The sequence below is a fragment of the Rossellomorea sp. FS2 genome, assembly GCF_047915635.1.
Classification (GTDB): domain Bacteria; phylum Bacillota; class Bacilli; order Bacillales; family Bacillaceae_B; genus Rossellomorea; species Rossellomorea marisflavi_A.
The window spans coordinates 119,873-235,215 of sequence record NZ_JBLRVS010000001.1 but is presented as its reverse complement, the minus strand read 5'-3'; the positions used below and the strand labels follow the sequence as shown (position 1 = coordinate 235,215).

At 50.1% G+C, this 115,343-nt stretch carries 116 protein-coding genes, 1 tRNA gene, 1 riboswitch and 1 other annotated feature (2 of these 119 running past the window's edge); of the genes, 17 read left to right on the top strand and 100 right to left on the bottom strand.

Features of this window, described 5'->3' with window-relative positions; all coding sequences use genetic code 11:
* The 24 genes from ACNA6I_RS01200 to ACNA6I_RS01085 form a co-directional block, all read right to left on the bottom strand.
* Positions 1 to 515, bottom strand: partial view of a hypothetical protein gene (locus tag ACNA6I_RS01200; protein ID WP_416312800.1) — the 5' portion only. It extends 40 nt beyond the left edge of the window; only the first 515 of its 555 coding nucleotides appear in the window; the start codon lies at positions 513 to 515; its stop codon lies beyond the left edge, outside the window.
* 144 nt (positions 516 to 659) lie between these two features.
* Entirely contained in the window at positions 660 to 1,019 is a 360-nt protein-coding gene (locus ACNA6I_RS01195) for a YopX family protein (RefSeq protein WP_416312799.1), read from the bottom strand.
* Positions 1,019 to 1,786: a DNA replication protein gene (locus ACNA6I_RS01190; RefSeq protein ID WP_416312798.1), complete on the bottom strand. Its 768-nt coding sequence runs from the start codon at positions 1,784 to 1,786 to the stop codon at positions 1,019 to 1,021. The genes ACNA6I_RS01195 and ACNA6I_RS01190 overlap by 1 nt, the downstream gene beginning before the upstream one ends.
* Positions 1,787 to 1,814: 28 nt before the next feature.
* Entirely contained in the window at positions 1,815 to 2,144 is a 330-nt protein-coding gene (locus ACNA6I_RS01185; protein WP_416312797.1) for a hypothetical protein, read from the bottom strand.
* A gap of 38 nt (positions 2,145 to 2,182) precedes the next feature.
* Positions 2,183 to 2,482 (bottom strand): hypothetical protein, encoded by a 300-nt coding sequence (locus ACNA6I_RS01180; protein ID WP_416312796.1) that lies wholly within the window; start codon positions 2,480 to 2,482, stop codon positions 2,183 to 2,185.
* Positions 2,483 to 2,512: 30 nt separating this feature from the next.
* Positions 2,513 to 2,890: a hypothetical protein gene (locus ACNA6I_RS01175; protein WP_416312795.1), complete on the bottom strand. Its 378-nt coding sequence runs from the start codon at positions 2,888 to 2,890 to the stop codon at positions 2,513 to 2,515.
* On the bottom strand, positions 2,890 to 3,387 hold the full coding sequence (locus ACNA6I_RS01170; RefSeq protein WP_416312794.1) for a hypothetical protein: 498 nt from the start codon (positions 3,385 to 3,387) through the stop codon (positions 2,890 to 2,892). The genes ACNA6I_RS01175 and ACNA6I_RS01170 overlap by 1 nt, the downstream gene beginning before the upstream one ends.
* The gene (locus ACNA6I_RS01165; protein WP_416312793.1) at positions 3,384 to 3,569 is read right to left on the bottom strand and encodes a hypothetical protein; all 186 of its coding nucleotides are present in this window, start codon (positions 3,567 to 3,569) and stop codon (positions 3,384 to 3,386) included. Before ACNA6I_RS01165 ends, ACNA6I_RS01170 begins: the two co-directional genes overlap by 4 nt.
* Before the next feature lie 234 nt (positions 3,570 to 3,803).
* Positions 3,804 to 4,187, bottom strand: a complete 384-nt coding sequence (locus ACNA6I_RS01160; protein WP_416312792.1) for a hypothetical protein — start codon at positions 4,185 to 4,187, stop codon at positions 3,804 to 3,806.
* A complete protein-coding gene (locus ACNA6I_RS01155; RefSeq protein ID WP_416312791.1) occupies positions 4,187 to 4,969 on the bottom strand; it encodes a hypothetical protein in 783 nt (260 codons plus the stop codon). Before ACNA6I_RS01155 ends, ACNA6I_RS01160 begins: the two co-directional genes overlap by 1 nt.
* A gap of 508 nt (positions 4,970 to 5,477) precedes the next feature.
* Positions 5,478 to 5,975 carry a hypothetical protein gene (locus ACNA6I_RS01150; protein ID WP_416312790.1) on the bottom strand — a complete coding sequence of 166 codons (498 nt, stop codon included), beginning with the start codon at positions 5,973 to 5,975 and terminating at the stop codon, positions 5,478 to 5,480.
* Positions 5,976 to 6,153: 178 nt separating this feature from the next.
* On the bottom strand, positions 6,154 to 7,212 hold the full coding sequence (locus ACNA6I_RS01145) for a tyrosine-type recombinase/integrase (protein WP_416312789.1): 1,059 nt from the start codon (positions 7,210 to 7,212) through the stop codon (positions 6,154 to 6,156).
* Positions 7,213 to 7,365: 153 nt separating this feature from the next.
* A tRNA-Arg gene (locus tag ACNA6I_RS01140) sits at positions 7,366 to 7,439 on the bottom strand.
* Between the two features lie 141 nt (positions 7,440 to 7,580).
* Positions 7,581 to 8,084 (bottom strand): metallophosphoesterase, encoded by a 504-nt coding sequence (locus ACNA6I_RS01135; protein ID WP_048006277.1) that lies wholly within the window; start codon positions 8,082 to 8,084, stop codon positions 7,581 to 7,583.
* 11 nt (positions 8,085 to 8,095) lie between these two features.
* A complete protein-coding gene (locus tag ACNA6I_RS01130; protein ID WP_048006278.1) occupies positions 8,096 to 8,692 on the bottom strand; it encodes an XTP/dITP diphosphatase in 597 nt (198 codons plus the stop codon).
* Between the two features lie 15 nt (positions 8,693 to 8,707).
* The gene (rph, locus tag ACNA6I_RS01125; protein WP_048006279.1) at positions 8,708 to 9,445 is read right to left on the bottom strand and encodes a ribonuclease PH; all 738 of its coding nucleotides are present in this window, start codon (positions 9,443 to 9,445) and stop codon (positions 8,708 to 8,710) included.
* A 135-nt stretch (positions 9,446 to 9,580) separates the two neighbouring features.
* Positions 9,581 to 10,660, bottom strand: coding sequence for a GerMN domain-containing protein (locus ACNA6I_RS01120; protein WP_048006280.1), 1,080 nt, complete (start codon positions 10,658 to 10,660; stop codon positions 9,581 to 9,583).
* A 119-nt stretch (positions 10,661 to 10,779) separates the two neighbouring features.
* Positions 10,780 to 11,574 carry a glutamate racemase gene (gene racE / locus ACNA6I_RS01115; RefSeq protein ID WP_048006281.1) on the bottom strand — a complete coding sequence of 265 codons (795 nt, stop codon included), beginning with the start codon at positions 11,572 to 11,574 and terminating at the stop codon, positions 10,780 to 10,782.
* Between the two features lie 9 nt (positions 11,575 to 11,583).
* Entirely contained in the window at positions 11,584 to 12,036 is a 453-nt protein-coding gene (locus tag ACNA6I_RS01110; RefSeq protein WP_048006282.1) for a MarR family winged helix-turn-helix transcriptional regulator, read from the bottom strand.
* Between the two features lie 206 nt (positions 12,037 to 12,242).
* Positions 12,243 to 12,467, bottom strand: a complete 225-nt coding sequence (locus ACNA6I_RS01105; protein WP_048006283.1) for a helix-turn-helix domain-containing protein — start codon at positions 12,465 to 12,467, stop codon at positions 12,243 to 12,245.
* Positions 12,468 to 12,599: 132 nt separating this feature from the next.
* Positions 12,600 to 13,067: an acyl-CoA thioesterase gene (locus tag ACNA6I_RS01100; protein WP_048006284.1), complete on the bottom strand. Its 468-nt coding sequence runs from the start codon at positions 13,065 to 13,067 to the stop codon at positions 12,600 to 12,602.
* Positions 13,068 to 13,181: 114 nt separating this feature from the next.
* A complete protein-coding gene (gene sdhB / locus ACNA6I_RS01095) occupies positions 13,182 to 13,949 on the bottom strand; it encodes a succinate dehydrogenase iron-sulfur subunit (protein WP_048012661.1) in 768 nt (255 codons plus the stop codon).
* Entirely contained in the window at positions 13,949 to 15,712 is a 1,764-nt protein-coding gene (sdhA, locus tag ACNA6I_RS01090) for a succinate dehydrogenase flavoprotein subunit (RefSeq protein WP_063192032.1), read from the bottom strand. Before sdhA ends, sdhB begins: the two co-directional genes overlap by 1 nt.
* A gap of 62 nt (positions 15,713 to 15,774) precedes the next feature.
* Positions 15,775 to 16,386 carry a succinate dehydrogenase cytochrome b558 subunit gene (locus tag ACNA6I_RS01085; protein ID WP_048006287.1) on the bottom strand — a complete coding sequence of 204 codons (612 nt, stop codon included), beginning with the start codon at positions 16,384 to 16,386 and terminating at the stop codon, positions 15,775 to 15,777.
* A gap of 330 nt (positions 16,387 to 16,716) precedes the next feature.
* On the opposite strand from ACNA6I_RS01085, the gene ACNA6I_RS01080 reads away from it, so the two are divergent.
* Positions 16,717 to 17,157, top strand: a complete 441-nt coding sequence (locus ACNA6I_RS01080) for a YslB family protein (RefSeq protein ID WP_048006288.1) — start codon at positions 16,717 to 16,719, stop codon at positions 17,155 to 17,157.
* Positions 17,158 to 17,207: 50 nt separating this feature from the next.
* Here the strand turns inward: ACNA6I_RS01080 and ACNA6I_RS01075 are convergent, their stop codons facing one another.
* The gene (locus ACNA6I_RS01075) at positions 17,208 to 18,446 is read right to left on the bottom strand and encodes an aspartate kinase (RefSeq protein ID WP_048014825.1); all 1,239 of its coding nucleotides are present in this window, start codon (positions 18,444 to 18,446) and stop codon (positions 17,208 to 17,210) included.
* Between the two features lie 188 nt (positions 18,447 to 18,634).
* Positions 18,635 to 18,813: riboswitch (Lysine riboswitch) on the bottom strand.
* A gap of 43 nt (positions 18,814 to 18,856) precedes the next feature.
* Complete coding sequence (gene uvrC, locus ACNA6I_RS01070) at positions 18,857 to 20,659, bottom strand: excinuclease ABC subunit UvrC (RefSeq protein WP_416313203.1); 1,803 nt, start codon at positions 20,657 to 20,659, stop codon at positions 18,857 to 18,859.
* Between the two features lie 114 nt (positions 20,660 to 20,773).
* Here uvrC and ACNA6I_RS01065 point away from each other — a divergent pair, with 114 nt between their 5' ends.
* Positions 20,774 to 20,992 carry a hypothetical protein gene (locus ACNA6I_RS01065; RefSeq protein WP_159129912.1) on the top strand — a complete coding sequence of 73 codons (219 nt, stop codon included), beginning with the start codon at positions 20,774 to 20,776 and terminating at the stop codon, positions 20,990 to 20,992.
* A gap of 523 nt (positions 20,993 to 21,515) precedes the next feature.
* On the opposite strand, the gene trxA is transcribed toward ACNA6I_RS01065, so the two are convergent.
* From trxA to zapA, 11 genes are all read right to left on the bottom strand, one after another.
* Positions 21,516 to 21,830 (bottom strand): thioredoxin, encoded by a 315-nt coding sequence (trxA, locus tag ACNA6I_RS01060; protein ID WP_048006292.1) that lies wholly within the window; start codon positions 21,828 to 21,830, stop codon positions 21,516 to 21,518.
* A gap of 218 nt (positions 21,831 to 22,048) precedes the next feature.
* A complete protein-coding gene (locus ACNA6I_RS01055; RefSeq protein WP_048006293.1) occupies positions 22,049 to 23,029 on the bottom strand; it encodes an electron transfer flavoprotein subunit alpha/FixB family protein in 981 nt (326 codons plus the stop codon).
* 37 nt (positions 23,030 to 23,066) lie between these two features.
* Positions 23,067 to 23,840 (bottom strand): electron transfer flavoprotein subunit beta/FixA family protein, encoded by a 774-nt coding sequence (locus ACNA6I_RS01050; protein WP_048014828.1) that lies wholly within the window; start codon positions 23,838 to 23,840, stop codon positions 23,067 to 23,069.
* Positions 23,841 to 23,968: 128 nt separating this feature from the next.
* On the bottom strand, positions 23,969 to 24,739 hold the full coding sequence (locus ACNA6I_RS01045; RefSeq protein WP_048006295.1) for an enoyl-CoA hydratase: 771 nt from the start codon (positions 24,737 to 24,739) through the stop codon (positions 23,969 to 23,971).
* A gap of 2 nt (positions 24,740 to 24,741) precedes the next feature.
* The gene (locus ACNA6I_RS01040) at positions 24,742 to 25,347 is read right to left on the bottom strand and encodes a TetR/AcrR family transcriptional regulator (protein WP_048006439.1); all 606 of its coding nucleotides are present in this window, start codon (positions 25,345 to 25,347) and stop codon (positions 24,742 to 24,744) included.
* Positions 25,348 to 25,480: 133 nt separating this feature from the next.
* Positions 25,481 to 27,178 carry an AMP-binding protein gene (locus ACNA6I_RS01035; RefSeq protein ID WP_392398060.1) on the bottom strand — a complete coding sequence of 566 codons (1,698 nt, stop codon included), beginning with the start codon at positions 27,176 to 27,178 and terminating at the stop codon, positions 25,481 to 25,483.
* Between the two features lie 288 nt (positions 27,179 to 27,466).
* Positions 27,467 to 27,874, bottom strand: a complete 408-nt coding sequence (locus ACNA6I_RS01030; RefSeq protein ID WP_048006297.1) for a DUF350 domain-containing protein — start codon at positions 27,872 to 27,874, stop codon at positions 27,467 to 27,469.
* Between the two features lie 24 nt (positions 27,875 to 27,898).
* A complete protein-coding gene (locus ACNA6I_RS01025) occupies positions 27,899 to 30,253 on the bottom strand; it encodes an endonuclease MutS2 (RefSeq protein WP_416312788.1) in 2,355 nt (784 codons plus the stop codon).
* A gap of 15 nt (positions 30,254 to 30,268) precedes the next feature.
* Positions 30,269 to 31,981 (bottom strand): DNA polymerase/3'-5' exonuclease PolX, encoded by a 1,713-nt coding sequence (gene polX, locus ACNA6I_RS01020; RefSeq protein ID WP_048006440.1) that lies wholly within the window; start codon positions 31,979 to 31,981, stop codon positions 30,269 to 30,271.
* 130 nt (positions 31,982 to 32,111) lie between these two features.
* Complete coding sequence (locus ACNA6I_RS01015) at positions 32,112 to 32,651, bottom strand: CvpA family protein (RefSeq protein ID WP_048006299.1); 540 nt, start codon at positions 32,649 to 32,651, stop codon at positions 32,112 to 32,114.
* A 7-nt stretch (positions 32,652 to 32,658) separates the two neighbouring features.
* A complete protein-coding gene (gene zapA / locus ACNA6I_RS01010) occupies positions 32,659 to 32,919 on the bottom strand; it encodes a cell division protein ZapA (RefSeq protein ID WP_048006300.1) in 261 nt (86 codons plus the stop codon).
* Between the two features lie 128 nt (positions 32,920 to 33,047).
* On the opposite strand from zapA, the gene rnhC reads away from it, so the two are divergent.
* A complete protein-coding gene (gene rnhC, locus ACNA6I_RS01005) occupies positions 33,048 to 33,971 on the top strand; it encodes a ribonuclease HIII (protein ID WP_048012667.1) in 924 nt (307 codons plus the stop codon).
* A gap of 284 nt (positions 33,972 to 34,255) precedes the next feature.
* Here rnhC and pheT read toward each other — a convergent pair whose 3' ends face one another.
* The 3 genes from pheT to ACNA6I_RS00990 all read right to left on the bottom strand — a co-directional run bounded on the left by pheT (position 34,256) and on the right by ACNA6I_RS00990 (position 38,862).
* Complete coding sequence (gene pheT / locus ACNA6I_RS01000; protein ID WP_416312787.1) at positions 34,256 to 36,667, bottom strand: phenylalanine--tRNA ligase subunit beta; 2,412 nt, start codon at positions 36,665 to 36,667, stop codon at positions 34,256 to 34,258.
* Between the two features lie 45 nt (positions 36,668 to 36,712).
* Positions 36,713 to 37,750: a phenylalanine--tRNA ligase subunit alpha gene (gene pheS / locus ACNA6I_RS00995; protein WP_251527226.1), complete on the bottom strand. Its 1,038-nt coding sequence runs from the start codon at positions 37,748 to 37,750 to the stop codon at positions 36,713 to 36,715.
* Between the two features lie 344 nt (positions 37,751 to 38,094).
* Positions 38,095 to 38,862, bottom strand: a complete 768-nt coding sequence (locus ACNA6I_RS00990) for a TrmH family RNA methyltransferase (protein WP_063192037.1) — start codon at positions 38,860 to 38,862, stop codon at positions 38,095 to 38,097.
* A 123-nt stretch (positions 38,863 to 38,985) separates the two neighbouring features.
* Between ACNA6I_RS00990 and sspI the strand changes: the two genes are divergently transcribed.
* Both sspI and ACNA6I_RS00980 read left to right on the top strand, forming a co-directional pair.
* Positions 38,986 to 39,201: a small acid-soluble spore protein SspI gene (gene sspI, locus ACNA6I_RS00985; RefSeq protein WP_048006306.1), complete on the top strand. Its 216-nt coding sequence runs from the start codon at positions 38,986 to 38,988 to the stop codon at positions 39,199 to 39,201.
* 128 nt (positions 39,202 to 39,329) lie between these two features.
* Positions 39,330 to 39,878 carry a cysteine hydrolase family protein gene (locus tag ACNA6I_RS00980; RefSeq protein ID WP_370295181.1) on the top strand — a complete coding sequence of 183 codons (549 nt, stop codon included), beginning with the start codon at positions 39,330 to 39,332 and terminating at the stop codon, positions 39,876 to 39,878.
* A 44-nt stretch (positions 39,879 to 39,922) separates the two neighbouring features.
* Here ACNA6I_RS00980 and ACNA6I_RS00975 read toward each other — a convergent pair whose 3' ends face one another.
* Together ACNA6I_RS00975 and ACNA6I_RS00970 are read right to left on the bottom strand one after the other, a co-directional pair.
* On the bottom strand, positions 39,923 to 41,008 hold the full coding sequence (locus tag ACNA6I_RS00975; protein ID WP_148795631.1) for a M42 family metallopeptidase: 1,086 nt from the start codon (positions 41,006 to 41,008) through the stop codon (positions 39,923 to 39,925).
* Between the two features lie 68 nt (positions 41,009 to 41,076).
* On the bottom strand, positions 41,077 to 41,562 hold the full coding sequence (locus tag ACNA6I_RS00970; protein ID WP_048006309.1) for a dUTP diphosphatase: 486 nt from the start codon (positions 41,560 to 41,562) through the stop codon (positions 41,077 to 41,079).
* A gap of 129 nt (positions 41,563 to 41,691) precedes the next feature.
* Between ACNA6I_RS00970 and ACNA6I_RS00965 the strand changes: the two genes are divergently transcribed.
* The gene (locus ACNA6I_RS00965) at positions 41,692 to 42,081 is read left to right on the top strand and encodes a sigma-w pathway protein ysdB (protein ID WP_416312786.1); all 390 of its coding nucleotides are present in this window, start codon (positions 41,692 to 41,694) and stop codon (positions 42,079 to 42,081) included.
* Positions 42,082 to 42,121: 40 nt separating this feature from the next.
* Here the strand turns inward: ACNA6I_RS00965 and ACNA6I_RS00960 are convergent, their stop codons facing one another.
* The 26 genes from ACNA6I_RS00960 to ACNA6I_RS00835 all read right to left on the bottom strand — a co-directional run bounded on the left by ACNA6I_RS00960 (position 42,122) and on the right by ACNA6I_RS00835 (position 68,893).
* Positions 42,122 to 42,691, bottom strand: coding sequence for a TVP38/TMEM64 family protein (locus ACNA6I_RS00960; protein WP_048006311.1), 570 nt, complete (start codon positions 42,689 to 42,691; stop codon positions 42,122 to 42,124).
* Positions 42,692 to 42,769: 78 nt separating this feature from the next.
* Positions 42,770 to 43,042 (bottom strand): DUF1294 domain-containing protein, encoded by a 273-nt coding sequence (locus ACNA6I_RS00955; RefSeq protein ID WP_048006312.1) that lies wholly within the window; start codon positions 43,040 to 43,042, stop codon positions 42,770 to 42,772.
* A 58-nt stretch (positions 43,043 to 43,100) separates the two neighbouring features.
* On the bottom strand, positions 43,101 to 43,460 hold the full coding sequence (gene rplT, locus ACNA6I_RS00950) for a 50S ribosomal protein L20 (RefSeq protein ID WP_048006313.1): 360 nt from the start codon (positions 43,458 to 43,460) through the stop codon (positions 43,101 to 43,103).
* 30 nt (positions 43,461 to 43,490) lie between these two features.
* Entirely contained in the window at positions 43,491 to 43,691 is a 201-nt protein-coding gene (rpmI, locus tag ACNA6I_RS00945; RefSeq protein WP_032087387.1) for a 50S ribosomal protein L35, read from the bottom strand.
* Positions 43,692 to 43,713: 22 nt separating this feature from the next.
* Positions 43,714 to 44,217 carry a translation initiation factor IF-3 gene (gene infC / locus ACNA6I_RS00940; protein ID WP_048006314.1) on the bottom strand — a complete coding sequence of 168 codons (504 nt, stop codon included), beginning with the start codon at positions 44,215 to 44,217 and terminating at the stop codon, positions 43,714 to 43,716.
* A 79-nt stretch (positions 44,218 to 44,296) separates the two neighbouring features.
* Positions 44,297 to 44,429, bottom strand: a sequence feature (ribosomal protein L20 leader region).
* A 170-nt stretch (positions 44,430 to 44,599) separates the two neighbouring features.
* Complete coding sequence (gene thrS, locus ACNA6I_RS00935) at positions 44,600 to 46,534, bottom strand: threonine--tRNA ligase (RefSeq protein WP_048006315.1); 1,935 nt, start codon at positions 46,532 to 46,534, stop codon at positions 44,600 to 44,602.
* A gap of 383 nt (positions 46,535 to 46,917) precedes the next feature.
* On the bottom strand, positions 46,918 to 47,766 hold the full coding sequence (ytxC, locus tag ACNA6I_RS00930; RefSeq protein ID WP_416312785.1) for a sporulation protein YtxC: 849 nt from the start codon (positions 47,764 to 47,766) through the stop codon (positions 46,918 to 46,920).
* A 420-nt stretch (positions 47,767 to 48,186) separates the two neighbouring features.
* A complete protein-coding gene (gene dnaI, locus ACNA6I_RS00925; RefSeq protein WP_416312784.1) occupies positions 48,187 to 49,113 on the bottom strand; it encodes a primosomal protein DnaI in 927 nt (308 codons plus the stop codon).
* A gap of 9 nt (positions 49,114 to 49,122) precedes the next feature.
* Positions 49,123 to 50,508, bottom strand: a complete 1,386-nt coding sequence (locus ACNA6I_RS00920) for a replication initiation and membrane attachment family protein (protein ID WP_416312783.1) — start codon at positions 50,506 to 50,508, stop codon at positions 49,123 to 49,125.
* Between the two features lie 63 nt (positions 50,509 to 50,571).
* A complete protein-coding gene (gene nrdR / locus ACNA6I_RS00915) occupies positions 50,572 to 51,027 on the bottom strand; it encodes a transcriptional regulator NrdR (protein WP_048006317.1) in 456 nt (151 codons plus the stop codon).
* Positions 51,028 to 51,100: 73 nt separating this feature from the next.
* Positions 51,101 to 51,481 (bottom strand): hypothetical protein, encoded by a 381-nt coding sequence (locus ACNA6I_RS00910; RefSeq protein WP_048006318.1) that lies wholly within the window; start codon positions 51,479 to 51,481, stop codon positions 51,101 to 51,103.
* A gap of 133 nt (positions 51,482 to 51,614) precedes the next feature.
* A complete protein-coding gene (gene speD / locus ACNA6I_RS00905; protein WP_048006319.1) occupies positions 51,615 to 51,995 on the bottom strand; it encodes an adenosylmethionine decarboxylase in 381 nt (126 codons plus the stop codon).
* Positions 51,996 to 52,436: 441 nt separating this feature from the next.
* On the bottom strand, positions 52,437 to 53,465 hold the full coding sequence (locus ACNA6I_RS00900) for a glyceraldehyde-3-phosphate dehydrogenase (RefSeq protein WP_048006321.1): 1,029 nt from the start codon (positions 53,463 to 53,465) through the stop codon (positions 52,437 to 52,439).
* A 224-nt stretch (positions 53,466 to 53,689) separates the two neighbouring features.
* Complete coding sequence (gene coaE / locus ACNA6I_RS00895) at positions 53,690 to 54,292, bottom strand: dephospho-CoA kinase (RefSeq protein WP_416313202.1); 603 nt, start codon at positions 54,290 to 54,292, stop codon at positions 53,690 to 53,692.
* 31 nt (positions 54,293 to 54,323) lie between these two features.
* Positions 54,324 to 54,959, bottom strand: coding sequence for a sporulation membrane protein YtaF (gene ytaF / locus ACNA6I_RS00890; RefSeq protein ID WP_063192042.1), 636 nt, complete (start codon positions 54,957 to 54,959; stop codon positions 54,324 to 54,326).
* 63 nt (positions 54,960 to 55,022) lie between these two features.
* Positions 55,023 to 55,850 carry a DNA-formamidopyrimidine glycosylase gene (gene mutM, locus ACNA6I_RS00885; protein WP_048012673.1) on the bottom strand — a complete coding sequence of 276 codons (828 nt, stop codon included), beginning with the start codon at positions 55,848 to 55,850 and terminating at the stop codon, positions 55,023 to 55,025.
* Between the two features lie 15 nt (positions 55,851 to 55,865).
* Entirely contained in the window at positions 55,866 to 58,496 is a 2,631-nt protein-coding gene (gene polA, locus ACNA6I_RS00880) for a DNA polymerase I (protein WP_048006324.1), read from the bottom strand.
* Between the two features lie 234 nt (positions 58,497 to 58,730).
* Positions 58,731 to 59,666, bottom strand: a complete 936-nt coding sequence (hflC, locus tag ACNA6I_RS00875; protein WP_048006325.1) for a protease modulator HflC — start codon at positions 59,664 to 59,666, stop codon at positions 58,731 to 58,733.
* Positions 59,659 to 60,630, bottom strand: a complete 972-nt coding sequence (gene hflK, locus ACNA6I_RS00870; RefSeq protein WP_416312782.1) for an FtsH protease activity modulator HflK — start codon at positions 60,628 to 60,630, stop codon at positions 59,659 to 59,661. Before hflK ends, hflC begins: the two co-directional genes overlap by 8 nt.
* A 227-nt stretch (positions 60,631 to 60,857) precedes the next feature.
* Positions 60,858 to 62,645: a two-component system histidine kinase PnpS gene (gene pnpS, locus ACNA6I_RS00865; protein ID WP_048006327.1), complete on the bottom strand. Its 1,788-nt coding sequence runs from the start codon at positions 62,643 to 62,645 to the stop codon at positions 60,858 to 60,860.
* The gene (locus ACNA6I_RS00860) at positions 62,642 to 63,361 is read right to left on the bottom strand and encodes a response regulator transcription factor (protein WP_048006328.1); all 720 of its coding nucleotides are present in this window, start codon (positions 63,359 to 63,361) and stop codon (positions 62,642 to 62,644) included. Before ACNA6I_RS00860 ends, pnpS begins: the two co-directional genes overlap by 4 nt.
* A gap of 286 nt (positions 63,362 to 63,647) precedes the next feature.
* The gene (locus ACNA6I_RS00855; protein ID WP_416312781.1) at positions 63,648 to 64,124 is read right to left on the bottom strand and encodes a MaoC family dehydratase; all 477 of its coding nucleotides are present in this window, start codon (positions 64,122 to 64,124) and stop codon (positions 63,648 to 63,650) included.
* A gap of 424 nt (positions 64,125 to 64,548) precedes the next feature.
* The gene (mdh, locus tag ACNA6I_RS00850; protein WP_048006330.1) at positions 64,549 to 65,487 is read right to left on the bottom strand and encodes a malate dehydrogenase; all 939 of its coding nucleotides are present in this window, start codon (positions 65,485 to 65,487) and stop codon (positions 64,549 to 64,551) included.
* Between the two features lie 61 nt (positions 65,488 to 65,548).
* Entirely contained in the window at positions 65,549 to 66,817 is a 1,269-nt protein-coding gene (gene icd, locus ACNA6I_RS00845; protein WP_048006331.1) for an NADP-dependent isocitrate dehydrogenase, read from the bottom strand.
* A 117-nt stretch (positions 66,818 to 66,934) separates the two neighbouring features.
* Positions 66,935 to 68,053: a citrate synthase gene (citZ, locus tag ACNA6I_RS00840; RefSeq protein WP_048006332.1), complete on the bottom strand. Its 1,119-nt coding sequence runs from the start codon at positions 68,051 to 68,053 to the stop codon at positions 66,935 to 66,937.
* 381 nt (positions 68,054 to 68,434) lie between these two features.
* Positions 68,435 to 68,893 (bottom strand): DUF441 domain-containing protein, encoded by a 459-nt coding sequence (locus ACNA6I_RS00835; RefSeq protein WP_048006333.1) that lies wholly within the window; start codon positions 68,891 to 68,893, stop codon positions 68,435 to 68,437.
* 136 nt (positions 68,894 to 69,029) lie between these two features.
* Between ACNA6I_RS00835 and ytvI the strand changes: the two genes are divergently transcribed.
* Positions 69,030 to 70,142: a sporulation integral membrane protein YtvI gene (ytvI, locus tag ACNA6I_RS00830; protein ID WP_048006334.1), complete on the top strand. Its 1,113-nt coding sequence runs from the start codon at positions 69,030 to 69,032 to the stop codon at positions 70,140 to 70,142.
* Between the two features lie 313 nt (positions 70,143 to 70,455).
* On the opposite strand, the gene ACNA6I_RS00825 is transcribed toward ytvI, so the two are convergent.
* From ACNA6I_RS00825 to dnaE, 8 genes are all read right to left on the bottom strand, one after another.
* Positions 70,456 to 70,842 (bottom strand): FxsA family protein, encoded by a 387-nt coding sequence (locus ACNA6I_RS00825; protein WP_063190690.1) that lies wholly within the window; start codon positions 70,840 to 70,842, stop codon positions 70,456 to 70,458.
* Positions 70,843 to 70,950: 108 nt separating this feature from the next.
* Positions 70,951 to 72,711 carry a pyruvate kinase gene (pyk, locus tag ACNA6I_RS00820; protein ID WP_048012679.1) on the bottom strand — a complete coding sequence of 587 codons (1,761 nt, stop codon included), beginning with the start codon at positions 72,709 to 72,711 and terminating at the stop codon, positions 70,951 to 70,953.
* A gap of 30 nt (positions 72,712 to 72,741) precedes the next feature.
* Positions 72,742 to 73,701, bottom strand: a complete 960-nt coding sequence (gene pfkA, locus ACNA6I_RS00815) for a 6-phosphofructokinase (protein ID WP_048006337.1) — start codon at positions 73,699 to 73,701, stop codon at positions 72,742 to 72,744.
* Between the two features lie 306 nt (positions 73,702 to 74,007).
* The gene (gene accA, locus ACNA6I_RS00810; protein ID WP_048006338.1) at positions 74,008 to 74,988 is read right to left on the bottom strand and encodes an acetyl-CoA carboxylase carboxyl transferase subunit alpha; all 981 of its coding nucleotides are present in this window, start codon (positions 74,986 to 74,988) and stop codon (positions 74,008 to 74,010) included.
* Positions 74,982 to 75,851 (bottom strand): acetyl-CoA carboxylase, carboxyltransferase subunit beta, encoded by an 870-nt coding sequence (accD, locus tag ACNA6I_RS00805; RefSeq protein ID WP_048006339.1) that lies wholly within the window; start codon positions 75,849 to 75,851, stop codon positions 74,982 to 74,984. The genes accA and accD overlap by 7 nt, the downstream gene beginning before the upstream one ends.
* 129 nt (positions 75,852 to 75,980) lie before the next feature.
* Positions 75,981 to 76,646 (bottom strand): FadR/GntR family transcriptional regulator, encoded by a 666-nt coding sequence (locus tag ACNA6I_RS00800; RefSeq protein WP_053072010.1) that lies wholly within the window; start codon positions 76,644 to 76,646, stop codon positions 75,981 to 75,983.
* Positions 76,643 to 77,881 (bottom strand): NAD(P)-dependent malic enzyme, encoded by a 1,239-nt coding sequence (locus tag ACNA6I_RS00795; protein ID WP_048006340.1) that lies wholly within the window; start codon positions 77,879 to 77,881, stop codon positions 76,643 to 76,645. The genes ACNA6I_RS00800 and ACNA6I_RS00795 overlap by 4 nt, the downstream gene beginning before the upstream one ends.
* A 139-nt stretch (positions 77,882 to 78,020) precedes the next feature.
* Positions 78,021 to 81,356, bottom strand: coding sequence for a DNA polymerase III subunit alpha (gene dnaE / locus ACNA6I_RS00790; protein WP_416312780.1), 3,336 nt, complete (start codon positions 81,354 to 81,356; stop codon positions 78,021 to 78,023).
* Positions 81,357 to 81,488: 132 nt separating this feature from the next.
* On the opposite strand from dnaE, the gene ACNA6I_RS00785 reads away from it, so the two are divergent.
* Complete coding sequence (locus ACNA6I_RS00785) at positions 81,489 to 81,824, top strand: YtrH family sporulation protein (RefSeq protein ID WP_048006342.1); 336 nt, start codon at positions 81,489 to 81,491, stop codon at positions 81,822 to 81,824.
* Positions 81,821 to 82,324 carry a sporulation membrane protein YtrI gene (gene ytrI / locus ACNA6I_RS00780; RefSeq protein ID WP_048006343.1) on the top strand — a complete coding sequence of 168 codons (504 nt, stop codon included), beginning with the start codon at positions 81,821 to 81,823 and terminating at the stop codon, positions 82,322 to 82,324. Before ACNA6I_RS00785 ends, ytrI begins: the two co-directional genes overlap by 4 nt.
* Positions 82,325 to 82,357: 33 nt before the next feature.
* Here ytrI and ACNA6I_RS00775 read toward each other — a convergent pair whose 3' ends face one another.
* Complete coding sequence (locus ACNA6I_RS00775) at positions 82,358 to 83,296, bottom strand: DHH family phosphoesterase (RefSeq protein WP_048006344.1); 939 nt, start codon at positions 83,294 to 83,296, stop codon at positions 82,358 to 82,360.
* An 85-nt stretch (positions 83,297 to 83,381) separates the two neighbouring features.
* Between ACNA6I_RS00775 and ACNA6I_RS00770 the strand changes: the two genes are divergently transcribed.
* Positions 83,382 to 83,684, top strand: coding sequence for a YtpI family protein (locus ACNA6I_RS00770; protein WP_048006345.1), 303 nt, complete (start codon positions 83,382 to 83,384; stop codon positions 83,682 to 83,684).
* Between the two features lie 44 nt (positions 83,685 to 83,728).
* Here the strand turns inward: ACNA6I_RS00770 and ACNA6I_RS00765 are convergent, their stop codons facing one another.
* The 3 genes from ACNA6I_RS00765 to ald form a co-directional block, all read right to left on the bottom strand.
* The gene (locus ACNA6I_RS00765) at positions 83,729 to 85,048 is read right to left on the bottom strand and encodes a DRTGG domain-containing protein (RefSeq protein WP_048006346.1); all 1,320 of its coding nucleotides are present in this window, start codon (positions 85,046 to 85,048) and stop codon (positions 83,729 to 83,731) included.
* A gap of 98 nt (positions 85,049 to 85,146) precedes the next feature.
* Positions 85,147 to 85,386, bottom strand: coding sequence for a hypothetical protein (locus ACNA6I_RS00760; RefSeq protein ID WP_370295250.1), 240 nt, complete (start codon positions 85,384 to 85,386; stop codon positions 85,147 to 85,149).
* Between the two features lie 281 nt (positions 85,387 to 85,667).
* A complete protein-coding gene (gene ald / locus ACNA6I_RS00755) occupies positions 85,668 to 86,786 on the bottom strand; it encodes an alanine dehydrogenase (RefSeq protein WP_048006348.1) in 1,119 nt (372 codons plus the stop codon).
* A 143-nt stretch (positions 86,787 to 86,929) separates the two neighbouring features.
* Between ald and ACNA6I_RS00750 the strand changes: the two genes are divergently transcribed.
* The gene (locus ACNA6I_RS00750; RefSeq protein ID WP_231888689.1) at positions 86,930 to 88,243 is read left to right on the top strand and encodes a purine-cytosine permease family protein; all 1,314 of its coding nucleotides are present in this window, start codon (positions 86,930 to 86,932) and stop codon (positions 88,241 to 88,243) included.
* A gap of 12 nt (positions 88,244 to 88,255) precedes the next feature.
* On the opposite strand, the gene ACNA6I_RS00745 is transcribed toward ACNA6I_RS00750, so the two are convergent.
* Positions 88,256 to 88,405 carry a hypothetical protein gene (locus ACNA6I_RS00745; RefSeq protein WP_200843169.1) on the bottom strand — a complete coding sequence of 50 codons (150 nt, stop codon included), beginning with the start codon at positions 88,403 to 88,405 and terminating at the stop codon, positions 88,256 to 88,258.
* Positions 88,406 to 88,507: 102 nt separating this feature from the next.
* Between ACNA6I_RS00745 and ACNA6I_RS00740 the strand changes: the two genes are divergently transcribed.
* Positions 88,508 to 88,963, top strand: a complete 456-nt coding sequence (locus tag ACNA6I_RS00740; RefSeq protein WP_048006350.1) for a universal stress protein — start codon at positions 88,508 to 88,510, stop codon at positions 88,961 to 88,963.
* A 41-nt stretch (positions 88,964 to 89,004) separates the two neighbouring features.
* Here the strand turns inward: ACNA6I_RS00740 and argH are convergent, their stop codons facing one another.
* Together argH and ACNA6I_RS00730 are read right to left on the bottom strand one after the other, a co-directional pair.
* A complete protein-coding gene (gene argH, locus ACNA6I_RS00735; protein ID WP_416312779.1) occupies positions 89,005 to 90,384 on the bottom strand; it encodes an argininosuccinate lyase in 1,380 nt (459 codons plus the stop codon).
* Entirely contained in the window at positions 90,381 to 91,595 is a 1,215-nt protein-coding gene (locus ACNA6I_RS00730; protein ID WP_048006352.1) for an argininosuccinate synthase, read from the bottom strand. The genes argH and ACNA6I_RS00730 overlap by 4 nt, the downstream gene beginning before the upstream one ends.
* A gap of 169 nt (positions 91,596 to 91,764) precedes the next feature.
* On the opposite strand from ACNA6I_RS00730, the gene ACNA6I_RS00725 reads away from it, so the two are divergent.
* Positions 91,765 to 92,064, top strand: coding sequence for a hypothetical protein (locus ACNA6I_RS00725; RefSeq protein ID WP_048006353.1), 300 nt, complete (start codon positions 91,765 to 91,767; stop codon positions 92,062 to 92,064).
* 37 nt (positions 92,065 to 92,101) lie between these two features.
* On the opposite strand, the gene ACNA6I_RS00720 is transcribed toward ACNA6I_RS00725, so the two are convergent.
* The 8 genes from ACNA6I_RS00720 to sppA form a co-directional block, all read right to left on the bottom strand.
* Positions 92,102 to 92,935 carry an EcsC family protein gene (locus ACNA6I_RS00720; protein ID WP_048006354.1) on the bottom strand — a complete coding sequence of 278 codons (834 nt, stop codon included), beginning with the start codon at positions 92,933 to 92,935 and terminating at the stop codon, positions 92,102 to 92,104.
* A 250-nt stretch (positions 92,936 to 93,185) separates the two neighbouring features.
* A complete protein-coding gene (locus ACNA6I_RS00715) occupies positions 93,186 to 94,379 on the bottom strand; it encodes an acetate kinase (protein WP_079516619.1) in 1,194 nt (397 codons plus the stop codon).
* Between the two features lie 2,098 nt (positions 94,380 to 96,477).
* Positions 96,478 to 97,464 (bottom strand): class I SAM-dependent methyltransferase, encoded by a 987-nt coding sequence (locus ACNA6I_RS00710; protein ID WP_187427096.1) that lies wholly within the window; start codon positions 97,462 to 97,464, stop codon positions 96,478 to 96,480.
* Positions 97,465 to 97,587: 123 nt separating this feature from the next.
* Entirely contained in the window at positions 97,588 to 98,088 is a 501-nt protein-coding gene (gene tpx / locus ACNA6I_RS00705; protein ID WP_048007463.1) for a thiol peroxidase, read from the bottom strand.
* A 129-nt stretch (positions 98,089 to 98,217) separates the two neighbouring features.
* Positions 98,218 to 98,673: a GerW family sporulation protein gene (ytfJ, locus tag ACNA6I_RS00700; RefSeq protein ID WP_048007462.1), complete on the bottom strand. Its 456-nt coding sequence runs from the start codon at positions 98,671 to 98,673 to the stop codon at positions 98,218 to 98,220.
* 15 nt (positions 98,674 to 98,688) lie between these two features.
* A complete protein-coding gene (locus ACNA6I_RS00695) occupies positions 98,689 to 99,399 on the bottom strand; it encodes a DUF2953 domain-containing protein (RefSeq protein ID WP_048007461.1) in 711 nt (236 codons plus the stop codon).
* A 223-nt stretch (positions 99,400 to 99,622) separates the two neighbouring features.
* Complete coding sequence (locus ACNA6I_RS00690; protein WP_370295264.1) at positions 99,623 to 100,105, bottom strand: RDD family protein; 483 nt, start codon at positions 100,103 to 100,105, stop codon at positions 99,623 to 99,625.
* A gap of 62 nt (positions 100,106 to 100,167) precedes the next feature.
* Complete coding sequence (gene sppA / locus ACNA6I_RS00685) at positions 100,168 to 101,175, bottom strand: signal peptide peptidase SppA (protein ID WP_048007460.1); 1,008 nt, start codon at positions 101,173 to 101,175, stop codon at positions 100,168 to 100,170.
* A gap of 152 nt (positions 101,176 to 101,327) precedes the next feature.
* On the opposite strand from sppA, the gene ACNA6I_RS00680 reads away from it, so the two are divergent.
* Entirely contained in the window at positions 101,328 to 102,125 is a 798-nt protein-coding gene (locus ACNA6I_RS00680; protein WP_416312778.1) for an NAD kinase, read from the top strand.
* Positions 102,126 to 102,192: 67 nt separating this feature from the next.
* Here the strand turns inward: ACNA6I_RS00680 and rarD are convergent, their stop codons facing one another.
* The 6 genes from rarD to ACNA6I_RS00650 form a co-directional block, all read right to left on the bottom strand.
* Entirely contained in the window at positions 102,193 to 103,107 is a 915-nt protein-coding gene (gene rarD / locus ACNA6I_RS00675) for an EamA family transporter RarD (RefSeq protein WP_370295258.1), read from the bottom strand.
* A 72-nt stretch (positions 103,108 to 103,179) separates the two neighbouring features.
* On the bottom strand, positions 103,180 to 104,781 hold the full coding sequence (locus tag ACNA6I_RS00670) for an amidohydrolase (RefSeq protein WP_048007457.1): 1,602 nt from the start codon (positions 104,779 to 104,781) through the stop codon (positions 103,180 to 103,182).
* Between the two features lie 130 nt (positions 104,782 to 104,911).
* On the bottom strand, positions 104,912 to 106,492 hold the full coding sequence (gene mbcS, locus ACNA6I_RS00665) for an acyl-CoA synthetase MbcS (protein WP_159129925.1): 1,581 nt from the start codon (positions 106,490 to 106,492) through the stop codon (positions 104,912 to 104,914).
* Between the two features lie 133 nt (positions 106,493 to 106,625).
* Positions 106,626 to 106,829, bottom strand: coding sequence for an alpha/beta-type small acid-soluble spore protein (locus tag ACNA6I_RS00660; protein WP_048007455.1), 204 nt, complete (start codon positions 106,827 to 106,829; stop codon positions 106,626 to 106,628).
* Between the two features lie 90 nt (positions 106,830 to 106,919).
* Positions 106,920 to 108,125, bottom strand: a complete 1,206-nt coding sequence (gene thiI / locus ACNA6I_RS00655) for a tRNA uracil 4-sulfurtransferase ThiI (RefSeq protein ID WP_416312777.1) — start codon at positions 108,123 to 108,125, stop codon at positions 106,920 to 106,922.
* Entirely contained in the window at positions 108,122 to 109,273 is a 1,152-nt protein-coding gene (locus tag ACNA6I_RS00650; protein WP_416312776.1) for a cysteine desulfurase family protein, read from the bottom strand. Before ACNA6I_RS00650 ends, thiI begins: the two co-directional genes overlap by 4 nt.
* Before the next feature lie 283 nt (positions 109,274 to 109,556).
* Between ACNA6I_RS00650 and brnQ the strand changes: the two genes are divergently transcribed.
* Positions 109,557 to 110,894 (top strand): branched-chain amino acid transport system II carrier protein, encoded by a 1,338-nt coding sequence (gene brnQ / locus ACNA6I_RS00645; protein WP_048007452.1) that lies wholly within the window; start codon positions 109,557 to 109,559, stop codon positions 110,892 to 110,894.
* Positions 110,895 to 111,088: 194 nt separating this feature from the next.
* Here the strand turns inward: brnQ and ezrA are convergent, their stop codons facing one another.
* Complete coding sequence (gene ezrA / locus ACNA6I_RS00640; protein ID WP_249931506.1) at positions 111,089 to 112,780, bottom strand: septation ring formation regulator EzrA; 1,692 nt, start codon at positions 112,778 to 112,780, stop codon at positions 111,089 to 111,091.
* A gap of 219 nt (positions 112,781 to 112,999) precedes the next feature.
* On the opposite strand from ezrA, the gene hisJ reads away from it, so the two are divergent.
* The gene (hisJ, locus tag ACNA6I_RS00635) at positions 113,000 to 113,797 is read left to right on the top strand and encodes a histidinol-phosphatase HisJ (RefSeq protein WP_416312775.1); all 798 of its coding nucleotides are present in this window, start codon (positions 113,000 to 113,002) and stop codon (positions 113,795 to 113,797) included.
* Between the two features lie 3 nt (positions 113,798 to 113,800).
* On the opposite strand, the gene refZ is transcribed toward hisJ, so the two are convergent.
* A complete protein-coding gene (gene refZ / locus ACNA6I_RS00630; RefSeq protein WP_048007449.1) occupies positions 113,801 to 114,445 on the bottom strand; it encodes a forespore capture DNA-binding protein RefZ in 645 nt (214 codons plus the stop codon).
* A 241-nt stretch (positions 114,446 to 114,686) separates the two neighbouring features.
* On the opposite strand from refZ, the gene ACNA6I_RS00625 reads away from it, so the two are divergent.
* Positions 114,687 to 115,172 (top strand): GAF domain-containing protein, encoded by a 486-nt coding sequence (locus tag ACNA6I_RS00625; RefSeq protein WP_048007448.1) that lies wholly within the window; start codon positions 114,687 to 114,689, stop codon positions 115,170 to 115,172.
* Between the two features lie 45 nt (positions 115,173 to 115,217).
* Here ACNA6I_RS00625 and megL read toward each other — a convergent pair whose 3' ends face one another.
* Positions 115,218 to 115,343: the end of a methionine gamma-lyase gene (gene megL / locus ACNA6I_RS00620; protein WP_416312774.1), read on the bottom strand. Its footprint extends 1,062 nt past the window's final position; only the last 126 of its 1,188 coding nucleotides appear in the window; the start codon falls outside the window, past its right edge — the gene reads right to left on this strand; the stop codon is at positions 115,218 to 115,220.

Sequence of the window (115,343 nt, the reverse complement as noted above, 5' to 3'; positions counted from 1 at the left end):
TCAATCTCCGCCACCTTCGCGCCATACTCTCCGTCTTTGTCCCCGAAAAACACCGCCAGCTCCTTCGCATCATTCCGCGCGTCTAGCAACTCGTCAATCCTTGCCGCCCGTTCCTTCCGTGCCTGCTTGCGTCGTTCCGCCTCTTGTCCGCTGAGTTCCCTTGCCGTCGGTTTGCGTGGTTCTTTCGCCTTCATAGTTTCGTCTCCTCCTCCGTTAATGTCTAAAAACCCCATTCCAAACGCTGTCCAGTCGCTAGTTGGCACGATCGGCGCCGGATTAGCCCGCAACCACTCGTCGGCCTGGCTTGCGTCTGCCACAAACGTCACATCTTCCGCCGCTGCTTCGAACCATTCGTCGTTGCCGCAATCGAACGCTTCGTAAATAATTTCCGTGTAAGCTACGTCAATGCCGTGATACTCCTCGCGTCGCCATGCGTCGACCTGGAAGATTCGCGTTCCGTAACCGTCGATGCGAATGAGGTCGCCGAGGGCAGGTCGTTGGTTGCCGTGGTTCATCGAAAAACCTCCTTCGCTGCTTCTCGTATTAGGATGACGTTGTAAATTAGTGAATTGCGGAGTAAGTCAATACGCTGAACTGTTTCGCTGATTCCCGTGCCCATTTCATAAGACATTCGCAATACTGCCCGTCTTTCTAGCGAATTAAGCATCAGCGTCAACCCCTTCGTAAATGTTTCCGACCACCTCTACCGTTCCGTTTCGGATGTAGTCAGCAACCGGATGATGTTCGTTTAGGCGGAAGCATCCATCAGCGAAATATACTTGCGTAGTACCGGAGACGGATACAAGCCCGTCGAATACATCGAAGTATAGGAAGTCGCCTTCGTAAATCTCCCGCCCGTTCTTATCGTTCAGTCCGACGAACTCTTGGAAAATATAGCGCTCCTGTGCCGAATCTAATAATTCGCTCATGAACGCGAGGTTAATGTGTTCCTCAACGTAAGCCTTGTCGTACATCTTATTTTCGACCGTACACCAGTATCGGAATTTTAATTTTCTCATCAGCGTCTCCCCCTTTTCGATGTTCCTTCGAAGTGAATTTCCGCGCATTGATCCTTCATGCGGTCGAACAGTCGAGCGTCAAAAACTTGCGCCATTTCCTTCAGCGGTAAGTTGCTCGTGGACACCGTGGGCAGGCCGTTCGCCGTGCGATGGTTGATGACGCTGTGTAAATCGCCTCTGAAGGCTTCCGTCGCCGACCTGACGCCTATATCGTCAAGCACCGCAAATGGCGCTAATTTCGCCTGCTGGAGCCGCCTGTAGTATTCGCGGCTTGCCGGTTCCGCGATGTCGGGCGGAATGTTGCTTCGGTTGAATTCGTTGAATAGCGATTGCCATTCGTTGACGTCGAGCATCACTGCCGGTCGCTGAAGCGCTTGCCTATCGCGTTTCAAACTGCCGAGATAATTGGCGATGATGTATTCGTTTAATACCGCAGTAGCTGTCGTGGTCTTACCGGTTCCGGGCGATTCCGACCAGAAATAAAACGACTTGATCCTTTCCGCGTTCTCTTCGAATTGCCGTTCGAACGTTGCCGCGTATTTCTCAAGCGTTGTATACACCTTCGCTTGCCCTTCGCGTGCCGGCGAATTTGCCAGCGTGAGCAGTCGGTAGTCGGCCGGGGTGTTGGCGTTGGCGATTCGGCCGCCCTTTCCGCTGTGTCCGTGCATGGCGATGTAGCTCGGGCAATTCCGATTGCATGCGGCTGAGTTGGCGAGCTTACATCGGGTGGATAGTACGCAGTTGGATGCGTGTGCGTTTTCGCTCATTGGCGTTCCTCCTTTCCAGTGTTTTTGCTTAAATCTGTGCAGGTGCATGGACAGGTTCGTCGCACATTGGACAGTTTTTTGCTAACCAGTAACTATTAGAAAAACTCCAACTTTCACACATGCTTATGTCTTCTTTAGTTAAGGGAAAGAATGACCCATCGACTATGCCTGTAATGTCGTACTGAACATTATCAATTACAGTTACTATGTGGCCTTTGTCTGTATCAATGAGTGGCGTAGCCTGCGGATATAACGTCTTTAAAATTTTATAAAATTGATAGCAACCTCCGTTCATATAAATTGTTTTGATATAGTCGTCACTTTTTCTTAGTATTGAAATAAATTCGTTTGGTTTCATTTAATATTCCCTCCTACATATTTCATCCGTAAATTTTGTTATTCCTCGATTCCATACCCCAATTTGGTTAAAATCCCGTAATACTTTTCATTTAAGCGTAGTAGTCGCTCAACCTCAGCGATTAATGCCGGCACGTCTTCGCGAGCGTGTGCGATGAATTTAATGTCAACATCCTTCGCATTAATAAATGGATGCCCTTTTTCACTAACATCTGCCATCGCCACCATAAAGTTTCCGTTAGATATTCCGTAATCCTCTGCATCATAATCCCAATCGCCCATTGTCGCTGCTTCCGCTCGTTTTTGAATAGCTTCTAAGTCGAGATTGCTTTCGTTCATCCGTTTCCACCTCCGTATAATTTCCTCCGACTACAACCAATCCTCGTCAACCTCTTCCGCCTGGTTCTGCGCCGCTGCATCCGCCCGCATCACCTCGAGCTGCACCGTCTGAAAGTTTCGTTTCATATACGCCACCATGAATCCGAAGTTGATGCCCGGATAATCTCGCGTCGGCCGATACTCCGCCAGGCACACGTCGATGAACCGTTTCGTAAACTCCGCTCCGTACTTACCGCGCTTCTTCGCAGTGCCTAGCCAGTTACCGAGCTGCCCGCGTTCTGCCGCCCATGTGCCGAACGGCTGATAGTCGACGCCAAACCTGCGCTTGTGTTCGTCGCCCAAGTAGGCGAGCATGTCTCGGACGTTCCAGTTGGCGACTGGCTTATCGTGGTATGTTTTCGCTGGCATTAGTCGTCCTCCTTTCGCTTTTCGAGCATGTCTTTGATCATTCCGCAGACCGCCTCATACACTTCCCTGTCCGCTTCGATTTTCCGCGCCCTATTCTCCGCGTAAAAATCTTTCAAATCCTCCATCGTTTCGATACGGCGATCATCTACGCAATCCTCGACGATCTTCCGAATACCGGGCAGTTGTTGCCGGAAGAGTTCCGCACGAAGCTCATCGGAAAACTTGTCGGCTTTCTCTAGTTCCGCGATGAGGCGGGCTTGTTGCGTGCGGAGTCGTTCAACCTCCGCCTGTTTTTGAGCGACTAGCTCAATTAAGGCCGGTACGTCTTGGCGGGCATGAGCGATGAAAACTGCGTTGTGTTCCGCATATGCTTCAGCGATTTCCGCTCCGTCCTCAATATCGGGCGAGATATGATACCGGTCGATTTCCGTATAATACCACGGCCCTTCCGTCGCAGCTTCCGCCCGTTTCTTGATTGCATTTAAGTCGATTGTCATTCCGTTTCCTCCTTTACTTTCCAGCCGTTTAATTTCGCGTACTTATACTTTCGGGAATATCTGTACTTCCACTCGTCCCATTGCTTACTGACTCCGAGGGTTGCGAAAGGGTCTTGACGCTTCTTTTTCGCTAACACTTCTGCTACCCACGCCGGAACTTCCGGCTTATACGAATCATCCATTCCGTTTCCTCCTCGTCGTTTCTAAGCGCCCTAGCGCCGTGTGTGAGCGTTCGTTGTGTCGCCGTGACCGAATACCCTACCGCCTTGCTTCCGCCTGCCCTGCGCCTTGTATAAGCGCCTTAGCAACGCGTAAACCTCGTACAAACTCCGGGTCGGAGCGACCATGCTCCGTGGCGATGCGTGCGGTGATGACGGCTAGGGCGGTCGTGAGGGTGGCGTTGCAGCATCCGTTTTTCATATCAGATCGCCTCCGTTCAGTATCTTTACATCCGGATGAGCGCACCGGATAAGCTCGTTAGTGTACCAGCTCGTGATGCGTTCGTCGCCGGTGTTGGCGAGATCGGCATGGCGGGTGTGATTAATGATTACGTTGTAGCGAGTTCCGCCAAAGTGCCTACCGATTGTTTGCGTACATAATCCGATGAAGTCGATGCGAGTGTCAGGCGTTGTTAGCGTTTGTTGGCGCTTTATCGTGTTGCTCTCAGTTACGACGATAATGTACGTCTTAGGCATGCGATCGGATTGTCGTACATGCTCCGAAAATTTTTTCCTCAGTAATTTCATTTCGTCCGAATTGTCCTTCTCTAGTAACCATTCGTATTCCTCGTAATCTCGCATTAAGCTTCCTCCTTTAATTCGTCTATTGTACGTGGATTTTCGTGACACTGATACACGTAATCGCGATACTCCTCGACTGACATTGCGTTTGCCGACGCAAGCCAAGCGATGAGACTGTCGAAACGGTCTTGCGATAATTCAAAGCGTTGCCTATTCGCCTCGAACCATTCGAAAATGTTGCGGTCGTGTTTGCTGATGTTTAGGCCTAGTCTTAGCGGGTACATATTGCCGTAGGTGGTTCCTCCGTGTCCAGTTGCTAGTGGGATCGCGTGGTCCCATGAACGGCTAGTTGATTCACCAGTAAGGGCACACGCGTTGTTAAATGTTGCTAATACTTCGTTTTGCTGTTCGTGATTAAAGTCGTCCGGTAGTGCGTTTTTACGGGCTCGTCTGCGGTTGTAGTGTAGTCTTACCTTGTCCGGGTTTTCTTTGTGGTATCTACGTCTAATTTCTTTATTCTCCTCGTAGTATTTCCTAGAATACTCTAACAGCCTTTCTCGGTTTTCCTTGTAGTGTCTACGTCTCTTCTCTAACTGCCTTTCATGGTTTTTCTTGTAGTATTTACGCTTCTGTTTTAATAGCTTTTCTCGGTTTTCCTCGTAGTAACTACGGCTCTGATTTACCAGCCTTTCTCGGTTGTCCTCGTAGTATTTACGGTCATAATCCAACCGCCTTTCTCGATTGTCCTCGTAGTATTTTTTCTGGCAGTCCCGACATCTCGATGTCAGATCGCCTAGCTTACCTCTATCCTGAAAGAAAGCGAAGGTTTCTTTCAGTTCCATACACACCGTACAAACTTTCGCAACCAATTCGCCTTTACGATCCGCAAAGTACGTAACTCTCTTCGCCTTATTCGGATTTTTCGAAACTTCCTCCGTACACCCTTGCGCCAATAATTCCTCTCGTAAGCTCACGTTCACCCCTCCCATGGCTCTTTTTTGCGTGTATATTCGTCCAGGATGTATCGGCAGTATGGTTCGTAGTTCCGCTCGTCAGATAAAAGAAAATTTGCGATTTTTCCTCCTGCGTATTCATACGGCATTAACGAATTCCTACCCTCGTTGGAGACAAAATTCGATGTGTTGAGAAATCGGTGTTTAGGAAAGTTTAACTCCTTAATGTCTGCGATAACTTCATCAGGCAATTGTATTTTTCGCATATACCTTATCTCCTTTTGCAAATAGTTTTTGATAATATCCCCGGCGATTTTATGAGCCGGAATGTATTTATTCTCTTTAACAAGTTCTTTTTATATAGTTCTTTTTCATTTACGCTGACGGAGATTATAATCTACGCTGACGTAGAGTTAATATCTTCATCCGTAAGTTTGGCTCCCATTTCCTTCCCGAGCAGGCTCGCCACTTTAACCGGATTCTTCTCGCGCGCCCCATACGTTCGAATCATTGTCGCAAGCTTTCGCCGTATGTCGCTTTCTCTGTCGCGGAATCTTTCGCGGTCTAACGGATCATTTACGATGTAGTAAATCTTATCCTTACCGCGACCAACCGGCTTCCTTTCGATATTGACCAGCCCACTTGCTTCCAGTATTTCGTCGAGTAACGGCAGCGTCGAGTATGACAACTGAAACTTTTCCGTCACACTGTTACGTCCCTTCCACGACTTCCCTTCCTCGCGTCCGCCTTGTTCGTTGTTGCGGAACCTCAGCAGATACATATAGTACATCGTAGCTTTGTCGCCAATGTACGGATGATATAAGTCGAAGATTTCGTGAAAGACGATGCTGAATCCGGTTCGTGTTTCGCCGGTTCGAATATAAGCGTTAGACATCCAATTCCTCCTCCGTAAGTAAAATATCTTGTGGCGTATATTTGCGCCCTTACTAGATAATAGTCATCCGGATTGTATTTCGCACAAAATTAATTGTGCTTCTAACGGATAATATGCCGGCCGCACCTTTTTCGCACAAAAAAAAACGCCAGCCCCTCGAAAGGAACTAGCGTCATCATCACAGTCTTGCTCGCCCACTACGTTTCAGCAGGCGCCTAACTGGCGAAAATTTATTATGTTGGCTTCGTACGTGCTCATCGTCCATTTGTACGTATTTTCGCGTAGTCTTAATGTCGGCATGATCGAGGATTTGCTGAAGCGTAAATATGTCCCCGCCATTCAGCACGTAATTCCTCGCGAAAGTGTGCCGGAACATGTGTGGGCTGAGGCGCGGAATGTCCAGGCGCCTTTTCAAGCGATTGAGCCTTCGACGGAACGTGTCTGCGGAAAAGTCCTCGCCATATGCCGTCATAAATAAGTATTGCACGTCGCTGCCGAAATACTGGCGCGTCTCCTCGATAAGCAACTTCAAGCGCTTGGCAACCTCGCGACTTAACGGAATGTCACGCCGTTTCCTATTCTTCGCGATTTGAGACGACACGTAAACGCTGAGTCGTTTGAAATCGATCTGTTCGACCTGTAGATTGACCGCTTCATTTATACGCATGCCGGTGTCGAGCAAAAGCAGCACCAACGTTTTATCTCGCCATTCCGCGAACTGCTTCTCGTCGTAACTATTCAGCACCTTATCGACCTCTTCGTCGGTCAGGCCGGGCACCTCTTCGAGCTCATCATCGCGCATCATTTTAATACCAACCATCGGATTGTAATCGAGCATGCCTTCGCCGTGCCAAAAGATACACATCGTTTTCATCGTCCTCAGCCGCGTGTTGATCGTATTGACCGACAGACCCTTCACGTCCTTCACACGCGTCTCGTCTCCGTCATATGCCCGCCTTTCCTTTCGCAAGTAATTCACATATTCGCGAATCCTTTCCGGCGTGATTTCGCTGATTAAAAACTCGTCATTTTCCATGAACCGCGAAAAGTATTCGGCATGTTGCCGGTAGTCGAGCACGGTGCGAGGCCGGATGCCCTCCGCCTCTTTTGCCGATATGAAAATTTCGAGCGCTTCCTTGATCGTATACTCCTCCGCGACTGCACGTCGGACATTGGAAGTCCGTCGGTCCTTGGTCGAGGGCGTGTCGCCCCTTTTCGCAATAAATCGTCTAGCCATTTCCGCAAATCCTCCTTGACGGTCGGCCGATATGTCTCACGCTGACGTAATCGGAGTTCCTACGGACACGACAAAAAGCGCCATGCCAACGTTACTGCCACCGATTGATTCATCGGGCTATTAACGTTGACACAGCGCTATTTAGAACGAGTACGTCCCAGGAGAGATTCGAACTCCCGACCGACGCCTTAGAAGGGCGTTGCTCTATCCAGCTGAGCTACTGGGACATGTGCATTATGTAAGTGTCCGTGTTTCTTGAGGACATTTATTATTATATTCGTATATCAAAGGAAAGTCAACGGTTTTTCGAAAAAACTTCCGAGATCTTCATTTGGAGTAAAAAGGAGCCTGCATGGCAGGCCCTCCCTTTACATGTCGAATTCGATTTCCTCGACGAGCTCGTGTTTTTCCGTCAGGAATTTCACGTGGATCTTGTGCTTAGTTGATTCGATGAGGGCGTACGTTTTCTCGTGCCTTCCCCTTGGCAGGAGGATGCTGCCTGGATTCAGGAATAGGATCCCGTCCATCAGCTCCGCCCCCAATTCATGGGAATGACCGAAGAAGACCATATCGGCTCCCAGTTCTTCCGCTTTGTACTTCAGTTTCATCAATGACATCTTAATTCCGTATAAATGCCCATGGGTCACGAGGATCCGCCTGCCGTCCCCTTCTTCAAGATGCGTCTCGGGGAACCGTTGATCCATGTCGCAGTTTCCGCGGACCACTTTGAAGTGGTCCAGGACTTCGTCATCCGCGCGCAGTTCGGAATCCCCGCAGTGGATCATGACGTCCATCTTTCCCGCATACATCCTGGACAGGTCGGCCAGTTCTTCCTTGGACCCGTGGCTGTCGCTTACAACTAAAATGTTCATCTACTCACCCTTTACACGAAGTCGGATAGTCTCTCTCTCAATTGATCCAGTGCGTGTCCGCGATGGCTGATGCTCCGCTTTTCATCCGGCGTGAGCTCTGCCATGGCCTTTCCGAGTGACGGGACGAAGAAGATCGGATCATAACCGAACCCATTGCTTCCCCGTTTCTCTTCAAGGATGACACCTTCACACGTTCCGTTTACGGTCTCCGTCTTCCGGCCAGGTCCTGCGATGGCCAGTACACAATGGAAGCGGGCCGTCCGGTTTGCTTCCTCCACTCCTTCGAGTTCGGCAAGGACCTTTTCCATATTCGCTTCATCGCTTTTCGCTTCCCCGGCGTAGCGTGCGGAATAAACGCCCGGACGACCGTCCAGTGCGTCGATGCTCAATCCCGAATCATCGGATATGACGAGGCAGTCGAGCTCTTTTGCCACTGTCTCGGCTTTCAGGATCGCATTCTCTTCGAATGTGACACCAGTCTCTTCCACGTCTTCAATATGTGGTAAATCTAGTAATGTTTGTACCTCATAACCATATGGCTTAAACATGAGTTCGAATTCTTTCGCTTTTCCCCTGTTCTTGGTTGCGATGATAACGTTCTTTGCCATAGTTTTCTCCATCCCTTACTGTATTCTGTCTGCGAGTTCACCCAGTACGTCCTTTTGAATGTCGAATAGTTCACGGATCCCGGTCTGGCCGAGTTCAAGGAGTTCCTGAAGCTGATTCATCGTGAATGTCGCTTCCTCCCCGGTCCCCTGCAGCTCGACGAATTCTCCTTCGCCCGTCATGATGATATTCATATCCACCATGGCCTGGCTGTCTTCTACATAATTCAAATCGAGCACTGCCCCATGCTCTTCCACGATCCCGACGCTGGTAGCGGCGAGGAAGCTCTTGAGCGGGAAGCTGCTGATTTTGTTCTGATCCTGAAGTTTTCCGAGGGCAAGGGCCATGGCGACGAATGCCCCCGTGATGGAAGCGGTCCTTGTCCCGCCGTCCGCCTGGATGACATCACAGTCGATCCAGATCGTGCGTTCCCCGAGTGCTTCCAGGTCCACGACGGCACGCAGGGCCCGTCCGATCAGACGCTGGATCTCCATCGTGCGCCCGGAAATCTTCCCTTTGGATGATTCCCTGATATTCCTCGTGTCGGTCGCGCGCGGAAGCATGGAGTATTCGGCAGTGATCCAGCCCTTTCCGCTGTTTCGCATGAACGGCGGTACGCGGTCCTCGATGCTGGCGTTGCAAATGACCTTCGTCTCTCCTACCGTGATCAGCACCGAACCTTCCGGATGCTTGATATAACCCGTCTCGATTTCAACCGGCCTAAGCTCCATCTTCTGTCTTCCATCGTATCTCATTGAAGTCCCTCCTGTTTATTGCTTTCTCCCGTTGAACGGGAAGATATGTACTGCTGTTTTTCAAAAAAAGAGAAGAGGCGGCTAATGCCCACCTCTACATGTTAGCTTCTTCTATAGTATATCAAAAATGCACGGTCAGAAACCAATCGCATTGACATTTTCCGGACGGGTCACCGGTTCTGTCACGGCTTCTCCATCCTTCGCAACGGACGCCGCTTCCCCGTTCACTTCAACGGATACCCCTTTGATGTCCTTTTGTTCCGTCAATGAGAGGACGAGGGCGTTCAGCATATGCTCGGAAACGAGTTTTTCCTCCACGCTGCCGTAGACGCCTTCATTGAAGTTCAACGTCACATTCCCATCCTTGATCTTCGGATCATCAAGTAGTTCCGCCCCTGTGAAATCACTGACGAGGGAGGATGCATATCCCGGTCCTTCGATAAGCTCATTCACCACGGCCTTCACATTATCGGTTTCATTCGAACTCACCCGCTTCGTGACCGGTACATAATACGTTTCCTTGTCGGTCTGGGACACATAATACACCGTCAATGGCTTCGTGCTTGTCGGATCGGCAATCCCGCTCGTATCGACATTGATACCGGTTTTCCGGGTCAGACCGTCTTCACTGATCGGCGTTCCGCCAACCGGCATTTCCGTCAGCGGATAGCCGTTCACACGGAGTTCCACTTTTTCCACGGAATCAAACTGGGTAAGCGTCCAGGTGATGGACTCGAGGATCCGCTGCTCATCTTCAGGCTGATATTCCTTGAACTCAGGGGAGAAATCGGCTACCGCCACTCCGTCCTTGATGTCGACCGATACCTGGGTATCAGCGGGGATCACGGCCCTGAATCCGTTCGGCAGCACTTCCTGCACCGGGCCGTTCACGACCAGATGTTCAAGGGCCTGTTTGGCCACACTTTCTTTGCCTGGCAGCGGGATCGACTGGGAGACGACGTACCCGTTTTTGTCGATGAGATAAAGCTCCGTCATGACGCTGTTTTCAGTCGCTTCTTCTTTTTTGGCAGAGGTTTCCTTGCCTTCATCCTTTTTGGCTGTATCTACTTTCTCACCTTCTTTTAAATACGAGGTATCCTGAGGGGGATCGATCTTTTCCTTCTTATCCCCAAAGCTGAACAACCCACACCCCGACAGATACACAGAAGATGCTAATACCGTTACTGCAATGGACACTTTCGCTTTTTTCGCCATCGGTAAACCTCCTAGAAAGACAGTTTGTACTACTATGTATACGAGCCCTTCGGGAAAATAGACCGAAAGTTTCTTAAAAACTTCCCCTCTTGTCAAAAGCCATAAAAAAACCACCCGCATTACTCAATGCGGATGGTTTCGGCCAGGATCTCCCCGTCGAGCCAGTCGGAGGCGATCCCGGAGAAGATCGTAGAGGAGCCCGTCGTGAAGAAACGGTGCTCAGGGGGATGGACCCCTCTATATAGTAGATTGTAGTAGTCCAGGATCGTGCTCACTTCACTCGCCGTCTCGTCCCCTGAGCTGATGACGCTCACAGAAGGACCCATGAATGCCTGGATCTTCGGCTGCAGAAGCGGATAATGGGTGCAACCCAGGATCAGGGTATCAAGATCGAGCCCCTTCAATCCTTCAAGGGTTTCACTGATGATGCGATCGGCCACGTCGCTTCCGTATTCCCCACTTTCCACGAGAGGGACGAACTTCGGACAGGCGAGGGACGATACCTCAAGGCCCCCGTGAAGGGAGTGCAGGGCATCGGGGTAGGCCTTGCTGTTCACGGTCCCGATCGTCCCGAGTACGCCGACCCGTTTATTGCGCGTTCGCTTGATCGCTGCCCGTGCTCCCGGATGGATGACCCCGATGACGGGGATATCCAGATGCGTCTGGATTTCATCCAGGGCGGCGGCAGTTGCCGTATTGCAGGCAATGATGAGCATTTTCATATCATACTGGAGCAGATACCGGGTCATGTCCCAGGTGAACTGCCTTACTTCTTCCACGGTCCTTGGACCATACGGGCATCTCGCTGTATCCCCTAGATAATAGATGGTTTCTTTCGGCAGCTGGCGCATGATTTCCTTGGCCACCGTCAGGCCACCTACGCCAGAGTCGATCACGCCTATAGGTTGAATCACGTTATTCCCTCATTCTGGTTTGATTTCTAGATGTAATTTCGAGAGGTTTTGCTGAAGCTGAAGCACTTCATCGTATGAGAAATCCGACAGCACGCTCTCTAAATAATTCTGCCTTTTATTGATCACTTCTTCAATGATCCTTTCGCCCTCTTTCAGCATATGGATCCTGACGACACGACGGTCCTTCTCATCCCTCACCCGTTCGACGAGCTGATTTTTTTCCATCCTGTCCACGAGGTCGGTCGTCGTGCTGCAGGCGAGATACATCCGGTTCGATAGATCCCCGATCGTCATATCACCGAATTCAAACAGCCACTGAAGGGCGATGAACTGAGGAGGTGTGATTGTATACTGACTGAGGATTTCACGCCCTTTTTGTTTAATGATGGACGAGATGTACCTTAGATCTTTCTCAATATCCGCTACCACTCCGGCCGCGGCCGCATCCTTCACATTTTCCATTCCAATTCCCCTTTATCGTTAACGTCTCGTATGTACATCCGATTTCAGCGTACACATCCTTATAAGCATTTTCACCTTTTTTTGCGAAAATTTCAAGGAGTAGCTTTTACGATGCCGGATGTCTTACCTGTGTCCATATGAAAAGAGACTGACTCCCCTCCAAACAATCCCACGAATCGTTTGCCGTCCGAATCAGTCTCTTATGGTTAAAGCTTTAGTTCCCCCATGCGAAGAAGCTCTACAACAGCTTGAGATCGCCCCTTCACTCCAAGCTTTTGCATGGCGTTGGAAATATGATTCCGAACTGTTTTTTCACTGATGAATAAATCACCGGCAATTTCCTTGGTGGTTTTGTCCTGTACCAACAGTTCGAATACTTCTTTCTCTCTTTTGGTGAGCAACGGTTTGTGTGTAAAATCATTGTCCTTCAATTATGGTAACCCTCCTTGCCTTCGCCAGCTTTAAACCGCGGGGATGGGTATTGTCGGTCGTCAAAATATCATATGTGAAGAGCTGGGTCAGAGTGACATGGAGGAACGACTCTCATAAAAAATAGGCAGCCGTTATGACATCGATCCTGAAGGGCTCTCATTGAACCTGTTCTTCATCTCATCCGTCCATGGAGCACCTTTCCCGGTCCTTTTTGATATTTGGACCATGGTTCCTCTTCCGACGAAGCAGATGTCATCCTTGGCGTTCACGCCCATATAGTGAAGGTCCACGGAGGAATTCCCGATCTCCCCTGCCTTCACATAGAGCCGCACATGCTCATCGAAATAGACCTGCCTCGCAAAATCACACTGAAGATCCGCCACGACGATCATTGTTTCATGATCGGGCTTCACCCAGTCCTGCATGAATCCGAGACTCTTGAAATAATCGATCCTTGCCTGTTCAAAGTAAACAAATGGAACGGTATTGTTCATATGGCCGAACATATCCACCTCTGAAAACCGCACCTTGACATCGATGAAAAATGAAAACCCTTCCTTCCACGTATTTACATCCTCAATATATGTAACGTTCTTCATTTTGGCTCCTCCATTCACGTATTTATCTGGCGCATTTCCCCAAAGGGGAAGCTTCCTTCAATCTGAAAGGTTAAAAAAAGCACTTTCCATCCGGAAAGTGCTTTTCAATGTTGTTTATGAATCCACCATGTGGTCGCTTCCGAAGAAGTTTTTGAACATCTGGAAGGTGGTCTCCCTGTTCAATGCTGCGATGGAGGTTGTCAAAGGGATCCCCTTCGGACAAGACTGCACGCAGTTTTGAGAGTTCCCACAGTTCGCAAGCCCTCCGTCGCCCATGATGGCTTCAAGACGCTCATCTTTGTTCATGGCACCCGTCGGATGCGCATTGAAGAGGCGTACTTGTGATAGCGGAGCAGGACCGATGAAGTCCGACTTGCTGTTTACATTCGGACAAGCCTCAAGGCAAACACCGCAGGTCATGCATTTAGAAAGCTCATACGCCCACTGACGCTTTTTCTCAGGCATACGCGGACCAGGCCCAAGATCATACGTACCATCGATTGGGATCCAGGCTTTCACTTTCTTCAGGCTGTCGAACATCCTGCTGCGGTCCACCTGCAGGTCGCGTACGACCGGGAAGGTGCGCATAGGCTCAAGACGGATCGGCTGCTCGAGCTGATCGATCAGGGCCGTACAGGATTGTCTCGGTTTTCCGTTGATGACCATGGAGCAGGCTCCACATACTTCCTCAAGGCAGTTCATATCCCAGTTGATCGGTGTCGTGCCTTCCCCTTTCGCATTAACCGGGTTACGACGGATTTCCATCAAAGCGGAGATCACGTTCATATTCGGGCGATAATCAAGGGCGAACTCTTCTTGATAAGGGGCGGCATCCGGGCCTTCCTGACGGGTGATGACAAAACGGATCTTTTTCTCAGCCATTAGTTAGAACCCCCTTTTTTCTTAGAGTAGTCACGTTTACGCGGTTTGATCAACGATGTATCCACTTCTTCGTAATGGAATTCCGGCGCATTGGCGGAAGCATTGAACTTCGCCATCGTCGTCTTGAGGAAGTCCTCGTCATTACGCTCAGGGAATTCAGGCTTGTAGTGGGCACCGCGGCTTTCATTCCGGTTCAAGGCACCGATGGTGATGACGCGGGCAAGCTGCAGCATGTTCCAAAGCTGACGCGTGAACATGGCACCCTGATTGCTCCACTTAGCCGTGTCATTGATGTTGATCTTTTTATAGCGCTCCATGAGCTCTACGATTTTCTTATCGGTTTCCACAAGCTTGTCATTATGACGAACGACCGTCACGTTATCCGTCATCCACTCACCAAGCTCTTTGTGGATCACATACGCATTCTCGGTTCCGTCCATGCTCATGATGTCGTTCCATTTCTCTTGCTCCTGCTTCACATGGCGCTCGAATACAGATGCAGGTACGGTTTCGACTGAGCTTTCAAGCCCCTCGATGTACTTGATCGCATTCGGGCCGGCCACCATACCGCCATAGATTGCGGAAAGCAGGGAGTTGGCTCCAAGTCGGTTCCCACCATGCTGGGAGTAATCACACTCACCGGCAGCGAACAGTCCAGGGATATTCGTCATCTGATCATAATCGACCCACAGGCCGCCCATTGAATAGTGGACCGCAGGGAAGATCTTCATCGGAACCTTGCGTGGATCATCACCCATGAACTTCTCATAGATTTCGATGATGCCGCCGAGCTTGATGTCGAGTTCCTTCGAATCCTTATGGGACAGATCAAGATACACCATGTTCTCTCCGTTGATGCCGAGCTTCTGATTCACGCACACGTCGAAGATTTCACGCGTCGCGATATCACGCGGTACAAGGTTTCCGTATGCCGGGTATTTCTCTTCAAGGAAGTACCAAGGCTTTCCGTCTTTGTATGTCCAGACGCGTCCGCCTTCCCCACGTGCCGATTCACTCATGAGGCGGAGTTTATCGTCCCCTGGAATCGCTGTCGGATGGATCTGGATGAACTCACCGTTCGCATAATACGCACCCTGCTGATACACAATGGAAGCAGCGGATCCTGTATTGATGACGGAGTTCGTTGATTTCCCGAAGATGATGCCGGGTCCTCCCGTTGCCATGATGACGGCATCGGCCGGGAATGACTGGATTTCCATTGTTTGAAGGTTCTGGGCGACGATCCCGCGTGCCTTGCCTTCATCATCGATGATGACACCAAGGAATTCCCATCCTTCATATTTATTCACGAGCCCTGCCACTTCATGGCGACGGACCTGCTCGTCCAATGCGTACAATAACTGCTGACCGGTTGTCGCACCGGCGAACGCAGTACGGTGATGCTGTGTTCCACCAAAGCGGCGGAAGTCAAGCAGGCCTTCCGGTGTACGGTTGAACATGACGCCCATCCGGTCCAAAAGGTGGATGATGCCTGGTGCTGCTTCTGTCATGGCCTTGACCGGCGGCTGATTCGCCAGGAAGTCTCCTCCATAGACCGTATCATCGAAATGTTCCCAAGGAGAGTCCCCTTCTCCTTTTGTATTGACCGCTCCGTTTATGCCACCCTGTGCGCAAACGGAGTGGGAGCGCTTAACTGGCACCAATGAAAATAGATCGACCGGTGCGCCTTTTTCTGCTGCTTTGATGGTGGCCATCAGACCGGCTAATCCACCACCGACTACGATGATTTTCCCTTTACTCATCGTCCTTCACTCCTTTTCCTACCAAACTTCAGAGCACTTGCATGATCTATTGAATGTGTTCCTTATACGATAAAAGCAAAGATGGCGCGCATACCCACGATGGAAAGCGCAAGGAAGATCCCGATCGTCACGTATGTAGCGATGCGCTGTGAACGCGGTGTGACCGTGATTCCCCAGCTGACGCAGAATGACCATAGGCCATTGGCGAAGTGGAAGATCGTAGACAGGACACCCAGCACGTAGAATGCGACCATGAATGGGTTGGAGAATATCTCCTCCATCATTTGGAAGTTCACTGTCGCGCCGAAGAATACAGCGACCCGTGTCTGCCAGACATGCCATGTGACGAAGATGAACGTGATGACGCCGGATACACGTTGAAGAAGGAACATCCAGTTACGGAAGAATCCGAATCTGCTGGCGTTATTCTTGGACGTGAACGCAATGTAGATTCCATAGATTGCATGGAAGTACAATGGAAGGAATATGATGAAGATCTCCAGGAAATAGCGGAAAGGTAGACTTTCCATGAAATGTGCTGCCTGGTTGAACGACTCTTCCCCGCCAGTGGCAAAATGGTTCACCACTAAATGTTGCGTTAAGAATAATCCAACCGGAATCACACCTAGTAATGAATGAAGCCTGCGAAAATTAAACTCTCGATTTCCAGCCATGATTTACCCCCCTTAATCATAAAATATGAATCTTCCAACTAATCTCCGCATAAAAATTAGATTTTTATTCATATTTTATATTGTAACAATTATGTGACACATCCATTTTACTCCCATGGAGTGACAGCGTCAAGAAAACGTATACATAAATTCGACAATATCGGAAAAATAATTTCGTCCGGAAATTGTCACAAAATCGTAAGAAAATTCAATCAAAACAGACAGGATTTATTATTGCGGCAAAATATCCCATGAACACTTTTTTTCGAGTATGGGATGATTAATTCCCCTCTCATGTATATAATAGTTTTATAGAAAGAGGGGATATATTTGGAACAGAAAAAAGAAGAAGTCGTAGAGTCCCAGTCCGTTCCCATCTTCGGATATGAACTGATACGCGATCTGCTGCTACCCGATATCCTCGGGAAACACACACCCGATATTCTGTACTGGGGCGGAAAACAGCTTGCCAGGAAATTCCCCCTGCCATCCAATGATGAACTGATATCTTTCTTCCGTGAAGCAGGATGGGGAGATCTCGCCATCATCGACCAGAAGAAGAACGAAATCACGTTCGAACTCAGCGGGGAATTCGTCAAGCGCCGCAATTCATTGAAATCGGATGCCTCCTTCAAATTGGAAACGGGCTTCCTTGCCGAATTTGTCCAAATGCAGAATAAATTCGTCACAGAAGCGACTGATGAACTACATAAGCGAAACCAGACCGTCAAGATCACAGCTGTCTGGGATGACAAAGACCGGGTCGAATGACCACAGAAGGCAGGCCCGCTCCCATGAGGAGCGGGCCTGCCTTTTGATGATCACAGAGTGATTTCTTCCACTTTCACTTCATCAAGATGGAAAGAGGAGTGCAGCACCTGTGCCGCTTTATTCATGAGATCCTCGTCCACGACGACGGATACTTTGATTTCAGATGTGCTCACCATCTTGATGGTGATCCCGTTATCTGCGAGCACTTCGAACATTTCTGCTGCGACACCAGGATTCGAGATCATGCCCGATCCTACGATGGATACCTTCGACAGTCCCCCTTCATGTTCCACATGGGTGAAGCCGAGGGATTCTTTGTGCTGTTCAAGGACCTCGAGGGTCTCTTCAAGATCATGCCCTTTGATGGAGAACGACAGATTGGTCGTATTTTGTTCTGTTTGACTCTGGATGATGATATCGACATTCAGGTGATGCTCCGCCAGTGTGGTGAAGATCGATGACAGCCCCTTCAACGCATTATTCAGACCGAAGACCGTCACCCTTGTGATTTCATTCTCGAACGCTACGCCGCGTACAACTAGATTTTGTTCCATGCTTGCTTCCTCCTCAATATAAGTACCTTCGATCCTCTCGATGCTTGAACGGACTTCTAATGGAATCTGATAGTTTTTGGCAAATTCCACGGCCCTCGGATGGAGGACGCCCGCCCCAAGATTGGCAAGCTCCAGCATTTCATCATAGGAGATGCTGGAAAGCTTCCTGGCTCCTTTTATATAACGGGGGTCGGATGTGTAGACCCCATCTACGTCCGTATAAATATCGCAGCGTTCCGCCTTCAGGGCTGCTGCGATGGCGACGGCCGTCGTATCGGATCCGCCCCGGCCAAGGGTGGTGATTTCTCCTGATGCAGTCATTCCCTGGAATCCTGCCACGATGACGACCTTCCCTTCATACAGATGGGATGCCAATTTTTCCGTGTGGATATTGGTGATCCTGGCATTGCTGTGGATGGACTCCGTCTCGATCCCGGCCTGCCAGCCCGTAAACGAAATGGCATCCTGGCCGACTTGGATAAGGGCCATCGTCAATAGTGAGATGGTCACCTGCTCTCCTGTAGACAGAAGCATATCCATTTCACGTTTGCTCGGCTGCGAGCAGATTTCCTTTGCCATGCCTACAAGGGCATCCGTCGTTTTTCCCATTGCTGAAACGACGACGACGACGTCATTCCCCTTTTCCTTCTCTTCCACCACACGTGAAGCCACATGCTGAATTCGTTCCACTGATCCCACCGAAGTTCCGCCAAATTTCTGAACGATTATACCCAATGCTTCTCCCTCTTTCTTCTTGATTGGATGCGGAGCACCCTGATGGACTAGAGCTACTATCTGATTCCGGCTTTTGGCATCCCCATGTCGGGGACACCGTCATGCAGCAGGTATAAAAAAAAGCAATGAGACGAAGCATCTCATTGCTTTTTGAACACTGCATACGAACAAAAAAGGTTCAGTCGGCATTGTGAGATAGCTCTCCAAGATGAATCATCTTGACAATCCTGCATCTATTAAATGCAGAACCAGCGCAGCCGATATGAGTGCGGCTTCACTTCGGCGGTCCTCCCCTTTCCAGTCACATCTCCAGAGCTCATACTCTTCCGTGAACCGTACTATTGAAGTCCGCACCTCTATCACCACTTAAAAAGTGATAATGTTTTTAATTTTTGTTCATTATAGCACAATCATTTTGGGGTATCAACGTCCTTTTCACCATTATCATGAAGTTTTTCATGAAGTTGCATGGCGACACGCTCCGGGATCCCAAGCTCCCTGAACTCTTCCAAGGTTGCATCCTTCATCCGTTTCATCGATCCGAAATGTTTCAACAGCTGTTTTTTACGCTTCGGACCGATTCCATCAATATCATCCAGCATGGATTGGAACGCACTCTTCCCCCTGAGCTGGCGATGGAAGGTGATGGCGAACCGGTGGACTTCATCCTGTATGCGCTGAAGCAGATAAAATTCCTGGCTCCGTTTCTCCAAAGGAATGATCTGGAGGGGATTCCCGTACAGCAGTTCCGATGTCTGATGCTTGTCGTCCTTTGCGAGGCCGCCTAGAGGAACATCAAGACCCAGTTCATTCTCCAGCACTTCCCGGGCCGCTTCGATCTGTCCCTTCCCGCCATCGATGACAATCAGGTCAGGGAGGGGCAGTCCTTCTTTCAATACCCTCGCATACCTTCTCCGGATCACTTCCCTCATGGATTCATAGTCATCCGGTCCGGTGACGGTCTTGATCTTGTACTTCCGGTATTCCTTCTTAGCCGGCTTCCCGTCCAGGAACACGATCATGGCCGAGACGGGATCCGATCCCTGGATATTGGAGTTATCGAATGCCTCGATCCGGAATGGCGTATAGATCCCCATCTGTTCACCGAGTCTTTCGACCGCTTTGATCGTACGGTCTTCATCCCGTTCGATCAGGGCAAACTTCTCATTCAGTGCCTGCTTGGCATTTTTCTCGGCAAGGCGCACCAGTTCCTTCTTCTTCCCGCGCTTCGGCTGGACGGTCCTTACTTCAAGGAGTTTCTCCACGAGTTCTACATCGATTCCTTCCGGGAGGAAAATTTCCTTCGGTTTGAAGTGATTGGACTTGGAATAAAACTGGCCGAGGAATGTAAGGAACTCATCCTCCGGTTCATTATAGATCGGGAACAGGGAAACATCCCGTTCGATGAGTTTCCCTTGCCGCACGAAGAACACCTGGACGCACATCCAGCCCTTGTCGATGCCGTAACCGAACACATCGCGATCGGTGAAATCCGTCATGGTCATCTTTTGTTTTTCCATCGTTGCCTCGATATGCTGGATCTGATCCCTGAACTCCATGGCACGCTCGAATTCCATCTTTTCAGAGGCTTCCTGCATCTTCACGGAAAGCTGTTCCTTGATTTCCTTATAGCCGCCATTCAGGAAACGGGCGATTTCATCCGTCATCTCGCGGTAGGTTTCATTATTCACTTCCTTGATGCACGGCGCCAGGCATTGTCCCATATGGTAGTAAAGGCATGCCCTGTCCGGCAGCGTGGTACATTTTCGCAGGGGATACAGGCGATCGAGCAATTTTTTCGTTTCGTTCGCGGCTCCTGCGTTCGGATACGGACCGAAGTACCGTCCTTTTCCGCGCTGTACCTTGCGGGTGGTGATGAGTCTTGGGTGACGCTCGTTGGTCAGCTTGATGAACGGGTAGCTTTTATCGTCTTTGAGCATGACGTTGTATTTCGGGTCATACTTCTTGATCAGATTCATTTCGAGCACGAGTGCTTCGAGGTCAGATGAAGTCATGATGTATTCAAAGTCCTCGATTTCACCGACGAGGCGCTGGGTTTTCGCATCATGGGACCCGGTGAAGTAGGACCGAACCCGATTTTTCAGCACCTTGGCTTTTCCTACGTAGATGATCGTCCCTTGACGATCTTTCATGAGGTAGCAGCCGGGCTGATCGGGCAAGAGGGCCAATTTATTTGAAATCATTGTATTCACGGTCGCTCTCCCTTTCTTACGATCGTTCATGGTTGTCGATCAGTTGTTTCCTTTTACTTGAAGTATACACGAATTGGCGGAGCACTTCTATGATTGGGGCTTTGGTGAGGGAGGATGTTCTATTTTCGTATCGAGCGTACTTTCTTATTGGATTGCTGGTCCTATTCGGGATATGGTGAGCGGTTGGGATTAGACCGTTTCATTGCGCTTCGGGCACTTGCTTTCCACGGGGAGGGTGTCGAGCCTCCTCGGCAGGCCTGCGGGGTCTCGATCATCCCTCTTTTCCCGTTGGAGTCAAGCGCCCTTCGCTTCATTTCACTCTTTGGTGCTTGATCATTGTGTACTCTTTCTTTAATGGGGTGTGCGGGTACTCCCCTACTATGGGACAGAATATTAGGTAAATCATTTCGGCTCCCTTTTAAAATCGGGTTATCAGGAAAAAGGGGACCGTTCCTTTGCGCTTCGGGCACTCGCTTTCCATGGGGAGGGTGTCGAGCCTCCTCGTGCCTGCGGGGTCTCGATCATCCCTCTTTTCCCATTGGAGTCAAGCGCCCTTCGCTTCATTTCACTCTTTGGTGGTTGATCATTGTGTACTCTTTCTTCATTGGCATATGTGGTATTTCCCTTACTGTGGGACTTGCTGATGAATCGTTTTCCTTTTTCTTTAAGGGTTTGATCATCAGGAAGAATGTAGACCGCTCCATTTCACTCTGAATATTTCTCGTATTTAAAGGACGAATCGCCTGTCTAAATCAAACGGGTATGCATCATCTTTCACATAATGTTCCCCATACCAATTTGTTTAAATAAATCAAAAAAGCATCCGGCTATGGGCCGGATGCTTTTTGTGGCGTCCTTACGCGTGTTTGTTGACTAGTTCAGCAAGTGCTTCTTTCGGTTGGAAACCGATGACTTTATCTACGACTTCTCCGTCTTTTAGGATGACGAGAGTCGGGATGCTCATTACGCCGTATTTTCCTGCTGTTTCTTGGTTTTCGTCCACGTCTACTTTGACGATTTTTACTTTTTCGCCCATTTCGCTGTCCAATTCTTCAAGTACTGGAGCGATCATTTTACAAGGTCCACACCATGGAGCCCAGAAGTCCGCAAGTACAAGACCAGAGTTTGTTTCAGCTGTGAAGTTTTGATCAGTTGCATGTGTAATAGCCATTTAAATGTGCCTCCCAAATCTTAAAATGTATCGTAAGTATATCACCGTAACCGGTAGGATGCTATAAATCTGCTCGTAGCTACTTTCCCCCTGCCGGCAGCGGTTTATACCCCATTCCAATAAAATAAGGAGCAAGCATCCGCCACTCCTTATTCTTCTTTTCTTATCCTATGTGTTCATCCGGTGAAATTCCACCCTGACACCCAGTCCTTTTTAGATCAGGAAGAAGAAACTTTCAGCTTTTTGAACTCTTCCGTGAGAAGCGGTACCACTTCGAACAGGTCTCCAACGATTCCGTAGTCGGCTACATTGAAGATGTTCGCTTCCGGGTCTTTGTTGATGGCGACAATGACCTTGGAGTTGGACATTCCCGCAAGATGCTGGATCGCTCCGGAAATCCCGCAGGCGATGTAAAGATCCGGTGTGACGACTTTGCCGGTTTGCCCGATTTGAAGGGAGTAATCGCAGTAGTCTGCATCACACGCGCCCCTTGATGCCCCGACGGCACCGCCAAGGACGTCGGCAAGTTCTTTGAGGGGGTTGAACCCGTCTTCACTCTTCACGCCGCGTCCTCCTGCGATGATGACTTTCGCCTCTGACAGGTCGACCCCTTCGCTTGCTTTGCGGACGACATCCTTGATGATCGTTCGCAGATCCTTGATATCCACGGATAGGGAAGCCACGTCACCTGTGCGTGACTCATCCTTTGCCAATGGCTCGATATTATTCGGTCGGATCGTTGCAAAGATCACTCCGTCCGTTACGATTTTTTTCTCAAAGGCTTTCCCAGAATAGATCGGTCTTGTGAAAACAAGATTCCCACCTGCCAGTTCCAAATCGGTTGCATCGGATACGAGACCGGTCTTCAGTTTGCCTGCGAGCTTCGGTGAGAGATCTTTCCCTAGTGCCGTATGGCCGAAAATGATCCCCTCCGGTGACTCCTGTTCGATCACAGCCATCAACGCCTGTGAATAGCCATCCGGCGTATATTGGGCCAGCTTTTCATCTTCGACGGTGATGACACGGTCCGCTCCATAGTGGACCAATTCTTGACCGAGGCTACCCACCGATTGGCCGACGAGCACGCCTACGACTTCTCCGCCTTCCGCTACCGTCTTCGCTGCCGCAATGGCCTCGAAAGATACATTACGCAATGATCCGTCCCGAACTTCACCAAGTACTACTACTTTTCTTGCCATGCTTATAACCCCCTGATTGTATTGGTATGCTGGTCGATTAGATAACTTTCGCTTCCGTGCGGAGTAGCTGTACCAGTTCGCTCACCTGTACGGCCACATCTCCTTCGAGCACCCTGCCGGCCTCTTTTTTCGGCGGAAGATAAATTTCGATTGTTTTCGTTTTCGCTTCCACGTCCTCTTCTTCCAGATCAAGATCGTCCAGTTCAAGCTCTTCAAGAGGCTTTTTCTTGGCTTTCATGATTCCCGGAAGCGAAGGGTAGCGCGGCTCGTTCAACCCTTGCTGAGCTGTGACAAGGAGGGGAAGGGATGTTTCGATCACTTCGGAGTCTCCCTCGACGTCACGCGTTACCGTTACGGTTTCACCAGCGATTTCAAGCTTTGTAATGGTGGTGACGAACGGGATATCCAGTTGTTCTGCCACCCTTGGCCCCACCTGTCCGGATCCTCCGTCGATGGCCACATTGCCCGCCAGGATCAGATCGACTTCCTGATCTTTCAGGTATTCAGCGAGGATTGTCGCCGTCGTGAATTGGTCACCATGGTCGAGATCATCTTCTGTATTGATGAGGACGGCTTTATCGGCACCCATGGCCAAAGCTGTCCTGAGCTGCTTCTCGCTCTCTTCCCCACCGACCGTGACAACGGTTACATCTCCGCCGTGATTGTCACGGACCTGGATCGCTTCCTCCACGGCATATTCATCGTACGGATTGATGATGAATTCTGCGCCGTCTTCTGCAATGCGTCCATTCTGGATCGAGATCTTCTCTTCCGTGTCAAACGTTCTTTTCAACAGTACATAGATGTTCATTCTGCAGTCCCTCCTGGTATTTGTCTATGGTAATCGAAACAATGTTTTAAATACAACATCTCTTGGGAAGATTCGGACAATTACGGTCCGAAGAAGGGATAGCGGATGTGCACCCGCTATCCTGCTGCCTACCCTTTGAAATGGGGTTCGCGTTTTTCAATGAAGGCGGATATCCCTTCCTTGGCATCCTCTGAGACGAAGATTTCACCGAACATATCGGCTTCACGCTTCACGCCTGCATAGAATCGGTCATCTTTTGTGTAGCTGAGCAATTCGATGGCAGCCTTCATGGCCACCGGACTCTTCTTCGCGATTTTCGCCGCAAGCTCCGAAGCCTTTTCAAAAAGTTCCTCTTCAGGGTACGCCTTATTGGCAAGGCCCCATTGCACCGCTTCGGTCCCTGAGATCGGCTCACTTGTCAGGAGCATCTCCGCTGCTTTGGCGCGCCCGACGAATTTCGGCAGCCGCTGTGAGCCGGCGAAACCTGGCACAAGTCCAAGCTGGAGCTCGGGAAGACCAAGCTTTGCGTTCTCACTCACGAGACGGATATGACATCCCATGGCAAGCTCGAGTCCGCCTCCCAGTGCAGCACCGTGAATGGCGGCAATGATCGGTTTCGGGAAGTTTTCCATGCGCTCGAATACTTCCTGTCCTCTTGCGGCGAGCTTCGAGAACTCCTCTCCGGTCTCGATGGTGGTGAATTCCTTGATATCGGCTCCCGCAGAGAAGAATCGGCCTTCTCCCTTCAAGAGGATGACCCGGACATCCCGGTTCCCCTCAAGCTCATTCAATAGAGCATCTATTTCAGAAATGAGCCCGCTTGCCAACGCATTGGCAGGAGGTCTCTGAATGAGCACGGATGCTACATTCCCTTCCAGTGTCCACGAAAGATTCTCCATTTTCATCCCCCTAAACTGATTGTGTTCCTGCCGCCGCATCCTTGAAGCAGCAGCTTGTGGATCGTCGGTACCTGGGCCGTCAGATCATATTTCTGTTCATTCATCACCCAGGTGGTGACCATTTCATCCAGTGTGCCGAAGATCATCTGCCGTGCAAGCCTTACATCGAGATCCGCTGAAAACTCGCCTGACTCCACTCCGCTGACCAGGATGGTATCGATCAGCTTCAGATATCCTTTCAGGACATCATTGATCTTGAGACGGATCTCCTTATTGGATTGCCGGAGTTCCAGCTGTGTCACGATGGCCAGGTGATGATCATCCGACAGGATCTTACAATGATTTTCGATCATTACTAATAATTTCTCTGAAACTGTCTGTTTTCCTGCAATAACTTCCTCGATTTTATCCACGAACAGGCCCATCTTTTCTTTGAAGAGGGAAATCAGGATGTCTTCTTTGTTTTTGAAATAAAGATAGATCGTCCCGTCCGCCACTCCTGCCTGCTTGGCGATCTTGGAAACCTGCGCCTGATGGTAGCCGTTTTCTGCAATCACAATGACCGCGGCATCGATGATCTGTTTATATTTTGGTTTATTTCGCTTCATAGGTTTTTGACCTGCCTTATAGAATAATGAATGACCATTCATTCATATTTCTATATTATAAGGTTCTCCTGTGATTGTCAACAGCCTGTACCATCCGACAACAAAAAAGAAGGAAGGATTCTCCTCCAACAGTTTAACTTAATTTCTTCTCTTCTTCCAGCTTGACGCGTTCTTCTTCCACCAGCGCTCTGCGGAGGATCTTTCCGACAGCTGTTTTCGGGAGCTCTTTCCTGAACTCATAAATCCTCGGGACTTTATACGCGGCAAGATATTTCCTGGCGTACACGTTGAGCTCTTCCTCTGTAAGGGTCTCCCCTTCTTTGAGGACGACATATGCTTTTACGGTTTCCCCCCGGTAGGCATCAGGCACTCCGGCTGCGACGACTTCCTGGATGGCAGGGTGTTCGTACAGGACTTCTTCGATTTCCCGCGGGTAGATATTGAAGCCTCCGGCGATGATCATATCCTTCTTGCGGTCCACCACGAAGAAGTATCCGCGTTCATCCATATAGCCGACGTCACCTGTGAGGAGCCAGCCGTCCTTCAGCGTCTGCTCGGTTTCTTCAGGGCGGTTCCAGTACCCTTTCATCACCTGCGGTCCCTTCACGGCGATCTCACCGATTTCATTCGGCGGCAGCGGTTCCCCCGTTTCCATGGACAGGATGACGCTGTCGGTATTCGGCCAAGGGACGCCGATGCTTCCCTTCACCCTCTCCTTATCCCACAGGAAGTTGGAATGTGTGACCGGCGATGATTCCGTCAGACCATATCCTTCGACGAGCTTTCCGCCTGTGACACTCTCGAACTGTTGCTGCACCTCGACGGGGAGCGATGCACTTCCGCTGATGCACGAATCGATGGAGGAGAGATCGTACTTCTTGAGATCAGGATGATTCAGCAATCCGATATAGATCGTCGGTGCTCCGGGAAACAGGGTCGGCTTTTGTTTTTGGATCGTCTTCAAGGTCGTGGTGGCATCGAATTTAGGAAGGAGGATAAGGGTATACCCCTGCATGATGGATAGCACCATGACGGCTGTCATCCCATAGACGTGGAAGAATGGGAGGATGCCAAGGACCCTTTCTTCACCCTTCCGGCATTTATAGAGCCAGATATCACACATGGACGCATTCGCCACAAGGTTTTGATGGGTGAGCATGACCCCTTTCGGGAACCCCGTTGTCCCTCCCGTATACTGAAGGAGAGCTAGATCTTCTGCAAAATCAAACGCCTCCGGTTCCGGAAGTTCCCCTGCATGGCCCTTCATGATCTCCGTATAAAGATGGATCGTTTCCGATGGTTCCACTTTGACGACGATGCCGTACTGTTTCTTCTGGATGAATGGATAAATCCAATTTTTAGGGAAGGGGAGACAATCCTTGATAGCGGTTACAATTATGTGTTCAAGCTCGGTTTCCTTCATCACCTTCGTGACCCTCGGATAGAGGATATCCAGGGTCAGCATCACCTTTGCACCCGAGTCCTTCATCTGGTACTCGATCTCGCGCTCCATATACAGTGGATTCGTCTGCACGACGACTCCCCCGGCATAGAGGATGCCATAGTAGGCGATGACCGATTGCGGCGTGTTCGGGAGCATGATGGCGACCCGGTCTCCTTTTTCGATCCCGAGTCCCTTCAGGTAAGAACCGAATTTGAGAGCCGATTCATGCACCTCCCTGTAGGTCAACTCCTTGCCCATGAAATGGATCGCGGTTTTCCCGCCATATTTCTCCGCCGCGTCAGTCAGATAGCTCTGAAGCGGTTTCTCCACCAGCGTAAACTCCTTCGGAATCTGCTCGGGGTATTCAGCGAGCCAGGGTTTATTCATAGTGATCCCTCCCGTCTAATTATTTGAAAATTTATTCTATTCCCATTATAAAACATCAGGACTTCAGATACAATTTGTAATCCCTTACCAGTCCTTCTTTTAACCTATGGTCATCCTCTTGCCAGGAGAGATTCCATAAAAAAAAGACTGTCACCACTACTGTATGACAGTCTTCCTTTCAATATTAAGGCGGTCAAGCAAAGAAAACCATATAAATGATGCCCACCACGATGAATCCTCCGCAAAGGACCAATAATACTTTCGCCAGTTTCTCCATATTCCCTCTCCTTATGAAATTCCTGCGCCGATGACGTAGGATAGTCCGACGGAAATGACGAGGGAAATAAATCCTACAGCGCGGTTATCATTGGCAATCTCTTCGTCGATCTTAAATCTAGGTGTCAGGAACTCAAAGATGAAGTAACCGATCAGAAGGAGGGCAAAGCCGTAGACACCCCATCCGATCGTCGTGATGATCGTATCATTATGATCGATGGAATGACTGAAGATATTGGCGATCCCGAAGATCTTCCCTCCGGTAGCCATGCCCACGGCAAGATTCCCCTTCTTGATTTCTTCCCAGTTCTTATACTTCGTGACAAGCTCAAAGACCGCCAGGAAAAGAACAAGGCAGAGGATGACGACGCTGTAGTTCGCAGCGGTCTTCACCAACACATTCTCCCAGATTTTCTCCACTAGGAATCCCCCTTCTCTCCTCTACTACTTGAATTCGATGACCGTTACCCCGGTGCCGCCTTCACTGGCATCACCGAATCGGGCCTTCTTGACGGCACGATGGTTCTTCAGATATTCCTGGACACCCTGCCGCAGGGCTCCGGTGCCCTTGCCGTGGATGATAGAAACCCGCGGATAGCCAGCAAGGAGGGCATCATCGATGTATTTATCGACACGGGCCAAAGCATTTTCATAGCGCTCGCCCCTGAGGTCGAGTTCAAGATTCACATGGAAGTCCTTTCCTTTCACTGTGGAAAGGGGCTTGGTTTCCACCTTCTGTTGGGATTGGATGAATTCGAGGTCGGATTCCTTCACTTTCATCTTCATGATCCCCATCTGGACCTGCCATTCTTTATTGGATACCTTCTCGACAAGATGGCCTTTCTGGTCGAAGCTGAGCACCTTCACTTCATCTCCCGGTTGCAACGTGCGTGCCGTTGATTGTTTTTTCGGTTTCGACGATTGAGGCAGGTTCGGTGCTGCATCTTCAAGATGTTTTTTCGCCTGGATCAGCTGATGCTCCTTGATCCCCGACGAACTTTCCTTCTGCATCCTTCTCAGGTCGCGGATCACTTCCTCCGCTTCCGCTTTCGCTTTGTCGACGACTTCGGATGCTTTTTTCTGTGCTTTCTCATAGAGGGAGTCCTTTTTCTCGTAGTACTCCATCATCTGTTTTTGCATGTCTTTATGCATCTTCTCCGCTTGTCTCAAGAGCTCATGCGCTTCTTCGAGCTCTCGCTCACCCTGCCTGCGATTGTCCTCGAGGGAAGCAATCATGTTCTCGACTTCCTTGCTGTCGGTCCCTATATGGGATTTCGCACGCTTGATGACCCGTTGGGATAACCCCAGACGCTCGGAGATCTCGAATGCATTACTCCGTCCCGGTACCCCGATCAAGAGCCGGTAGGTCGGACTCAGTGTTTCGACGTCGAACTCGACGCTTGCATTCACGACGCCTTCACGGTTATAGCCATATGCCTTCAGTTCCGGATAATGTGTCGTTGCAACCACTCTCGCACCGGTCGCATGGACTTCATCAAGGATGGAGATGGCCAGCGCCGCCCCTTCCTGCGGATCGGTCCCCGCTCCGAGCTCATCAAAGAGGACAAGACTGTCGAAATCGACTTTATCGAGGATCCCGACGATGTTCACCATATGGGAGGAGAACGTACTCAAACTCTGTTCGATGGACTGTTCATCCCCGATATCGGCATAGACGGTCTTGAAGACCCCTACCTCGGATCCATCCAGCGCCGGGATCGGAAGGCCGGCCTGTGCCATGAGGGTCGTCAAGCCGAGTGTTTTCAAGGTGACGGTTTTCCCCCCCGTATTCGGTCCGGTGATGACAATCGCCGAGAAATCATCCCCGAGTTCGATGTCATTGGCCACAGCGTCATCCATTGGCAACAGCGGGTGGCGGGCTTTATTCAGCCTGACCCGCTTATCCTGGTTGACGATCGGTTTCGTCCCCTTGATGGAACGGCCGAACTTCGCCTTTGTGAACATGAAATCCACATCCGTGAGGACCGAAACGATGTAGAAGAGCTCACTTGAGAATTCATGCACCTTCTCCGTCATGGCGAGCAGGATCTTTTCGATCTCGGTCTGCTCTTTCAATTTCAGCTCCCTGAGCTGGTTATTGAGCTGCACGATGGCCTCGGGCTCGATGAAGAGGGTCTGACCAGATGAACTCTGATCATGGATGATGCCGCCATAATGGCCGCGATATTCCTGTTTCACCGGGATGACGTAGCGGTCGTTCCGGATCGTGATGATGGCATCCGACAGCATCTTCTGGGCATTGGAGGAGCGGATCATCCGCTCAAGCTTCTCTCTGATCCTTCCTTCGTTCGCCCTGAGCTGGGTACGGATGTTCCGCAGGGAATCACTGGCTGAATCAAGGATGCCCCCGTTTTCGTCCACCACCTGGCGGATTTCCTGCTCAAGATGGGGAAGCGGTGTGACGGATTCCACCTTCTCCTGCAGGAGAGGGATTTCCACATCCTCTTCCTTCAGTTCTTCCACGAAGCGCGTCAGCTTGCGGCTTGCACGGATTGTGCTCGCCACCTGTACAAGTTCGGCGGGAGAGAGCATGCCGCCGATCTGGGCACGCTTCACATGGGGCCTGATATCAAAGATCCCTCCGAGGGGGGCGTGCCCCTTGAGGCGGAGGATCGTCATGGCTTCATCCGTTTCTTCGTGGAGCGCCAGGATCTCGTCATAATCGACGGATGGTGTGAGGGCCGTCACCTTGGCAAGACCCAGGGCAGATGCCGCGTATTCTTTCAGCAGTTCTTTGATCTTATCAAATTCTAATGTTTTCAGTACTTTGGAATTCACGATACTCCACCTTTATCATTTGTTTCGTTTCAGGAACTTCATGAGTTCGTCTGTATCTTTCGTATTGAGGACCGAATCGGTTTTGATCCATCCTTTTCGTGCAGTCGAGACGCCGATTCCCATGAACTCAAGGTGATCATGGCTGTGTGCGTCCGTATTGATGACCAGGGGAACACCGCGTTCCTGAGCTTTTCGCACATGTTCTGCACATAGATCGAGCCGGTTCGGGTTCGCATTGAGCTCCAGTGCGGTTCCGGTTTCTGACGCAAGATCGATCAAGGCATCCATGTCGACGGCATATCCTTCCCTTCGGCCGATGATCCTGCCTGTAGGATGAGCGATGAAGTCCACATGGGGGTTCTCCAGTGCCGTTTTCAACCGGTCCATGATTTTGTCTTGTGACTGCGAGAAGCTGGAATGGATCGAGGCGATGACCACGTCCAGCTGGCTGAGCACGTCATCGTCATAATCGAGCGTTCCGTCAGGCAGGATGTCCATCTCGATTCCCGCAAGCACCTCGATATCATCATAGCGCTTATTGATTTCTTTTATTTCTTGAATCTGTTTCAGCAGTCGTTCTTCGGTCAGGCCATTGGCTACCCTCAAGTATTGGGAGTGGTCCGTGATGGCCATATAGGAATACCCTTTCGCCCGGCACGCCTCCACCATCTCTTCGATGGAGTACGCCCCGTCAGACCAGGTGGTATGCATATGAAGGTCCCCTTTGATGTCTTCAAGTGAGATCAATGGGTAGTCCTTCTTGAACTCTTCCACCTCGCGGCCATCTTCCCTGAGTTCAGGCGGAATGAAAGGGAGACCGAAGTGACCGTAGAATTCTTCTTCCGTTTCAAACGTCGTCACTTCACCCGTTTCGGCGTTCTCCACCCCGTATTCGCTGATTTTCTCTCCACGCTCTTTCGCGAGCTGGCGCATCCGGACATTGTGATCTTTCGAGCCCGTGAAATGATGGAGGGCCGTGGCGAATTCCTTCGGTTCGACAATCCGGAAATCGACGCTCACATCCCAGCTGTACCGGAGCGTCAATGATACCTTCGTGTCTCCCGCTGCGATGGTCTCCACGATACCGGGAAGCTCCAGGAGGGCTTCCTTTACCTGTGACGGCTCATCAGTGGAGAGGATGAAATCAAGATCCTTGATGGTTTCGCGTCCCCTCCGCAGGCTGCCGGCACGCGAGTAGGTTCTGATGCTATCCATGTTGCCGAGGAAGGATTCGATTTCGACTGCCACTCCTTCCATGAAGCCGATGGGAAGGCGGTCCGGCCGCTTGCCGACCTGTTCGATGGCGGCGATGATCTTCTCTTCCGTCTTCTTTCCGAAACCGGCCAGGGCCTGGACTTTTTCGTTCCGGCACGCTTCTTCCAGGTCTTCGATTCCTTCCACGCCAAGCTCGCTGTACAGCTTCGCAATCTTCTTGCCCCCGAGTCCGGGGAGTTGAAGAAGGGGAACGAGGCCGGCAGGAACCTGTTCCTTCAACTCTTCCAATACCGATGAGGTGCCCTCTTCGATATATTCTTCGATGACGCCCGCCGTCCCTTTTCCTATACCGCTTAGCTTTGTAAAATCATCTATTTCACTTAAACTGCGATCATCATTTTCAAGAGCTGCAGCCGCTTTGCGGTAAGCCGAGATTTTGAATGAGTTCTCGCCTTTGAGCTCCATATAGATAGCAATCTGTTCTAATAGTTTAATGATATCTTTTTTATTCACGTCATTCACCTTCAATCTCCATCATGAAAATGGTTTCTCCACTCTCTATAGTAGCAAACTCCGCATCAAAAGAAAAAGACTGAATCCGGAACGGCATCGAATGCTTCGGTTCCTGGACCCAGTCCTGTTATCAAGCTGATTTCCCCATCCACCATGATTGAATCATGTCGGAGAAGATCGGGGTGTTTTTGACCATCCCCTGCCCAAGGAAGGATCCTTGAATGGCCGACTGCACGGAATCCATCGGCAGGAGGGCCCCGATGAACAGCAGGATGAGAAGGATCAAGTACGTTTCCGCAAATCCCAATAGTCCCCCGCCCAGTTTGTTCACCTGCTTCAAGATTGGAAGGTGGGCGACAAAATCAAGCATGGAGCCGATGATCTGCAGGATGATCCTCACCGCAATGAAAATGATCGTGAACGCAATCACCCTGTAGTAGGCGTCTTCCATATTCCCCGCCTGGAAGATCATCTTCAACGCCATCTGGTCGTCAAGATTCGGGTAAGGAATCCACAAAGTCAGCTTGGGAGCAAGCTGATCATAATACAAATATGCTACAATGAATGAAGCGATGAAACCGAATATATGTATCACCTGCAGGATGAATCCCCGTTTCAATCCGATGAGGAATCCAAAAAGCAGGAGCACGAGCAGTATGATATCCAACATAGTTACTTCAATCCTTTAATTGTTTGATTTGCCGTTCGAGGTCTTCGTACTTCTCTTGAAGTTTGATATAATCATTCACGGCGTTCACGGCTGTCAGGACAGCAAGTCTTCCCGTGTCGAGATACGGATTCGCAGAGTTGATTTCCCTCATTTTGTCATCGACTTTGGAGCAGACGAAGCGGATCGTATCAGGCGCCTCTGTCCCGACGATCGTATAATGCTGACCATATATATCCACAGTAATGCGATTTTTTTCTGCTTCAGACAATCCGAAAGACCCCCGTTCACTTAAAAATTCTACACACTATCATACCATGTACCTGTTGAGAATGGTAGAACATTGTCATATGAACTCATTTCCATCGTACCATACTTGTAAAGAAGGAGAGATCCGTTTTGGCCAATACCGTCATTCAAACGACATCTGATCAGATACATAAAATGAAAGAACACTATTCTTCCGTCCTCACAGGCAAGGTTCCACCCGGAGCCGTCTTCTCTGCCAAGCCTGCAGGGTGCACCGTCACAGCCTATAAATCGGGAAAAGTCCTCTTCCAGGGAGCAAGGGGTGAAGACGAAGCATCCCAATGGGGATCGAAGGTTGCTCCTAAAGTAAAGAAGATCGATAAAAAGACCACTACCCTTCCCGAAGACTTTGCTTCGTGGTCGGTCATCGGATCGGATGAAGTCGGGACCGGTGACTTCTTCGGGCCGATCACCGTCGTCAGCGCCTATGTGAAACGGGAACATCTCGAACTTGTGAAGGAACTCGGTGTCCAGGACTCCAAAAATTTGACGGACGAGACGATCAAGCGCATCGCCAAGGATCTGATCCAAACGATTCCGTACAGTCTCCTCATCCTTCATAACCCGAAGTACAATGAGCTCCAGGAAAGCGGCATGTCCCAAGGGAAGATCAAAGCCCTGCTTCACAATAAAGCGATCCTGAATCTGATGGACAAAATCGCCCCTGAACAGCCGGAAGCGATCCTGATCGATCAGTTTGTGGAGAAGAATACGTACTACAGGCATATCGCTTCCCAGAAAAAAATCCAGCGGGACCGGGTCTATTTCAGTACAAAAGGCGAAGGCATGCATCTGTCCGTCGCGGCGGCATCGATCATAGCCCGATATGCGTTCCTGAAGGAGATGGACAAGCTGAGCGAGAAGGCCGGCGTGACGATCCCGAAGGGTGCCGGAAGCGCCGTTGATATCGCTGCGGCCAAGATCATCAAGCGCAGGGGCGTCGACTCACTGAAGAATATGACGAAGTGGCATTTTGCCAATAGTGATAAAGCGATCAAGATTTCGAGGAAGTAGAGGGAGGTGTCATCCTTTTGGGGTGGCATCTTTTTTGATATTTAATAAGGCCCGTTCCTCTCCGCTCCAGGCAGCCGCTTTCCACGGGGCGTGCGGTGAGCCGCTTCGGCAGGCCTGCAGGGTCTCACCCTGCCCGCTTTTCCCGTTGGAGTCGGCTGCCTTCCGCTCCGAGGAACTCTGTGATTTTTGAATGGAAGCCCATAGCCTATCTTCACCCCACCTGGTGTGTGAAAGGCACACAAAAAAAGATGCCGGAATCACTTCCGGCATCTTTCTTTGTATGATTATCCCCTAAGTTCCGCTCCGGCTTTCGCTTTGACGGCTTCAAGGACTTTGTTATGGACTTTCACGACTTCTTCATCGGTCAGGGTTTTGGCCGGGTCGAAGTATTTGAGGGAGAAGGCCAGGGATTTCTTGCCTGGTTCCATATGCTCTCCTTCGTAAAGGTCGAAGACGGAAACTTCTTTGAGAAGTTTTCCTCCTGCTTCTTTGATGATGGCTTGAACGTCTCCTGCTTTCACATCCTGCGTGACGACGAGGGCGATATCCCTTGTGATCGACGGGTGACGCGGGATCGGTGAGTAACCGAGTGGTGCTTTATCATATCCGAATACCGGTGCAGCCTTCAGTTCGAATACGTAGGTTGCATCGAGATCAAGTTCTTTTTCCACTTCCGGATGGGTGGCACCGACGAAACCGATGACCTCATCGTTCAAGAGGATTTCCGCTGTCCGGCCAGGGTGCAATCCGTCGATGACGGCTTGACGGTAGCTGATGGCATCGGATACGCCAAGGTTCTCGAACATTCCTTCGAGGATCCCTTTCGCCACGTAGAAGTCAACCGGCTTCTTCTCTCCCTGCCAAAGATGGGAATGCCACAGACCGGCAAGGGCCCCTGCGATGTGCTCTTCTTCGCGTGGAAGTTCTTCCCCTTCGTTCAGGAACACGGCTCCGACTTCATAGAACGCGAGGCTGTCGTTTTGACGGGCCTTATTGTACGAAATGACTTCAAGAAGCTGCGGGACGATGCTCAGGCGAAGGTTGCTCCGTTCTTCACTCATCGGCATGAGAAGGCGGACCGGCTCTTTCACATCGAGTGCGTATTGAGTCGCTTTCTTGTCGTTCGTCAGGGAGTAAGTGATCGCCTGAAGGAGACCCGCTCCTTCCAGGTAGCGGCGGACAGCGCGACGTTTCGCCTGATATGGGCTTAAGCCTCCTGCTGTTGACGCCCCTTGAGGAAGGGTCATCGGGATGTGGTCATAGCCGTAGAGGCGTGCCACTTCTTCCAATAGATCTTCCTGGATCGTGATATCCCCTCTTCTTGTCGGGGCCGTTACGTTGAAGGTTTCCCCACTTACTTCAACAGGGAATCCGAGACGGCGGAAGATGCCTTCCACTTCCTCAGCGGTGATGGCTGTTCCGAGTGAAGAGTTGATCTTATCGAGGGTGATTGATACGCGTGCAGGCTGGACGGTCAATTCATCAAAGAGGACCGTGCCTTCGAGGACTTCTCCTCCGGCATACTCAGCCATGAGCTGGGCGGCACGTTCTCCCGCTTTCAGGACGCGCTCGGGATCGACGCCTTTTTCATAGCGTGTGCTCGCTTCACTGCGGAGCCCGTGATGCTTGGAAGCTCCTCTCACGATGGCACCTGTGAAATACGCTGCTTCCAATAGGACGGTGGTGGTGTCCTGCTGGACTTCAGAGTCTGCTCCGCCCATGACACCGGCGAGGGCGACTGGTGCCTTGCCATTCGTGATGACAAGCTGATGGTCAGACAGTGTGCGCTCCGTATCATCGAGTGTCACGATCTTCTCGCCATTATGCGCACGGCGTACCACGACCTCTTTCGATCCGAATCGGTCGTAGTCGAAGGCATGAAGAGGCTGACCGTACTCAAGGAGCACGTAGTTCGTGATGTCGACGACATTATTATGCGGTCGGATGCCCGCTGCCATGAGGGCGTGCTGCATCCATGCAGGTGAAGGACCGATCTTCACGTTCTTGATGATCTTCGCCCCGTACAATGGATTGTCTTCTTTCGCTTCCACACGGACGGAAACGTAGTCTGACGCTTTCTCGCCGGATTCGCTCACGGATGGTTCCGGTATCTTCACATCCCGGTCGAGGATCGCTGCCACTTCGTAGGCAACACCCAGCATGCTCAAGCAGTCCGAGCGGTTAGGGGTGAGTCCGAGCTCAAGGATGGAATCATCCAGGCTCAAGCGCTCCACTGCATCGGCTCCGACTTCCTCGTTTTCAGGGAATACATAGATCCCGTCTGCATGCTCTTTCGGCACAAGCTTGCTTTCGACGCCGAGCTCTTGAAGGGAACAGATCATCCCTTGGGAGACCTCTCCGCGGAGCTTCGCTTTCTTGATTTTGAAATTGCCTGGAAGGACAGCCCCTACCTTGGCAACGGCCACTTTCTGGCCTTTGGCGACATTGGGTGCCCCACAGATGATCTGAACGGGTTCTTCTTCTCCGACATCCACGGTGCAGATGTTCAGTTTATCCGCATCGGGATGCTGCTCGCATGTGAGGACATGGCCGACGACGACGCCCTTGATGCCGTCCCCGATCTGCTCCACTCCTTCTACCTCGATCCCGCTGCGGGTGATCTTTTCGGCAAGTTCTTCAGGTGTGACACCTGACAGGTCCACGTAGTTTTCCAGCCATTTATATGAAACGTACATTCTTGTACCTCCTATCGATTTGTCCGGTGCGTCATGCGCCCCCGTTTATTCCTTCTCGCTGAACTGTTTGAGGAAACGCGTATCGTTCGTATAATAGTGACGGATATCATCGATTCCATACTTCAGCATGGCAATCCGTTCAGGTCCCATCCCGAAGGCGAACCCGGAGTACTTGCTTGAATCGAATCCGGCCATCTCCAGTACATTCGGATGGACCATACCGGCACCGAGGATCTCGATCCAGCCGGTCCCTTTGCATACGCGGCATCCTTCACCGCCGCAGATCTTACAGCTGATATCCATTTCGACGGAAGGCTCCGTGAACGGGAAGAAGCTTGGACGGAGTCGGATTTCCCGGTCTTCTCCGAACATCTTCTTGGCGAATACATTCAATGTTCCTTTAAGGTCACTCATGCGGATGTGTTCATCGACGACAAGTCCTTCGATCTGTGTGAACTGATGGGAATGGGTCGCATCATCGGTGTCACGGCGATACACTTTCCCAGGGCAGATGATCTTGATCGGTCCTTTTCCTTCTGCCATCTCCATCGTCCTTGCCTGTACAGGGGACGTATGGGTGCGCAGGAGTGTTTCTTCCGAGATATAGAATGAATCCTGCATATCCCGGGCCGGGTGTCCCTTCGGCAGGTTGAGCGCCTCGAAGTTGTAGTAGTCCTTCTCCACTTCCGGGCCTTCGGCAATCGTATAGCCCATGCCGATGAACAGATCTTCGATTTCTTCGACGATCATGGTGAGGGGATGATGATTCCCGCTCTTCACAGGGCGCCCTGGAAGGGTCACATCGATCGTTTCCGATTGGAGCTTCTTCTCCACCGCTTCCTTCTCAAGGATGGCCTGCTTCGCTTCGATGGTCTCGGTGATGGCTCCGCGGACTTCATTGGCCAGGGCGCCCATTTTCGGACGCTCTTCTGCAGAGAGTTTTCCCATGCCTTTCAGCGCTTCAGTCACGGGGCCTTTCTTGCCGAGATAGGCAACGCGGACATCATTCAGCGCTTTTAAATCCTGTGCTTCATTTACTTTTTCGATTGCTTCCTGTTGAAGGGATCGTAATGTTTCCTCCATGGAACATCCTCCTTTTTATCATGCGGTCTCAGTGGACCGGTCCTTTTTTGACCAAATAAAAAAACCCCATCCCGGAAAGGGACGAGGTTTGATCGCGGTACCACCCTTATAAGCAGGCAGCGTTCGCCCACTCACTTCATTCGGATAACGGCATATGCCGGTACATCATTACATTGCCTGGGCAATGGTCCCGATGCCAACTCGAGAGGTGAAATTTCACAGCTGTCCTTCATAAGAGTGCTTTCAGTCGAGGCACTCTCTCCCTGGAGGAATTCCAGATGCTACTTTCCTCTTTCAACGTTTTTCATATATGAGAACTATTATAGTGAATTATCGGGGAGAATTCAAACCCTTTTCGGTGTGTTCTGCTTAAAATGATACATAAGGATGCCTGCAGCGATGGCAACATTCAATGATTCACTCTGCCCGTATATCGGGATGTAGAGATTCTTGTCCGTCATCTCGAGTGTATGCGGGGACATGCCATTTCCCTCATTCCCCATGATGAGGGCGTAGGATGAAGCAGGCTCCACTCCAGTGTATTCAACCCCATTTTCAAGGGCCGTGCCATAAACCGGGATCCCCCGTTCCTGCAGCTCGGGGATCAGTTGTTCAAGATCCATCCGCACGATCGGAAGGTGGAAATGACTGCCCTGGGCTGAGCGGAGGACCTTTTGGTTATAAGGGTCCACTGTCCCCTTCCCGAGGACGACCATGTCGATCCCTGCCGCATCAGCCGTCCGGATGATGGTGCCGATGTTGCCGGGATCCTGGAGCCCGTCCAGGAGAAGGAACGTACTCGCTTCTACTATGTCTTCCTCCCGTTCCTGCTGCCGGCAGATGGCGAAGATCCCCTGGGTGGTCTCCGTATCGGCGAGGAGACTCCCGACCTCAGGTGATACGGTGGTGATGGATTCGGCCTCAAAGGTCCTCGGCACCTCCACTCCTTCCACGACGATCAGTTCCTGTACGATCCCATCCTGCTTCAGCGCTTCCTCTACAAGATGGAATCCTTCGACGATATAGGTACGGGTGAGATCCCGTTCTTTTTTGGTCAACAGCTTCTTCCATTGTTTCACGATAGGGTTCTTTGAGGATTGAATATACTTCAATCGTATCCGCTCCTTCAACGTTCTATTCAAATGTCCATTATACCTCAACTTCCATACATAATATACGGGATTTGAGAGACGATAACAATGAATTCCTCATCAACCATAAAGGAGCTGGGCATAATGAGCTTGAATCTACGCAAAGCGATCATACACAACGTGCAGGGCAATTCACAGGATGAACTCCGCGATACCATCGTCGACGCCATTCAGGGAGGCGAAGAAAAGACGCTCCCGGGGCTGGGTGTCCTCCTCGAGGTCTTCTGGCAGAACGCCGATCCGAATGAACAGAAGATGGTCCTTGAAACGCTTGAAAATTCCCTTCAGCAGCCTCATTAAACAGACTGGCGCGCCTTCATGCAGAAGGCGCGTTTTCATTTCCCTCCAAAAGCCCCATCCGTTGAACGTTTGAGTGGGTTCGTAAGTGGTAAAGAAAGGCTAAAAGCATGGAAGGGAGAATGATACATATGAGTAAAGATAGCACCGCACTTCTCGTGATCGATATGATCAATACATTCGACTTCGATGGAGGGGAAAACCTGCTTGAACATACCTTGGACGTCGTCGATCCGATCCGTGGCCTGAAGAAAAAGGCGAAAGATGCGGGGATTCCCATCATCTATGTCAATGATAACTATGGACTGTGGCAGGATAATATGAACGATATCATCGAGCACTGCAAAAAAGGGAAGGGCCGGAAAGTCATCGAGCGGCTTCATCCCGATACCGATGACTACTTCATCATCAAGCCGAAGCATTCGTGTTTCTTCGGAACCCAGCTTGAGATCCTCCTTCACCAGCTGGATATCCACCACTTGATCCTGACGGGGATCGCAGGGGATATCTGCGTCCTTTATACGGCGAATGATGCATATATGAGGGAATATGAGCTGTCCATCCCGACCGACTGTGTCGCTTCCGAGACGACTGAAGACAATGACAATGCCTTCCGGATCATCACCAAGACCATCGGGGCAGATCTGACAGATTCCCGTCAGATCGATTTTGACGACTGATCATCAGCATGCAAAAAGAGGCGCCCTCGGGCGCCTCTTCAAGGTCAATCATACGTGATTTTATCGACGGTTTCGCGGTCGAGCTTCTTGATGACCTCCGTGATGAGTTTCACTGTGTGCTCATAATCATCCCGATGCAGCATGGCCGCATGACTGTGGATGTAGCGGGTGGCGATGGTGATCGACAGGGCCGGTACCCCGTTCGCCGTCAGATGGATCGAACCTGAATCGGTCCCTCCTCCAGGGATGCTATCGTACTGATACGGGATGCCCAGTTCGTCCGCCGTGCTGGTGACAGCATCACGGAGCCCTTTATGGGATACCATGGACGCATCATACAGGATGATCTGCGGTCCATCTCCCATTTTGCTTGAAGCTTCCTTATCGGAAATTCCCGGTGTATCCCCGGCGATCCCGACATCCACGCCAAAGGCGATGTCCGGTTCGATCTTCGCTGCCGATGTACGGGCACCACGGAGTCCGACTTCCTCCTGGACCGTTCCGACACCGTACACGATATTCGGATGCTCGGCATCCTTCAGGTTTTTCAGCACATCGATGGCGATGGCACAGCCGATGCGGTTATCCCACGCTTTGGCAAGGAGCATCTTTTCATTGTTCATCACCGTGAATTCGAAGTATGGGACAACCATATCCCCCGGCTTGACTCCCCATTCCGCTGCTTCCTCGCGGCTGGAAGCACCGATATCGATGAACATATCCTTGATGTCCACCGGCTTCTTGCGCGCTTCAGGAGGAAGGATATGCGGCGGCTTCGAACCGATCACACCCGTGAGTTCCCCTTTATCGGTCACGATGGTCACCCTCTGGGCAAGCATCACCTGGGACCACCAGCCTCCTACCGTTTGGAAACGGAGGAAGCCCCTGCCGTCGATCTGGGTCACCATGAAGCCGACCTCGTCAAGATGACCGGCCACCATGATCTTCGGACCGTTCTCCAAACCGGTCTTCTTCGCAATCAGGCTTCCCAGGTTATCCGTAGTGATTTCATCGGCAAATGGCTCTATGTATGTTTTCATCACGTTCCGTACTTCGCGTTCATTTCCCGGTACTCCTTTGGCATCGGTCAAATCCTTTAGCATCGTCAACGTTTCGTCAAGTTTCGTCATTGTTTCGCCCCCCTAAATAACGTTCCTATTTATTATACTTGAACCCTTCAGATTCATCAAAATATTCATTAATATCCTTCTTGCTGGCGCTGATAATTCACCTCGTTCTTCTTCAGGTAGGACTCATGGATGTCTTCCGACTTGAACCCGAGGATCCGCCCAAGCTGAAGATACTGCTGGAAGAGGGTGAGAAGGTTCTCGACTGAGCGCTCCTCCGAGAATCGATTCACTTCACTGTACACCTTGAGGAATTCCTCTGTCGGATCCCCTTCTTCCAGTACCTCGGGCTCATCGATGGAACGGATGCCGATTTCGATTCCAAGGGAGAGGATGAAGTGGATCCCGTCCACGTACTCTTCAAGGATGACTTCTTGTTCGGAAGGGGCCTTCTTGCTCCAAAACTTGAAGCACCTCGTTTCATTCGCCAGTTCCCCGAGTTCGACGAGGAGGGCCAGGATCTTTTTGTCCACCAGATCGGCGTCCTGAAGTCCGTGTTCCCTTTCGATGTGCCGATCCAGTCCGTTCTGCATGTTCAATAGTTGATTCCAATCCATTATGTTCACCTTTCCTTTCTACTTTATCTAGTATGACAAATTTTCCGATGAATTTTAAATAAAACGAAACCTTTTTTTCATCCATCCGTATGTACATGAAGAATCCTTATGCCTACGGAGGTAATTTTCATGTTTTTACTGATCCGACTGGTCCTTTTTTTGTTCATTCTTTATCTTTTGTACCGCTGTGTGAAATATATCCTCAATCCGAAAAGAAAGCTTGAACTGGCAAAGGAACAGCGCAGGTTTTATTTTCTGGATGATCAGGAAAACGTGCACAAGAATTTTCATGTCACCTACAAAGGGGTACTATTCGAAGGGGAAAAGTATATGGGGTCCACCGATCATTCATTCGAAGTGGTGTCGATCTTCGTATGGGCGGAGAACATCTCCACTTTGAAGGGGATGAACCGCGAGGACTTCCACTACGTCCAGAATGAGATCAAGGAGCGGTATCCTGCCGCCAAGATCGACTGGAAGAGTCCCATTCATGAACTCCTGAAGAAAAAAGAACAGTAGCACAGCAAAGGGGGCGTCCATTACGGACCGCCCCCTTTTCTTATTTACTCGGAAAGAACTCATTCCATGAAATGATCCGAACCTTTTCCCTGAGGAGATAAAACAGGACAGCCAGGGACAGGATGATCATGACGATGATCGGCGGGGAGAACGTCGTGATGTATTGACCGAATACCGTATAAAAGAATGCCAGGGGAATGTTCGAGAGGAAAGCCGCCCTGAGGAACGGTTTGAATTCCCTGTGACGCTCAAGGAGACACAGATTGAGGAGCTGATAGTGGACGAACGGGATCAGCTTCAACACCGCGATCTGACCGGTCGTCAATACGGCATTCCGGCCGAACCACTTTTCCTTCAGCTTCAGGAGCCTTTCGGCAAACGTCGGCACCCCCTTGATGACAAAGAAGAAAAGGACGGATAAGAGCGTCAACCCGATCAAGGAATAAATCGTCCCGAACACACTTCCGAACAACAGACCTCCCGCCATGCAGACGAGTGCGACCGGGATGAAGAGGAACTGCCTTAAGATGTGGAACAGGATGAACAGGAAAGGGGCAATGAAACCACTCGCTTCCATGACGGCAAATGCAGCGACTAAACGATCATCCATGATGCAAAACCCCCTACTATGCCTCTGATGATGTTCACGTGCTATTCTATCCTATGAGACGGCTCCCACCGTCAGAACTTACAAGACGAACCAGATATAAAGTCCCCCGTGCAGGATGACCAGGAGGGGCAACCCGAGCCTGAACGCTGCATGCTTCGTTTTATGGCGATGGATGCGCATGCCGAAGTAACTGCCGACGCTCCCTCCGAGGATCGCCACCTGCCACAGCGTGCGTTCGCTGATCCGGTACTCCCCCCGCCTCGCCTTTTCCTTGTCGCGGCCCATGAGGACGAAGCCAGCGATATTGATCACGATGAGGTACAGATTCAATACGATGATCCACGTTTCCATGCAATCTTCCTTTCTCTATGCAAAAAGGACCGGCCACTGGGCCGATCCCTCAACAAGATTACTTGTTCAATTGAGCTTTCGCTGCGTCAGCCAATTGGTTGAACGCATTGATATCAGAAACCGCTAGCTCAGCAAGCATTTTACGGTTCACTTCGATACCAGCAAGCTTAAGTCCGTGCATCAAACGGCTGTAAGAAAGACCGTTCATACGTGCAGCTGCATTGATACGAGTGATCCAAAGCTTACGGAAGTCACGTTTCTTCTGGCGACGGTCACGATAAGCATACATGTATGATTTCATGACTTGTTGGTTAGCTACTTTATAAAGAGTATGTTTTGAACCGAAATAACCTTTGGCTAATTTAAGAACTTTTTTACGACGTCTGCGAGTTACTGTTCCGCCTTTTACGCGTGGCATAATAATTCCCTCCTATTTCTTACTTGCTTTTTATTTAAGGTTGTCAAGCATATGACGAATGCGTTTGAAATCTCCTTTAGAGACAACAGCAGCTTTACGTAGCTTACGTTTTGCTTTAGTAGATTTATTAGCGAATAAATGGCTTGTGTAAGCGTGAGAACGTTTAAGTTTACCAGAACCTGTTTTCTTGAAACGCTTAGCTGAGCCGCGGTGAGTTTTCATTTTTGGCATGTGCTTTTCCTCCTCGGGTCGATTATTTTTCGTTGACTGGTGCGAGCACCAAGAACATGCTGCGACCATCCATTTTAGGCTTTGATTCAACGGTTGCAACGTCTTTGCACTCATCGGAGAAACGATCGAGTACACGTTGGCCGATCTCTTTGTGCGTGATCGCACGGCCTTTAAATCGGATAGACGCTTTAACTTTGTCTCCTTTTTCAAGGAACTTACGAGCATTGCGAAGTTTCGTATTGAAATCATGGTCATCGATCGTCGGGCTCAGGCGAACCTCTTTCAGATTGATGATCTTTTGATTTTTACGGGCTTCTTTTTCTTTCTTCTGTTGTTCGAACTTAAACTTTCCGTAGTCCATGATACGGGCAACGGGTGGTTTTGCAGTTGGAGCAACGAGAACAAGATCAAGATTGACGCGTTCTGCGATTTCTAGGGCTTCGTTCTTGGATTTGATTCCAAGCTGTTCACCATTCTGATCGATCAGACGCACTTCACGGGCACGAATCGTTTCGTTTAAGATCATGTCTTTGCTAATAACTAGCCACCTCCAAGGTAATTTAAAAGAATACGCGGTATTGGTTTGCAGCACCCTTACTCATTCAGAAACAAAAAAGATGCGAGTGTCGAAACACCCGCATCTGATTATAAAGCACATCGCTTAATTATCATGAAAGTTACCTGGTAACTGCAAAACGCGTCATTCAGGTGAGAAGCGGGATGCCTCTACTTGTACCAAACTGTATTCAATTCACCTTAGATACTATACCATAAGACAATACCAAAGTCAAACGGGTTTGTCACAACGTATTTCATGATAGCATTCATCCCGGCAGAGTGCAACCTTTTTTTGAGGATTTCCCAAAAGATGCATGCAATTCCCGGAATAATCGGCGGAAAGAAGGACGTTATCCGCGTTTCGCTTCTGATTTCACCATATCGGCAAATGCATCGAAGGAAAGCGTTTCCGATTTCTGTTCGCCATACTTGCGGACATTGACGGCTTTTTCCTTGATTTCGTTATCCCCGACGACGAGCATGTATGGAACCTTGCTCATCTGGGCTTCACGGATCTTGTAGCCGATCTTTTCGTTCCGGTCATCGATATCGACACGCAGCCCTTCAGCCTGGAGTTTTTCCTGTACTTCTTTGGCATAATCGAAATGCACGTCCGGTGATACCGGGATGACTTGTACCTGAGTCGGTGCGAGCCATGTCGGGAATGCCCCTTTGTACTCTTCGATGAGGAAGGCCACGAAGCGTTCCATCGTCGATACGACACCGCGGTGGATGACGACCGGGCGATGCTGCTTCCCGTCTTCACCGACATATGTGAGGTCGAAACGTTCCGGAAGAAGGAAATCGAGCTGGACAGTCGAGAGCGTCTCCTCTTTGCCGAGGGCGGTCTTCACCTGTACGTCAAGCTTCGGTCCGTAGAAGGCCGCTTCCCCTTCTGCTTCGAAGTAGTCGATTTCCAGTTCATCCATGGCTTCTTTCAGCATGCCTTGAGCCTTGTTCCACATCTCGTCATCATCGAAGTATTTCTCTTTGTCTTCCGGATCGCGGTAAGACAGACGGAAGGAATATTCATTGATATCAAAGTCTTTATATACTTCCTGGACCAGGTGGACCACACGCTTGAATTCGTCCTTGATTTGATCCGGGCGGACGAAGATATGGGCATCATTCAGCGTCATGCCACGTACGCGCTGGAGGCCTGAGAGGGCACCGGACATTTCATAACGGTGCATGAGACCCAGTTCCGCGATGCGGATCGGCAGCTCACGGTAGCTGTGGATGCTGTTTTTATAGATCATCATGTGATGCGGACAGTTCATCGGGCGGAGTACAAGATCTTCGTTGTCCATTCCCATGATCGGGAACATATCTTCCTGATAGTGATCCCAGTGACCGCTTGTTTTATAAAGTTCGACGCTGGCGAGTGCCGGAGTATACACGTGGTTGTAGCCCAGGCGTTCCTCTTTATCCACGATGTAACGTTCGACGATGCGGCGGACAGTCGCCCCTTTCGGAAGCCACATCGGCAGCCCCTGACCGACCTTTTGGGACGTCATGAACAGATCCAGTTCCTTCCCGATTTTGCGGTGATCGCGTTCCTTCGCTTCTTCGAGGAGGCGGAGATGCTCGTCCAGGTCTTCCTTCTTGAAGAAAGCTGTTCCATAGATCCGCTGCAGCATTTTGTTGTCGCTGTTCCCGCGCCAGTAAGCCCCTGCGATGCTGAGGAGTTTGAATTCCTTGATTTTGTTTGTCGACGGGATGTGGATCCCGCGGCAAAGGTCGAAGAATTCGCCTTGTTCGTAGATGGACACCTGCTCCCCTTCAGGGATGGCATCAAGAAGCTCAAGCTTGTATTCATCGCCGACTTCCTGATAAATGCGCTGAGCTTCGTCACGGCTCACCTCTTTACGGATGACTTCGAGGTTTTCACCGGTGATTTTTTTCATTTCCTTTTCAATCAATGGAAGATCTTCAGGGGTGAAGGTATGCTCGGAATCGACATCATAGTAGAATCCACCTTCAATGACAGGCCCGATCCCAAGTTTCGTTTCAGGGTACAGGCGTTTGATCGCCTGAGCCATCAAGTGGGCTGTACTGTGGCGCAGGATCTCCAGGGCGTCTTCACCAGGCGGAGTGATGATCTCGATGCTTCCATCGCTTTCAATTCCTGTACGGAGATCGATCAGATTCCCGTTCACTTTTCCCGCCAGTGCCTTTTTCTTAAGACCCGGGGAGATCGAGGCTGCGATTTCCTCTGTTGTTGTCCCTTTTGGGAACTCCTTCACATTCCCATCAGGGAACTGCATTTTCACTACTTCTGACATAGCGTATCACTCCTTTTAAGATTCATCATTGGCCAAGAAGCGGCCGAATAAAAAACAAAAAACCCCGCCCCTCCGTAAATATACGAAGGGACGAGGTTGCACTCGCGGTTCCACCCAACTTTTCATCCCCGAGACGGGAATGACTTCATTGTTTTGATAACGGCGTTTCGCCGTCGATGACTACTGGGGAAATACCCGTTCGCAATCGAAGTTCAGAGGTGGTCAATTCATCCTTGCTGATAGGAAGCTTGCAGCCATTCGGCTTCCCTCTCTGTAATCCCGTCCGGAAGATTGTTGTCCTCATCATAACCTGTTTGTATGCACATAGTATGTAGGTATTATAATCGGTTATGTTACGAAAAGCAAGAGGGCGTCATCCATTCCTATTCGTTGGCAAGATCGAGGGGGATGCATGGATCCGGGAAGTAGCTGACCGGAAGGATATCCAGTCGATCTTCAAAAATATTCCTCAGGGTGGTGACGATCTTCTCCTCTTCCGACCCGTAAACAAAGATGCTTCTCGGTGCCAGCGACAGCAACGGAGCGATGGTGGAGGAATCTACATACAGGGGATGCTGAAAGAACAATCGTTTGTCGATGGCGTTCATCAGCTCTTCCTTCGTCACCTCTGCATAGTGGCCATCGAAAAAACGGAATCCCGTCCTGGAAGGATACAAATGGATCGTATCGGTCCTCTGTCCCCTTGAAGCGAGATACTCCCTCAGCATCTGGATGAATACTTGATATTCCTGTTCCATCTTATACTCATCTATCGCCAGGCCGAGCATTTCCCTCCACTTGTCCTGGAGTTTCTTCAGCCTGAACGTGGCGAACGCATCAAATGTGACTGGTGCCGGATGGCCGAGGAGGTTCTGCACTTCTTCCAATACGTGCCCCCACTCATCCCAGTCGGTCAAGAGCTCCGTCAGTTCCGGCCGTTCCCCGCTTCGCATCTCGGAAATGATGGCGCAGATCTGACCGACTTCCTCCGGATCATCGTAATAGTAATCCGTTCTCAGGGCCTCTTCCGTCCATCCCTTCCACATCTCGTTGATGATGAAGGTTGTCAGGCATGTTTTCATCCTGGCCATTTCACGCCCGGTCTTCGCTTCTATCGTAATCGCATAGTGGCTGCTTCTTTCAATCCGCGTTTCCTTTATCCAGGATGGTGCACCCAGATGCTTTTGACATCGCAGTGCATCAGCCTCTCGTCTGAAAATCAATTCTACCAATCGATCCCGCCTCCTTATAGCCATTTCCCTGCTTTATGTATATGGGGGGCCTGGTCAAATTAGAAGTCGGGGATGAATAATTTTACCGGACTTATCCGGGGCGGACTCGTTTTCCGGACCACGCAAAGGAGGTTGGGACAAAACGAAAAGGGTACCCTTTCATGACGAAGACGAGCAGTGCAGGCTCTTAATGCCGCTCATGATTTCCGTTTCCACAGGCGGCCCGTGAGCATGACTGTGGGGTCTCACGTAAGCCACTCTTCCCGCGGGAGTCTTCGTCCTTCAACCGCTAGGAACAAGTAACTAGTCATGTTCATGAAATAAATTAAAACCCGAACTTCTTTGCCTGATCGTAGACAAATGAATTCGGGTTTTACTATGACTAAAACACTTTTGTACCAGCCTCTCTCGTGGTGCAGCCTATTCCCGCCTGTTGCGTCCGTCGATCAGAACGGGAGCGGCCAGGTACTTGATCCTTTCCATGATCCTCGCGGCTTTCAGTTTTTCCTCTTCACCACGCTGTGAATAGGTAAGGTGATGGGTCAACTCGCTATGGTTGAAATTGGAGGTGAAGAAGGTCGGCAGGTTTTCAAGCATCCTGTACTGCAGGATCGTACCGAGGATCTCATCCCGCCCCCAGCTCGACATCGTTTCCGCCCCGATATCATCGAGCATGAGGATCGGAGCCGTTTTGACGGCATCCAATTTTTCATTGGTTGTATGATCCCCGAGGGACTGCTTGATTTCACGGAAGAACTCCGGAACATAGACAATCATGGACGAGACCTTCTTCTCGGCGAGCTCATTGGCGATCGCACCGAGGAGATACGACTTTCCGACACCGAATTTCCCATAAAAATAAAGGCCCTTCATCTTCTTGCCTTCTTCGTAATCGCGTACGAAGGCCATGGCCTGACGGATTGCTTCCACCCTTCCCTTGGAATCGGGCTCGAGGTCCGTGAAGGAGGCATGCAGGATATCTTTCGGCACGTACAGACTCTTGATCAAACGCTGGGAACTTGTCCGTTCGTCGTGCACGACCTTCCTGGGACAACGATGATACTCGATATCGATGACACGGCCCCTCACGATTAGATGGGGCTCATATCCCTCCATCATATTCTTGCACTCAGCCAGGGACGGACATCCGCTGCATTCCTTGCTCTGGGAAATGTATTCATATAATTTCATCAGATTCGCATCGATCACATCCGCAGGGACATCCTCCTTCCTGACGAAATCCTTCACATCGGGATTCGCCAGGATCTCTTTTCTCATTGCGTCATACCGCTCTTGAAAAGAACCGGATGCAGCAAGCCTCTTGAGTGTATGGTTGATTCTTTCCATCTTTTTCACCTACTTCCGAAAATTCTTCAATTCTTCTTCGAGTTTTCTTTTTTCGGCTTCCAGGTCATAGGTTTCCCCGTTCTGACTTTTCGCCTCGCCTTTCTCATCTTCCTGGAACCAATCAGGCAGTTTCTCTGTCCTGATCGGCTTCCTTCGGGTGGTCCGCTTTTCATTTTTCCCTGACGCCCACTCCATGTATTGCTTATGTTCATTCCTGGCAAGCTCCATCGCTTCCCCGGCCGTGCTCACTTTCTTCCGGGCCCAATGGGAAGCGATCTTCTCCATATACCCTTTCGTCAGCTTCATATCCGTCTTCAGCAGCACATACTGGATCAGGACATTAATGACGGGAAGCGGCAGTTTCTGTGTCATGATGATCTCTTCGACAACTTGAAGATCCGAATTCGATGCGGCACTCCCATTGGAAATGTCAGCAAGGACATCCTTTGGCGATGTGCTTTCGAGATACTCCAGAAGCTCCTCTTCCCTCGACAACGGTTTGGATGCTTCCTTCTTCACCGGTCTAGCTTTCGGTGTCAGGTCGGGCAGTTCATCGCCGGTTTGCAGCTGATACCAATCCCGGGCCGATTTCCGTAACTGCTCCACATCAATCGCCTCATCCGAATCAAGGGAGCCAAGAAGGATGTTTTTCATCTGTAGGGGACCGATCCCGTAGAGATAGCTTAGCTTTAAGATCGTTTCCTTCACGACAGGAGTGAAGGCCCTCCTCGGCACCATGGATTCTGAAAGTCCGTTGAGCAGCAGGCTGAAATCAAAGTCGATATCATCCATGGGAGGTCCTTCGTTCTTCCCATAGCCGATATATGCCTTCTCCCCATTCGTCAACGAGCCGTCATTGGCCTCATGGCGAAGGAAGTCGATGCTGTTCTCCGAAGAGAAAACATCCTGAAACGAGCGGGTGACATTTGTAAAGCTGTCTGATTCCATCCCGCGATCAGTGAACGATTCTTTCAGGCGCAGGTAGTGGGAGCGGCCAATTTTCCTGAACAGATACACATTCAGCATGCCATCTGTGAAAAAATCATTCGGAAGCAGCGGGGGCTGCAGTTCATAAATGAAGCTCCGCTCTCCTTCCCCTTTCTTCGCGTACGTCTTAAGGAGGCCGATCCCCTCGAGCTTCATACGCGCTTCGTGGATTTCCTGAAGATTCATGGACAGGATATTCATCAAATGATAATGGTTCGAAGGCGCAGACCACAACCTGCTTTCTTCCACCTCTCCCCACAGGCTCATATACAGGCTGTAGGAGACCGGACCGATAAGGGGCTGATATAAGAATGTGATGATCTTTCTCTCAAATTCCTGCAGGAGCCCGTTGGTGCAGACCGTATAATGATCCACAGGCTGAATTTCATTCCAGTGATTCTTCATCATTGACCTCTACCTTTCGACACATAAGAGAAAAAGAGCCAAAGATGGACTCTTCAGCTCGGCCTTTCACTCTTTTTTGATCAGTTCTTTAAGTTCATCTATGAACACATTAATATCCTTGAATTGTCTGTATACCGAAGCAAACCGGACGTAAGCGACTTCGTCGACCTGCGCCAGGCGATCCATGACCATCTCACCCACTTTAACGGACTCGACCTCGGACACCCCTTGGTTCCGGAGGTCCTTTTCAATGTCCAGGGAGAGCTTCTCGAGCGTCTCCAATGGAACCGGACGTTTCTCGCATGCCTTAATAAGACCGCGGAGGATCTTTTCTCTGCTGAACTCTTCCCGCAGGCCTTCCTTCTTCACCACAATCAAAGGCAGTTCTTCCACCTTTTCGAACGTGGTGAACCGGAACGCGCACACTTCACATTCTCTTCTTCTCCTGATGGAACGCCCTTCATCAGCCGGACGCGAATCCACCACCCGGGTGCCGTTATTTTGGCAGGACGGACATTTCATACTATCAGCTCCGTTATGCTAAACTCATTTACACTTATGATATAGAAAAGTGGTGCTCACCACAAGTTCTTCGCTATCTCACCCTCGTCAATTTCCCGTCCAGGACATCGTAATAATTCTTGATCTGCGCCTTCAGGACGGAATACGTGCCGAGGATCTTTCCTTTATCCGTACTCAGTTTGAAATCGACCGCCGTCTCGAGCGGCCTCACCCCGATGACCGTCGCCACGATGAACAGCTGCGGGGTCCCGTTCTTCCGGATTGTGATCTCTCCCCTGTCCTTCGATTCGGATAGGATATCGTACTGGGAAGATGAGAACAATTCGAGGACGGCATTGAATGTCCCATTTTGCATGGATTTATAATAATGGGTCTGCAGGACTTCTTCTTCCTGCTTATCCGATGTTTCACATTCCGATTGAAAACGTTTCAACAAGGTCTTGATTCCGCTCATGATCATTTTCCTCCCTTTGTATACCCTCATTTTACACGAAAACATGAGGATTGAAAATGGAGACATTGAAAGCGGGAACAACCTCAATAAAAAAAGAGATGCATGAGTCATGCACCTCTTGAAGATTCAACTATTAGAGCGCCTGAGCCTGTGATTTCTTCACCTGTACAGGTCCCATGCCGCGCGGAAGTTCGATTGTTTCACGGGTATCAGCACCCAGTGCTTCAGCTATATATTCTGCAGCGATGTTCGGATCTAGATCTCCGCATGTATACACATCGATGCTGGCATATCCATGTTCAGGAAAGCTGTGGATGGTCAGGTGGGATTCAGAGATGATCACCACTCCGCTCACGCCTTGTGGAGCAAATTTGTGAAAGGCCACTTCACGGATTTCAGCACCTGATTTAAGAGCTGCATCCACAAACGTTTTTTCAATTCCTACTACATCATTCAACTTTTCAAAATCGCAACCCCATAGTTCAGAGATTACATGACGACCCATTGTTTCCATTGATCGTTTCCCCCTTTGACATAATTTTTTTCGTCAAAATGAACAAGTCCCTTGGCAAAATCTTAACCACCACGGGGGAAAGTTAGTCCGAAGAGGTCCTAACCCTTTAAGTAGTTAACTCAGTAATCATTTGCTGTTAAGAAGTTCACGAAAAATAGTATACTTTGTTTAAACTCCATTTGCAATAAATTTTCAAAAGTTTTTTCATAGGGCCATTCCGGCATTCGGGCTGCAGGGAAATCCGTGATCCCGTAGTGAAAGCCTGTAAATCGCAAGGCGCTCCTTGCATGTGGGACTCTCGGGTCCCCTATGCGTTTTGATGGAGCGGGCGGGCAGGTGGACCCGGGTTGGATCCCGGACCCCGTCATGGAATTTGAGCACAAAAAAGAACGCATCCACGATGCGTCCCGATGTTCATTCATTCTTTTTATGTTGGTTCTTTCAAACATTCACCCCGGCTGCAGCCTCCATCTTGGATGCCGTGAACCGGACAAGATCGACGACCCGGCAGGAGTAGCCCCATTCATTATCGTACCATGCAAGCACCTTGACTTTGCGATCATCCATCACCATGGTGGAGAGGCCGTCAATGATGGCAGAGTGGGGATTGGTGTTGAAATCGATGGACACGAGCGGCTCCGTCGTGAATTCAACGATTCCATGCATGGAACCGAGCGAGGCAGCCGTGAATGCATCATTGATTTCCTCGACCGTCACGTCCCTTTTCACATCGACCACAAGGTCCACAAGGGATACATTCGGCGTCGGGACGCGGAGCGCCATCCCGTGCAGCTTGCCCTTCAACTCCGGCATGACGAGGGCCAACGCCTTCGCTGCACCTGTCGTCGTCGGGATGATGGATTGACCGCATGCTCTCGCCCTCCGAAGGTCCTTATGGGGATTATCGATATTCTTTTGATCATTCGTATACGCATGCACCGTGGTCATCAGACCGTTTTCAATGCCGAACTGCTCATGAAGCACTTTTGCCACAGGTGCCAGGCAGTTTGTCGTGCATGATGCATTGGAAATCACATGATGCTCATCGATATCGAGAGCGTCTTCGTTGACCCCCATCACGATGGTAACGTCTTCATTTTTACCCGGGGCAGTCAGGATCACCTTTCTCGCACCAGCGTCCAGATGCAGGGCCGCTTTCTCCCTGGAGTTGAACTTGCCTGTCGCTTCGATGACGATATCCACATTCAATTCCGCCCATGGCAGGGCAGCAGGATCACGGTTGCTCAGGAGCCGCACCGTCTTTCCATTGACAATGAGGGAATCCTCCCCGATTGCCACTTCTGCTTTGAACGTACCGTGGTTGGTATCATACTTGATCAGGTGAGCCAGTGTTTCTGCCGGATAGCTCGCATTGATGGCCACGACTTCCAAGTCATCCTCCATAATCGCCTTCCTGAATACCATTCTCCCAATTCGACCAAATCCATTGATTGCCACTCTCGCCATCATATATCCTGCTCCCCTCTATATTAATGTTATACTCATATGTTATTTTCTAAAAATAGTATAACATATTGAACGGAATTGACCATATGGTTTTGTGTAAATTCGAAATGTTGTAACATTCTGATAACGCTTTCTTTTATTCTTATTTCTCAAAGCTTGGTTAAAGTCCACTAAGCTCCTCCGTAAAGATAGAAAAAGCCGCCGGACATATCCCGGCGGGCTTCACTTTACGGCTTCAATCCCCATGTAGCAAGTAGCTCTTCTACCTGCTTCAAGGTATCTTCCACCGAACCATTATTATCGATGACTGCATCTGCCTTTTCGGCTTTTTCCTTCAAAGGGAGCTGAGAGGAGATGCGGGCTGCCGCTTCTTGTTCAGACAGCCGGTTCCGCTTCATCAATCGATCGAGCTGCACGTCTTTTTCGACGGCGACGACGACCGTCTGATCCACCATCCATGTCAGGTCACTTTCAAATAGAAGGGGAATATCCATGATGATCGTCTGTTTTCCGTTTTCAATGGCCTCGTCTTTATGCGCGAGCATCATGCTCCGCACGGCCGGATGCACGATCCCATTCAGGAGATTCCGTTTCGTCGGGTCATTAAAGATGATGGCCCCGAGCCCGGCACGGTCGATCTGGCCGTTTTCCTGAAGGATGCCCTTGCCGAATGCATCGACGATGGCGAGGTATGCGGGTTGCCCGACTTCCACCACCATGCGTGCTGCAAGATCTGCATCGATGATGATGTACCCCTTTTCTTTCAGAAATGCTGATACTGTACTTTTACCGCTTGCAATACCGCCCGTCAGTCCAATAATGGTTGCCACTTTCATCGATCCTTTCGTTCAGCACCATTCCCTAGAACCGCATAATCCCCAGACAGATCAATAGGACTCCAGGCAGGAAGGCGACCCGCTGGATCCATCTGATATGAGAGAAGTAGACGCCCAACTGCAATCCGCAGGTGAGGAAGATGAAACTCATGGAGAAGATGGCGATGGCAAGTGGAAAAGGAGAATAATTCAAAAGCGCGGCCCCGAGCCCTGCACCGAACGAATCAAGGGAAAGGGCTATGCCGAGCATGAATGCTTCTACGCCGGTGATGGTTCCGGAGCGGTCGAAATCGGCCGTCAACGGACGCCTCATGATCTGGATCACGAGGCCGATCGATTTGATTTCCACATTGATCAAGGTCTTTTCTTTCTCTTCCACATGCGTTTCCTTCTCCGGTCTGAAGAACTGATAGAGCACCGCGAGTCCGATGGCCACCAGGATCAATCCTCCGATCCTCCCAGCCCATTCGGGTGAAAGGATGACAGAGATCGCCTGCCCCATGAACATGGCGATCAATAAGCATAATGCAGAGCATAAGGAAATGATGGTGATTGATTTTATAGGTATTTTGACTTTTCGTAATCCATATGTCAGTCCCGTACTGAAATTATCAAGGCTTACAGCAAATGCCAGCAGGAGTAAGGAGAAAAGTGTGTTCATTCTGACAGCCCTCCCAATCGTCAATACAATACTATATGGTATGGGCTTATCAGATGTTAAATGTTAGGGGCGCTGGCAGTGGGGACAATAATGCGTCCCTCGACCCGCGGATACTTTTTTCTCGATCGGCGTACCGCATGTCCTGCAAGCCTCTCCATTCCTGCTGTACACATACAGGTTCTGCTGGAACATCCCCATCTGCCCCTGGGAGTTCACATAGGAGCGGATCGTGCTGCCCCCCATATCCACTGCTTCCCTGAGGGTGGCAATGATGCTGTGATGCAGATCTGCTACTTCATCAACGGTCAGGGATGATGCCTTCCGGTCGGGATGGATCCCCGACCGGAATAACGCTTCATCCACATAAATATTCCCGAGTCCCACCATGACGGTCTGATCGAGGAGGACCGCCTTGACGATCCTTGAGGTACCGGCGAACTTCCCGTGAAGGTAGTCCGGCGTGAAGGCTTCTTCAAACGGTTCGGGTCCAAGCTGCAGAAGGGGAAGATGAAGAAGTTCTTCCCCTTTCTTGAACAGATGCATCGTCCCGAATTTCCGTACGTCTCGGTATCTCAATTCCGTTCCATCCGTGAAGGTGAATACCACATGGGTATGCTTCTCCACAGGCTCTTCCTTTTGATGAAGGGCATACTTCCCCTCCATCCTCAAGTGGGAGACAAGGGAGACATCATTCAGGTAGAAGATCAGAAACTTCCCCCGTCGCCCCATACCCAGGATTTCCTGACCTTTCAGGGAGTCGGTGAATTGAGCCGTCTCGGATGGTTCCTTGATCATCTTCGGCCAGCTCACGGCCACCTCTTTGATTGTCTTTCCTACTACGAGGACCTCCAATGTCCTTCTGACTGTTTCTACTTCTGGAAGTTCAGGCACCGGTCCTACTCCTCTCTATTTTGCATCGTACCATGTGTCGCCATAGGAATAGTCCACTTTGAGGGGCACTTCAAGCTCCATTGTCTGCTCCATGACTTCCGGTACGATTTTCTCCAGTATCTCGATTTCATCCTTCGGCGCTTCGAAGATCAGTTCATCGTGCACTTGAAGGAGAAGGCGTGATTTCAGATTTTCCTGTTCAAGTCGGGCTGCCATATCGATCATCGCTTTTTTGATGATGTCGGCTGCACTCCCCTGAATCGGTGTGTTCATCGCCGTACGCTCAGCAAAGCTCCGCAGATTGAAGTTCCGGCTCGTGATTTCTGGGAGGTATCGCCTGCGTTTGAGCAGGGTCGTGACATAGCCTTTCTGCTTGGCATCCTGCACGATGTCCTCCATATAATCCTTCACTCCCGGGAAGCTTTCAAGGTATTTGTTGATGAACTCACCGGCTTCTTTCCGTGTGATATCCAGGCTCTGTGATAGACCGTAGTCACTGATCCCGTACACGATCCCGAAGTTGACGGCTTTCGCATGCCGCCTCATATTCGATGTAACGTCTTCTTTCGCCACTCCGAAGACGTCCATCGCCGTCTTTGTATGGATGTCCATATCGTTCCGGAAGGCTTCGATCAGCTTTTCATCCTTTGCGATATGGGCGAGGACGCGTAGCTCGATCTGGGAGTAATCCGCTGCGAACATCACCCAGCCTTCTTCTGATGGGATGAACGCCTGTCTGATTTTGCGGCCTTCTTCCAGCCTGATCGGGATATTCTGAAGGTTCGGATCCGTCGAGCTGAGGCGTCCCGTCTGGGTGAGGGCCTGGTTGAAGCGCGTATGGATCTTACCGGTTTCCTCATGCACCACTTTCAGCAATCCTTCAAGGTATGTGGACTGCAGCTTTCCAAGCTGACGATAGTGGAGGATGTAGTCGATGATCTCATGCTTCGACTGCAGCTTCTCCAATACATCGGCAGACGTGGAGTAGCCGGTCTTCGTCTTCTTGATGACAGGCAGCCCCAGCTTATCGAACAGGACCACGCCGAGCTGCTTGGGAGAATTGATGTTGAAGCTTTCCCCTGCGAGCTCGTGGATTTTGCGCTCCAGTTCAACAAGGCGATCGGCGAGTTCGTCCTTCATTTCATTCAAGCGATCACAGTCGACCTTCACCCCGGTATGCTCCATCTCGGCCAGGATCAGGGCGAGGGGAAGCTCCAGATCGGTAAACAATTCTTTTTGATTGTTCTCCTCGAGCTCGTCCATGCATGTCGCCTTCAAGGTCGAGAGAACGAACGCCTTCCTGGCGATGTGTTCAGACAGCACATCAAGATCCGGTACCTTCTGTTTCGCTCCCTTGCCGAAGACAGCTTCATCGGATTTCATTCCTGCCTGTCCATGTCCTTTGGCAATCGTGGCGAAATCCTCACTCGATTCAGAAGGATTGATGATATAGGACGCGAGCAAGAGGTCGAAATCGATCCCCTCGATCTCGATGCCTTCCCTCAGGAAGGATACGATCGTTTCTTTAGCGTTGTAGACGTGCTTGACGGATGTCCCGTCCTCCGCCCATTCCTTGAACGCAGGGGATGCTGCCGCTGCTTCCATCGAAAAGAAATAGGTTCCCTTTTCGTTGTGGAGACCGATCCCGATGACCTTGCCTGTATGATAATTATCCTCGAGCATTTCAATATAGAGGGAACTCTCCCGGGCAAGATGATCCGCTTTGATCTCTTCCAGTACTTCGAATGCGATCTCCTCTTGTTCCACCGTTTCTTCCTCGACGGTTTCCCCCATTTTTTCGAGAAGGGAATTGAAGCCGAGATCCTTGAAGACGGCCTTCAGTTCCTGGGTTTCCTCCCCTTCATACTGGAGGTCATCAAGTCCCACATCCACCGGCGCTTCACGGAGGATCGTCGCCAGTTCCTTGCTCATGATGGCCTGTTCCTTATTCTCTTCAAGCTTTTCCTTCAGCTTCTTCCCGCTCACCTGATCGATGGAAGCGAGGAGCTCCTCAAGCGTTCCGAACTGCTTCAACAGTTTGATTGCCGTCTTCTCACCGACCCCCGGCACGCCAGGGATATTATCCGAGCTGTCACCCATGAGGCCCTTCATATCGATGACGCGATCAGGCGTGATCTCCCACTTTTCCTTCACGTGTTCCGGCGTATAGATTTCAAGATCCGTGATCCCTTTACGCGTGATGCACACCGTCGTTTTATCCGAGCTGAGCTGCGTGAGGTCCTTGTCTCCCGAAAACACCTTTACGTCAAAGCCTTCCGCTTCCGCCCTCAGTGACAGGGTCCCGATGATGTCATCCGCCTCGTAATTTTCCTTCTCGTATCTCTTGATCCCGTATGCATCCAATAGCTCCCGGATGTAGGGGAATTGTTCCGATAGCTCAGGCGGGGTCTTTTGCCTGCCCCCTTTATATTCCTTGAATGTTTCATGCCTGAAGGTGGTCTTCCCTGCATCGAATGCAACCAGGATATGCGAGGGTTTCTCATCCTCGAGGATCCTTTGAAGCATCGTGGTGAAGCCATAGACGGCGTTCGTATGTACACCTTTATCGTTGTTCAACAGCGGCAGGGCAAAGAATGCGCGATATGCGATACTGTTCCCATCGATCAAGACTAGTTTTTTTGACATGGCGGTACCTCCTGTACGTTCATCACATAAGTATGAACCTTCTCTATACCCATTCTACCATGACCGGGATTGAAAGGAAAAATCCCCACCCCGTCCCGGCAGGAAGGACACGTCGGTAATGGCCCTGCCCATCGTGCTGAAAACGGGTGAGGGCTCCTGGCTACTGCCGGAGCATCCCCTCTCACTTCCTTCATGTGAAGACGAAAAAAAGCCTCCGGACAGGAGGCTCTGCGATCATTCGGTATAGCCCATGAGCAAGCGGGCATACGGTGAATCCGATGGAAGGACGATGACGGTTTCATCATCGATCGTCTTTTTGTAGGTTTCGAGGGTGCGGTACAGATCATAGAATTCAGGATCTTTGGAAAAGGATTGATTGTAGATCTTCGCAGCCTCTGATTCTCCTTCAGCCCTGATGACATTGGCCTCGGTTTCCGCCTTCGCGATGAGCTCCTTCACTTCCCGGTCCGTTTCGGCCGTGATGCTCTGTTTCTCCGCATCCCCTTGGGAAAGGTACTCCTGTGCCTTGGATTCCCGCTCGGAAATCATCCTTGTATAGACGGACTTCTCATTGGCCTCCGGCAGGTCGGTACGTTTGATCCGTACATCTTTGACCACCACCCCGTATTGCTGATTTTCGAGAAGTTCATTGACCTTATCTGTGATCTGGTCGTTCAGGCTCCCTCTGGACGACTTCTCATCATTGATGACCTCTTCATATTCCAGTTTACCGAGCTCTGCCCTGACCACGGAATAGATGAAGTCCTCCATCTTCGCTTCTGCGTTGATGACATTCCGTGCATTGGAGATCATCTTCAAAGGATCGGTGATCTGCCACACGGCATAGTTATCGATGAGCATCCGCTTTTTATCCTTTGTATTGATCTCGGCCTCGGTCACATCGGACGTCATCTGCCGCTTCGTCAACGTCGTAACCGATTGAATGAAGGGAACCTTTGCCTTCAGACCCGGCTCTTCGTCGATCCGCACCACTTCACCGAACTGACGGACGACCTTGTATTCCCCTTCTTTCACGATATAGACGGAAGTGAAGGCAACCAAGAGAAGTGCAAGGAGTACAACCAGGAATATTCCCGTCCTGACGTAGGGCTTCCAGTCTGTCGGAGGCCGCTCTTTCTTCTCGAATTGATAGACGTTCGGATTACTCATCGGTCTTCGCCTCCTTTTCTTCAGCCTTTTCCTCCGCCTTCGCTTTCCCTTCCATCGGTCGGATCGGGAAATGCTTCAGGGTTTCCCCGTCATCCTTCATAATGTAGATCTCGGCATTCGGCAGGACGGTTTCAAGGCTTTCAAGCACCAGACGCTTCCGTGTGATATCGGGATTGGTTTTGTATTGATCATAGAGCTTATCGAAGACGGCCACATCCCCCCGTGCCTGTTCGATCCTCGCAATCTTCTCGCCCTTTGCCTTGGACATGATCGCCTTCTTCTCTCCCTGCGCTTCATTCATGCGCTGGTTCTGATACTTTTTGGCTTCATTGGTTTTGGTATTCTTCATTTCACGCGCATCGGTGACGGCTGTGAAGGAGGAGCGCACATCTTCATTCGGCAGTTCCACGTCCTGCAGCTTTAAACCGATGATGGAAATCCCTATATCATAGTCTTCTATCAGATTGGTCAGTAGGTCTCTGACATCCCCTTCGATTTTAGCCTTACCCGAAGTCAATGCATCATCGATCAGTGAACTCCCGATGATGCTCCTGATGGATGATGATGTGGCATCATAGAGAATTTCCTTCGGGTTTTCTGCATTGAAGAGATAGCCTTCCGGATCCGTGATTTTCCACTGCACAACAAGATCGGCCAGGACGATGTATTCATCACCCGTGATCATTTTGGTTTCTTTCGGGAAATTTTTGATTTCCCCTTCGCTTTCTTCATATCCGAATTGCAGCGTGAACGTTTCCTTCGATAGCGTTTCCACCTGCTGGATCGGCCAAGGCATCTTAAAGTGCAGGCCCGGTTCCACAACTGGATCCCCTGCCTTCCCGAATGTAAGGACAAGCGCCTGTTCCGACTCATCCACCGTGTACCAAGAAGTCACTAGCACCGCGATGAGGATCAGTGCTCCCACCACCATCCCCGTCACCTTATATGTTTGCTTCAAGCTCATGAAATCCCCCCATTTTTGTCAGACCCATTCTACTAATCTATACGGGTCCATCCCTGAAAAGTTTCAGGAATATTACATTGATGGGAAAGTTTCCATGCAAAAAGACGAGAACGGGGTCGGTTCTCGTCTTTTCATCAACACCTTGGATGAAGGGGTTTCACTTAGTATCGTATCACCGGTATGTTAACCGGAATTTAACACTTTGTAAATTGATTGTAAAAAAACCATCATTCCCCTTCATGGATGCTCTCATGGAATTGTTTGTTCAGTAGCACCTTGAATGTCGTCCCCTTATTCAGTTCGCTTTCCACTTCGATTTTCGCTTCATGCGCCTCCAGGATGTGCTTGACGATGGCAAGGCCGAGGCCGGTTCCCCCGGAGTTGCGGCTCCTTGCTTTATCAACCCGGTAGAAGCGCTCGAATATGCGCGGAATCTCCTCTTGTGCAATCCCGATGCCGTTATCTTTTATGGACACAAGTACCTGCTTTCCTGCGTCCTCCACTCCGACTTCCACGATCCCGCCTGGCGGAGTGTAGGAAATCGCATTACTGATCAAGTTGATGAAGACCTGCTTCAACCGGTAGCTGTCCACCTCTGCAAGGACCGGGGATTCATTGTGCACATCCAGGGTGATGCCCTTTTCCCTGGCACGCTCGTTCAGGATGGGCAGGATCTCTTCGATAAGTCCGGATATGGATTCCTTTTGAAGGGAGAGCTCGAAACCGCTCTTTTCCACTTTGGACAGCTCCAGGAGATCCTGGATCAGTGATTGAAGACGGTCGCTCTCCTTCAGGATGATATCGAGGAAGTTCCTCAGGGTGTCCTCATCCTTCATCGCCCCATCGAGGAGCGTTTCAGAGAAGCCCTTGATGGATGTAATCGGCGTCTTCAATTCATGCGACACATTGGCAACAAAATCTTTTCTCATCTGCTCGAGCTTTTTCAGTTCCGTGATATCATGGAAGACCACGACGATCCCCTTCCACACATTGTTGTGACCGATGATCGGGGCCCCGTATACCTCGTAGTGCCTCCGCTCGATCTGGTAAGGAAGCAGGATCTGCTTGCGGACCCGCTTCTCCGTCATGAAGATTTCCTCCACCAGTCGATTCACCTCTTGGAAATGGATCACTTCATGATAGCGGACCTTCCGAAGCTCCTTTTCCTCCAAATTGAAGAATTCCCTGAAGGTGCGGTTGGTCAATACGATGAACCCGCGATGATCAATGAGGAGAAGGGCACTTCCCATATTTTCGATCAGGGTGGTGAGCCGGTCCTGCTGCATTTCCTGGGCATTGACCATTTCCTGGAGGTTACGTGCGAGGATATTGATCGAGGAGCTCAGCATGCTGGTCTCATCGAGTCGATCCTCGAAGGTCCTGGCACGATAATTCCCTTTCGCAAGCTCCATGGCTACATTGGTGGCGGATTCAATCGGTTTTGTATACCGCACGGTGATCCTTGACCCCAAGATGATGATCAGGACCAACGCAAGCACGAGGGAAATCGTCAGGACCAGCCATATCTGCTGGTTCCCTTCTTCGAATTCATCCACCTCGGTACTCATGATAAGGAGTCCGTCGGATTGATTCCCGTTCTGATTGAGGGGATACCAATAGTAACGGAACTCCCTGCCTTCGTCGACCACCTTCTTGTGACGGTCCTTCACATCCCAGTCATCCTTGATGGATGCGATGATCTCTTTCTGCTTCTGATCCCCCAGGGAACCCGGACGTTTCGTATCGTCAATGACCTTCCCGTCCTTATCCAGCAGGGTAATGCGCACATCGAGGATATCGCTGAGCTCATTGATGATGGAGGGATTCGTTCCCTGCAGCGGTCCATTTTCTTCTATTGAATTGGCAAGAAGCCTTGCTTCTTTCTGAATCCTGGAGTTCAGCGTCTCCAGATAAAAATTCTTGAAGATTTGTCCAAGCAGGAGACCCAGCCCGATCAACACGCCGATGATAAGGGTGATGAGCGCCAGAAGAAGCTTCGTCCTGTACTTGGTCATGAGGATTTGGGACCCTCTAATTTATAGCCAAGCCCTCTGATGGTCTTGATGTAAATCGGTTTCTTCGTATTAGTCTCGATTTTCTCCCGGAGATGGCTGATATGCACATCCACGATCCTTGTGTCGCCCGCGAAATCATAATTCCACACCGCGCTCAGGAGCTGGTCTCTCGTCAATACCCGTCCGCGGTTGTCTGTCAGGTAAAGAAGAAGTTCAAATTCCTTCGGCGTCAGTTCAAGGAGTTCACCTTGGAAATACGCTTCATATTGTTCGGGGTACACTTTCAATTCTCCGACTTCCTTGTAATCCACGTCATGGCTTTCGGATTGTTCTTTCACCGCTGCGGATGCCTGGCTCCTTCTCAGGATCGCTTTCACCCTCGCCACCACTTCACGTGGACTGAAGGGCTTCGTCATATAGTCATCGGCACCGAGCTCGAGTCCCAGCACCTTATCGAATTCATCATCCTTTGCCGTCAGCATGAGGATCGGCGTACTGATCTTTCGCTGGCGAAGTTCTTTGCACACTTCGATCCCATCCATGGATGGAAGCATCAAATCAAGGATGATCAGATCGGGTGATTCCGAGACGGCCTTATTCAAGCCTTCCTCTCCGTCGTGTGCCGTCATGACAGCATAACCCGACTGCTCCAGGTTGTATTTTAACAATGTTGCGATCGATTGTTCATCATCCACTACCAGAATGTTTTTGCTCATTGATTATAGGCCTCCAAGAGAATGAATTTACCCCTTCATCCATTAGCATTATGTAATTGTACTTTTATTATAATATAATTTTGCAGTGTTACCACTACTATTCGGCGTTTTGAGAGCAGTCGGGATAAATGTCCCCTCTTTCATCCAACGTTTTGAGAGATGTGATGGTATCCGTGATGAACGCAATGAGCGGGCCAATCGTTCCCCACCGGACCACTTGAAGGACCGGGAGCGGTGGCTGCACAGAACAGTCGGCAAATAAAAAAACCGCTCTGAAGGGAGCGGGTTAAAAATTTTCAAGGGCATGGCTGTTCATCTTCTCCAACCGGTGAGGCGGGCATACGTTGATCCTTCCCGTCACGACCCTTTCATCGTCTTCATTATCTGCGCTTACTTCGATGATGACGGAATGGGCCTTCAAATCGATTTCTTTTACTTCAAACAGAAATCGGACGGTAGCGTAGTGATAAACGGGCTTATGGAATTGGATGGATTGTTCGACGATATGCGAGCCGGGTCCAGGCAGGTATTTTGAGACGGCTGATGTGATGATTCCCGTCAACATGATGGATGGGACGATCGGCTTCTTGAAAGGCGTTTGCGATGCATAGTCGTGCTGAATATATAAAGGATTGGCATCATTCGTCAAGCCAAGGTAGAGAAGGAGTTCATTGTCCTCGATCTTCTCTGTGAGCGTCAGCTTCTCACCAATGGTCATATCTTCGATTTTTCTTCCCGGTTTTCTTTTTTTACCCAGTAACATGAACGCACCTCCTGAATGTAAACACTTACATTTTTAAATAGTCTGTCTATTAATATAGTATCATTTCTATTGTGCCCAAACAAAGGACTTTTTAGTAGAATTTCAAAAGGGATTCAGTGCATGAAAAAAAGGTTGAGACAAAACGAAAAAGATGCCATGAAATGACGAACACAATCGTATAGTTTCTTTATACCGCTCATGATTTCCGTGCAAGACTTCGCAGCCCGTGAGCCTCCTCGGCACGCCTGCGGGGAGCCACTCTTCCAGCAGGGGTCTTCGTCTTACACTCCAATCAACCGCTGGAAACGATAGAAAAATGTTCATGAAACAAATGAAAAACCCGAACTCTTTTGCCTGATCGTAGGCAAACGAATTCGGGTTCTACTATGACTGAAACACGTTTGTCCCAGCCCCACGTACTATTTTACACCAATGCTTCCATGACGTTTTTGACGGCACTTGCCGATTGGCCGAGTGCTGTTTTCTCTTCTTCCGTCAGTTCAAGCTCGATGATTTTCTCAAGACCGTTTCCACCAAGGATCGTTGGTACACCAAGGTAAATTCCGTCATATCCATATTCGCCTTCAAGATAAGCGATGGCAGGGATGACGCGGCGTTGATCTTTGAGGATCGCTTCCACCATCTGAACGAGTGAAGCTGCAGGGGCATAGTAGGCACTTCCGTTTCCAAGAAGACCGACGATTTCCCCACCACCTTTACGCGTGCGCTCAACGATGGCATCGAGGCGATCTTTCGGAATCAATGTTTCAAGCGGGATTCCGCCTGCATAGGAATAGCGGATGAGCGGTACCATGTCGTCACCATGTCCACCAAGAACGAAACCAGTAACGTCTTTCACTGATAGATTCAGTTCTTGGGCAACGAATGTACGGAAGCGGGCAGTATCAAGGACACCCGATTGACCGATGACGCGCTCTTTAGGGAATCCGGACTCTTTGAACACCGTATAGGTCATGGCATCCACAGGGTTCGTCAATACGATGATGTAACAGTTTGGCGAGTACTTCACGATTTCCTGCGTCACGGACTTCATGACTTTTTGGTTCGTCTGAACAAGATCATCACGGCTCATTCCAGGCTTACGCGCGATACCGGCTGTGATCACCACGATGTCCGAGTCCTTCGTATCTTCATAGTTCGACGTACCGATGATGTTCGAATCGAATCCTTGTACCGGACTTGCTTCGAGCATATCCAAAGCCTTTCCTTTGGTCGGATCTTCATTTTGCGGGATATCAACAAGCACCACATCAGAAAGTTCTTTTTGTGCAAGCATCAATGCTGTTGTGGCACCAGTGAATCCTCCACCGATTACTGAAACTTTTCTACGTTTGATTGTCATCATTGCTTCCCCCTGTTCTTATGTAAGACAGGAGCAGATTCTGCCCCTGTCAGTCAATGAATTACATATTTTCGATCAAGGCTGTACCGAACTCTGAACATTTCACTTCTGTTGCTCCATCCATGAGACGGGCAAAGTCATATGTTACGACTTTGGAAGCGATTGTTTTTTCCATTGATTTCGTGATCAGATCTGCTGCTTCATTCCAACCGAGGTGCTCAAGAAGAAGAACGCCAGATAGGATGACAGAAGATGGATTCACTTTATCAAGGCCTGCATATTTAGGTGCAGTTCCGTGTGTTGCTTCGAAGATGGCATGGCCGGATTCATAGTTGATGTTTGCTCCAGGAGCAATTCCGATTCCACCAACTTGTGCAGCAAGGGCATCTGAGATGTAGTCACCGTTCAGGTTCATGGTCGCCACAACATCGAATTCAGCCGGACGCGTAAGGATTTGTTGAAGGAAGATATCCGCGATGGAATCTTTTACGATGATCTTGCCGGCAGCTTCAGCATCAGCTTGTGCTTTGTTGGCAGCATCAAGACCGTCAGCATCCTTGATCTTATCGTATTGAGCCCATGTGAATACTTTATCGCCGAATTCCTTTTCAGCAAGCTCGTAGCCCCAGTTTTTGAAAGCTCCTTCAGTGAACTTCATGATGTTTCCTTTGTGGACAAGGGTTACAGACTTGCGGCCTTCTGTGATCGCATAGTTGATGGCAGCGCGCACAAGACGGCTTGTCCCTTCTTCCGATACAGGTTTGATCCCGATCCCGGATGTTTCAGGGAAGCGGATCTTGTTGACGCCCATTTCATCTTGAAGGAAGCTGATCAATTTTTTCACTTCATCAGAACCCTTTGCATACTCGATACCGGCATAGATATCTTCTGTGTTTTCACGGAAGATGACCATATCCGTATCTTCAGGACGCTTCACCGGTGAAGGTACGCCTTCGAAGTAGCGTACAGGGCGAAGACATGTGAACAGGTCAAGCTCTTGACGCAGTGCTACGTTCAATGAGCGGATCCCGCCTCCTACAGGAGTTGTCAGTGGTCCTTTGATCGCGATGAAGTATTCGCGGATCGCTTCAAGCGTTTCTGCAGGGAGCCATTCACCCGTTTTGTTGAATGCTTTTTCACCGGCATACACTTCTTTCCACTCGATCTTGCGCTCACCGTTGTACGCTTTTTCAACGGCAGCATCAAGGACGCGCTGAGAGGAAGCCCAGATATCCGGACCAGTTCCGTCTCCTTCGATAAATGGTACGATCGGATGATTCGGGACGTTCAATTGCCCATTCTCATTCGTGATTTTTTCAGCTTGTGTCATGTATGTACCCTCCATTTACTCATTATCAAAGGGAACAACGCCCATCGCTGTGAGCATGTCATTCCCTTTATCTATTACTATTACACCAATATTTTGAGTGTTTGTAAATATCGGTGATTAACCTCTTTCGCTTACCGGCACGTATTCTTGCTTCCCAGGCCCGATATAATCGGCACGAGGGCGGATCAGACGGTTGTCGGAATATTGCTCAAGGATATGTGCAAGCCAGCCCGATACCCTGCTGACCGCAAAGATCGGCGTGAACAGATCATGGTCGATCCCAAGGCTGTGATAGACGGACGCAGAATAGAAATCGACGTTCGGTGGAAGATCCTTCTTCGAGGTGAACGTTGCATCCACTTTCTCGGAGATTTCGTAGTATTTGCCTTGTCCCGTCAGCTCGGTTAGGCGCTTCGACATTTCCTTAAGATGCTTGGCACGAGGGTCCCCTTGACGATAGACGCGGTGTCCGAAGCCCATGATTTTCTCTTTTTTCTCCAGCTTATCAAGTACGTACTCTTCAGCCTTATCGACGCTTCCGATTTCAGTGAGCATCTTCATGACCTGTTCATTCGCACCACCGTGAAGCGGACCTTTCAACGCACCGATGGCCGCCGTGACACCAGAATAGACATCTGATAGAGTGGCAACGCATACACGGGCCGTGAAGGTAGACGCATTCAGTTCGTGGTCGGCATGAAGGACGAGCGCTTTGTTGAATGCTTCGATTTCAACCGGTTCAGGTGTTTTGCCGTTCAGCATATACAGGAAGTTCGCCGCAAAGTTCAAATCCTTGCGAGGCGCAATCGGCTCCTGTCCGTTACGGATGCGTGCGAATGACGTGACGATCGTCGGGATCTTCGCCTGAAGGCGCACGGCTTTCATGTAGTTTTCCTGTGGATCCATGACATCCGCCTTATCATCATACAGGCCAAGCATGGATACCGCCGTCCTGAGCGCGGCCATCGGGTGGACTTCCTTGGTGTTGTACATCTTGAAATGCTCGATCACCTCAGGTGGAAGAGCTGCATTTTCTGCAAGCAGGTTGGATAGCTCTTCCAACTCTCCTGCAGTAGGAAGCTTAAGATGCCACAATAAGTAGATAACCTCTTCGAAACTAGCATTATTTGCTAGATCGTCGATATTGTAGCCTACGTATGTAAGAGTGTCATCAATGATGGAACTGATGGATGACGTAGTAGCTACAATTCCTTCTAATCCGCGAGTCGCTGTCATAATAATCTCTCCTTTGTTTAATTACTTCTACCCATTTCCCTATGAGCTTAAAACCCTAGCCATCGCCGTGCGATAAGCTTCAGGATCTTTAAAAGAACGATTGACCGTGAAGTGAGCGATTGCTCACCCAGCCAGCAAAAAATGATTCCCCGCCCCATCTTTGTCATATTATGACGATCTGTGAGCTTGGGATACGCTTACATTTCCTATTATAAACAATACTCAGACTTTTGTGAATGAAAACGCATTAATTTATGCAAATTATTTTTCTAGTAAAATAAACCACTCCGATTTTCCCACGCATACACTCGCATATCCGGTATGCTCTTTCCAAACGAAAGAAAGCCCCTCCCCTGATGGGATGGGGCTTTCACTCCGTCTCTAAGCGATCATTTCATATACCTTCATGGCAAGATAGGCGATCCCTGCTCCGATAAGGGGACCGACAGCGACCCCCTTGAATACGGCAACCGCGATGACGGTACCAAGTACGAGTGCCGTCGTGATGTGGGGATCGTTTTCCAGGAGGGTCAATCCATTCTTGGCGATGATGGCCACTGCCATCCCGGATATCAATGCAATCCAAGCGTACGGGGACTTCATGGATGAAATGAGATCCTTGAAGCCGATCTCACCCGTGGCGATGGGGGCAAGCACGGCGATCGTGATGATGGTCACCCCCCAGTTGATGCCTTTACCGGAGATCGTGCTGAAAATCTTCTCGTCTGCACCCAGCACACGAAGGATAATCAATACAGCCGATGCAATTATGATGGATTGGTTCTTGGCTACGAACCCGATCCCTAATAATAATAGTAAAAATAATAAAGGCTGGGACAAGCCATCCTTCCTCCTCTCTATCTCCGTTCAATCGTTATCCTACCATACCAACGGCTGTTAACAAACAGGGTTGAAAACTATCTTTCCGTTCTTACCTGAATTAAAATAGAATAGACTAGCTTTAGGAGGGATGCCGTTGAACCTGGAGTATTTATATCGATTCATTCGTTTTCTCATTGTCGTGGCCATCGTGAGCCTAGCGTTCGTTGCCCTGTTTTACATATGGAAACTCGCTTACCCTTTTGTGATCGCCATTGCCATCGCCTTCCTGATGAACCCCTTGGTGAATGTTCTCGAAAAAAAGGCGAGGTTTCCGCGCATATGGGCCGTGACCCTTTCCCTGCTCATGATTGTATCAGCTTTTGCCGGATTAATCACCCTGCTGATTGCGGAAATTGTCTCAGGAGCCAATTATCTGGCAGAAGTTTTGCCTAAACATGTCGAAACCCTCGTGGATTACGGAGAGGATGTCATAGCCGGGAAGGTCATGCCGTTCTATGAGCAGGTGTCCGGTTTGTTCAAGAATCTCGATGCAGGACAGCAGGATACCGTCATGGAAAATATACAGGCCGCAGGAACGAAAATCGCCACTTCTGCAGGGGACTTCCTTCAAAATTTCTTCACGAGGCTCCCGCAGCTCGTTTCGTGGATCCCGAATGCTGCCACTGTGCTGATTTTCTCTGCACTGGCCACCTTTTTCATCAGTAAGGACTGGTATACATTATCCTCAAGAGCGGAAAGGTTTATTCCCGGGAAAGCCATGACAAGCGGCAGGAAGGTGATTGTCGACTTGAAAAAGGCACTATTCGGCTTAATCAGGGCACAGTTCACCCTGATCTCCATCACCGCCATCATGGTCCTGATCGGACTTCTGATCCTGAAAGTCGACTATGCCATCACCATCGCGCTTGTGACCGGACTTGTGGATCTGATGCCATACCTTGGTACCGGAGTCGTATTCGTCCCATGGATCGCCTATGAATTCATCACGGGGAATATGGGTCTCGGGATCGGATTGTCCGTCCTCTATGTTGTCGTGATTGTGCAAAGGCAGATCATGGAGCCGAAAATCCTCTCTTCCAGTATCGGACTTGACCCACTTGCGACACTTGTGGCCCTTTTTGTCGGCTTCAAGCTCATCGGTTTCCTCGGTCTCATCGTCGGCCCCATCGTCCTCGTCATCGGACAGACGCTTCACCGTGCGGGGGTGTTCAAGGACACTTGGCGATTCATCATCGGAGAAAAATGATATAAGGGGTTGGGACAAAACTAAAAAGGTACGATCTAATGACGGACACGATCCGTATAGGTTCTTAATACCGCTCATGATTTCCGTGCGAGACTTCGCTTTCCGCGGGTAGCCCGTGAGCCTCCCCGGCAAGCCTGCGGGATCTCACATCAGCTACTCTTCCCGCAGGGGTCTACGTCTTGCACCCCAATCAACCGCTGGAAACGATGATGGTCATGAAACAAAGTAAAAACCCGAATTCATTTGCTTATCGCAGGCAAATGAATTCGGGTTTTACTATGACTTAAACACGTTTGTCGCCTCTTTTCCGCGTTCAGCGATAGATGATGACATTCCGGTTCCTTCCCCATCTCCTGAACAGCCTGAAGAGGAAGGGCTTTATCATACTGCGCGTCGGCGGCAGCAACAGGATGAGTCCGAGCAGATCGGAAACAAATCCCGGCAGGATGAGGAGAAAGCCGCCTGCTGCAATGCAGAGGCCATCTGTGACGTGTCCTCCTGGCATGTGCCCGCTCTGGATATCCTGCTGGACTTTCCGGATTGCATCGAGACCCTGCTTCTTAGCAAGGAATGCCCCAAGGAGCCCCGTCAGGATCATGAGGGAGATGGTAGGGAAAGCTCCGATCAGATGACCCGACCAGATCAACAGGCTGATTTCAACAAATGGAAAGATGATGAGGGAAGCAAGAATGTATTTCATGAATGGATTCCTCCAGACGCTTTATCGTTTCACCCAGTATAGCACAGGTCGGGTCAGAACCCATACAAAAAGGCCGGAACCAACTATTGGTTCCGGCCCTACTATTTATTAGAGGATGCTTGCCTGGCCGTTGTAAACGACTCCGCGTGTCGCATCAACCGTGATTTCCTGTCCATCCTGGAACAATGCAGTGGCGTTTTCCACTCCAACGATCACAGGGATACCGAGGTTGATCCCTACAACTGCTGCGTGACTTGTCAGACCGCCTTCTTCCACGATCAATGCTGAGCATTTCTCGAGGGCAGGCATCATTTCTTTATCCGTTCCGATTGTAACGAGGACGGATCCTTCTTCTGTCTTGCTTACCGCTTCTTCAGCAGATGAAGCAACGACTGCTTTACCGAATGCAGATTTGCGTCCGATTCCTTGACCTTTCGCTACGATGTCACCGACAACGTGAATCTTCATAAGGTTTGTTGTACCGGATTCTCCGATTGGAACACCAGCCGTGATCACAATCAGGTCACCATGTTTAGTCATACCGGAATTCATGCTCTCATCGACTGCCATTTGAAGCATTTCATCCGTTGTGGAAGCTTTTTGACCCATGGTAGGGAATACACCCCATACAAGTGCCAATCTCCTTGTAACGGAATCATCGCTTGTGACGGCAACAATCGGCGCCTTCGGACGGTATTTCGAGATCATACGTGCTGTATGTCCGCTTTCCGTCGGAGCAACAATCGCATTTACGTCAAGGTTGATGGCTGTATGAGCGACGGATTGTCCGATTGCATCGGTCATGTTGTGCTCACAGTCTTTGATGCGTGCAGAAAGGATGGCGCTTGAATCAAGAGCCTGCTCTGCTCTTGAAGCGATGCTGTGCATGGTTTCAACAGCTTCGACAGGATAGCTTCCTGCTGCCGTTTCCCCTGAAAGCATGATGGCATCCGTTCCATCGAAGATCGCATTGGCGACGTCACTTGCTTCCGCCCTTGTCGGACGCGGGTTGCGCTGCATGGAATCAAGCATTTGAGTAGCCGTGATGACCGGTTTACCCTGTGCATTACACTTTTTGATGAGCATTTTCTGTACAAGAGGTACTTCTTCAGCAGGGATCTCAACACCAAGATCTCCACGTGCTACCATCAAACCGTCGGAAACTTCAAGGATTTCATCGATATTATCGACACCCTCCTGATTTTCGATTTTAGGGATGATGTGGATATGAGATGCGTTATGCTCTTCAAGAAGCTGGCGGATCTCAAGGACGTCAGACGCACGGCGAACGAATGAAGCCGCGATGAAATCAATCCCCTGTTCGATACCGAAGATGATATCATTGGCATCTTTTTCGGTGATTCCAGGAAGATTCACTGAGACGCCTGGTACGTTGACACCTTTTTTGTTTTTAAGGGCACCACTGTTGTTGATGACCGTGTGGATTTCCCCGTTTGCTTTATCGATCTTTGTGACTTCAAGTCCGATCAATCCATCATCAAGAAGGATTTTGGAGCCTTCATGTACATCATCGATCAATCCTTCATAGGAAACAGAGAACTTGTCCACTGTACCGACAACTTCTTGCATGGACACAATGATATTTTTCCCTTTTTCAAGCTCGATGCCGCCGTTTTCCATGGTGTGCGTACGGATTTCAGGTCCTTTTGTATCAAGGAGGATCCCGATATTTTTACCGGCTTTGGCAGCTGCTTCACGGATATTGATGATCCGTTGTCCGTGCTCTTCAAAGTCACCGTGTGAGAAATTCAGGCGGGTCACATTCATACCAGCATCGATAAGCTGGGATAGTTTCTCTACGCTTTCACTGGCAGGTCCGATCGTACATACAATTTTTGTTTTTCTCATTTTGTTACCTCCTGGGTTTGTACTTCTTTATTAGATGGAAAGTTCTTTGGAAAGATTATACATCTCAAGGTCGATATGATGTGGTTTGGCCAATGCTTCAATGATATCATAATCAACAAGCTGATTCTTTTCGATCCCGACAGCGCGACCGCCGTTCCCGCTCACGAGCAGCTCCACTGCTTTGGCACCGAGTCTGCTTGCAAGCACCCGGTCCGAAGCAGTAGGAGTGCCTCCACGCTGGATGTGTCCAAGTACGGATACGCGCGTATCCATGCCGGTCGCTTCCTTGAATTGGTCGGCGAATTCATTACCTGACATGACCCCTTCGGCCACGACGATGATGCTGTGTTTCTTTCCGCGCTCCTGCCCTTTATTCAGACGAGTGATCACATCATCCATATCGAATTTTTCTTCAGGGATGAGGACGGTTTCCGCACCACCTGCAAGGCCAGACCAAAGGGCGATATCGCCTGCATTGCGTCCCATGACTTCGATGATGAATGTACGCTCATGGGAAGTGGCCGTATCACGGATCTTATCGATGGCATCGATGACCGTATTCAGCGCCGTATCAAAGCCGATCGTATATTCCGTACCCGGGATATCGTTGTCGATCGTACCCGGAACGCCCACGCATGGATAACCCCACTCAGTCAGGGCTTTCGCTCCTTGATAAGATCCATCTCCACCGATGACGACAAGTCCTTCGATCCCGAACTTCTCGAGCTGTTCGATCCCTTTTTTCTGGCCTTCCTTCGTCTTGAACTCTTCACAACGCGCTGTGTAGAGCATCGTGCCTCCACGGTGGATGATATCACCGACGGAACCAAGCTCAAGCTTTTGAATATTTCCATTGATCAAGCCGTTATATCCTTGATAAATCCCGTATACTTCAACATCCATGAAAATCGCTTTACGCACGACGGCACGCACGGCCGCGTTCATACCTGGCGAATCCCCGCCACTCGTTAGTACACCTATCTTTTTCACTTCAATCACCTCTTGAGTAATATGCATATCTATGTAAAAAGAACATACGCATTTGTTAATGCTTTCACATAATTCAGGAAAATGGTAAATATGCCAATCTCCCTACTTATTATGGTCCAATGATACAAGGTTTATTTCTAAAATACCATGAAGAATAGCGGTTCTCAACAAGTTCCTCCTTCTCGGTGCAAAAGACGAAATGTTCACTTAACTGAAACCGATTAATCTTCCTTTTTATGACAGAAACCATCCTGAAAGAGAAAAGGACCGACAAAAGTCTTTATCCACTTTGTCAGTCCGCATTCTTTATGATTTTACCCCGATACGATCATTTAAAACAGTATACTCGCCAATTGCCTTAAATTTATCATAACGATGCTGGACGAGCTCCTCTTTCGACAGAGAGATCAGCTCTTTAAGGGATCGTTTCAATACGGCTTCGATCTTTTCGGATTGGGTTTTGACATCTTTGTGTGCCCCGCCCTTGACTTCTTCGATGATTTCATCGACGATGCCCAGTTCCTTCAGATCCGGTGCCGTGATCTTCATTGATTCAGCTGCCTTTTTGGCTTGGGTCGCGTCCTTCCAAAGGATGGCGGCCGCGCCTTCAGGGGAGATGACAGAGTACGTGGAATTCTCCAGCATGTGGATATGATTCCCGACTCCGAGTGCTAGGGCACCACCGCTTCCCCCTTCTCCGATGACGATACAGATGACAGGGACGGTCAGGCCGGCCATTTCCACCAGATTCCTGGCGATGGCTTCACTTTGACCCCTCTCCTCTGCTGCTTTCCCGGGGTAGGCCCCCTTCGTATCAATGAAGCAGATGATCGGACGATTGAACTTATCGGCCTGCTTCATGAGGCGAAGCGCCTTGCGGTACCCTTCAGGATGAGGCATCCCGAAGTTGCGCCTGATGTTTTCCTTCGTATCTTTTCCCCGCTGATGGCCGATGATGGTCACAGGCACCCCGTGGAAACGGCCGACTCCGGAAACGATCGCTTCATCATCCCCGTAGGTGCGATCACCGTGCATCTCCATGAAATCAGAGAATAGATTTTCGATATAATCGAGGGTGGTGGGGCGATTCGGATGACGGGCGACTTGAACCCTCTCCCACGGTTTCATGTTCTCATAAATATCCTGTTCAAGCTTCTGAAGCCTGTTTTCAAGCTTTTCGATTTCATTGGAAAGATCCACGTCTGAATCCTTCGTGAACTCCTTCAGCTCGGAAATCTTCTTCTTCAGCTCGAATACCGGCTTTTCAAATTCCATTTCATTTACCATGAGAGGTCACCGTCCCACTGATGTAGATCTACTAAAGTACCGATTTTATCTTTCAGGTCCAGCCTGTTCAACACGTCATCAAGCTGACCATGTTTCAAGAGGAATTCCGCCGTCTGGAAGTCTTCAGGGAGATCTTCACGGATCGTCTGCTCGATGATCCGGCGACCGGCGAATCCGATGAGCGCACCCGGCTCTGCAAAGTTATAGTCACCGACGGAAGCGAAGCTCGCCGACACCCCACCGGTGGTAGGATGGGTCATGATGGAGATGAAGAGCCCGCCATTATCACTGAACCGCTTCAGGGCGACGCTTGTTTTGGCCATCTGCATGAGGGAAAGGACCCCTTCCTGCATCCTTGCTCCACCTGAAGCCGTGAAAATGATGAATGGAACCTTTCTCCTGTCTGCTTCTTCAACTGCCCTCGTGATTTTTTCACCGACGACAGATCCCATGCTTCCCATGCGGAAGCGTGAATCCATGATGGCAAGGACGATCTCATTGCCATTCACCTTCCCGCTTCCCGTCAGCACAGCTTCGTTCAGATCCGTCTTTTGACGGTCTTTATCGAGCTTCTCCAGATAGTCGGGGAACCCGAGTGGATTGACCGATGCAAGCTCGCGATCGAGTTCAGAGAACGTTCCTTCATCGATGAAGCTGTCCACCCGTTCATGGGAGCTCATTCCATGGTGATACCCGCAATGAAGACAGACCTTGAGATTTTTCTGTAGCTCTTTCGTGTACATGATCTTCTTGCAATCCGGGCACTTTGTCATGATTCCTTCCGGTACATCATGTTTTGCTCCTTCGGAAGGGATTGTTGCGTATTTCCGTTTTTTCGGTTTATTAAATAGTTCCTTCAGCAAGGCTAAAACCTCCTTAACCAATTACAGACATCCCCTGGCCACCAGCTTGTGACGGGCAGGAGATGACTGCCTTATCTCTCTATTCGTGCATTCGAAAAAACTGCTTGTCTATCAGTTTACTGGATTGATTCAGAAAAAGATGTTGGAAACTGTCAGCTCTCCGTCGACATTATTCCGCACTTTCTTATAAGCTTCCTGCACAGCCTCTTTATCCTGATTCCCGATGCCCTCTAGCATGCTCAGGATATCTTTCTTCAAATCGGTACAAAGAGGGGTTTTCCCGCAAATGAGGGTTTCGTAATCATTCAATATATTCCATATCCGATGAGCCAGATGATTCGGGGCATGACGTACGATTTCATTGAGCACATCACCCAGTGAAAGATCTTCCGCAGCCTGGATTTCCTCCGCCATCCCCTTCAAAGATTCCTTCTCAATGAAAAGGGCCCGTAAGGCCTCTTTTTCAATCATGATCTTCATGTGCAGGATATCGTTTTGAGTTTTATGATCTTCGAGGATGAACATCCCGAGGAGATCGATCAAATGATGTTCGCGGAAATCCCGGAGGAAGGTCCCTTCCCCTCTCCTGGTCTCGATGAGTCCCAACAGCTCGAGCGCCCGGAGTGCTTCTCTCACAGACGAGCGCCCCACATTCAATCGTTCGGAAAGCTCCCTTTCAGATGGCAGCTTATCACCGGGGGTGAGCCCGTCATTCGAGATGATTTCCTTCAGCTGGTGAACGATCCCGATGTAGACTTTCGGATGGGACTTCAGGGAGTTCACGTCGGACTTCATTCTCCCTTCCCGATGACCGCTAACTCTTCCGTTTTTTTACGGATTTCTTCAGGGTCCACCTTCAAGCGTGCAACGCCTGTTTCCATGGCCGCCTTCGCTACTGCTGCAGCCACGGCAGGAGCGACGCGTTTATCAAATGGAGCTGGAATGACGTAATCGGCATTCAGCTCGTCTTCACTGATGAGCTCTGCAATGGCCTCGACGGCCGCCTGCTTCATTTTCTCGTTGATATGGGTCGCCCGCACGTCAAGGGCCCCCCGGAAGATCCCAGGGAAGGCGAGGACATTATTCACCTGATTCGGGAAATCGGAACGGCCTGTCCCGATCACTTTGGCACCGGCAGCCTTCGCAAGATCCGGCATGATTTCAGGGATCGGATTCGCCATGGCGAAGATGATCGGATCCTGCTTCATGGAAGAGACCATTTCTTCGGTCAATGCACCTGCAACAGAAACTCCGATGAACACATCGGCATCTTGAAGGACTTCTTTCAAACCGCCTTCGATGCGGTCCCGATTCGTGAATTTCGCCACTTCGTCCTTGATGGTGTTCATCCCTTCAGGGCGCCCTTCGTAAATCGCACCCTTGGAGTCGCACATGATGATATCCCTTACCCCGTAGCGATAAAGGAGCTTGATGATGGCGATCCCTGCAGCTCCCGCCCCGTTGGCAACAACCTTGATCTCACTCATTTTCTTGCCGACGATCTTAAGGGCATTGACAAGCCCGGCTACGGTGACGATGGCAGTACCGTGCTGATCGTCATGGAAGATCGGGATATTCGTTTCTTTCTTCAAACGCTCTTCGATTTCAAAACAGTTCGGGGCAGCGATATCCTCAAGATTGACCCCTCCGAATGTCGGCTCGAGAAGCTTGACAGTTTCGATGATCTTCTCGACATCCGTCGTGTTCAAACAGATTGGGAAGGCATCGACACCTGCAAAACTTTTAAACAGGACGGCTTTCCCCTCCATGACGGGCAGGGCGGCTTCCGGTCCGATATTGCCGAGTCCGAGTACAGCTGTCCCATCTGAGACGACGGCAACCATGTTGCCTTTCATTGTATAATCATAGACCGTTTCCGGTTTATCATAGATATCTTTGCAAGGCTCTGCCACCCCTGGAGAATACGCAAGGCTGAGGTCCTCCGCATTCCGGACTTCCACTTTAGACTTTGATTCCAATTTCCCCTTGTTGACACGATGCATATGAAGGGCTTCTTCTCTTAATGACAAATCGCTTCATCTCCTTTAGAAATTGAATAACGTTTGAATGATAAAGAATAAGTGCTGGACTGAAAGTGGTCATGACCCTAGTGGTCAGACCACCTTTTTCTATTAAACAATAATATAAATAAAGATGTAAGTAAAGACGTTATTGCAACACAACGTTTCGATTCCCTAATAATTTTTTCAGTGAACCCATGGCGTTTTCTGCTGAACGGCTATTGAAGCCCTGGGGAAGCTTGACCGTCTTCTTCTCTTCCTCAAAGTAAATCAGGACTTCTGTATCACCCGCATGTTCTGCCACAATCCCTTTGATTTTCATAAGCATGCTCTCCTGATCTTCCCCTATTCCGATTTTGAGGAAAAGGCGTCCTTCAGGCTCGTTCAGATCTGACGCATCACCGATGTTATTAATGATCAGTTGCAGGCGGTCGTTCCTCTCCTCCATGTTTCCTTCGAGGACCAACACCTTCCCGTCCTTCAGGATGTTCATATTCCTCTTGTACACATTCGGGAAGATCACGCCCTCGAGATCTCCCGTCTCATCCCCCATTTCGACAAAGGCCATCACTTCTCCTTTTTTCGTCCGTATGGTCTTCACCGAGGTCAGATATGCACCGACTTTCACCCTGTCGCCCGCCTTCACATCGGCAATGGGAAGGATCCCGTGCCTTGTGAATCGTTCCCGGTGGGAGGAAACCGGATGATCGGACAGGTAAAGCCCCAGGACCTGCTTCTCGAACTGCAGCTTCCGATCGAGGGGCATCGCCTCCACTTCGACCGTCTTCGGCTTGGGGAAGAAATCTTCTTCGTCTGCGAATAGATCGTCATCCGGTCCGATGAGCTCTGCGTGCTCAATGGCCACATCGAGACTTGCAAGAAGCACGGCACGGTCCTCACCGAATTCATCGAAGGCGCCGGAGAGGATCAAATTCTCAAGGATGCTGCGATTGATCACTTTCAGGGAAACCCTGATCGCAAAATCAAACAGATCTGCGTATGGCCGATCTTGCCTCGCCCTCGTGATTTCCTTCAGGGCAGCGGCCCCGATCCCCTTGATGGCCCCGAGGCTGTACCGGATCCGGTTTTCCCCTTCCACCTGGAACATGAAATGCCCGGAATTGATCGACGGCGCAAGGATCTCGATCCCTGTCTGCCTCGCCTCACGGATATAGAGGGCGATCTTCGCGTCATTCCCCACGGAAGCTGTCAGCAGGGAAGAAAGGAAGTAAGCGGGATAATGCGCTTTCAGATAGGCAAGCTGATAAGCAATCTTACTGTAGGCGACGGCATGGGACCGGTTGAATCCATAGTCTGCAAAACGGACGATAAGGTCGTATACATCATTGGCAGCGGCCTCACTGTATCCATTCTTCAATGCCCCTGAAACGAAATGCTCCCTCTCCCGGTCCAACACTTCCTTCTTCTTCTTCGAGACGGCCCTTCTCAGAAGGTCCGCTTCCCCGAGTGAAAAGCCCGCCATCTTCGAAGCAATCTGCATGATCTGCTCCTGATAGACGATGACTCCATAGGTGGCTTCCAGGATCGGTTTGATTTCGGGAATCGGATAATGCGGCGCCTCTTCCCCGTGCTTCCTCCGGATGAACATCGGGATATTTTCCATCGGCCCCGGCCTGAAGAGGGCGTTGACCGCCACGATGTCTTCAAACGAGCTTGGCTTCAGCCTCGTCAACACGCTTCTCATCCCGTCGGATTCGAGCTGGAATACCCCGCTCGTCCTTCCTGCAGAGAGTAATTCGAAGGTCTTCTCATCCTGATCGGGAATGGACGCCAGGCTGAATGTCCGGTTGCCCCTTCGCTGGATACTCTTGACGATCCGCTCCAGGATGCTTAAATTCCTGAGACCGAGGAAATCCATCTTGAGGAGCCCGATTTCTTCCAACGTATCCATGGGGAACTGTGTGAGGTGGATCCCCGTCGGACTGCCCTGTATGGGAACCCACTTCACCAGGGGCTCGTCACTGATTACGACTCCTGCTGCGTGGGTGGACGTATGCCTTGGCAGTCCCTCGATCTGCTTGGCCACTGTGAAGACCCTGCGGTGGAGGTCCGAGCTTCCGATGAGGTCACGAAGGGCCTTTGAATCCCGGTACGCTCCTTCAAGCGTCAATCCCGGCTTGGATGGGAGCAGTTTCGACAGCTGCTCCTGCTCCTTCATGTTCAAGCCGAACACCCTCCCCGTATCACGCAGGGCGGCCTTGGCGGCAAATGTACCGAACGTGATGATCTGGGAAACGTGCATGCTTCCATACTTCGCTTCCACATAGTCAATCACTTCATCGCGGCGGTGATCGGGAAAATCGATATCGATATCCGGCATCGTCACACGTTCGGGGTTCAGGAAACGCTCGAACAGAAGATCGTGACGGATAGGATCCACATCGGTGATATCAAGGGCGTAGGAAACAAGGGAGCCTGCGGCAGAACCCCTTCCCGGTCCCGTCAGGATCCCGTTCTCACGGGAAAATTTCATGAAATCCCACACGATGAGGAAGTAGTCGCTGAAGCCCATGTCCCCAATGACTTTGAGTTCATAATCCAGGCGGTTCAGATAGACATCCGTTACATCATCGACCTTGCGATGCAATCCGCTTTCACACTGTCGCTTTAGTTCCGAGAGGGCATCGACACCTTCGGGGAGGGGATATCTCGGCAGGAGTTGCTGATGGAAAGGGATCTTCACGCTGCATCTTTCCGCGATCTTCAACGTGTTTTCGAGGGCATCGGGAACATCCCCGAACAGGTCGACCATCGCTTCCTTCGGCTTCAGGTAGTAATCGCTGCTCTTCAGAACATCCCGTTCCTCGTCGGCTAACTTCACCCCGTCACGGATGGCATTCAAGCATTCCAGGGCGAAATGTTCGCCTTCTTCCAGACAGTGGACGTCATTTAGTGCCACCACTTCCGTCCCGGTCTCTTTGGCAACGGCTGTAATCATGGAGCGCAGTTTTTCTTCTTCAGGCAGCCCATGATCCTGAAGGCCGAGATAGAAGGATGACGATCCGAAGAGGTCTTGATAGCGGCGGATCTTCTCCACTGCCTGCTCTTTTTCATCAGCCAGAAGCAGGCTCTCTACTTCCCCCTTCACACCCGGAGTGATGGCAATGAGTCCTTCGTGATAGGAATGAAGCCATTTCAGCGGGATCCCTTCAGGGGTCTTCGCCCCGATGCTGCTCGAGATTTTCATGAGGTTCTGATAGCCCTTCATGTTTTCACAGAGGAGAACCATCGGATAGGTCTCCGTTTCGTTCACGGCCACATCCGCCGTCAGACCGATGATCGGTTTGATGCCTTCTTTCAGGCATTGTTTATAAAATGGCACGACGCCATACATCATATTTTGATCGGTAAGGGCCAGGGCCTTGAAACCGAGTTCCTTCGCTTTATGTACGAGTCCATTTATGGAAATCGTGCTTGAAAGCAAGCTGAAGGAGCTTGCCACCTGTAAATGAACGAACGACATGATTGCACACCCTTTATTCCTTAGTAATTCCATTATAGGGATGTTCACATAAAAAAGAAAATATGTTCTCCCTCATATCCTGTCCCCCCATCCCATATAGATATCATAAAGACAAGTACGGGAGATGATGTTATGACAGAAGCTTTCTTCCCAGAACTGTTCAAAAGCTTCTTTATCGCCATGGGTGTCCTTCTAGGGGGATCGCTCCTTGGCGGGCTCGCTTCATTCGCCATGGGACAGCCCCTTTTCATCGAGATGTGGAGGCTGTCCAACTTCCTGCGGATCTGGGCCATCATCGCGGCCATCGGAGGAACCTTTGACACGGTCTACAGTTTTGAAAAAGGATTCCTGAACGGAGAGACAAAGGAGCTCTTCAAGCAATTCCTCCTGATTCTCGCTGCACTCGGCGGGGCCAACACGGGAGCCATGATCATCAGCTGGCTCACGCAGGAGCATGTCTCCTCATGAGGATCCCGCCTTTTTACAGGCTCCCTTCCTTTCAGCGATTCTTTGCCGGTGCCGTCATAGGTGGCATCGTCAGTTGGATGATCTTCATCTTCATGTATGGCTCCATGCATGAAAAGCAGACTCAAAAAATACAAGATCAGCAAACACAGCTCGATAAACTGACGAGCACCTTATCTTATCTTCAGGAAGAGAATAAAGAATTGAATGAAGAGAATGAGGACGAGTTGACGATCCAGGAAGTGAGGGTGAAGATCCTCAATCCGACCAAAACCAAGGTGGAATTACTAAGCCTCCACAGGGCAGAGGAAACCCTGAGCCAGGATTTAAGGAGTCTTCTAAATCAAAATCTGGAGACAGCCCATGATAATAAAGAACTCATCAAAAAGATCATCGAGAACAAAACCATCAAGCTGAACGACAAGCCTTTCAGACTCGAAGTGAAGGAAATCTACTTTTACACCACCACCGACCTTACCCTGGCCCTTAAATACGAAGAATAAAAAAGGACACTTCACAAAGAAGCGTCCTTTTTATCATGATTCCCTGCATACGTTCCGAAGGTCCTCCATGACATGGTCCTTTTGTTCCCACGAATGAATGGACGCCCCTGCCGCCAGCGGATGACCGCCTCCATTGTATTTCTTCGCCACCGTATTGATGACCGGGCCCTTGGAGCGGAGCCTGACCCTGATCTGGTCATCCTCTTCTATGAAGAATACCCACGCCTTCATTCCTTTAATGTTCCCTAGCACGCTAACAAGGAGTGATGCCTCGGATGGCACGACATCGAATTCCTCGAGGATTTCCTTCGTCATGATCATGTTCCCGCATCCCAGCTCGTCCATTTCGAAGTTCTGGAGCACATATCCATGCAATTTCACCACGTTGGCATCGACTTCGTACATTTTATTGAACAGGTCATTCCGGTCGAAATCCTTGCGTATGAGTTCACCTGCGATATCAAATGTCTTTTGGGTCGTACTCGGATAGAGGAAGCGTCCCGTATCCCCGACGATCCCTGCAAATAATAAACGGGCTGCCGTATCCGGGAGGGTCAGTCCTTTGTCCTTCCCGAATTCATAAAAATCATAGATCATCTCACTGACCGAGCTCGCACTCGTGTCAACCCAAAGGACATCTCCGTATGGGTCCTCGTTCGGGTGATGGTCGATCTTGACGAGCTGATCACCGAGACTGTAACGGAGGTCGCAGATCCGTTCGGCGTTGGCCGTGTCACAGACGATGACTAGGGCTCCTTCATACACATGATCCTCGATCACATCGAGGCGGTTCAGATAATGAAGCGTCGGCTCTTCTTCACCGACGGCAAAGATCTTTTTATCCGGAAAAGAAGCTTTGAGGATTTCCACCAGGCCTCCCTGTGATCCGTAGGCATCCGGGTCTGGCCTCACATGGCGGTGGACGATGATGGTTTCATATTGCTTGATAAGATTCAGGATTTGATCTTTCATGGAAATCTCCTTTGTGATTTATATTGGCAATGGCGGGAATTATCTGTAAAATAAGAGCGAGAAACTTGAACGGGGGTTGTCCATCATGTATTTCTTCGCATTTTTTGTTGTGTTAGCGTTTTCCTTCTATCTCTTCTATAAGGTGAAACAGGTAAGGACAAAGCGGCCCATGGAGAAAAAATGGCTGTCCGCCAAGTCCAGTATGGCACTCGGCTTGTTCGTGGCCCTTTTCGGCATCAATCAGCTCATCCTGTTCTCCGGCACGGTCACGTATGTAGTGGGGATCTTTTTCATCCTCATCGGAACCGGCAGTCTATGGATGGGATTCCGCTACTATAAACATGTCCTACCCTATGCTCAGCGCGAAGCGGAAGAATTGAATCAGTGAATCCTTTGGGCCTGCCGGCACACGGTGGGCCCTTTTCGTGCAAATCAGTGGCGATCGATGAGCTGACAGATCATCAGGGACTTACCGACAAGCACTCCGTCGTGATAGACCTCCACATCCACTTTCCCGAATTTCCTCCCTACATCGAGTACCTTCGGATGGATATCAAGCATGCTTTCCATCTGAACGGGCTTGATGAAGTAGATCGTCATATTCTCGATGACGATATCCCCTTTTTTATACGGTTTGAGGGCACGATTGGCCGCCTCTGTCATCAGGGTGGTGAAGACTCCGTACGAAATCGTTCCGATCCCCGTTGTCATCTGGGGCGTGACGGCGAACTGGTAGGTTTCTTTTTCCCCTTTACGCTCCGATGCAGCTTGTACCCCGTTGGTGATGATATCTTCGATGGTCTCCCCGACTTGAGGCTGACGCTGGATCATTTGAAGGGCCTTCAGTACATCCTGACGGCTGACGATGCCCATGAGCTTGTGGTGTTCATTCACCACAGGCAGCACTTCGATCCCTTCCCAGATCATGATATGGGCGGCCGAAGCCACGCTCGTATTGCCATTGACCGTGATGGGGTGGCGGGTCATGATCTTGTCGATCCCCATATGCTTCTCCTGCCCCATGACGTCTTTTGACGTGACCATCCCGATGACCTTCCTGTTTCCATCGACGACGGGGAAGCGACTGTGGAAGGTATACTGATTCTTTTCATACCATTCTTCGAGGGTATCATCGATATGAAGATGGACCGTATCCTCAACAGGGGTCAGGATATCCTCCACGAAAATAATTTCTTTTTTGATGAGCTGATCAAAGATCGCCCGGTTGATCATCGTGGCGACGGTGAATGTATCATAGGATGTCGAGATGATCGGAAGTTCCAATTCATCGGCCAGTCGCTTCACATGATCCTCTGCATCGAATCCTCCTGTGATCAGTACGGCTGCCCCTGCCCGCAGCGCGTGTTCCTGCGCCTGGGAACGGTTCCCGATGATCAAGAGATTTCCTGCTTCGGTATAGCGCATCATGGCTTCGAGCTTCATGGCGCCGATGACGAATTTGTTGAGCATTTTATGTAAGCCGGTCTTCCCGCCCAGCACTTGGCCGTCAATGATATTGACCACCTCTGCATAGGTCAGCTTCTCGATGTTCTCTTTCTTCTTCTGTTCGATCCTGATGGTTCCTACACGTTCAATCGTACTCACATAGCCTTTTGTTTCCGCGTCCTTGATGGCGCGGTATGCCGTTCCTTCACTGACATTGAGGGCTTTGGCGATCTGACGGACGGAAATCTTCTCCCCGACCGGGAGGGTATCGATATACTCTAGTATCTGTTCATGTTTAGTAGCCAACTCGTTCACCCTTCTTTATATCGTCCTATTCATATTATAAGGTGAAGACCCCTCCGTTTCAATCTCAGGGGGAATCGAATACCCGACTCCCCCTTCCGTCACCGACCGAGTACGCGCTTCCTCTCCGGCTGCTTTGCCCCCTTCTTCCCTTTCTTCGGGGAATAAAGCACGGCTGCGAAGTTCCCCGCAAGGACGAACATGGCAAGGATCAGCCATGAAAGGGAGAACCACCCTTCCAGCCCCTCTGCAAAAATCGACAGCCTCGGCACGGCATAATAGAGTAAAACCCCCGTCACCAATAGACAAAGGACGTATCGCTGTTTCTTCAATTCACCCACTCCTTCCTGCTTACCCCATCTATATGCACGGATATCCTGAAAGTTGTCCCAGGATGACGAAGTCTTCTGATATTAAAAATGATGGTGCCTGATCAGGCACCATCATCACCTTATAGCCCTAACGTATCGAGAGCGGTCATGGCACGACCCTCTACACCTTTAAACATGACCTTTTTCAGTGGGTGGAAGCGCACATGGAAACTTCGCATCACGGCCATTCCGTGGTGAAAATCCAATCGGACGAAAGAAATGTACATTCCTGAATAGACCCTTTACCGAACTCACACTTGCTTCAGCTGGGTGAGGGTATCGGAATAGTCGAGATCATGGGCCTCCGCAACCGCTTTGTAGGTCACATAGCCGTTCAGCGTATTGATTCCTTTCATCAGCGGCTCATGCTCCATGCACGCTTTCTTATACCCCTTGTTGGCAATGAGCAGGGCATAGGGTACGGTCACATTGGTCAAAGCGATGGTGGACGTACGAGGAACGGCCCCCGGCATATTGGCCACCGCATAATGGACAACTCCGTGCTTCACATAGGTCGGATGATCATGAGTCGTGATCCTGTCCGTCGTCTCGAAAATCCCTCCCTGATCGATGGCGATATCCACGACGACCGAACCGGGGTTCATGGACCGGATCATCTGTTCGGTCACGAGCTTCGGGGCTTTTGCCCCCGGTATGAGCACCGCTCCGATCACCAGATCCGATTCCTTCACGGCATGCTCGATATTCAGGGGGTTGCTCATGAGGGTGGTGACATCACGGCCAAAAATATCATCAAGCTGCCTCAACCGCTCGGGACTGAGGTCGAGTATGGTGACGTCGGCACCGAGGCCGACAGCCATCTTGGCAGCGTTCGTACCGGCCACTCCACCCCCGATGATCGTCACCTTGCTTCGACTCACTCCCGGGACCCCGGAAAGAAGGACCCCTTTCCCTCCGTGGATCTTCTCAAGGAACTGGGCACCGATCTGGGTCGCCATCCTTCCAGCCACTTCACTCATCGGAGTGAGAAGGGGCAGGGAACGGTTCACCTCGACGGTCTCATAGGCAATCCCCACCACCTTGTTATCAATCAGGGCTTTCGTCAACGCAGGCTCGGGTGCAAGGTGGAGATATGTAAACAGGATCAGCCCCTCACGGAAATACCCGTATTCCTCTGGCAGGGGTTCCTTCACCTTCATGACCATCTCTTTTGCCCACGCTTCTTCTGCGCCGCCGACGATCTTCCCACCGGCACTCACATAATCTTCATCGGCGAACCCAGATCCATCGCCTGCGCCCGACTCGATGAATACCTCATGACCATTCACCACCAGATTCACGACACCGGCTGGAGTCATGGCTACCCTGTTCTCATTATTCTTGATTTCTTTCGGTATGCCGATCTGCATAATCCTTCCTCCTTCTTTCCTTATGATCACGAGAGCTCACTCTATACTCCAAGGTATTCAATGAAAACCCTTCTGTTTCCTCTCAGAAATCATTACAATAAGATATGTTCAGTGTCGCCAAAGATAAAGGAGTTTATGTGAAAATGAAATCGTCCATGATCGAACGGTTCGGACTTGAATCCATCCCTCAACATAAAAAGACTACCTCTTGGAAGGAGTACTTCATCATCCAGCTCGCGTTCTCCGTGAATTCCGGGAACTTCCTTGTCCCGGCACTCGCCGTGGTCCAAGGCGGACTGCCATTTTACGCAGCATTCCTTGCGACGGTCGCAGGTGCCTTCATGGCCTTCTTCTGCGTATCCATGCTGTCCCTTCCCGGATCGCGGTACGGACTGCCGGCTCAGTATGTCCTCCGGTCCGTACTTGGCAAAAAACTATCCATGGGCATCGCTTCACCGGTCCGCACCCTCACATCCCTCTATTGGTTCAGCGTGCAGACAATCGGCGGGACGATGGTCGTGACCTCCATGGTCAAGAAATTGACCGGAGCCTCCATTCCGTTCATCCCTGTGGCACTCGGCCTCGCCCTCTTGATGACCGCCCTGGCCCTAGTAGGCTTCGAAGCAGTCAAACGTGCGACTAAATGGTTCATCCCCATCTTGATTGCCGGCCAGTTCATCCTGTTGGCCCTATTCCTTACGGGAGATCAAGGTGGAACGGACCATCACGGCACCTTCTCGACAGGCGCATTCTTCTTTTACGGAAGCCTCGCCTTCGTACAGTATATTTCAGGTGTGAGTGCGGCATCCGACATGACCCGGTATAGCGTGAGTCCGCGCCAGGGGTTCTGGGGGGTCCTGGGAGGGAATATGACCGGTTTCATGATGACAGCCCTCCTTGGCGGACTATGCGCCAGCCTTTACGGAGGATTGAATCCCTTCGTGACCGCAGGTGAGCTCACCTCATCCGTGTTCCTGCTGTCGATCATCACCATCTCGGCCCTGGTCTCCATGATTTCCATCAACCTGAGCAATGCGTATACAGGAGGCTACAGTCTGCTCAATGCCCTTCCGCATCTGAGCAGGATCCAGAGCGCACTCCTCTTCTCCATTGCCGGGATCATTCTCAGCCTGATTCCACAGCTCGTCTATGGGGCGGAAGGGTTCATTTCCCTCCTCGGCATGCTGGTGGTACCCCTATCGGCCATCATTGTCAGCGACTTTCTCTTCATCAGGAAAGGGCGTCTTCGTGAAGAGGATCTCTCCGCCCTCGCTGCAGGAACGACGGGAACGAACAAGACAGCCATCTGCGTCATGGTGGCAGGCATCACCCTTTATGCACTCCTTCCCGATTCCCTGTCACCGGGTTTCCTGTCATTCATACTTACTGGTGCTCTCTACTTGATAGCGGGTCGCCTCCAAAAAGAAAAAACCTCGATCACCCATCAGGCAGGGTGATCAAGGTTCCGGTTAATCTTCTTTCTTCTCCTCGGTATCATAGCGCCCGTCTTCCGTACCGACAACGCCGCTCGTGTAAGAATCCATGATCTGCTGGCTCACCTGTTCGCTTGCCCCTTCATCATAGGAAAGCGTTTGTTTGTTCTCATCTTTTTTCATCATGTTCCCTCCTCTTGTCATAGGAAATTCCACCTTATTGTTTGAAAATTCGTTACAGATATACGTGGGAAAATATAGTATGATTAAGAAAAGGAGGGGTTGAAGATGGGTTTGAAATATCGTGATATTTTAGTGGCTGTAGATGGATCAAAAGAAGCGGAATGGGCTTTCAAAAAAGGAATTGCCATTGCCAAGAGGAATGATGCTGTCCTTTCACTGTTACATGTCATCGACACTCGGTCTTATGCCGCCATCGACTCCTATGATCACACCATCGGGGAACGGGCCATCAAGTATGCAGAAGAGCTGCTGAGAGAGTATAAAGCCAATGCGGAACGATGCGGCCTCACCAAGATCCACACCTATGTAGAATACGGATCACCCAAAGTGGTCATACCGAAGAAAGCCTCCGAAAAAGGAAAAGATCTCATCATTTGCGGGGCAACCGGCCTTAACGCTGTGGAACGTTTCCTGATCGGCAGCGTCTCCGAACATATCACGAGGGCTGCCAAATGCGACGTCCTTGTAGTCCGGACCGAAGAGCCCGATGAAGAAGAGTAACACATACAAAATCCCCCTGAAAGCGATTCAGGGGGATTTCTTTATTTTGTCACCAATGCACCTTTGGCTTTTTCAATTTGGATCTTCACCTGTTCAAAGCCGGTACCGCCATATGAATTCCTGCGCTTCACGGCTGCTGAAGGGGCGATGATGTCATAAATGTCGCTTTCGATCAGTTCTGAATGCTGTTGATACGTGGCAAGGGTCACATCCTTCAGGTAGTATCCCTGCTCGATACAATGAAGCACCAGTTTCCCTACGACCTCATGGGCCTTACGGAACGGCATGCCTTTGGCCGCAAGATAATCGGCAAGCTCGGTCGCGTTGGAAAAATCGGTACCGACCGCTTCTTCCATCACGTCTTTATTCACCTTCATCGTATCCATCATGCCCGTAAAGATCTTCAAGGAGCCGATCACTGTCTTGACCGTATCGAACATCCCCTCCTTATCTTCCTGCATGTCTTTGTTGTAGGCAAGAGGCAACCCTTTCAACACCGTAAGGAGCGATAGAAGGTTTCCGTTCACCCTTCCCGTCTTTCCGCGGACAAGCTCGGCCATATCCGGGTTTTTCTTCTGGGGCATGATGCTGCTTCCCGTCGTGAAGCTGTCATCGAGCTCGATAAAGTGGAACTCCTCCGTCGACCAGAGGATGAACTCTTCTGCGAGGCGCGAAAGATGCGTCATGAGGATGGCACTGTTGCTTAGGAACTCCAAGATGAAATCCCGGTCGCTCACAGCATCAAGGCTGTTTTCGTATACTCCGCTGAATCCAAGGAGTTCGGCCGAGTAAGCCCGGTCGATGGGGAAGGTTGTCCCGGCCAATGCCCCTGCTCCAAGAGGGGATAGATCGATGCGCTTCATGGAATCTTTCAGGCGCTCCTTATCACGATCAAGCATCCAATAGTACGTCATCAGATGGTGGGCGAATGAAATCGGCTGGGCACGCTGCAGATGGGTGTACCCCGGGATCATCGTCTCGATATGATCCTCGGCCTGTTTCACGATGGCCTCCTGGAATTCTTCGATCAGTCCGATGACCTCCTCCACCCTTTTCTTCAGGAAGAGATGCATATCTGTGGCGATCTGGTCGTTCCGGCTTCTTCCGGTGTGGAGCTTCCCTCCCACCTCTCCGACCGTATCGATCAGGAGTTTCTCCAGATTCAGATGGATATCCTCATACTGAGTGGAGAACTCAAGGCTGCCTTCTGCAGCCTTCTCCTCCAGTTCATTCAATCCCCCAAGGATTTGATCGGCTTCTTCAACCGACAGGATCCCGCATTTTTTCAGCATGGTGACATGGGCCTTGCTTCCCTCGATGTCTTCCACGACCAGTTCCTGGTCGAATGATATGGACGCATTGAATTCATCCACCCACTCTTCAGGTTTTTTCGTAAAGCGTCCTCCCCATAATTTCATCATAGGGTGACCTTTTCCTTTGCCGGTTTGTTCACCATGGATGATACTTTCGTCGGAAGACCCCAAAGCTTGATGAATCCGACAGCGGCATCATGGTCGAATTGATCGGCTTTCGTATACGTCGCAAGGTTTTCGTCATACAGGGAATTCGGGGACATTCTTCCTTCCACGATGGCATGGCCTTTGAACAATTTGACACGGACGGTCCCGTTCACGAACTGTTGGGATTCATCGAGGAACGCCTTCAAGGCTTTGTTCAACGGTGAGAACCATAGTCCTTCATAGATCAATTCGGTCATTTTCTTCTCGATGACCGGCTTATAATGGGCAAGTTCCTTCACAAGGGTCAGATCTTCCAGCTCTTTATGTGCCTTCAGCAACGTGATCGCAGCCGGGCATTCATAGACCTCGCGGGACTTGATGCCGATGAGGCGATTTTCCACATGGTCGATACGGCCGACACCGTGCTTGCCTCCAAGGACATTCAGCTTGGCAATGAGTTCATGAAGCGGATAAGGAACAGAGTCCAGTGCGACCGGCACCCCTTTATCGAAGGTGATTTCCACCGTGTCGGCTGTATCAGGTGCTTCCTCGATGCTCACTGTCAGATCATACGCGTCTTCAGGCGGTGCTGCCCAAGGATCTTCCAGGACGCCGCACTCATTGCTTCTTCCCCATAGGTTCTGGTCGATGGAGTACGGGGAGTCAAGGTTGATCGGAATCGGAATCCCTTTCTCTTTCGCGTACTCGATCTCTTCTTCCCTTGACCATTTCCATTCACGTACCGGTGCAAGTACCTCAAGTGAAGGATTCAACGCTGCGATGGAGACTTCAAAACGAACCTGATCGTTCCCTTTTCCCGTACAGCCGTGAGCGACTGCCGTCGCATTCTCCTGCTCCGCAATCTCCACGAGTTTCTTGGCGATAAGCGGTCTGGACAGGGCCGACACCAACGGATATTTTCCTTCATAAAGAGCATGGCTTTGCAGGGCCAGCAGGGCAAATTCATCCGCGAATTCTTGTTTCGCATCGATCACATAGCTTTTGGATGCGCCGACCTTCAATGCTTTCGATTGAACGAAATCAAGATCCTTTCCTTCCCCGACATCCAGGCAACATGCAATGACTTCGTATCCTTTTTCTTTCAACCACTGAACTGCAACTGACGTATCTAAACCACCTGAGTAGGCTAAAACCACTTTTTGATTCAACATAATTCCCTCCAATAAATCTTCTCGATTGAATAAATATTCTTTAAGTTGAATTAATATTAGCATCTATTGCGTATTTATTCAACACTTATTCACGAATTTGTATAAATTCTTCGAATCCTTCCGTGAAATCGTGTAGGATGGAAATGAATCTACGAAATGAGGGATCATCATGATCAACTTTAAAACAGATGAGCGCTTGAAGATCCGGCTGCCCGACCTGACCCGGGACTGGCACGAGTACCCTCCCCATCAGCAACAAAGGATTCTGATTGAGTGGGAAAAGATCCGTGGCACCATCCCCGATCGCATCAAGGAGCTCGAATGGGAAATCGAGACGCTGCTGACCGACTTGTCAGAGGAAGACGATTTCGAACGCTCGTGCCTGATCAATGAACGGATCAGCGACCGGGCTTCAGCCATCAACGATCTATGGATCTGGTATCGGACCAATCCGGAAATCCATGCATAAAAAAACGACGGAGAATTCTCTCTCCGCCGTTTGCGTTTCAGCTTTTCTTTTCTCTTAAATACCTGTACTGATAATACTTCTCTGCAAATGCCGTGATCCTCCTGGACAGCTGATAATTGGAGCCCGCCCCGATTGCCATGGAGATCAGGGGCAGCCCCGACCATTTCTTGCCCTTGAACATGGAAATCGCCAGTGCCTTCATCGATTGCTTCAGCGTCCCCTCAAGCCAGGTATAATCCGTCAGCTGTTCGGATCCGTCAAAGAAATACGTTGACCCCTTGCTCTCCAGGTCCTGAAGAAGATCGTCCCATGCCTCGGCCTGCAGCCTGGCAGGCAGGGTGGCCGCGTGGAACACCTTCAGGGAAGTCATCGTTTCAAACGGCGTCTGGACGTCGCAGCCATAGGACGCAGCGATCAGCTGGATGGAACGAAGATTGATGACGGCCATCGCAGGAAGGTCAGAGCCGAGAGCCACCAAGCCGCCTGTGCCGGTGATCCCCCCTTGGACAAGGGAGTAGAGGCGGTGACGTCCCGCATGCTGTTCTGCGATATAATGCAGCTGATCAATGGACAGGACAGCAAGATCATCCACCACCTGGATATCGGGGTTAAAGGTCCGGGCAGTGGACAAAATCCGTTCTTTGGCATCGTTTTGCATCTGCGACCCTTGGATCAGGGAGTGCAGTTGAAACAACCAGCCGTCCAAGCGCTGAAAAAATGATTCCTGCACCTCTTCAGGCACCGCTCCAAAGGCCGTGTCCAACCATTTCACATATGTAAACTCGAGGTCATTTGCTTCATAATCGTACAAATCACGTTTCCAAGCCTTGATAGAATCCCATACCTGTTGATCTCTCTCAGACCAGCTCACTCCATCCACTCCTCGCACAAACTAGATTTGCCTTAAGTATATCACACTCATTTTGGAAATCAGCCCGAAAATGCTGGTGGAAAATCAAGTGGCGACTCCATTTTTGACTGATTTCATATCATTTCACCGCACTCTCTCTGTTAATCCGACATTCCACCTTCCCGTCTTCTACTTTTTTTCTTAAATCAGTCAATGTTACGCGGAATAAGAAAAAGCCTTCACCCGGTCTGGGTGAAGGCTCTGGCAGCGATCAGATATCGCCTTTTTCAAGAACGTCACGGGCGATCATGACTTCTTCGTTGGTCGGGATGACCATGACTTTAACCGGTGAGTGAGGGTAGCTCAGGAATGTCTCTTCCCCGCGCGTGGTGTTGCGTGCAGGATCCCAATAAACACCCATGAACTCAAGGCCTTTAAGGACCCTTTCACGAACGATCAAGCTGTTTTCACCGATTCCTGCAGTGAAGACAATGGCATCGACCCCGTTCATGCGTGAAGCATATGAACCGATGTATTTGTGGATGCGGTTAGCGAATACGTCAAGAGCAAGCTCAGCACGCTCGTTTCCTGCTTCCACTCCATCCTGGATGTCGCGAAGGTCGCTTGAGAATCCGGAAACACCGAGGATCCCTGATTTTTTATTCAACACGTTCAACACTTCATCAGCCGTTGAATCGGTCTTTTCCATAATGAAGGGAATCAACGCCGGGTCGATATTACCTGAACGTGTACCCATTGCCACACCCGCAAGCGGAGTGAAGCCCATGGATGTATCGATGGATTTACCGCCTTCGATCGCTGCGATACTTGCCCCATTACCCAAGTGACAAGAAATCAGGCGAAGCTGCTCTTTCGGGCGACCGAGCATTTCAGCAGCACGCTCAGAAATATATTTATGGGATGTACCGTGGAAGCCGTATTTGCGGATTCCGTATTTCTCATAGTACTCATATGGCAGGCTGTACAGGAATGAACTTTCAGGCATCGTCTGATGGAAAGCTGTATCGAACACAGCAACAGCCGGCACGTTCGGCAGGATATTTCTGAACGCTTGGATCCCTGTCAGGTTCGCCGGGTTGTGAAGCGGTGCAAGCTCTGAAAGCTCGTCGATTTTTTCCAATACTTCATCGGTGATGAGCACGGATTCATTGAATACTTCCCCGCCGTGTACAACGCGATGACCGATTCCTTCGATTTCATCAAGAGAAGAAATGATGCCGAAACCAGTGAGCTTGTCCAAAAGCATTTTAACAGCCACTTCGTGATTCGGAATATCAGTGATTTCTTCGTTTTTCTCGCCGTTTACAGAAATGGTGAAGACAGAATCCTTCAGTCCGATACGCTCAACGAGTCCTTTTGTAATGACGGTTTCTTCCGGCATATCAAAAAGCTGAAATTTCAAGGAAGAACTTCCAGCGTTAATTGCAATGACTTTTTTTGCCACGGTATATCGCTCCCTTTATGTTTGAATCTCTTCATTTATTTTGTTCCATGAACGAATTTTTATCTCTCAATTCCTCATTTAATCACTAGCCCACCCCCATTTCAAGAAAAAGCTTGAAATGACATCGGTTACATGTTAAATTAATTATTTTCCCAAAATTTAAATAACGGGTGCAGAGGTCTTTTTTTCAATTAATTCAGCTAATTCATCCTGGAACAAGGACCGGGTGGATGGGGATTTTGTTCTCCTTGGAGGGGAAATGGATGCGGGGATCGTTCCTTTTCGCTGCGGGCGCCTGCTTTCCTGCGGGGAGGGCATCAAGCGCCACTCCTTCTATTCCAATCGAGTCAAGCGACCACCGCTTCAATTCACCCTTTAGTTTTTGATGAGGGATCGGTAATTGGAGGCTCGTGGCCCAACCTCTTGCTAAACACAAATAATTGGCGGTTTATGTATTTATGTATACATCCTTGAAATTTATGGGAGGTTTCGTTTTGCATCGATATGAAAGGGGGCAGGGACCTTTCCTTTCCGCTACGGGCGCTTGCTTTCCTGCGGGGTCTCGCCACTCCTCCTTTTCCGCTGCAGTCAAGCGCCATCCGCTCCAATCCACTCTTTGCTATATAAGAGAGTCCCATGATTTTTATTCAGGCGTGAGTTCCAATCTCTCCACCTTTGCAGTAAGTTTGGACCTTGGAACGGCATTTGCTGGTGGAACACCGGTTCACAGTAAGAGAAGTAATCCATATAGCATATAGCAGTCCCGATGAGGCAGACATCAGAATGAGAATCGAGCCCCTTTCATTTTCAAAAGAAACATCTTAAAAAAAGTAGGACCACTTCAACTTACAAACAGGTTCTATCAACACCCTTCTCCTCACAAAGTAAGAATCGCCAAAATCGAGACCTCCTTTTCCCCAAAGAGTGCCTCGCAGCGGAGGACAGCCGACTCCTACGGGAAAAGTGGGCAAGGTGAGACCCCGCAAGCATGAGGAGGCTCACCGCACACCCCGTGGAAAGCGGCTGTCCGCAGCGAAGAGGCACGGACCCCTCATCATCAAACACCCTTCTCAAAAAGAGAGTGTTTTTTGGATAGACCAGAGATTCTGTTGAAACTACCAAGACTCTCTTCCTCTCACTTGATAAGGAGGTCCCGAATGATACCCAACTTTTCATCCCAGAGTGCCTAGCAGCGAAGGACAGCCGACTCCTACGGGAAAAGTGGGCAGGGTGAGACCCCGCAAGCATGAGGAGGCTCACCGCACACCCCGTGGAAAGCGGCTGTCCGCAGCGGAGAGGCACGGACTCCTTCATCTTTAAACTTTCTTATCAAAGAGAGAAGGACACGAGATTCCCATTAGTTTAAAGGGATGCTTATATCACGATAAATCCATATGAGGTTACAAGCAGGCTCTATCCTCTCACAACTTACAAATCAGCATATCCTCCTCTTCCCCAAAGAGTGCCTCGCAGCGGAGGACAGCCGACTCCTACGGGAAAAGTGGGCAAGGTGAGACCCCGCAAGCATGAGGAGGTTCACCGCACACCCCGTGGAAAGCGGCTGTCCACAGCGAAGAGGCAAGGACTCCTTCATCTTTAAACTTTCTTATCAAAGAGAGAAGGACACGAGATTCCCATTAGTTTAAAGGGATGCTTATATCACGATAAATCCATATGAGGTTACAAGCAGGCTCTATCCTCTCACAACGTACAAATCAGCATATCCCCCTCTTCCCCAAAGAGTGCCTCGCAGCGGAGGACAGCCGACTCCTACGGGAAAAGTGGGCAAGGTGAGACCCCGCAAGCATGAGGAGGCTCACCGCACACCCCGTGGAAAGCGGCTGTCCGCAGCGGAGAGGCACGGACTCCTCATCATCAAACACCCTTCTCAAAAAGAGAGTGTTCTTTCGATAGACCAGAGATTCTGTTGAAACTACCAAGGCTCTCTTCCTCTCACTTGATAAGAAAGTCCTGAATGATACCCAACTTTTCATACCAGAGTGCCTCGCAGCGGAGAGGCACGGACGCCTCCCCATCAAACACCATTCTCAAAAAGAGAAACAAAAAAAAGGCCGCTCACAAGCAGCCTTTCATTCGATCATCGTTTATTTTCAGTCAGCCATCCATCGATCTTACCAAGGATGTCCTGCAGCGCTCTCTGGTTGGACAGGCTCGGAAGCTGTGCCAACAGGATTTCTTTCGGCGCCTCCACCCCTTCACCCTTCTTCTGAAGGATCAAGATGCTCTTGGCGGACTGCTTATTCTTGAATAGGGACAGGGGCAGCTGTAGAAAGCCCTGGATATTCGCCGTTTCATTCAAGAAGTTTTGAAGCTGAGGTGCAAAAGGAGACTCAAACAAATTGTTCGGGACGATAAAGAACAGATAGCCTCCTTCTTTTGTGTGCTTCAGGCTCTGCTCGATAAAGAGATGATGGGCATACGAATGACCCTCATCCGCCTGCAGCTCATAGTCCTTCGCCCTCGTATCATTCGGATAGTATCCGATTGGAAGGTCACTCAGGACAAGATCCACGGGATCGATCATGAGCGGTTCAAGGGAATCCTGGTTGAAGAGCTGAAGGGGATGCTTTTGCAGGTTGGCTCCTACATAGGCAAGCTTGATCAGCACATCATCGATCTCCACGCCGACGGACTCGGTCTCTTTCCCTGTCAGGTGGTTCAGCACCGTCGTCAGGAGATTACCTGTTCCGATCGCCGGGTCCAGGACCTTGAGCGTCTCCATTCCTTCGGTAAAACGGTTCACCAGATAGCTGATGAACATGCCTAGGGAATCCGGCGTCATTTGGTGATTCGGCTGAACATTTTCTTTCATCCCTTTCAAGATGGCAAATTGGAAGGCTTTCCGTATATCCTCATCTGCCGTATGCTCAAGCTTCAGTTCCGCATATTTCTTGGATAATCGCTTCTTCGTGAGCTCGCTGAGTTCATCTTGAAGGATTTCTTCCTGAAAGAGGTTCTCCCCTGTTTCAGCGACTGCTTCCAGATAGGTACAGTTCAGCTCCTCCTGAAGCAGGGTGGAGGTTTCATCGAGTATGCCGAATAGTGTTTCGACTGGTGAATTCATCATGTACGTTCATTCCTTTTCACGGTTTGGTGCTTTTATTGTAACGTGGGCATCGCCTTTTGTAAAAACCAGACCCTTTTTGCGGCAAAAAAGGATGCTGGCCGGGGCCAGCATCTGATGTCATTATTTTGCGTTTTTAACCGCTTCGATCGCCGCTTCATAGTCAGGATGATCGGTTGCTTCGCTTACATATTCTGCGTAAGTCACTTCATCGTTGCTGTTCACGACGAATACGGCACGTGCCAACAGACGGAGTTCCTTAATATATACGCCGTATGCTTCACCGAAGGACAGGTCACGGTGGTCAGAGAGGGTTTGGACATTCTCGATGCCGTTGGCCCCGCACCAGCGCTTTTGTGCGAAAGGTAGATCGACGGAAACGGTAAGGACTTCCACATTGTCGAATTTCACTGCTTCTTCATTGAATTTTCTTGTTTGGGCGTCACAAACGCCTGTGTCGATGGAAGGAACGACAGAGATCAAACGCACCTTGCCTTTTGAATCCTGAAGTGTCACTTCTGACAGATCGTTGGCCAATACGGTAAAGTCAGGTGCTTGATCCCCTGCTTTGACTTCGCTGCCTACGAGTGTGACAGGATTGTTTTTGAATGTGATTGATGCCATTATGTATTCCTCCTTTAAAATAGGTTGTACTTCTTCATAGTACAGAAAAGGGGGGAAGGTGCGCAACTGTTATGGCTTACCCTTTTGGGAAAGGAAATGAGGCATGCAGGAATCTGCACGCCCCATGGCTTAAAAGTCTACATTTTGTTTATGGTGATCGGGCCCGTGTCCATCATGGTCTTTCTTCAGCATGCTTTGGATCTTTTCGATGGCACCTGGTGCAAGATCGAGAAGGCGATCAAGGAGGTGGGTATTTTCATCAAGATGAAGCATTTTGATGCCCCTTGAGCTGACGATCAGAAACGCGATCGGGGTGATGGATACCCCTCCACCGCTTCCTCCTCCGAAAGGTTGCTGCTTCGGACCGGACTGTGGCTTGTCTCCATTGTCTCCGCCTTTACCCTTGCCGTCGATGATGAATTCACTGCCGCCTGCAGCAAATCCGAACCCGACTTTCGATACCGTCAATATCACGCTTCCGTCCGGTGTTTCGACTGGGTCGCCGATGATCGTATTCACATCGATCATTTGTTTCAGATTTTCCATGGCGGTGGTCATTAATCCTTCAATAGGATGTTCACTCATGCCAGTTCCTCCTTATTATACTGAATGTTTTTCACCTGAGATGGTGGACAAGGGCCTGGTTTTGAACGCTGCCCTGCCGCCCCTCCAAAAACGAAGTATCTTGAAACCTACGAGGATAGCATTCCCAATTCTAAATTGGATGATACATGAAAATCTGGTTTGGATGATCGCTTGTTGAAAGTCGGGCACCACCTGCAGATCCGGCATGGACTGAAGTCTTATGTACCCGCTCATGAGACTGATGATGCTTCCTTTCAGCCCCCATATCGCCCCTGTGAAGGATCCTGTGGCAGCGGCATCACCCGTGCCGATCTTCGTATGCCAGATGACATCATCCATCTTTACTTTCTTCATGAAATGCCGGATGATCCGGTGCAGAGACCGTACATGGACGAGGAGTGTTTTCGTATCTTTGAGGCTATTCATGAATTCAGAAGGGGTCACCTTTTTCTTTTCCTCTTTTTCCTTACTGGAAGAGCCGGCATCCCCTGCCTTCTTCTTTTCTTCCAGGACGACATTGGGACCATCATCATCGACTTTCACCATGGGGATGTCGATCGTATATTTAAGGATTCCATACCAGGCCCTGAGCATCACCTTGAAATGATCATTATCATTTCCGTGATAGAGGGATACGGTAATGGTCAGTTTGGTTATAAAAATGATTACTAATAATAGCAGCAGCAACGCAGCGAGGATCAGGAGGGTCCATACCCACCAGCTCATATCCATCACACCCCTTCAACTTCCCATTATCGCCTCTCCGATTAAGATTTAAACCTTCCAAACCTTCCATTTTCCTTCTCCCCTTACCTGTCCCCCCTCTCCCATAAGGGTGAAGGGCAATCAGGAGGCGTCGTTCGATACCCCCCCCTTAACGACGGCACGGCGCATTTCACTTCCGTCTGCACAAAAAAAGAGAGCATCCAGACGGATGCTCTCCATTGATTCATGTTTGTACCGGTGTGAACTCCAGCTTTCTTTTCTCCTGTACGACCGTTGTATCGGCGAAAAGATCATGGATCCCCTGCTTTTTCGTGGTGAAGGCGACAACCACATAGAGGATGAAGAAAGTGCCGGAGATAAAGCGTCCGATCAGCTCCCTGAAGAGGACGGTTCCCCAGTCGAGCTTCTGCCCGTTGATTCCGACCACTCTCACGCCGAACAGCATCTTCCCGAGTGTCTGGTGGAAGAACTTCGTCATGAGAACGAAGTAAGCATAGAAGACGATGGTCGTCAGGATGGTGTATGGAGCGAACATGGAGCTTCCCATCGGGATGTCCAGCAGCTTGAATACAGGTGTCACAAGGAGGCGTGTTACGCTTCCGATCACAATCAGGTCGAGGATGTAGGCCCAGAACCTGATCCAAAAACCTGCCAGGAAAAATCCTTTGGCCGGGGGCCGGGGTTCGGTTGTTTCTTCTTTCGACATCTCCCTTTCAGGAAAGGGCACGCCGTCTTGTTCATATACGTCACTCATCGGTCAAGCCCTCCTTACTCAGAATATAGATACATCAATCGTGGTGCATTCGGTTGGGAGAGGATCTTGGCAAGGGCCGTCGCTTCCATGTCCCCTCCGATCATTTTCTTCGCTCCCATGTTGAAGAGCCCTGCGAAGGATTCGCCTGAGGAATAACGGAAGACTTCTGCGTCTTTCAGCTTGTAATCCTTCTTCATGGCCTCAACAGTGTCTTCGTAATAACCGAATTCATCGATGAGGTTGACTTCCTTCGCCTGCTGTCCGTCATAGATCCGGCCGTCGGCGATTTTCTTCACCTGTTCTTCCGACATGTCACGGCCGCTTGCGATGACGTCCACGAATCCTTCATAGGAATTATCGATCATGGACTGCAGGATATCCCGCTCTTCATCGGTCATCTCCCTTGTCGGGCTCATGATATCTTTGTATGGTCCACTTTTGATCGTCACGAAGTCGACGCCGTATTTCTCAGCAAGCTCCGAGTAATTGATGCCCTGCATGATCACCCCGAGGGAGCCGGTGAGGGTTTCCTTGCTGGCGAAGATCTTGGTGGCAGGGGCAGATATGTAGTAACCACCTGAAGCGGCCGTGCCTCCCATGGACACATAGATCGGTTTCTTCGTGTCTTTTTTGATTTCTTCAAGCTTTTTGTGGATCTGGGCGCTTTCCACCACTCCTCCACCAGGTGAGTTCACCTTCAGGATGATCCCTTTGACCGAGTCGTCCTGTTCAACGGCGTCGAGCTGCTCCAGGAATGACTGATGGTTATAGCCTGCACTCTCGAACAGCGAGCCCGCTCCTCCTGTATCCTGTATGACTCCGTTTACTTCGAGTACGGCGATCCGATTTCCGGACGAACCGGTTTCCAATACTTCTTCGTTCAGGGTCGAGTCCATGCTAAGGATATCTTCCCAGGCACTTGTGAAATCACCCTTCACTGCCGATGTGGCGAAATTGACGATGACCGAGACAAAGAACAGTCCGGCTGCGATTCCAAGTGCAATCCATCTTTTTGCATTCATGTTGTATAATCCTCCCTTTCTCATCCTATCTTATGTAAGGATATCTTTATCATTCTACATATAAAACATGGTAGAATATTCACTAAGTAAGATTCTAGCAAATTTTTAATCAAATGGGAAAACTTAACCTACTTCGACAGGGGGCATTTCACATGAATCGTCGCAATATTTATTTCTATCACCTAAAAGATGCAGCACTCGGGGCGAAGCTGGATTCTCTCTATGAGCTCGCACGCCGCTATGATTTCACCATCGTCAATCGTCACGAAGATGCGAGTATCATCGTGAGCATCGGTGGCGACGGTACGTTCCTTCAGGCCGTCAGGAAGACCGGTTTCCGTCAGGACTGCCTGTACACCGGCATATCCACCGGCGGTACGCTGAGCATGTACTGTGATTTCCATATCGATGATACGTCCAAGATGATCGAGGCGATGACCAAGGAACAGATCGAGGTCAGGAAGTACCCGACCATCGAAGTGACCGTGGATCATCAAACCTCATTCCTGTGTCTGAATGAGTTCAGTATCCGGTCCGGCATCATCAAGACGTTCGTGATGGACGTATTCATCGACGACAACCATTTTGAGACGTTCAGAGGAGACGGAATGGTCATTGCCACTCCGACGGGCAGCACAGCCTACAATAAATCCGTCAATGGAGCGGTCGTGGATCCGATGATCCCCTGTCTTCAGGTGAGTGAGATGGCTTCACTGAACAATAACCGGTACCGTACATTGGGCTCTTCTTTCATCCTCAGCCAGGAACGCCGACTTGTCCTGAAGATCGTCCAGGACGGGAATGATTATCCTGCCATGGGCATGGACAATGAAGCCCTTGGCATCCAGCATGTCGAAACCATCGAGGCGAAGCTGAGCGGAAACATCATCAAGACCGTCAAGCTGAAGGATAATTCTTTCTGGGAAAAGGTGAAGCGTTCATTCCTGTAGGAGGATAAAAGAAAACCCGGATACGCCGGAAGGGAGGGTCGCTCCCTTTCAGGCATTCCGGGTTTTTCTATGCGCTCAGCCGGGCATCTTTACGCCTTTTCCTGGCAAGCTGAAGCCGCGATGCCGTCAACACCGCCAATGCGAGCCAGATGAAGCAAAAGGCAATGGCATGGACAGTTGAAAACGGCTCATGATACATCCACACGCCGAGGATCAACGTGATGGTCGGGGCGATATACTGCAGGAATCCCACCATGTAAAGGGGGATCTGCTGGGCCCCGCGTGAGAAGAACAAGAGCGGGATCGCCGTCGCCGCACCTGCCCCGATCAGGAGCAGGTCCGTCCCTGTACCAGTATGGAAGAGTGCCAATGACCCATCCTGGTACAAGAACAGGAGATAAATGATCGAAACGGGCGCAATCGTCATGGTTTCCAAGGTCAGGCCAATAGATGATTCAACTTGTATCAGCTTTTTGGCCAGCCCATATAAGCCGAACGAAAACGCCAGCCCGAACGCGATCCATGGGAAATCCCCGTAGGACAACGTGAGGACGAGCACGCCCGCCGCGGCTAAACCGAATGACAGGACCTGTGCTTTGGAGAGCTTCTCCTTGAGGATGAAGACCCCCAATAGAATGCTCACCAGGGGATTGATATAGTAACCGAGGCTTGCTTCCACCATCTGATCTGTATTGACGGCCCATATGTAGATGAACCAGTTCACACTGATCAATAAAGAAGCGACAAGGAGCGCAAGAACCTGCTTCTTCTTCGTCAACGACGTTTTCAGATAGGCCGTGAACCCTTTGAACCTTCTTGTGACCAAGAGGAACAGCAGCATGAACCAGAATGCCCAGAAGATGCGATTTGCCAGGATTTCATCGGCTGGGACATCCCCGAGCCACTTCCAATAGATCGGGAGGATCCCCCATAATAGATACGACAACGCGGTATACGCAATCCCCGTCTGACTTGACTTCATTTTGTTACCCCCAGACTATTTCAATGACCGAAATAACTCCATTATAGCCATGGGGGTGACCAGGGGCAATCATTATTTTTTCCTATCTCTGTCAAAGACGATGTCCTCATCGACGACGGTCATCGCCACCACTTGTTTCAGGAGCACTTCGGGGCCACCAGTGAAGGGATCTTCGCTTAAAATCGTGAAGTCTGCATCATAGCCTTCCTTGATGAGACCGCGGTCGGCTTCGTGGTGACACGCGAATGCACTGCCTTTTGTAAATAGGGAAATACCTTCATACATGCTCAATACCTGCTCGGGTCCATAAACAGTATGATCGGGATCAACGGGATTGGTCCGTGTTACAGCCGCATGGATACCGAGAAGGGGATTAACCGGCTCGATCGGGGCATCCGACCCGCCTGCGCAGTGGATTCCTTCTTCAAGGAGCGTCTTCCATGCATAGTTATACTTCATACGGTCTTTTCCGATCCGGTCGATCACCCACGGAAAATCAGATGCGACAAAACGGGGTTGGATGTCCAGGATCAAATCCAGTCCCTTGATCTTCTCGATCAATTCTTGGCGGAGGATCTGGGCATGGATCAATCGATCGCGCCTCCCCTTCACCGTAGGCTCTTTCGTGATGGCATCCACTACCTGTTCAAACGCCTGATCCCCGATTGTATGGACGGCGATCGGTAAATCATAGGATCTTGCCTTCGCTACGAGGGCCTGCAAGTTTTCCTCCGTATGGATGCTCACTCCGCTGGTGCTTTCATCATCGGCGTACGGATGGCTGAGGAGTGCCGTCCTCCCGCCAAGGGCGCCATCGGCAAAGATCTTCATGGCTCCGAATTCCACATAAGGTCCTCCCTCGAGGAATTGATGCCCTTCATCATGCCAGTCTTCGATGACGGCATGATGGACGAGGAGATGGGCCCTGAACTTCTTAGCGCCATTGCCGAGCGTATTCACAAACGCCTGATACGTTTTGTTAAAATCTCCGTAATAACTCAAATCTTCTGTGTGACCGCCTGTAAGGCCGTTTTCCCAGCAGCTTTGAACCCCTTTTGCGAGCGCTTCTTCAAGATACGCCAGTGAAATGGCAGGCAGGATCCCCGTCACGATATCCTGTGCCGTATCCTTCAGCACTCCATTGACACGTCCATCCTCGTATCGGTCGATCAGTCCCCCTTCGGGATCTTCCGATGCGTCGGTGATGCCTGCTTTTTCAAGGGCCAATGTGTTGACGACGATCGCATGGCGGCATATCCGTTTCAGGAGCACAGGGTGTCCGGCTGCTACTTGATCGATTTCATCTTTGGTGATGACGCTTGGATCCTCCCAAAGATTTTCATTCCACCCTTCCCCGATGATCCAGTCTCCTTCCGGGGTATGGGCGGACTTTTCCTTCACTGCCTTCAGTACCTGTTCCTTGCTGGTCATCTCGGAAAGGTCCAGCCTCATCAATGTCTCTCCATGTCCGATGAGATGCATGTGGCTGTCCACAAACCCCGGGAACATGATCTTGCCTTCAAGGTCCATATTCCGGTCCACTGGATATCGCTCCCTTAGGGCAGCTTCGCTGCCAAGGGCCTTCACTTTGCCATCTTCCGTCCATACCGCCTCGACAGTCTGACCTTCTGCCTGCATCGTGTAGATTGTTCCGTTCGTCCATAATGTTCCCATCGTGGTTGTTCCCTTCTTTCCAAAAAATTCTGTATCTACTGTACCATAAAAGTGCAAAAATCAGAAAGAACTGACATTCGCTCATGATGACGAAAAAAAGAAGCCGCTATGGACTCCCTTTTTTGGCTCCTCAGTTTTGTGCGGCGAGCTCTTTTTGTCGGAGTTCGATCCTCCTGATCTTGCCTGAAGTCGTCTTCGGCAATTCGTCGACGAATTGAATCTTTCGTGGATACTTGTAAGGAGCCGTCAGTTCTTTGACATGTTCCTGAAGGGAAGGGATGAGAGCCGAATCTTCCTGGTCCACATCGTCTCTCAGGACGATGAAAGCCTTGACGACCAGCCCCCTGATCTCATCAGGGCTCCCGACCACGGCGCATTCCTTCACGGAAGGGTGCTTCACCAGGGCGTCTTCCACTTCAAATGGCCCGATCGTGTATCCTGAAGAAATGATGATGTCATCGCTCCTCCCCTCGAACCAGAAGTACCCATCTTCATCCCGTTTGGCTTTATCCCCGGTGATGTAGTAATCTCCGCGGAATTGCATGGCCGTCCTTTCGGGATCTTTGTAGTAGTTCTTGAAAAGGGCCGGGGTCTCAAGGTGAACGGCAATGTCTCCCACTTCCCCGGTTTCACACGGCTTCCCGAATTCATCGATGATTTCAACCCGGTTCCCAGGCGTCGGTTTCCCCATTGATCCGGGACGCAGTTCCATTCCCTTGGTTACCCCGACAAGAAGGGTATTTTCCGTCTGCCCGTAACCATCCCTCACGAGGACGTCAAAATGCTTCTGGAACGCGTCGATGACTTCCCGATTCAACGGTTCACCGGCTGACACCGCACTGTGAAGGGAATCAAGATGATAGGAACCGAGGTCATCCACCTTCGCCATCAGCCTGTATTCCGTTGGGGTACAGCAGAGGACGTTCACCCGATGATCTTGAAGGATCTTCAAATAGGTATGCGGCTCGAATTTCCCCTGATAAACGAGCCCTGTCGCTCCGGACCCAAGCACGGAAAGGAACGGGCTCCAGATCCATTTTTGCCAACCTGGCCCCGCCGTGGCCCATACGACATCCCCTTCCTCGATACCCAACCATTCCTTTGCAGCGGTCTTCAGATGGGCGTAGGCCCAGCCGTGTGTATGTACGACCCCTTTGGGATTACCAGTCGTCCCTGATGTATAGGAAAGAAATGCCATGTCATCACGGCGTGTATCAGCGAAACGAAGCTCATCCGAAGCGCTTTTGGCTTCTTCTTCAAGATCTATCCAGCCTTCCTGCCCCCCGCCGACAACAAATCTCTTTACATCCTTTATACCTTCAACGCCTTCAAACTGACTGATAAACGGGGAATACGCAACAATCCCTTTTACATCCCCGTGATCGATGCGGTATCCGAGATCTTTCGCCCTTAACATTTCCGAGCTCGGGATCACCACCAGACCAGCTTTCAAGGCAGCAAGATAAACAGCATACGCTTCGATCAACCTTGGCACCATGACGAGAAGCACATCGCCTTTTGTAAATCCCTCTTCAATGAAAACGTTTCCATATTTATTCGCCACTTTAATCAGATCATAATAGCTGATCTGCTTTTCGTTTCCTTGTTCGTCCATCCACAGGAGGGCTTTCGCTCCATCTTTTGCAGCGAAGCGTTCGACTTCCTCTACCAGATTGTATGTTTCCGGTGCTATAAGTTCTTCCCTTTTCATCGTGGTTCCCCCTTTTTTTTACACGGCCCACTCCATTATACAAAATGTTTTAACTTTTTTAAATATTCTTTTTACTGATACCAAAAAGAAAGGAGCGGGGCAATGCCCGCTCCATTGTAGCCATTGTATTCAATTATTTTTGGTAACCGCCGATTTGTTGTTCAGCCATTTGAACCAAACGCTTAGTGATTTCACCACCTACTGAACCGTTAGCGCGGGCAGTTGCATCTCCACCAAGTTGAACTCCGAATTCAGAAGCGATTTCGTATTTCATTTGGTCGATAGCTTGTTGAGCTCCAGGAGCTACTAGTTGGTTAGAACTTCTGTTGTTTGCCATGTGTTTTCACCTCCTCGTTGCTTGTTGAGTATAGAATGTGCGAAAACACATGGCTTCATGCAAGGGATGTCTTTGGTAAATGTTCCTAACTCAGAGAAGGTCGTCGAAGCTTTCTTCCTTATGGGAAGAACCGTCGATCTGCATGATTTCCGTTTTTTCGACCGCTTCGCGGATGAGCTCATCGAAGTTGACAAAGCTTTCGTAGTACTGGACCTTTTCACGCTTCGGTCTGGTTTTCGGAGCAGGAGGCGTAAAGATCGTACAGCAGTCTTCATATGGAAGGATCGAGATATCATGCGTATCGATCTTCTGGGCAATCTCGATGATTTCCAGTTTATCCATGGCAATCAACGGTCGAAGGACAGGGGTATTCGTCACATCGTTGATCGCCTGCATGCTCTCGAGTGTCTGACTGGCTACCTGCCCTAGACTTTCACCCGTCACGATGGCAAGCCCTTCGTGTTTTTCCCTGATCATGTCTGTGATCCTGAGCATCATTCTCCGTGTTGAGGTCATGGTGTAATTTTCAGGCACTTGATCATGAATCAGCTGCTGGATTTCCGTGAACGGGACAATATGCAGATTCACCTTCCCGCTGAACGCCGACAGCTTTTTCGAAAGATCGATGACCTTCTGCTTTGCCCTTTCACTGGTGAAAGGGGGGCTGTGGAAATGGACGGCATCGATCTCCACGCCACGTTTCATCGTCAGATAACCGGCAACTGGGCTATCAATGCCCCCTGAAAGCATGAGCATCGCCTTTCCACTCGCCCCCACCGGCATGCCTGTCGCACCCGGGTAGATTTCGGATGAAAGGTAAACCCCTTCCTTCCTTACTTCCACATTCAGTTTAATATCGGGATTACGGACATCGACGGTCAAGTCCTCCATATTTTTCAGGATGTACGACCCGATCTGATAGTTCAATTCGTTCGTATCAAGGTGGAAGGTCTTATCTCCCCGTCTTGCCGATACCTTGAACGTCTTTCCGGGTTCAAAGCTTTTTTTCACAAGGGAGAGGCCCGCTTCCATCATTTCATCCACATCCCTGCCCGTCATGACAACCGGGCTGAATGACTGGATGCCGAAGATCGAGGATAGCCTTGTGATCACGTCATCCCCGTCCGCTTCCCCAAGCAGGATGTGAAGGCGATCCCTGCTTGCATTGACTGATATGGAAGGCTGATCCTTCAGGGCCTCCAGGATATTTTCCCTCAGTTGGGACGTGAATTTCTTGCGATTTCTTCCTTTAGTAGAAATTTCACCGTATCTAACTAGAATTCGATTATACTTCATCGTGATCTCCTCATCGTTTTTGTTAATGACTGGATTTCCCTCTCCAGTGTTTCCAGGAACGTCCGTGCTTCCTGCATGGTCGTATGGAAGGACAGGCTCAACCTGAGGGAGCTGTTGGCGCGCACGTCCGATACGCCCATGGCAAGGAGCGTTTCGCTCGGTTTATGCTGTCTGGATGAACAGGCACTCGTGGTGGAAAGATAAATCCCGTGCCGATCGAGTGAATGGACCATCACTTCCCCCTTGAACCCTTCGATGGAGAAGTTCAGGATATGGGGAGCTGAGTTCATTTCAGGCGTATGGACCGTCACATAGGGGAGTTTGGATAACCCTTTTCTTAAATAGCCTTTGATTTCCTCCATGTGCGGAAGGGATTCTTCCCTTTCCTTCAAATGCATGCGAAGAGCCTTGGCAAAGGCCGCGATCCCCCCTGTGTTTTCGGTCCCGCTCCTAAGGCTGCCTTCCTGTTCGCCACCGGATAGTAGGGGGGAAAGACGCACCCCGCTCCGGACATAGAGGACTCCCGTTCCCTTGATTCCGTGAATCTTATGGGAGGAAAGGCTGCACATGTCCACTCCCGCAGCGTGCAGATCCAACGGTATTTTCCCGCATGCCTGTACGGCATCCACATGGAACAGGGTTTTCGGTCGCTCATTGAGCAATGCACCAATTTCCCGGATCGGCTGGATCGTCCCGACCTCGTTATTGACATGCATGATACTGACGAGGATGGTATCATCCGTGAGCGCAGCCGCGATTTCCCGGGGATCAACCCGTCCGTCCTCATCAACGCCCACATAGGTGATGCGGAACCCGAACGCTTCAAGGTCTTCTACAGCCTTTTTCACGGAGGGATGTTCGATGCGGGAGGTGATGATATGCCTCCCCCGGTTCTTGTATTGCATGGCCGTCCCCTTGACGGCCAGATTATTCGACTCGGTCCCTCCCGATGTGAAGAAGACTTCTGATCCTTCAACGCCAAGGAGGTCCGCTACCTGCTCCCGTGAACGTTTGATGAGGTCATCCGCCTTCCCACCGAACGAATGGATCGAAGATGGATTTGCATACAGCGTTTCGTTCACCTTCATGAACGTGTCGAGTACTTCTTTATATGGTTTCGTTGTGGCACTATTATCTAAATAGATCAACTATCTCACCTGCTTATGGATTGGCTCACATTTCAATTTTTAATCTTACCATACCTGCAAGGATTCCCAAATAAGAAGCACACTTTTTTATTGTTCATGAATTTTTAATATACTTTCCAAATTTATTCATTGAAATATAACTGAATTTTTGCGAGAATCATGTAAGTAAGTGACAGGTCATACTATTTGAATATACTAAATTGTTTGATTATTTCGTTATTGAACGCACTTATCCCTTCTTACCAACACAATCAACAAGCATGAATGAAACGGAGGAAAGTATATGAATAAGAAAGCGCTTCCATTTAGTGGTGTAATGGCAATAGGCTTGATGCTGTTCGCACTCTTTTTCGGAGCCGGGAATATGATATTCCCTCCATTTTTAGGCCAGCAGGCCGGTGATCACGTATGGACGGCCATCCTGGGATTCTTGATAACAGGGGTGGGGCTTCCTCTTCTGGGCGTCATCGCAATTGCCAAATCCGGCGGCGACCTTCAGTCCCTTGCGAGCAGGGTACATCCCGTTTTCGGCGTCGCCTTCACCGTCATCCTATATTTAGCCATCGGTCCCTTCTTTGGAATACCACGGACCGGGACGGTGACCTATGAAATAAGCGTTCTGCCGTTCTTACCGGAAGGATTGACCGATAGCCGGATGCCGATGATCATCTTCTCGCTCATCTTCTTCTCCTTGACCGCTTGGCTCAGTCTGAATCCGTCCAAGCTGGTCGACCGGATCGGGAAGATTTTGACTCCTTCACTACTGATCATCCTTGCCGTCCTTGTCGTAAAGAGTATCGTCACGCCGATGGGGAAACTTGGTACACCAATGGAAGCCTATCAGAACGGTCCGCTTTTCAAAGGATTCATCGAAGGGTATCTGACAATGGATACCATTGCGGCACTCGTCTTCGGAATCGTGGTCATCAACTCCATTAAAGACCATGGAATCACCTCCAAGGCCAGTATTTCGGCCATCACCATGAAAGCCGGCGTGATTGCGGCTACAGGTCTTGCCCTCGTCTACCTGTCCCTCAGCTATATCGGGGCAAGTGGGACCGATGCCATTGGGCAACAGGCAAATGGCGGCGCACTCCTTGCCGCAGCATCCGAAGAACTGCTGGGGTCGTTCGGGATCATCGTCCTTGGCCTGGCCATCCTTTTTGCCTGTCTGACGACATCGATCGGACTGGTATCGGCGAGTGCGCAGTATTTTTCCAAACTGCTTCCGATCCCTTACAAAGCTTTGGTGTTCATCATTTCATTGTTCAGTATGATCATTTCCAACATCGGATTGACGCAGCTGATTTCCATATCGGTACCGGTGCTGATCTTCATTTATCCAATGGCTATCGTATTGATCATTCTTTCGTTCTTCCACAATCTGTTCAGAGGGTATCGTCCCGTGTATATCACGGCGCTGACATTGACCGCCTTCGTCAGTTTGTTCGACGGCCTGAAAGAAGCCGGAATCGAAGTGACAGCCGTCAGGGACTGGCTCGCCTTCCTTCCCCTCTACGCAGAAGGGATCGGCTGGATCACCCCGGCAATCTTCGGGGCCTTGATCGGCTTCTTGATCTCATTGATTATCGGAACGAGCAAACGATTGATTCAAGCGTAATCGTGACACGGCCCGCCCCGGCATCATCGGGGCGGGCTTTTTGCTGGTGTTTGAGGAGGCACCTGTGAGTATCGTATTGTCCCTCTTATATCCCGCAATCCGACCGTTACGAACCCATGAATGAGTCTTATGTAGACAGCATAAAAAAAAGCAGCCCCCTCGCCCGTATTCACGGTGAAGGGGGACTGCTTCTTTTATTTCGTTTCAAGCATCTTCTCGATCTTCTTCAGCGCACCCGGCTCCACCTTTTCCAAGGTGGTGGCCGCTTCTTCCAGCGCCCTCCGGTATTCATACTGCCTGAATGCTTCCTCGGCGTTCCTGAGGCCGTCATGGACGGATGAATAGCGGCTGCGGTAGCGATTCCCGTACTGGATCACCCGTTCAGAGAGGATGACATCTTCGATGAGTTCATCGGTCTTCTTATAGAAATGGTCCACGGTGTCTTCTGCTGCAAGCAATGTTTCCTGAACAAATTTCATATTCAGCGGTTTCTCTGTGAGACTGACATTCACCTGCTCGATTTTATTATGGACTTCATCAAGAAGATCTTTGTATCCTTGCGGGAGCCCCGGCGCGTTGCTTTTGGAAATCATGCGGCTGGCTTCAGCCACCTTTTTCTTCAGCTCCTGGATTTTTTCCCTGGTGGCAAGCTCATCTTTCCTCATCGTTTGAAGATAAAGATTGAATTCTTCCTGCTCCCTGTTCAGTTCGTCCAGACTGCTCCGGATATCCTTCAGTTCATCACTCAGATTGGAGTACGGGGCACCCTGCCCTTCTTCCTTCTTCATGATCTGTTCATGTCGTTTGGAAAGCTGGATGATCTTGTGTTCCAGATCCTTGGGGATCGTGAGTGCTTCGTCCCGCAGATGGTACGCCTGCTGGACAATCCTGAGCTCCGCCTGGATGTCTTCATTCTCTTCCTTGGCCTTGATGAGACTCTCCGTCGTGGCATCTTTGTACTGCCCGATGAAATGCTTGGCGTGTACTTCCTTTTCCAGGATATCGTAGAACGATTCAATCGTTTCCTTCATTTCCTTCAGGCCGTCTTCCACGCCTTCCACCTTCAGTTCCCCGAGGTCGGTGACGTGGGAGGCAAGGGATGCCTTCAATGCGGCGGCCTTCTCTTCGACCTCCACGTGATCAAGGATATACCCTTCTTCCTTCATCCCCTCATATCCTGCTTCAAGCTCCGAAATCTGGACCGGCAGGACGTTTTCACACTCTGTGAGCAGTTTCGGGATGGCCTCCATCTTATAGGCGGTTTCCCTCATTTTCTCAGAGAGTCCGAGGACCATCTCACGTGCTTCGATATAGTTCCCCTGTTCGGTCAATTCCTCGAATCGTTCGATCTGCTTGCCCATCTCATCCAGGATGGTTTCGATCGGTTTAGCCGTGGAACCATATGTATGGCGATAAGCGAGAAGCTGCTTCTTGCTTTTGCGGTATTCTTCCTGAAGCGTCTGGATCTCTTCCCTGTTCTTCTCCTCACTGCCGATCAGTTCATCGAGTTCCTTCAGGATCGTCTCGATCTTTGCTTCGGTACCGGTGAGGATCTCATGGATACGGGAAAGGGTGGCTTTTGTTTTGTTGAACCGGAACTTATCCGTATGCTCCTCTGCATCGAATAGAAGTTCTTCCACTTCAGGGAGCTGCACGGCTACGATCTCATCCCAACCCTGTCTCCAGCGTTCGAATAATTCCTCGGTCTGCCCGGTCATGTTCAGTTGTTTGACTTTGGAAAGTTCATCCGAGACAGGACGATTCATGATATCGATCTTCCAGGATTCGTAGCGATCGACCTCTGCATAATATTTCTTCCTGACAAAGAATCCCGTCAGGAAGACAATCAATACTAGTAGTATTCCACCGATGATGTACTGCATCATAAGCCCCCTGTTCAACTATTCAGTAACATTTATCTAAAGTTAAGTTTCGTAAAATTTATCTCATTGCTATAATGATACCATGTTAACGACATTTTTTGACTATTAAATTCGAATTTTACTCGATAAAAAGTCATAATCGGCAGTTTTTCCGTCGAATGGACGATTTTTCGCCATATGACGGGCAAAATCTTAGCCGATTAAGGAATAGGAGGCTTGTCCATGTTCAAACGGGATGGTCATATCCATACCCCATTCTGTCCGCACGGAAGCAAGGATGCCATGGAAGAATATGTCGAAAGACTCATCACACTCGGATACACCCACGCCACGTTCACAGAGCACGCTCCCCTTCCCAAGGACTTCATCGATCCTGCGCCGGAAAGGGACAGCGCTATGCATGTCGGGCAGATGGAAGACTATCTGAATGAAATCCACCGTTTAAAACGGAAATATGGTGACCGCATCGTGATTTTTGCTGGCCTCGAGGTGGATTATATTGAGGGATATGAAGCAGGGACAAAAGAGCTGCTGGAGAAGTACGGTCCATCCCTCGACGACTGCATCCTCTCCGTTCACTTCTTGAAGAAAGACGGGGTTTGGTACTGCCTGGACTATAGTGAGGAGATCTTCGGCAGGATGACGGAAGCATACGGCGGAGTGGATGCGGTCCATGAAGAGTATTACAGAGCCGTCCTTTCATCCATCCATTCGGACCTAGGTCCCTATAAACCGAAGCGGATCGGTCATATGACACTCGCGAACAAATTCCAGAAGCTCTACCCGACGACCCGATCCTTTTCCAAGGATATTTCAGGCATCCTGCAGGCCATTCTCACTAACGGAATGGAACTTGATTATAACGGGGCCGGTATAATCAAGCCGCACTGCGGCGAATCCTATCCGCCCGAACCGGTCATCCGGCAGGCATATGGAATGGGAATCCCCATCGTATACGGATCTGATGCCCATACGGTCAGCGGCCTTGATCAAGGAAGGAGCCGGATGACGTTCCTCTGAATCTCAGACGAGCATCTCTTTTTCAAACGGTTCGTTCCTTTGTTCTACGAGCATCAGCCTGATCCACTGATCGATCTGCTGATAGTAATGGTCCACAAAATAGAATTCCTGGGGAAAAAGCTGCCATACCTCCCTCAGCTGTTGGCTGTTGAGAAACGGGAAGGTCAGCATCGACTTCAGCTGAATGATGAGGAAATTCACCGGCTGCTTCTTGAAAGAGTGATCCATCATCCCCTTTTCAAACAGGCACTTCAAGTAGAAGCGCTCCTTCATCAGATAGGAAGCGATGATTTCCCTTACGACCTGGGAGTCGATGGACACTTCCCTCCAGATGAACCGGGTAAGCTGATGGTTCTCACTCTGAAACTTCAGGAGTTTGTAGACGGCACGTTTCAGGCACACTTCTGCATCGATGTACGGGAGGGCCGCTGCCTCCTCCTCCAAAAAGCGGAGATAGGGTTCAAAGAAGTGCGTGAAGCAGGCTTCAAGAAGCCCCTGTTTCCCTTTAAAATAATAGGAGATCGTCGCCGGGTTGACATCGGCCTTGCCGGCGATATCCCTGACAGACGTTCCATCGAATCCATGGTCATTGAATAATGAAACAGCAGCAGCAAAAATCGCGTCTTTTGTACTTATGAGCTTCTTCATTCGAATCCCTCGTTTCGTTTGATTGGCCGGAAGAGAACGGAATGGATTGAAGATTTCTTGGAAATATGCTAAAACTGATTCAATACGTTCGTGAGGTTCCCGTTCGGGGGACCTGCAGCGTTACAACATGTATTCGTCCATCGCGGCCGATTCCCTCCTTTTACTTATCGACATAATCCATCGGGTAAAGGGGAAACAGGGTGTTGACGGATCAATTTGTGTAGAATAGGGGGAGTTTGTGTTGTTTAAAGTAGAAAAATATGAGGATTCAAAAGATAAAGGGTACACACTCGTCACCAAGCAGCTGAGTGCGCTGCTTGAAGGAGAGCCAAATGTCATCGCGAACCTCAGCAACGCTTCTGCGCTGTTGAATCAATTCCTCGACCGCACCAATTGGGTCGGCTTCTATCTCTATGAAGAAGAAAGCAATGAACTCGTCCTGGGGCCGTTCCAGGGGCTGCCGGCATGTGTGCGCATCCCACTGGGCAAAGGCGTTTGCGGCACGGCTGCATCGGAACGGAAGACGATGCTTGTCGAGGATGTCCATGCATTTCCCGGCCATATTGCCTGCGATGCTGCTTCACAATCAGAGATTGTCGTGCCGATCGTGAAGGGTGACAAGCTGATCGGCGTCCTCGATATCGACAGCCCTGAAAAAGCCCGATTCGACGAAGAAGATCAACATTATCTTGAACGCTTTGTGGAAGAGCTTGTGCGTCACGTTTGATAGGATAGAAAAAAGGAGGGAGCCGATCCGGCTGCCCTCCTTTTTTTATTTCCCAATCCGATTCAGTGCGTTCTCAAGGTCCTCCCAGATATCTTCATAGGCTTCCAGCCCTACCGAAAGCCTGAGGAGCGTATCGGTGATCCCCATCTTCATGCGCATTTCTTCCGGTAC

What these genes read in the sequence shown, in the direction of transcription:
- ACNA6I_RS01195 (WP_416312799.1), bottom strand. Translation starts at nt 1,019, where the DNA reads ATGAGAAAATTAAAATTCCGATACTGGTGTACGGTCGAAAATAAGATG.
- ACNA6I_RS01190 (WP_416312798.1), bottom strand. Translation starts at nt 1,786, where the DNA reads ATGAGCGAAAACGCACACGCATCCAACTGCGTACTATCCACCCGATGT.
- ACNA6I_RS01185 (WP_416312797.1), bottom strand. Translation starts at nt 2,144, where the DNA reads ATGAAACCAAACGAATTTATTTCAATACTAAGAAAAAGTGACGACTAT.
- ACNA6I_RS01180 (WP_416312796.1), bottom strand. Translation starts at nt 2,482, where the DNA reads ATGAACGAAAGCAATCTCGACTTAGAAGCTATTCAAAAACGAGCGGAA.
- ACNA6I_RS01175 (WP_416312795.1), bottom strand. Translation starts at nt 2,890, where the DNA reads ATGCCAGCGAAAACATACCACGATAAGCCAGTCGCCAACTGGAACGTC.
- ACNA6I_RS01170 (WP_416312794.1), bottom strand. Translation starts at nt 3,387, where the DNA reads ATGACAATCGACTTAAATGCAATCAAGAAACGGGCGGAAGCTGCGACG.
- ACNA6I_RS01165 (WP_416312793.1), bottom strand. Translation starts at nt 3,569, where the DNA reads ATGGATGATTCGTATAAGCCGGAAGTTCCGGCGTGGGTAGCAGAAGTG.
- ACNA6I_RS01160 (WP_416312792.1), bottom strand. Translation starts at nt 4,187, where the DNA reads ATGCGAGATTACGAGGAATACGAATGGTTACTAGAGAAGGACAATTCG.
- ACNA6I_RS01155 (WP_416312791.1), bottom strand. Translation starts at nt 4,969, where the DNA reads ATGGAACTGAAAGAAACCTTCGCTTTCTTTCAGGATAGAGGTAAGCTA.
- ACNA6I_RS01150 (WP_416312790.1), bottom strand. Translation starts at nt 5,975, where the DNA reads ATGTCTAACGCTTATATTCGAACCGGCGAAACACGAACCGGATTCAGC.
- ACNA6I_RS01145 (WP_416312789.1), bottom strand. Translation starts at nt 7,212, where the DNA reads ATGGCTAGACGATTTATTGCGAAAAGGGGCGACACGCCCTCGACCAAG.
- ACNA6I_RS01135 (WP_048006277.1), bottom strand. Translation starts at nt 8,084, where the DNA reads ATGAACATTTTAGTTGTAAGCGACAGCCACGGGTCCAAGGAAGAACTG.
- ACNA6I_RS01130 (WP_048006278.1), bottom strand. Translation starts at nt 8,692, where the DNA reads ATGGCAAAGAACGTTATCATCGCAACCAAGAACAGGGGAAAAGCGAAA.
- rph (WP_048006279.1), bottom strand. Translation starts at nt 9,445, where the DNA reads ATGAGATACGATGGAAGACAGAAGATGGAGCTTAGGCCGGTTGAAATC.
- ACNA6I_RS01120 (WP_048006280.1), bottom strand. Translation starts at nt 10,660, where the DNA reads ATGGCGAAAAAAGCGAAAGTGTCCATTGCAGTAACGGTATTAGCATCT.
- ACNA6I_RS01110 (WP_048006282.1), bottom strand. Translation starts at nt 12,036, where the DNA reads ATGGAAAATGTGAAGGATGCGGCCGCGGCCGGAGTGGTAGCGGATATT.
- ACNA6I_RS01100 (WP_048006284.1), bottom strand. Translation starts at nt 13,067, where the DNA reads ATGAAGAACGTTACATATATTGAGGATGTAAATACGTGGAAGGAAGGG.
- sdhB (WP_048012661.1), bottom strand. Translation starts at nt 13,949, where the DNA reads ATGGCTGAGAAAAAGATCCGTTTTGTCATCACCCGTCAGGAAGGCCCG.
- sdhA (WP_063192032.1), bottom strand. Translation starts at nt 15,712, where the DNA reads ATGAGTAAAGGGAAAATCATCGTAGTCGGTGGTGGATTAGCCGGTCTG.
- ACNA6I_RS01085 (WP_048006287.1), bottom strand. Translation starts at nt 16,386, where the DNA reads ATGGCTGGAAATCGAGAGTTTAATTTTCGCAGGCTTCATTCATTACTA.
- ACNA6I_RS01065 (WP_159129912.1), top strand. Translation starts at nt 20,774, where the DNA reads ATGTTCTATTTTCGTATCGAGCGTACTTTCTTATTGGATTGCTGGTCC.
- trxA (WP_048006292.1), bottom strand. Translation starts at nt 21,830, where the DNA reads ATGGCTATTACACATGCAACTGATCAAAACTTCACAGCTGAAACAAAC.
- ACNA6I_RS01055 (WP_048006293.1), bottom strand. Translation starts at nt 23,029, where the DNA reads ATGGCAAGAAAAGTAGTAGTACTTGGTGAAGTTCGGGACGGATCATTG.
- ACNA6I_RS01050 (WP_048014828.1), bottom strand. Translation starts at nt 23,840, where the DNA reads ATGAACATCTATGTACTGTTGAAAAGAACGTTTGACACGGAAGAGAAG.
- ACNA6I_RS01045 (WP_048006295.1), bottom strand. Translation starts at nt 24,739, where the DNA reads ATGGAGAATCTTTCGTGGACACTGGAAGGGAATGTAGCATCCGTGCTC.
- ACNA6I_RS01040 (WP_048006439.1), bottom strand. Translation starts at nt 25,347, where the DNA reads ATGAAGCGAAATAAACCAAAATATAAACAGATCATCGATGCCGCGGTC.
- ACNA6I_RS01035 (WP_392398060.1), bottom strand. Translation starts at nt 27,178, where the DNA reads ATGAATAAACCCTGGCTCGCTGAATACCCCGAGCAGATTCCGAAGGAG.
- ACNA6I_RS01015 (WP_048006299.1), bottom strand. Translation starts at nt 32,651, where the DNA reads ATGTTGGATATCATACTGCTCGTGCTCCTGCTTTTTGGATTCCTCATC.
- pheT (WP_416312787.1), bottom strand. Translation starts at nt 36,667, where the DNA reads ATGTACGTTTCATATAAATGGCTGGAAAACTACGTGGACCTGTCAGGT.
- pheS (WP_251527226.1), bottom strand. Translation starts at nt 37,750, where the DNA reads ATGGAGGAAACATTACGATCCCTTCAACAGGAAGCAATCGAAAAAGTA.
- sspI (WP_048006306.1), top strand. Translation starts at nt 38,986, where the DNA reads ATGAGCTTGAATCTACGCAAAGCGATCATACACAACGTGCAGGGCAAT.
- ACNA6I_RS00980 (WP_370295181.1), top strand. Translation starts at nt 39,330, where the DNA reads ATGAGTAAAGATAGCACCGCACTTCTCGTGATCGATATGATCAATACA.
- ACNA6I_RS00975 (WP_148795631.1), bottom strand. Translation starts at nt 41,008, where the DNA reads ATGACGAAACTTGACGAAACGTTGACGATGCTAAAGGATTTGACCGAT.
- ACNA6I_RS00970 (WP_048006309.1), bottom strand. Translation starts at nt 41,562, where the DNA reads ATGGATTGGAATCAACTATTGAACATGCAGAACGGACTGGATCGGCAC.
- ACNA6I_RS00965 (WP_416312786.1), top strand. Translation starts at nt 41,692, where the DNA reads ATGTTTTTACTGATCCGACTGGTCCTTTTTTTGTTCATTCTTTATCTT.
- ACNA6I_RS00960 (WP_048006311.1), bottom strand. Translation starts at nt 42,691, where the DNA reads ATGGATGATCGTTTAGTCGCTGCATTTGCCGTCATGGAAGCGAGTGGT.
- ACNA6I_RS00955 (WP_048006312.1), bottom strand. Translation starts at nt 43,042, where the DNA reads ATGGAAACGTGGATCATCGTATTGAATCTGTACCTCATCGTGATCAAT.
- rplT (WP_048006313.1), bottom strand. Translation starts at nt 43,460, where the DNA reads ATGCCACGCGTAAAAGGCGGAACAGTAACTCGCAGACGTCGTAAAAAA.
- rpmI (WP_032087387.1), bottom strand. Translation starts at nt 43,691, where the DNA reads ATGCCAAAAATGAAAACTCACCGCGGCTCAGCTAAGCGTTTCAAGAAA.
- infC (WP_048006314.1), bottom strand. Translation starts at nt 44,217, where the DNA reads ATGATCTTAAACGAAACGATTCGTGCCCGTGAAGTGCGTCTGATCGAT.
- thrS (WP_048006315.1), bottom strand. Translation starts at nt 46,534, where the DNA reads ATGTCAGAAGTAGTGAAAATGCAGTTCCCTGATGGGAATGTGAAGGAG.
- dnaI (WP_416312784.1), bottom strand. Translation starts at nt 49,113, where the DNA reads ATGGAAAGAATCAACCATACACTCAAGAGGCTTGCTGCATCCGGTTCT.
- ACNA6I_RS00920 (WP_416312783.1), bottom strand. Translation starts at nt 50,508, where the DNA reads ATGATGAAGAATCACTGGAATGAAATTCAGCCTGTGGATCATTATACG.
- nrdR (WP_048006317.1), bottom strand. Translation starts at nt 51,027, where the DNA reads ATGAAATGTCCGTCCTGCCAAAATAACGGCACCCGGGTGGTGGATTCG.
- ACNA6I_RS00910 (WP_048006318.1), bottom strand. Translation starts at nt 51,481, where the DNA reads ATGAGCGGAATCAAGACCTTGTTGAAACGTTTTCAATCGGAATGTGAA.
- speD (WP_048006319.1), bottom strand. Translation starts at nt 51,995, where the DNA reads ATGGAAACAATGGGTCGTCATGTAATCTCTGAACTATGGGGTTGCGAT.
- ACNA6I_RS00900 (WP_048006321.1), bottom strand. Translation starts at nt 53,465, where the DNA reads ATGATGGCGAGAGTGGCAATCAATGGATTTGGTCGAATTGGGAGAATG.
- ytaF (WP_063192042.1), bottom strand. Translation starts at nt 54,959, where the DNA reads ATGAACACACTTTTCTCCTTACTCCTGCTGGCATTTGCTGTAAGCCTT.
- polA (WP_048006324.1), bottom strand. Translation starts at nt 58,496, where the DNA reads ATGTCAAAAAAACTAGTCTTGATCGATGGGAACAGTATCGCATATCGC.
- hflC (WP_048006325.1), bottom strand. Translation starts at nt 59,666, where the DNA reads ATGAGTAATCCGAACGTCTATCAATTCGAGAAGAAAGAGCGGCCTCCG.
- hflK (WP_416312782.1), bottom strand. Translation starts at nt 60,630, where the DNA reads ATGAGCTTGAAGCAAACATATAAGGTGACGGGGATGGTGGTGGGAGCA.
- pnpS (WP_048006327.1), bottom strand. Translation starts at nt 62,645, where the DNA reads ATGACCAAGTACAGGACGAAGCTTCTTCTGGCGCTCATCACCCTTATC.
- ACNA6I_RS00860 (WP_048006328.1), bottom strand. Translation starts at nt 63,361, where the DNA reads ATGAGCAAAAACATTCTGGTAGTGGATGATGAACAATCGATCGCAACA.
- ACNA6I_RS00855 (WP_416312781.1), bottom strand. Translation starts at nt 64,124, where the DNA reads ATGTTACTGGGTAAAAAAAGAAAACCGGGAAGAAAAATCGAAGATATG.
- mdh (WP_048006330.1), bottom strand. Translation starts at nt 65,487, where the DNA reads ATGACAATCAAACGTAGAAAAGTTTCAGTAATCGGTGGAGGATTCACT.
- icd (WP_048006331.1), bottom strand. Translation starts at nt 66,817, where the DNA reads ATGACACAAGCTGAAAAAATCACGAATGAGAATGGGCAATTGAACGTC.
- citZ (WP_048006332.1), bottom strand. Translation starts at nt 68,053, where the DNA reads ATGACAGCGACTCGCGGATTAGAAGGAATTGTAGCTACTACGTCATCC.
- ACNA6I_RS00825 (WP_063190690.1), bottom strand. Translation starts at nt 70,842, where the DNA reads ATGAAATACATTCTTGCTTCCCTCATCATCTTTCCATTTGTTGAAATC.
- pyk (WP_048012679.1), bottom strand. Translation starts at nt 72,711, where the DNA reads ATGAGAAAAACAAAAATTGTATGTACGATCGGACCTGCCAGTGAAAGC.
- accA (WP_048006338.1), bottom strand. Translation starts at nt 74,988, where the DNA reads ATGGTAAATGAAATGGAATTTGAAAAGCCGGTATTCGAGCTGAAGAAG.
- ACNA6I_RS00800 (WP_053072010.1), bottom strand. Translation starts at nt 76,646, where the DNA reads ATGAAGTCCGACGTGAACTCCCTGAAGTCCCATCCGAAAGTCTACATC.
- dnaE (WP_416312780.1), bottom strand. Translation starts at nt 81,356, where the DNA reads ATGTCGTTCGTTCATTTACAGGTGGCAAGCTCCTTCAGCTTGCTTTCA.
- ACNA6I_RS00785 (WP_048006342.1), top strand. Translation starts at nt 81,489, where the DNA reads ATGACAGAAGCTTTCTTCCCAGAACTGTTCAAAAGCTTCTTTATCGCC.
- ytrI (WP_048006343.1), top strand. Translation starts at nt 81,821, where the DNA reads ATGAGGATCCCGCCTTTTTACAGGCTCCCTTCCTTTCAGCGATTCTTT.
- ACNA6I_RS00775 (WP_048006344.1), bottom strand. Translation starts at nt 83,296, where the DNA reads ATGAAAGATCAAATCCTGAATCTTATCAAGCAATATGAAACCATCATC.
- ACNA6I_RS00770 (WP_048006345.1), top strand. Translation starts at nt 83,382, where the DNA reads ATGTATTTCTTCGCATTTTTTGTTGTGTTAGCGTTTTCCTTCTATCTC.
- ald (WP_048006348.1), bottom strand. Translation starts at nt 86,786, where the DNA reads ATGCAGATCGGCATACCGAAAGAAATCAAGAATAATGAGAACAGGGTA.
- ACNA6I_RS00750 (WP_231888689.1), top strand. Translation starts at nt 86,930, where the DNA reads ATGAAATCGTCCATGATCGAACGGTTCGGACTTGAATCCATCCCTCAA.
- ACNA6I_RS00745 (WP_200843169.1), bottom strand. Translation starts at nt 88,405, where the DNA reads ATGATGAAAAAAGATGAGAACAAACAAACGCTTTCCTATGATGAAGGG.
- ACNA6I_RS00740 (WP_048006350.1), top strand. Translation starts at nt 88,508, where the DNA reads ATGGGTTTGAAATATCGTGATATTTTAGTGGCTGTAGATGGATCAAAA.
- argH (WP_416312779.1), bottom strand. Translation starts at nt 90,384, where the DNA reads ATGATGAAATTATGGGGAGGACGCTTTACGAAAAAACCTGAAGAGTGG.
- ACNA6I_RS00730 (WP_048006352.1), bottom strand. Translation starts at nt 91,595, where the DNA reads ATGTTGAATCAAAAAGTGGTTTTAGCCTACTCAGGTGGTTTAGATACG.
- ACNA6I_RS00725 (WP_048006353.1), top strand. Translation starts at nt 91,765, where the DNA reads ATGATCAACTTTAAAACAGATGAGCGCTTGAAGATCCGGCTGCCCGAC.
- ACNA6I_RS00710 (WP_187427096.1), bottom strand. Translation starts at nt 97,464, where the DNA reads ATGAATTCACCAGTCGAAACACTATTCGGCATACTCGATGAAACCTCC.
- tpx (WP_048007463.1), bottom strand. Translation starts at nt 98,088, where the DNA reads ATGGCATCAATCACATTCAAAAACAATCCTGTCACACTCGTAGGCAGC.
- ytfJ (WP_048007462.1), bottom strand. Translation starts at nt 98,673, where the DNA reads ATGAGTGAACATCCTATTGAAGGATTAATGACCACCGCCATGGAAAAT.
- ACNA6I_RS00695 (WP_048007461.1), bottom strand. Translation starts at nt 99,399, where the DNA reads ATGAGCTGGTGGGTATGGACCCTCCTGATCCTCGCTGCGTTGCTGCTG.
- ACNA6I_RS00690 (WP_370295264.1), bottom strand. Translation starts at nt 100,105, where the DNA reads ATGTCGAAAGAAGAAACAACCGAACCCCGGCCCCCGGCCAAAGGATTT.
- sppA (WP_048007460.1), bottom strand. Translation starts at nt 101,175, where the DNA reads ATGAATGCAAAAAGATGGATTGCACTTGGAATCGCAGCCGGACTGTTC.
- ACNA6I_RS00680 (WP_416312778.1), top strand. Translation starts at nt 101,328, where the DNA reads ATGAATCGTCGCAATATTTATTTCTATCACCTAAAAGATGCAGCACTC.
- rarD (WP_370295258.1), bottom strand. Translation starts at nt 103,107, where the DNA reads ATGAAGTCAAGTCAGACGGGGATTGCGTATACCGCGTTGTCGTATCTA.
- ACNA6I_RS00670 (WP_048007457.1), bottom strand. Translation starts at nt 104,781, where the DNA reads ATGGGAACATTATGGACGAACGGAACAATCTACACGATGCAGGCAGAA.
- mbcS (WP_159129925.1), bottom strand. Translation starts at nt 106,492, where the DNA reads ATGAAAAGGGAAGAACTTATAGCACCGGAAACATACAATCTGGTAGAG.
- ACNA6I_RS00660 (WP_048007455.1), bottom strand. Translation starts at nt 106,829, where the DNA reads ATGGCAAACAACAGAAGTTCTAACCAACTAGTAGCTCCTGGAGCTCAA.
- thiI (WP_416312777.1), bottom strand. Translation starts at nt 108,125, where the DNA reads ATGAAGTATAATCGAATTCTAGTTAGATACGGTGAAATTTCTACTAAA.
- brnQ (WP_048007452.1), top strand. Translation starts at nt 109,557, where the DNA reads ATGAATAAGAAAGCGCTTCCATTTAGTGGTGTAATGGCAATAGGCTTG.
- ezrA (WP_249931506.1), bottom strand. Translation starts at nt 112,780, where the DNA reads ATGATGCAGTACATCATCGGTGGAATACTACTAGTATTGATTGTCTTC.
- hisJ (WP_416312775.1), top strand. Translation starts at nt 113,000, where the DNA reads ATGTTCAAACGGGATGGTCATATCCATACCCCATTCTGTCCGCACGGA.
- refZ (WP_048007449.1), bottom strand. Translation starts at nt 114,445, where the DNA reads ATGAAGAAGCTCATAAGTACAAAAGACGCGATTTTTGCTGCTGCTGTT.